Genomic DNA, 109,053 nt, shown 5'->3' with positions numbered 1-109,053 from the left:
GCACCGGCACCGCCTGGATCTCCGGCCCGCGCAACGACGACTTCACCATCGACGTGGACGCCGCGCTCGCCGCGATCGCGGAGCACCGGCCGAACGTGGTGTTCATCTGCTCGCCGAACAACCCGACCGGGACGGCGGTGTCGGCCGACACCGTGCTGCGGCTCTACGAGGCCGCGCAGGCCGCCCGGCCCAGCCTGGTCGTGGTGGACGAGGCGTACGTCGAGTTCTCGCACCGCGCCTCGCTGCTGCCGCTGATCGAGGGCCGCCCCAACCTGGTGGTCAGCCGCACCATGTCCAAGGCCTTCGGCGCCGCCGGCCTGCGCCTGGGCTACCTGGCCGCCGACCGGGCGGTGGTCGACGCCGTCCAGCTGGTGCGCCTGCCGTACCACCTGTCGGCCGTCACCCAGGCCACCGCGCTGGCCTGCCTGGAGCACACCGACACCCTGCTCGGGTACGTCGGGCGACTCAAGGAGGAGCGCGACCGGCTGGTCGACGCGCTGCGGGCGATGGGCCTGGAGGTGACCGACTCGGACGCCAACTTCGTCCAGTTCGGCCGCTTCGCCGACACCCACGCCGTCTGGCAGGCCATCCTCGACCAGGGTGTCCTGGTCCGTGACAACGGCGTCCCCGGGTGGCTGCGCGTCACCGCCGGCACGCCCGCCGAGAACGACGCCTTCCTGGACGCCGTCCGCAGAGTGATCAAGGAGCTGTAACCCTTCATGTCCCGCATCGGACGCGTCGAGCGCACCACCAAGGAGACCTCCGTCCTGGTCGAGATAGACCTCGACGGCACCGGCAAGACCGACATCTCGACGGGCGTCGGGTTCTACGACCACATGCTCGACCAGCTCGGCCGGCACGGTCTGTTCGACCTCACCGTCAAGACCGACGGCGACCTGCACATCGACACCCACCACACCATCGAGGACACCGCCCTCGCGCTCGGCGCCGCCTTCAAGCAGGCGCTCGGCGACAAGGTCGGCATCTACCGCTTCGGCAACTGCACGGTGCCGCTGGACGAGTCCCTCGCCCAGGTCACCGTGGACCTCTCCGGCCGGCCCTACCTGGTGCACACCGAGCCCGAGGGCATGGCGCCGATGATCGGCAGCTACGACACCACGATGACCCGGCACATCCTGGAGTCGTTCGTCGCCCAGGCCCAGATCGCGCTGCACGTGCACGTCCCGTACGGGCGCAACGCGCACCACATCGTGGAGTGCCAGTTCAAGGCGCTGGCCCGGGCGCTGCGCTACGCCGCCGAGCGGGACTCGCGCGCGGCCGGAATCCTCCCGTCGACCAAGGGTGCGCTGTGAACAAGACCGCGACGATCCTCCTGTTCGTCGGCCTCTTCCTGGCGGGCGGAGTGATCTCCTTCTGGAAGCAGAAGCTGCCGAAGGGCGTCATCCTGGTGCTGGCCTTCGGCTCCGTGATGTGCCTGGCCTCCGGCCTCATGCGCCTGTAGACCCGCCGCCCGCCGCCGAGAGACTGGACACCTGAACACATGGGCAAGAACGTCGTCGTCCTCGACTACGGCTCCGGCAACCTGCGCTCCGCGCAGCGCGCCCTGGAGCGGACCGGGGCGAACGTCACGGTCAGCTCCGACTACGACACCGCGATGGCCGCGGACGGCCTGCTCGTCCCCGGCGTGGGCGCCTTCGAGGCCTGCATGCGCGGGCTGAAGTCGGTCCGCGGGGACTGGATCATCGACCGCCGGCTCGCCGGGGGCCGCCCGGTCATGGGCATCTGCGTCGGCATGCAGATCCTCTTCGAGAAGGGCGTCGAGCACGGCGTGGAGACGGCCGGCTGCGACGAGTGGCCGGGCACCGTCGAGCCGCTGGACGCCCCGGTCGTCCCGCACATGGGCTGGAACACCGTGGACGTGCCCGAGGGCAGCCGGATGTTCGCCGGCCTGGACCCGGAGACCCGCTTCTACTTCGTGCACTCCTACGGGGTGCGGCACTGGGATCTGGAGACCCACAGCGCGCGGATCAACCCGCCGCTGGTCACCTGGGCCACGCACGGCCGGCCCTTCGTCGCCGCGGTCGAGAACGGCCCGCTGTGGGCCACCCAGTTCCACCCCGAGAAGTCCGGCGACGCCGGCGCCGCCCTGCTGACCAACTGGGTCAACACCCTCTGACGAGCTGAAAGTTGTCACTGATGAGCCGCCTCGAACTGCTTCCCGCCGTCGACGTCCGGGACGGCCAGGCCGTCCGCCTGGTCAAGGGCGCCTCCGGCACCGAGACCTCCTTCGGTGAGCCGCTGGCCGCCGCGCTCGCCTGGCAGAACGCCGGCGCCGAATGGCTCCACCTGGTCGACCTGGATGCCGCCTTCGGCACCGGCTCCAACTACGAGCTGCTGCGCGAGGTCACCGGCCAGCTGGACATCAAGGTCGAGCTGTCCGGCGGCATCCGCGACGACGAGTCGCTCGCCCGCGCCCTCGCCACCGGCTGCACCCGGGTCAACCTCGGCACCGCCGCCCTGGAGGCCCCCGAGTGGGTCGCCAAGGCCATCGCCGAGCACGGCGACAAGATCGCCGTCGGCCTCGACGTGGTCGGCACCACCCTGCGCGGCCGCGGCTGGACCCGCGACGGCGGCCAGCTCTTCGACGTGCTGGAGCGGCTCAACCAGGAGGGCTGCGCCCGCTACGTCGTCACCGACGTCAACCGCGACGGCACCCTGACCGGCCCCAACCTGCAGCTGCTGCGCGACGTCTGCGCCGCCACCGACCGCCCGGTGGTCGCCTCCGGCGGCGTCTCCTCGCTGGACGACCTGCGCGCCATCGCCACGCTCGTCGGCGAGGGTGTCGAGGGCGCCATCGTGGGCAAGGCACTCTACGAGCAGAAGTTCACCCTCGAAGAGGCCCTGGAGGCGGTTTCAGGATGACGGATGGTCGGATCGTACGCGGTCAGGTCGTGCGCGGCCGGGTCGGTGGCTTCTCCCCCTGGGAGGAGGAGTTCGGCTACTCCCGGGCGGTCGCCGCGGGTGACCACGTGCACGTGGCCGGCTCCACCGCCTGGGTGGACGGCCGGATCGAGCACGAGGGCGACCCGTACCGGCAGACCCTCGCCGCGTTCGGCGTCGGGCTCTCGGCCCTGGCCGCGTACGGTCTGACCGTGGACGACGTGGTCCGCACCCGGATGTACATCACCCACGTCCGCGACGCCGAGGAAGTGGGCCGCGCCCACCGCGAACTCTTCGACGCCGCACGCCCGGTGGCCACCATGGTGGTGGTCGAGGGGCTGATCGACTCCCGGATGCTGGTCGAGGTCGAGATCGACGCGTACCGTGCCGGGCTGGCAAAGACCCTGGAAGGCAAACAGCCGTGACCCTCGCCGTACGAGTCATCCCCTGCCTGGACGTGGACGCGGGGCGGGTGGTCAAGGGCGTCAACTTCCAGAACCTGCGCGACGCCGGCGACCCGGTCGAGATGGCCAAGCTCTACGACGCCGAAGGCGCCGACGAGCTGACCTTCCTCGACATCACCGCCTCCTCCGGCGACCGGGAGACCACCTACGACGTGGTCCGCCGCACCGCCGAGCAGGTGTTCATCCCGCTCACCGTCGGCGGCGGCATCCGCGCCGTCGAGGACGTCGACAAGCTGCTGCGGGCCGGCGCCGACAAGGTCGGCGTCAACACCGCGGCCATCGCCCGGCCGGAGCTCGTCCGCGAGATCGCCCAGCGGTTCGGGCGGCAGGTGCTGGTGCTCTCGGTGGACGCCCGGCGCTGCCCCGAGGGGACGGAGACCGCTTCGGGCTACGAGGTCACCACCCACGGCGGGCGCCAGGGCACCGGCCTGGACGTCGTCGAATGGGCGGGCCGCGCCGCCGAGTTGGGGGCGGGCGAGATCCTGCTCAACTCCATGGACGCGGACGGCACCAAGGACGGCTACGACCTGGAGATGATCCGGGCGGTGCGCAAGGCCGTCTCGGTGCCGGTCATCGCCTCGGGCGGGGCCGGCAAGCTCGCCGACTTCGCGCCGGCCGTGGAGGCGGGCGCGGACGCGGTGCTGGCGGCCAGCGTGTTCCACTTCGGGGACCTGCGGATCGGCGAGGTCAAGAACGCGCTGCGGGAGGCCGGGCACCCGGTCCGGTGATGCTTCGAACGGTGCTTGTTCGTGTCCGCGAACACGAACAAGCACCGTGTTCCGGTGTCCTCAGGACTCGCGCGGCTCGCCCTTGATCAGAGCGAACAGGGCGCCGTTCAGGTCCGCCAGCCAGGCGATCCGGCCGACGTTGTCCACGTCCGCGGCCGGCATCAGCACCGAGCCGCCGGCCGCCGTGGCCTTGGCGATCAGCGCGTCCACGTCGTTGGCGGCGAAGTACGGCGTCCAGGCGGAGGGCTGGGCCGCGTCCATCGTCGGGGCGATGCCGCCGAAGCCGGTCTGTCGCTGGTCGCCCTCGGCGGTGGAGATCACCCGGTAGCTCATGCCCGGGGACGGCTCGAAGTTCTCGACCCGCCAACCGAACAGGGACTCGTAGAAGTCGTAGCCGCCGTCCTGGTCCTTGGTGTGCAGCTCGGACCAGCACAGCGTGTTGTCCTCGGAGACGGCGTCCAGGCCCCGGGTGTCGCCGGCCTGCCAGACCGCGAACTCGGCGCCCTGCGGGTCGGTGAGGGCGGCGAACCGGCCCTCCTGCATGACGTCCGTCGGCGGGACCCGGACCGTGGCGCCGGCCTGCTCGGCGGCCTTGACGGTCGCGTCCAGGTCCGGGGTGAGGAAGTACGTGGTCCAGGCGGACCGCGCGCCCTGGTCCAGCTTGCCGAGGGCCCCGACCGTCCTACCGTCCAGCTGCAGGAATCCGTAGCCGCCGGCCTCGGGGACCTCCTGGAAGGTCCAACCGAAGACCTTGCGGTAGAACTCGGCGGTGGCCGGGATGTCCGGGCAGCCCAGGTCGATCCAACAGGGCGAGCCGGTGGGGAAGTCGGTGGTGAGCATGACGTGGTGCCCCTTCGACGGAGAGTGACCGAGGCGGTTCCGTCGGGCGCGCACACGCCCCTGCCCGGCCACCTGCGAGTCTGCACCCGGGGACCGACATCCGCAGCGTGGGCACGCGGTGACCCGTGGATCGGGCGTGTCGGCGCCGGCGCGGGCCGGCGACTCGAACGGATTTTCTTGATTGCCGCCGCTGCCCTGCGCTCCGTATCCTGCTGGGCAACGTGTTGACGGAGACGAGTAGCCAGGGATCACGCGAGCAGAGAGAGCCGCCGGAAGCTGGGAAGGCGGTCTCGCGCCCCGAGGCGAAGACCCTCCTGAGCGCGGGGAGGAACGACGCCGCCCGGTGGTCCAATGCCCCGCCGGCCGGCCCCCGTCACCAGGCCCGAATGAGGCCGCCACCGCGTGGCGGCGAAAGTGCGGTGGTACCGCGAGTTGCCCTTCTCGCCCGCACTCCCAAGGGATCATGACGACGTCCTTCGGAGGACCGCGATGATCCACACCCGCGTACGTGTTTCCGACCTGCGAGAACACGTCGGCCGTACCGTTTCCGTCTGCGGATGGGTGAACACCCTCCGCCTGCAGCGCGCGATGCAGTTCGTCATCGTGCGGGACGACACCGGCATGGTGCAGGTGACCCACAAGCGTGACGACGGGCCACTGGAGGCCCGGCTCGAAGCCCTCACACCCGAGTCCGCCGTGAGGATCACCGGCCGCGTCGTCGACGCGGCCCAGGTCAAGCTCGGCGGTCTGGAGATCGTCCCCGAGGCGGTCGAGGTCCTGAACCCGGCCGCCACGCCCCTGCCGATCGACGACCGCACAGGCCCGGAGCAGCGGCTGGACTGGCGCTTCCTGGACGTGCGCCGCCGTCCCGCCACCCGGCTGCTGTTCGCGGTGCAGACCACCCTCGAACAGGGCATGCGGGAATACGCCTACGCGCAGGGGGCCACCGAGATGCACACCCCCAAGCTCATGGGCACCGCCTCGGAGTCCGGCGCGGAGGTCTTCGAGCTCGGCTACTTCGGCCGCAGCGCCTACCTGGCGCAGTCGCCGCAGTTCTTCAAGCAGATGGCGATCGCGGCCGGCGTCGACAAGGTCTTCGAGATCGGGCCGGTCTTCCGCGCCGAACCGTCGTTCACCTCCCGGCACGCCACCGAGTTCACCGGCGTCGACGTGGAGCTGGCCTGGATCGACGGGGTCGAGGACGTGATGGCGTTCGAGGAGCGGATGCTCGCCCACGCGATCGCCAAGGTCGCCGACACGCACGGCGAGGCGATCGCCGAGCACTTCGGCGTCGAGGTCACCGTGCCCACGACGCCCTTTCCCCGCATCACCATGGCCGAGGCGCAGGAGATCCTGCGCAAGGGCGGCTGGGACCCGGCAGGGGTCAAGGAAGACCTGGACCCGGAGGGTGAGCGGGGCATCTCGGCCCACATCAAGGAGGCCACCGGGCACGAGTTCGTGATCGTCACGCACTACCCGGTCGGCATCCGGCCCTTCTACCACATGCGGCCTGCCGATGACTCGAGTGTGACCTTGAGCTTCGACCTGCTGTGGAAGGGCCTGGAGGTCACCACCGGCGCGCAGCGCGAGCACCGGTACGACGTGCTGCTCGAGCAGGCCGCCGAGAAGGGCATGAGCACGGAGCCGATGCAGGACTACCTCAACGCGTTCCGGTACGGGTGCCCGCCGCACGGGGGCCTCGGCATGGGCCTCGGCCGGGTGCTGATGACCATGCTCGGCCTGCCGTCGATCCGCGAGGCGACCTTCCTGTTCCGTGGGCCGAACCGGCTCACTCCGTAACCCGGTTGAGGCCGCGTCCCACGGCACGGGCCGGAACCTCGTGTCGTGGGACGCCCTCTTCGGAGCTATTTCGGCGGCAGCGGCAGGACGTGGCGGAGGGCCTCGACGGCGTCCGGGGCGCCGTCCACGTCCAGGACGGTGCGGGCGCCGCGGCCGTAGGTGAAGAGGACGAGTTCGCCGGGGTCGCCGGTGAGGTGGACGGTCGGGGCGCCGGCGGGGCCGACGGTGAGGGACCGGCCGTCGGGGCGGCTGAGGGTGAGGCGGACGGGGGAGCGGCGGCCGGCCTCGAGGCGGGCGATCAGGGGGAGGCGGCGCCAGAGGGCTTCGGCGCGGCCGGGCGGGACGGGCTGGGCGGTCCAGTCGTCGCCGGCCCGGGCGACGTCCTCGGCGTGGACGAAGTACTCGATGGTGTTGGCCGCTTCGTCGGCGCCGGGCAGGGCGAAGAGGGAGAACAGCGGCGGCCCGGCGCGGAAGAGTCGGACCAGTTCCTCGTACGGCCGCTCGGCGTAGCCGTCCTGCACCCGCTGGGTCCAGCCGGCCAGGGCGCCGACCCGGATGCCGGCCGCGGCGTCGGCGCGGCGCTCCCGGATGACCAGGTGGGCGGCGAGGTCCCGGGTGGTCCATCCGGCACAGAGGGTGGGGGCGTCCGGCCCGGCGGCGGTGAGGAGTTGGGCGAGGCGGTGACGTTCGGCGAGGGCGTGGTTCGACATGGTGTCAGCCTAGGGGTGGAGCTGTCCGGTCAGCTTGGGGCCGCCCTGCTTGTTGCTGGCGGTCAGGGTGCAGGTGTAATCCCGCCAGCCCTGCTGGTAGTTGGCCATGGCCGGACCGAACTGCCGCGGGTAGTAGGTCTTTCCGTCGCTCTGCCGGGCCTTGGCGGCGGTCTCGGCGTCCTTGCAGCCGTCCCGCATGGCGAGGGCGATCGGGATCTCGCCGGTCAGCCCGTCGGCCAGTTTGAGGTTGGCGATGACCTCGCCGTCGTGCTCGCCGGTGCAGGGCCGTTGTTCGGCCTTGGTGATCACCGGGCTCAGCTGGGGGTGGTCGAAGCAGGTGCCCACCGGGAAGAAGGCGTACGGCGGTTGCGGCCTGGTGGGGGTGGGCGTCGGGGTGGGGGTCGGTGTCGGAGTCGGCGTCGGGGTCGCCGAGGGCGGGGGCGGGGGCGGCGCGGCGGCCGGCTTCTTGTCCTCCGGCCAGAGCAGCACGGTGGCCACCACCGCGAGCAGCACGGCCAGGACGGCGGCGACGGCGATCACCAGGCCCCGGGACGGACGGGAGGCGGCGGCTTCGGGCGGCTGCTGCTCGGAGGTCATGGCCACGAGGATGGCCCACCGGGGCCACGCCCGGCAGGCGGTTGGCGGAACTGACCCCGAACGGGCCGCCCCCGAACCGTTCGCCCCCCGGACGGGACGCCGGGGGCGCCGGACGGGCTGACACAATGGCCCCATGTCCACCACACCCGCCGCCCCCGGCACCACCGCCCTCGACCCCGCGATCGCCGCCCGCCTCAAGCGCACCGAGGACGGCCTGCTCCCGGCCATCGCGCAGCAGTACGACACCGGCGAGGTGCTGATGCTCGGCTGGATGGACGACGAGGCGCTGCACCGCACCCTCACCACCGGCCGCTGCACCTACTGGAGCCGCAGCCGCCGCGAGTACTGGGTCAAGGGCGACACCTCCGGCCACGCGCAGGCGGTCAAGTCGGTGGCGCTCGACTGCGACGGCGACACCCTGCTGGTGAAGGTCGACCAGACCGGCGCGGCCTGCCACACCGGCGACCGCACCTGCTTCGACGCCGACGTGCTCCCGCTCGCCTGACCCCCGCCCCCGTCCACAACTCCAGAAGGTGCCGCCCCGCATGGACCTCGAAGCCTTCCGCAAGCTCGCCGTCGACACCCGGGTGATCCCGGTCACCCGCAGGCTCCTCGCGGACGGCCTCACCCCGATCGGCCTCTACCGCAGCCTCGCCGAGGAGCGGCCCGGCACCTTCCTGCTGGAGTCCGCCGAGCAGGGCCGCAGCTGGTCGCGCTACTCCTTCGTCGGCGTGCGCAGCGCCGCCGCGCTGACGGTCGGCGAGGACGGCGACGCCCGCTGGCTCGGCACCCCGCCGGTCGGCATCCCGACCACCGGAGACCCGCTGCAGGTGCTGCGCGCCGCCCTGGAGGCGCTGCACACCCCGCGGCACGCCGACGACGGCCTGCCGCCGCTGACCGGCGGCCTGGTCGGCTACCTGGGCTACGACGTCGTCCGCCGGCTGGAGAAGCTGCCCGACCTCAACCCGGACGACCTCAAGCTGCCCGAGCTGACCATGCTGCTCGCCACCGACCTGGCGGTGCTCGACCACGCCGACGGCACGGTGCTGCTGATCGCCAACGCCGTCAACCACAACGACCTGGCCAGCGGTGTGGACGAGGCCTACGCGGACGCGGTGGCCCGGCTGGACGCGATGGAGGCCGACCTGCTCAAGCCGGTCGACCCGGGCCTGGCCACCTTCACCCCGGCCGGCCCCGGCGAGGTGCACTCGCCGTTCGGCGGGGCGCCGTACCGGGCCGCGGTGGAGGAGGTCAAGGAGCGGATCCGGGCCGGCGAGGCCTTCCAGGTCGTGCCCTCGCAGCGCTTCGAGGCGCCCTGCCCGGCCTCCGCGCTGGACGTCTACCGCGTCCTGCGCACCACCAACCCCAGCCCGTACATGTACCTGTTCCGCTTCCCCGGGCCGGACGGCGGCGCCGAGGGCGGCTTCGACGTGGTCGGCTCCAGCCCGGAGGCGCTGGTCAAGGTCACCGACGGCGAGGCGATGGTGCACCCGATCGCCGGCACCCGGCACCGCGGGGCCACCCCGCACGAGGACGCGGCGCTGGCCGCCGAGCTGCTCGCCGACCCCAAGGAGCGGGCCGAGCACCTGATGCTGGTCGACCTCGGCCGCAACGACCTCGGGCGGGTGTGCGAGCCGGGCAGCGTCGAGGTGGTCGACTTCATGCAGATCGAGCGCTACAGCCACGTGATGCACATCGTCTCCACCGTCACCGGCAAGGTCGCCCCCGGGCGGACCGCCTTCGACGTGCTGACCGCCTGCTTCCCGGCCGGCACCCTCTCCGGCGCGCCCAAGCCCCGGGCGATGCGGATCATCGAGGAGCTGGAGCCCACCCGGCGCGGCCTGTACGGCGGCTGCGTCGGCTACCTGGACTTCGCCGGGGACTCGGACACCGCGATCGCGATCCGCACCGCGGTGCTGCGCGAGGGCACCGCGTACGTGCAGGCGGGCGCGGGCGTGGTGGCCGACTCCGACCCGCACGGCGAGGACACCGAGTGCCGCAACAAGGCGGCCGCCGTGCTGCGGGCCGTCGCCACCGCCAATACGCTGCGGAGGCCGGAACTGTCCTGAGGAGTGAGGAGGCGGCCGGGATGCCCGAGGTGCCGTACGACGAGCTGCGCTGGGGGGTCGTGTTCGGGGCTGCCGTGCAGTTCGAGGAGCAGCAGGTCGGCCCCGGCCGGGTGCTCTCCGGCGTGGTGGTCGACTTCCCGGCCGCGTCCGGCCCGATCGCCCCGGACCTCGTGCTGCTCGACCCGGGGGCCGGCCGCGGCGCCCGGGGCCGGTACGGCGCCGCCGACGTGGCGGCGGTGCTGGAGGTCGCGCACCCCGGCCGGGACCACGCCTGGGCGCGGGCCTGCGCGCAGAGCGGTGTGCCGCTGTACGTGGTGGTCGACCCGGCCGCCGCCGACTGCACCGTGCACACCGCGCCGGATCCGGGCGGGGTGTACCGGGAGGCCGAACGGGTGCCGTTCGGCAACGACCTGTTCCTGCCGCTCGGCGGCCGGACGGTGGTGCTGCGGACGGACGAGTTCCCGACCCCGGGTACGGACCCGGGTGTCGGCCGGGGGATAGTGGACGGGTGACCGCTGCAGACCAGACCCCTGCCCCCGCTTCTCCCGCCACGTCCCCGGCCGGCCGCCGCACCCTCGGCGTGATGCTGCTGCTGACCGTGCTGGGCGCCGTGCTGGTGCTGACCGCGGCCGGGCGGGACTGGGCCGAGGGCCGGGCCGGCACCCTGGACGTGTCCGTCACCGGCGGCAAGATCTCCGAACTGCCCGGCGGGCTGGCCCTGGTGGGCCTGGCCGCGGCCGTCGCGGTGTTCGCGGTGCGCGGCGTCGGCCGGCTCGCGGTCGGCGCGCTGACCCTGCTGGCCGGGCTCGGCGCGGCCGCCGCCTCGGTGGCCGGGGCCTCGGACACCGCCGCGCTGGACTCCGCCGCCTCCGGCAAGCTGGCGCTGGCCGGCTCGACGGCCACCGAGGTCTCGCACAGCGCCTGGCCCTGGGTCGCCCTGGCCGGCGGGCTGCTGCTGGCCCTGGCCGGGCTGGTCACCCTGCGCTACGGCCGCGGCTGGCCGGCCATGGGCAGCCGCTACGAGGCGCCCACCCGCAAGGCCCCGGTGAAGGCCGATACGCCGGGTGACCTGTGGAAGGCCCTGGACCGCGGCGAGGACCCCACCGCCGTCTGAGCCCGAGCGGCACATGTGACGCGATAGACCCGCCACCCGCTTTGGGTCGCCCGCGTGTGGCCCGGCACAATGGAACCCGTCAACCCGCCGGCGGCCCCGCAGGCCCGGCTGGGCCCCGAGAGCCTAGGAGCACCATCGATGGCAGCAGCAGCACACGGCCACAACCCCGCCGCCTGGACCGGCGTCGTCATCTCCTTCGCCGGCTTCGGCATCGCGGGTGTCGCGATGATCCTGCCGTCGCCGCTGCTGGTCGTGGCCGGTCTGGCGGTCGTCCTGGTCGGCGGCATCATCGGCAAGGCCATGTCGATGGCCGGCATGGGCAAGCAGCCGAGCACCAACGTGTACAAGTCGGTCGAGGAGCAGACCGCGGCCCGCAAGGCGGCCCTCGAGGCCCGTGCCGTCGCCGCCTGACGACAGGTACTCCTTTCGCACAACCGAACGGCGGGCGCGCCACGCCCGCCGTTTCGTTCTGTCCGGGCCCGGCGCGGGCACAATCGGGGCGTGAACGCCGCCCCCACCGCCTCCGCCCCGCCGCCCGTACTGCGCCGGCTGGGCCCGCCGCTGGCCGCGTTGGCGGCGGTGGCCATTCCCGCCGGGTACGTCGCCGTGGTGGACCCGAACGCCCGCGGGCACTACCCCGACTGCCCCTTCCTGACCGCCACCGGCTGGTGGTGCCCCGGCTGCGGGGGCCTGCGCTGTGTCCACGCGCTGGCCCACGGGGACCTCACCGGCGCCCTGCACGACAACGCCGTGGCCGTGCTGCTGTTCGGCGTCCTGGCGGTGCTCTGGCTGCGCTGGGGCTGGGCCGCGCTGACCGGCGGGCCGTCGCCGAGGGTCTCGGTCGGGGCCCGGCGCTGGGCGCTGATCCTCCTGCTGGTGCTGGTGTTCACGGTGGTGCGCAACCTTCCGGTCGGGGCGGGGCTGGCACCGCAGTTGGTCTGAGCCGGTCCGCGCGGGGACGTCCGGCGCCGTGGCCGGTCTGAGCTGGGACGCAGGGCCGGTGGGGGAGGAAGCCGACGGCCGCCGAAGGGAGCGTCCCGTTCCGCGAGACGCGGTTCGGGCGGATGCGCGGCGGGCGAGTGGGTGCCGATACCATCGAAGAGCGGACGGGCCGCAGCCCGTCCGGCTCGGATGAGCGAACTGCAGAAACGATGGGGGCTCCTGAGTGAGTGTGCTCGACTCGATCATCGAAGGGGTCCGTGAGGACCTCGCCGAGCGGCAGGCCCGGGTCTCCCTGGACGAGGTGAAGGCGCTGGCGGCCAAGGCCCCGGAGGCCAAGGACGGCGTCGCCGCCCTGAAGGGCGACGGAGTCCGGGTGATCTGCGAGGTGAAGCGCTCCAGCCCGTCCAAGGGCGCGCTGGCGGCCATCGCCGATCCGGCCGCCCTGGCGCGCGACTACGCGGCCGGCGGTGCCGCCGCGATCAGCGTGCTGACCGAGCAGCGCCGCTTCGGCGGGTCGCTGGCCGACCTGGACGCCGTCCGCGCCGCGGTGGACACCCCGGTGCTGCGCAAGGACTTCATCGTCACCGCCTACCAGCTGTGGGAGGCCCGCGCGCACGGCGCCGACCTCGCCCTGCTGATCGTCGCCGCCCTCGACCAGCCGGCCCTGGTGTCGCTGATCGAGCGCGCCGAGTCGATCGGCCTCACGCCGCTGGTCGAGGTGCACGACGAGGAGGAGATCAAGCGGGCGGCGGACGCCGGGGCGCGGATCATCGGCGTCAACGCCCGCAACCTCAAGACCCTTGAGGTGGACCGCAACACCTTCGAGAACGTCTCGCACGCCATCCCGGCCGGCATCGTCCGGGTCGCCGAGTCCGGTGTGCGCGGCCCGCTCGACGTGATCAACTACGCCAACCTGGGCGCCGACGCCGTGCTGGTCGGCGAGTCCCTGGTGACCGGCAAGGACCCGCGTGCCGCGGTGGCCGACCTGGTCGCGGCCGGGACCCACCCCGCCGTCCGGCACAAGGACTGATACAGCCCGATGAAGATCGCCACCCGACTCGCCCCAGGTTGCCGCCCGCGCGGCTGCCGCGCGCCCGCACGCCGGGTGCTGGGGCGTCGGGTGCGGTACGTGATCGGTTGCGAGCCGGGGCAGGTGCCGGGGCGGCGATGGCGCGTGACGCTCGGCTGAAGCCAGCCGATCGGACGTCACAGTCATCCATATCTCCCCGAGGGAATCCACCATGTCCGAGAAGGACTACCTGCCCGGTGCCCAGGTGCCGGACGCCCGCGGCTACTTCGGCGCGTACGGCGGCCGCTTCATCCCCGAGGCGCTGGTCGCCGCGGTCGAGCAGGTCGCCGAGGAGTACGAGAAGGCCAAGGCCGACCCGGCCTTCGCCGCCGAACTCGACGCGCTGCTCAAGGACTACACCGGCCGCCCGAGCCCGCTGACCGACGTGCACCGCTTCTCCGCCGAGGCGGGCGGTGCGCGCATCCTGCTCAAGCGCGAGGACCTCAACCACACCGGCTCGCACAAGATCAACAACGTGCTGGGCCAGGCGCTGCTCACCCGGCGGATGGGCAAGACCCGGATCATCGCCGAGACCGGCGCCGGCCAGCACGGGGTGGCCACCGCCACCGCCTGCGCGCTGTTCGGCTTCGACTGCACCATCTACATGGGCGAGGTCGACACCCGGCGCCAGGCGCTCAACGTCGCCCGGATGCGGATGCTCGGCGCCGAGGTGGTGGCCGTCAAGTCCGGCAGCCGGACGCTGAAGGACGCCATCAACGAGGCCTTCCGGGACTGGGTCGCGAACGTCGACTCCACCCACTACCTGTTCGGGACCGTCGCCGGGCCGCACCCCTTCCCGATGATGGTCCGCGACTTCCACCGGGTCATCGGCGTGGAGGCGCGGCAGCAGGTCCTCGACCGCACCGGGCGGCTGCCCGACGCGGTGGTCGCCTGCGTCGGGGGCGGCTCCAACGCGATGGGGATCTTCCACGAGTTCATCCCGGACGCCGGCGTGCGGCTGATCGGCTGCGAGGCGGCCGGCGAGGGTGCCGACACCCCCAAGCACGCGGCCACCCTCACCAAGGGTGACCCGGGTGTGCTGCACGGCTCCCGTACGTACGTCCTGCAGGACGAGGACGGGCAGACCATCGAGTCGCACTCCATCTCGGCGGGCCTGGACTACCCGGGCGTCGGGCCGGAGCACGCCTGGCTGAAGGACACCGGGCGGGCCGAGTACCGGCCCGTGACGGATGACGCCGCGATGCAGGCGCTGCGGCTGCTGTCCCGTACCGAGGGCATCATCCCGGCCATCGAGAGCGCCCACGCGCTCGCCGGGGCCCTGGAGCTGGGCCGCGAGCTCGGACCGGAGGCCACCATCCTGGTCTCGCTCTCCGGGCGCGGCGACAAGGACATGCACACCGCGGCCCAGTACTTCGGGCTGTACGACGAGGCGGCCGGCGACGCGGCCGATGGGGGTAAGTGACCATGGCGAGCAAGCTCAGTGCCAGCAAGCTCAGTGGCCGTCTGGCGGCCGCCAGGGCCGAGGACCGCGCCGCGCTGATCGGCTACCTGCCGGCCGGCTTCCCGACCGTCGACGGCGGCATCCGGGCGGTCAACGCGCTGATCGAGGGCGGCTGCGACGTGGTCGAGGTCGGTCTGCCGCACTCGGACCCGGTCCTGGACGGCGCCGTGATCCAGACCGCGGACGACATCGCGCTGCGGGGTGGTGTGCGGATCAAGGACGTGCTGCGCACCGTCCAGGAGGTCGCCACCGCGCACCCCGAGGCGGCGGTGCTGGTGATGACGTACTGGAACCCGGTCGACCGCTACGGCGTGGCGCGCTTCGCCGCCGACCTGGCCGCGGCGGGCGGGGCGGGCTGCATCCTGCCGGACCTGCCGGTGGAGGAGTCCGAGGAGTGGCGCAAGGCGGCGGACGCGCACGGGCTGGACACCGTGTTCGTGGTCGCCCCCAGCAGCAAGGACGCCCGGCTGGCCGAGGTCACCGCGGCGGGCAGCGGCTTCGTGTACGCGGCCGCCGTGATGGGGGTGACCGGGACCCGGTCGGCGGTCGGTTCCCTGGCCGAGGACCTGGTCGCCCGCACCCGGGCCACGACGGACCTGCCGGTCTGTGTCGGGCTCGGGGTCTCCGACGCCGAGCAGGCGGCGGAGGTCGCCCGGTTCGCGGACGGGGTGATCGTCGGGTCGGCCTTCGTCAAGCGGATCCTGGAGGCGGGGGAGGACGAGGCGGCGGCGCTGGACGCGGTGCGGGGGCTCGCGGGCGAGCTGGCGGCGGGGGTTCGGCGGGGGCGCTGACGCGCGGTAGGAACGGTTGGCTGACGGCCTGCCACCCCTTCGGGGGGTGGCAGGCCGTTGGTGTTCGTGGGGGTGAGTGGGTGGGTGGGGGTGCGGGCGTCGGCGGTTCGGGGGAGGCGTCAGCGTGGCGGTGGCCCCGAACGGGTGAAGAGCGGAGGCGACACGCACCAGTGGGGGTTGACCGGCGTTGAGTGGAGGGACGAGTGCACGAACGAGGTGCGCGGGGGTTGCCGGGCGAGCGAAGGGGTGAGTCGGTGGCTGGTCTTCATCGGGCCGTGCTGCTGCGGGCGGCTGCCGCCGCGCTGGCTCTGGGTGCGGCCGTCGGGGCGCACACCGCGGTGGGGCACGCGCTGGCCAAGCGGGGCGCCGAGCGGGCGGAGCGGGAGGCGGTCGCCTGTGCGGAGGCGGCGCGCTGGGACGCGGCCGAGCGGGCGGCCCGGGTGCCGCGTGAGGGGCGGCTGGAACTGTTCGACCCGGGGCGGATGCCGGGCTGTCGCTGACGTACGGGCGTTCGCCGGATTCGGACAGAACGCCATGTTGTGTCACTCATACGGCGTAATTCGTGAAAACGGAGGAACCGCCCTTCATCCCTTACGGTTCATCAGGAAGTGAACGAGTTTCCCGAGAGGGGTTCCCTGATGGCCGGCCCGGCAGTACAGCCCGGTGACTCGGCGCCCGCGTCGGCGGCGTGGCGGGCGATGCCGGCCTGGAGCGAGTGGTCGGGCACCGCCGTGCGGCTCGGCCTGGCGGTGGTGTGGGGGTGGGCCGGGCTGGCGAAGATCGCCGATCCGGCGGAGGCGGCCCAGGCCGTCCGCGCGTACGAGATCCTGCCCGAGAGCCTGGTCAAGCCGATCGGCTACGGGCTGCCCTTCCTGGAGCTGGCGCTCGCGCTGCTGCTGGTGATCGGCCTCGGCGTCCGGCTGGTCGCCGGGGTCTCCGCGCTGCTGCTGCTCACCTTCATCGCCGGGATCGCCTCGGCCTGGGCGCGCGGCATCTCGATCGACTGCGGCTGCTTCGGCGGCGGCGGGCACGTCGACGCCTCGCAGACCGAGTACCTGCAGGAGATCCTGCGCGACACCGGCTTCCTGCTGCTGGCCGGATGGCTGTTGTGGCGGCCCCGTACCCGGCTCTCGGCCGACGGCTGGCTGGCCAGCTGACCCCCCGTCCCCCGCACCCGACGAAGGCCCCCAGACCGTGGATGTCAAGGCAATGAGCGAGAAGAACCGAGAAGGCAAGCGCACCGCCCGCGAGCGGATGCTGGCGCAGCGGGCGGCCGATCAGGCCTCCTCCAAGCGCAGGAAGAAGCTGATGGTGGGCGGGGCCGCGCTGGTGGTGATCGCCGCCGCCGTGATCACCGGCGTCGTGGTGCAGAACGAGCGCTCCAAGCCCGAGACCCCGACCGCCGCCCCGGCCGGCACCATCGGGGACAAGAACCTGGTCGTCCCGGTCGGTGCGAGCAACGCCCCGTCGGTCCTCACGGTGTACGAGGACCCGCGTTGCCCCGCGTGCGGCATCTTCGAGCGCGAGTTCTCCTCGACCATCGACCAGCTCGAGGACGCCGGGAAGATCTCCACCAACGTCCACGTCGTGTCGTTCATCGACCGGGCCATTCCGGGCAAGGGCTCCAAGAACGGCGCCAACGCGCTCGCCTGCGCCCAGGACGCCGGGCACTTCCGGGACCTCCACGACGTGATGTACCGCAACCAGCCGGACGAGACCAACGACGCCTTCGGCAACAAGGCCGTCCTGCTGAACCTGGCCAAGCAGGTCGACGGCCTGGACACGCCCGGGTTCCGGGCCTGCGTCAACGACAACAAGTTCGGCGGCTGGGTGTCCGCGGTGCAGCAGGACTTCGACAAGTCCAGCTACAAGTCGACGCCGACCGTGCTGCTCAACGGCCAGCCGATCTACCCGAAGAACGGCAACGAGGAGATCACCCCGGCCAACCTGATGAAATGGGTGGACGCCGCGAACCAGGGCAAGCAGCTCGGCACGGCGGGCTCGCACGGGCAGACCCCGGCGCCGACCAGCACTGCTTCGGAGGCCAACAACCCGTCGCCCACGGCCGGCTGAGCCGCCCCGGCCGCGCCGCCGCCCGTTCCCCGTCCGGAGGGGGCGGCGGCGCGTTGTTCGGTTTCTGTGACCCCGGGGGTGTCCGACCGGGGCGTCGGACCCTGTAGCGTCGGAACTGCCATGGATATCGCCTACATTCCCAGCCCGTCGCGGGGCGTCCTCTACCTCGGACCGATCCCGCTGCGCGCCTACGCCTTCTGCATCATCCTCGGTGTCGTCGCCGCCGTCTGGCTCGGCAGCAAGCGCTGGGTCGCCCGGGGCGGTGCCAAGCACACCGTCGGTGACATCGCCGTCTGGGCCGTGCCGTTCGGCCTGGTCGGCGGTCGGCTGTACCACGTGATCACCGACCACCAGCTGTACTTCGGCGAGGGGAAGAACCCCTGGAACGCCTTCAAGATCTGGGAGGGCGGCCTCGGGATCTGGGGCGCGGTCGCGCTGGGCGCGGTCGGTGCCTGGATCGGCTGCCGCCGCCGGGGCGTGCCGCTGCCCGCGTACGCCGACGCCATCGCGCCGGGCATCGCGCTCGCGCAGGCGCTGGGCCGCTGGGGCAACTACTTCAACCAGGAGCTGTACGGCCGGGAGACCACGCTGCCGTGGGGCCTGGAGATCCACAAGACGCTGCCCAACGGCGAGGTCGTGAGCGGTGTCTACCACCCGACCTTCCTGTACGAGTCGCTCTGGTGCGTGGGTGTGGCGCTGCTGGTGCTCTGGGTCGACCGGCGCTGGAAGCTGGGGCACGGCCGGGCCTTCGCGGTGTACGTGGCCGCGTACACGGTGGGCCGGTTCTGGATCGAGTACCTGCGGATCGACGAGGCGCACCACTACCTGGGCCTGCGGCTGAACGACTGGACGTCGATCGTGGTGTTCGTCGGCGCGGTGGCGTACTTCGTGATCGTCGGAAGGCTGCGACCCGGCCGCGAGGACCCGGCGAGCATCGACCCGGCGGCGCACGAGCCGGCGGACGGGGCCGAGGAGAAGGCGGAGAGCGGGAAGCCGGACGAGAAGGCGGAGAGCGAGAAGCCGAACGAGAAGGTGGACGGTGACAAGCCGTCCCGGTTCGTGGACGGGGAGGCGGACGCGCAGTCGGCTGCGAAGGTTGCCGAGAAGCCCGGCGAGGACGCCAAGAACCCGATCTGAACAGGCACTTCCCCTGACTGAGGCTGCCCTTCGCGAGGCTCGCGAAGGGCAGCCTCAGCATTGTTCGGGCAGCCTTATCTTGCTGGAAGTGCCCAGGTCACGCGGGCTACGGTCGAGGCGACGAACGAAGACGGAGGGGAAGAACCGTGAGCACGACCACCCTGGAAGCCGAACCCGCCCAGCACCCTCGGATACCCGCCGCGGACCACCACCGCGACGTCAACGGCGGCTGGCTGCGGCCCGCGGTGTTCGGGGCCGTGGACGGCCTGGTGTCCAACTTCGCGCTGATGACCGGTGTGGTCGGCGGGGCGGCGTCCAACGGCACGGTGATCCTGACCGGGCTGGCCGGCCTGGCGGCCGGCGCCTGCTCGATGGCGGCGGGGGAGTACACCTCGGTGGCCTCCCAGCGGGAGCTGGTGCAGGCCGAGATCGAGGCCGAGCGGCTGGAGCTGAGCCGCAACCCGCAGGGCGAGCTGGCCGAGCTGGCGCAGCTGTACGTCTCGCGCGGGGTGGACCCGGAGCTCGCCCACGAGGTGGCCCGGCAGCTGTCCCGCGACCCGGAGCTGACGCTGGAGATCCACGCCCGCGAGGAGCTGGGCATCGACCCCAACGACCTGCCCTCGCCGCTGGTCGCGGCGGGCTCGTCGTTCCTGTGCTTCGCGCTCGGCGCGCTGCTGCCGCTGTTGCCGTACCTGCTCGGGGCGACGTCGCTGCTGCCGGCGATGATCCTGGCGGCGCTGGGCCTGTTCGCCTGCGGTGCGGTGGTGGCCCGGGTGACGGCGCGCAGCTGGTGGTTCAGCGGACTGCGGCAGCTGGTGCTGGGCGGGGCCGCGGCCGGGGTGACGTATCTGCTGGGGTGGCTGATCGGCGGGCACGTGGGGTGATCCCCGCCCCCGGCCTGGAGGCCGGGAGCAGTGCATGACTATGCCGGGCACTGCGTGACGTTTCACACACGGACGTCTCGCAGTGCCCGGCATCGTCTCATCATCCGGGTCTCGGAGCCGCGGATTCGCATCCGTCGGCCGGGCTCTCGGGATGGATTCCCAGGCGCTCATGATCGGCTTGTGTGGCGATCGGATTTCGCCCCTGTTTCAGGCGGGGGATGGTTGGGCACAATCGTCGGGACGCGCGCTGTGGCACGTCCTCCCTCTCGCCCCCCTTGACCTGCGCATCCGTCCGCGATGTGGACGGGATATTCCGCTTCTCGGGATTCTGGGCATCATGTAACTTGCACGACCGCACCACCGCATCAGGGCCAACGTCGTCCCTACTTGCACCAACTTGCCGAAAGACGACGACGGGAGAGCCGATGCTGCCTGCATCCATGCACTCCGCCAACGAGCCTCAGGCCGGCGCCGCCCGCCAGCCCTACGCGCTCGTGCCGGATGCGCGACCTGCTGCTCAGGGCCTGTACGACCCGCGAAACGAGCACGACGCCTGCGGCGTCGGTTTCGTCGCCACGCTGACCGGCATCGCCGACCACACCATCGTCGAGCAGGCGCTGAACGTCCTGCGCAACCTGGAGCACCGCGGCGCCACCGGCGCCGAGCCGGACTCCGGTGACGGCGCGGGCATCCTGACCCAGATCCCGGACGCCTTCCTGCGCGCCAAGGTCTCCTTCGAGCTCCCGGCGGCCGGCTCCTACGCCGTCGGCATCGCCTTCCTGCCGGACGAGGATGCCGCCGACGCCGCCGCTGTCGCGCACATCGAGGCGATCGCGGCCGAGGAAGGCCTGACCGTCCTCGGCTGGCGCGACGTGCCGGTCACCCCGGACCTGCTCGGCGCCACCGCGCGCAGCGTGATGCCGCGCTTCCGGCAGGCCTTCCTGGGCAAGGACGGCCTGGCGGGGATCGAGCTGGACCGGATCGCCTTCGTGGTCCGCAAGCGCGCCGAGCGCGAGGCCGGGGTCTACTTCCCGTCGCTGTCCGCCCGCACCATCGTCTACAAGGGCATGCTGACCACCGGCCAGCTGGAGCCCTTCTTCCCCGACCTGTCGGACCGCACCTACGCGTCCGCCATCGGCCTGGTGCACTCGCGGTTCTCCACCAACACCTTCCCGAGCTGGCCGCTCGCCCACCCGTACCGCTTCGTCGCGCACAACGGCGAGATCAACACGGTCAAGGGCAACCGCAACTGGATGCGCGCCCGCGAGTCCCAGCTCGCGACCGACCTCATCCCGGCCAACAAGAACGGGCAGGGTCTGGAGCGGATCTTCCCGATCTGCACCCCGGACCACTCCGACTCGGCCTCCTTCGACGAGGTCCTGGAGCTGCTCCACCTCGGCGGCCGTTCGCTGCCGCACTCGGTGCTGATGATGATCCCGGAGGCGTGGGAGAACCACGCCACCATGGATCCGGCCCGCCGCGCGTTCTACCAGTACCACTCCAACCTGATGGAGCCCTGGGACGGCCCGGCCTGCGTCACCTTCACCGACGGCACCCGGATCGGCGCCGTGCTCGACCGCAACGGCCTGCGCCCGGCCCGCTACTGGGTCACCGAGGACGGCCTGGTCGTGCTCTCCTCCGAGGTCGGCGTCCTCGACATCGACCAGCAGAAGGTGGTCCAGAAGGGCCGTCTGCAGCCCGGCAAGATGTTCCTGGTCTGCCTCAACGAGAACCGGATCGTCCCGGACGAGGAGATCAAGGCCGGCCTGGCCGCCGAGCACCCCTACGAGGAGTGGGTCACCGGCGGGCAGATCCAGCTCGCCAAGCTCCCCGAGCGCGAGCACATCGCCCACACCCACGCCTCCGTCACCCGCCGCCAGCAGACCTTCGGCTACACCGAGGAGGAACTGCGCGTCATCCTCGCGCCGATGGCCAGGACCGGCGCCGAGGCGCTCGGCTCGATGGGCACCGACTCGCCGATCGCCGCGCTCAGCGAGAAGCCGCGCCTGCTGTTCGACTACTTCGTGCAGCTCTTCGCGCAGGTCACCAACCCGCCGCTGGACGCCATCCGCGAGGAGCTCGTCACCTCGCTGCTGTCCAACCTCGGCCCCGAGGGCAACCTGCTGACCGCCGAGGCCGCCTCCTGCCGCTCGGTCGGCATCACCTTCCCGGTGATCGACAACGACGAGCTGGCCAAGCTGGTCCACATCAACGCCGACGGCGACCAGCCCGGCCTCAAGGCCGTCACGCTGTCCGGCCTCTACAAGGTCGCCACCGGCGGCGCGGGCCTGGCCGCGCGCCTGGCCGAGATCGCCGCCGAGGCCGACGCCGCGATCGCCGACGGCGCCCGGATCATCGTGCTCTCCGACCGGCACTCCGACGCCGAGCACGCCCCGATCCCCTCGCTGCTGCTCACCTCGGCCATCCACCACCACCTGATCCGCACCAAGCAGCGCACCCAGGTGTCGCTGCTGGTCGAGGCCGGCGACGTCCGCGAGGTGCACCACGTCGCGCTGCTGATCGGCTACGGCGCCGGCGCGGTCAACCCGTACCTGGCCATGGAGTCGGTCGAGGACCTCGTCGCGCGGAACGCCCTGGACAGTCCGCACAGCATCCAGGGCGTCGAGGCCGAGAAGGCCATCAGGAACCTGATCAAGGCGCTCGGCAAGGGCGTGCTCAAGGTGATGTCCAAGATGGGCATCTCCACCGTCGCCTCCTACCGCGGCGCCCAGGTCTTCGAGGCCATCGGCCTCTCCCAGGAGCTGGTCGACGGCTACTTCGCCGGCACCACCACCAAGCTCGGCGGCATCGGCCTGGACGAGATCGCCAAGGAGACCGCCGCCCGGCACGCCAAGGCGTACCCGGCCTCCGGCATCCCGGCCGCGCACCGCGCGCTGGAGATCGGCGGCGAGTACCAGTGGCGCCGCGAGGGCGAGCCGCACCTGTTCGACCCGGACACCGTCTTCCGGCTGCAGCACTCCACCCGCAACCGCCGGTACGACATCTTCAAGCAGTACACGGACCGGGTGAACGAGCAGTCCGCCCGCCTGATGACGCTGCGCGGCCTGTTCCAGCTGGACGGCCTCGGCCGGGAGCCGATCCCGGTCGAGGAGGTCGAGCCGGTCTCCGAGATCGTCAAGCGCTTCTCCACCGGCGCCATGTCGTACGGCTCGATCTCCCGCGAGGCGCACGAGACCCTCGCCATCGCGATGAACCGCCTCGGCGGCAAGTCCAACACCGGTGAGGGCGGCGAGGACCCGGACCGCCTGTACGACCCCGAGCGCCGCTCGGCGATCAAGCAGGTCGCCTCCGGCCGGTTCGGCGTCACCTCCGAGTACCTGGTCAACGCGGACGACATCCAGATCAAGATGGCCCAGGGCGCCAAGCCCGGCGAGGGCGGCCAGCTGCCCGGCCACAAGGTCTACCCGTGGGTCGCCAAGACCCGGCACTCCACCCCCGGTGTCGGCCTGATCTCGCCGCCGCCGCACCACGACATCTACTCGATCGAGGACCTGGCGCAGCTCATCCACGACCTCAAGAACGCCAACCCGGCGGCCCGCATCCACGTGAAGCTGGTCTCCGAGGTCGGCGTCGGGACGGTCGCGGCGGGTGTGTCGAAGGCGCACGCCGACGTCGTCCTGGTGTCGGGGCACGACGGCGGCACGGGTGCTTCGCCGCTCACCTCGCTGAAGCACGCCGGCGGCCCCTGGGAGCTCGGCCTCGCCGAGACCCAGCAGACCCTGCTGCTGAACGGGCTGCGCGACCGCATCGTCGTCCAGACCGACGGCCAGCTGAAGACCGGCCGCGACGTCGTGATCGCCGCGCTGCTCGGCGCCGAGGAGTTCGGCTTCGCGACCGCCCCGCTGGTCGTCTCCGGTTGCATCATGATGCGCGTCTGCCACCTCGACACCTGCCCGGTCGGCGTCGCCACCCAGAACCCGGTGCTGCGCGAGCGCTTCTCCGGCAAGCCCGAATTCGTGGTCAACTTCTTCGAGTTCATCGCCGAGGAGGTCCGGGAGATCCTGGCCTCGCTGGGCTTCCGCTCGATCGAGGAGGCCGTCGGCCACGCCGAGCACATCAACGCCCAGGCCGCGATCGACCACTGGAAGGCCGCCGGGCTCGACCTGGCCCCGCTGTTCCACGTGCCGACGCTGCCCGAAGGCGCCGCCCGGCACCGCACGACCACCCAGGACCACGCGCTCGACAAGGCGCTGGACAACCAGCTGATCGAGCTCGCCGAGGACGCCCTGGAGCGCGGCGAGACCGTCCGCATCCAGCTGCCGATCCGCAACGTCAACCGCACCGTCGGCACCATGCTCGGCCACGAGGTGACCAAGCGGTACCGCGGCGAGGGCCTGCCGGAGGGGACCATCGACGTCACCTTCACCGGCTCCGCCGGGCAGTCCTTCGGCGCCTTCGTGCCGCGTGGCATCACCCTGCGACTGGAGGGCGACGCCAACGACTACGTCGGCAAGGGACTTTCGGGTGGCGTGGTCGTCGTGCGCCCGGCGCGCGAGGCCGCCGCCATCGGCAACGACGCCCAGAACCACGTGATCGCCGGCAACACCATCGGCTACGGCGCCACCTCGGGCCGGATCCACCTGCGCGGCAAGGCCGGCGAGCGCTTCGCCGTCCGCAACTCCGGTGCCACGCTGGTCGTCGAGGGCGTGGGCGACCACGGCCTGGAGTACATGACCGGCGGCCGGGTCGTCATCCTCGGCGAGACCGGACGCAACCTCGCGGCGGGCATGTCCGGCGGCATCGCGTACGTCCTCGACCTGCGCCCCGCCAACGTCAACGACGGCATGGTGGGCATCGAGGCCCCCACCGCCGCCGACCGCGAGTGGCTGCGCGCGACCGTGCAGCAGCACTACGAGGAGACCGGCTCCACCGTCGCCGCCGAACTCCTGGCCGACTGGGGCAGCGGGGTCTCCCGCTTCTCCAAGATCATGCCGACCGACTACAAGGCAGTGCTCGCCGCCAAGGACGCCGCTGAGCGCGATGGCCTCTCCGAGGCCGAGACCACTCGCAAGATGATGGAGGCGGCACATGGCTGACCCCAAGGGCTTCCTGACCACCGGCAAGCAGCTGGCCGAGCGCCGTCCCGTGGACGTCCGTCTGCGGGACTGGAACGAGGTCTACGTCGAGCGCAGCCTCCTGCCGATCATCACCAAGCAGGCCGGCCGCTGCATGGACTGCGGCATCCCGTTCTGCCACAACGGCTGCCCGCTCGGGAACCTCATCCCCGAGTGGAACGACCTGGCCTACCGGGACGACTGGACCGGCGCCATCGAGCGCCTGCACGCCACCAACAACTTCCCGGAGTTCACCGGGCGGCTGTGCCCGGCGCCCTGCGAGTCGGCCTGCGTGCTCGGCATCAACCAGGACGCGGTGACCATCAAGAACGTCGAGGTCACCATCATCGACAAGGCCTGGGACCGCGGCGGGGTCACCCCGCAGATCCCGGAGCGGCTCTCCGGCAAGACCGTCGCCGTCATCGGCTCCGGCCCGGCCGGCCTGGCCGCCGCCCAGCAGCTCACCCGGGCCGGCCACACCGTGGTGGTGTACGAGCGCGCCGACCGCATCGGCGGGCTGCTGCGCTACGGCATCCCCGAGTTCAAGATGGAGAAGCGCCACATCAACCGCCGCATCGAGCAGATGCGGGCGGAGGGCACCCGCTTCCGTACCGGCGTGCACGTCGGCGACGACATCACCGGCCAGCAGCTGCGCGAGCGCTTCGACGCCGTCGTGGTCGCCGCCGGTGCCACCACGGCGCGTGACCTGCCGGTGCCCGGACGCGAGCTCAAGGGCGTCCACCAGGCCATGGAGTACCTGCCGCTGGCCAACAAGGTGCAGGAGGGCGACCTCGTCGAGTCGCCGATCAGCGCCAAGGGCAAGCACGTGGTCGTGATCGGCGGCGGCGACACCGGCGCGGACTGCGTCGGCACCGCCCACCGGCAGGGCGCCCTCTCGGTGACCCAGCTGGAGATCATGCCGCGGCCCGGTGACGAGCGCCCCGGGCACCAGCCGTGGCCCACCATGCCGATGACCTACAAGGTCACCTCCGCGCACGAGGAGGGCGGCGAGCGGATCTACTCCGTGAACACCACCCACCTCACCGGCGACGAGCACGGCAACGTCCAGGAACTGCACCTGGTCGAGGTCGAGTTCAAGGACGGCCGGTTCGAGCCCGTCCCGGGCACCGAGCGGGTCATCCCCGCCCAGCTGGTCACCCTGGCCATGGGCTTCACCGGGACGGACGTGAAGAACGGCCTGGTCGAGCAGCTCGGCGTGGACCTCGACGCGCGCGGTAACATTGCCCGCGACGGCCGGTTCGCCACCAATGTCGATGGCGTGTACGTCTGCGGAGACGCCGGCCGAGGCCAGTCGCTGATCGTCTGGGCCATCGCGGAGGGCCGCTCGGCCGCTGCCGCGGTGGACAAGTACCTGGGCGGCAAGACCCCGCTTCCCGCCCCGATCCGACCCACGGACCGCCCCCTGGTGGTCTGACGGTCCGACCGGCCCCCTGAACCCCCGGCGCCGCATCGCCGGGAGCTCAACCCGCTGCCCCCGCCAGCGTCGCCGGGCCAACGCGGTCTCCTGGCGCCTGCCCTCTTCCCCGACCAGTTGGAGGGCGGGCGCCGTCGCGTTCCCCGGGCTCCCCCGGGCGACTTCTCACCCGGTTCTCACCCGGCTCTCACCTGCGCTTACCTCCGTGCACCGAGGGGCGGCTCACAGCTTTCTCCCAGCCTTCGCACAGCGGCCGGAATGCGTCCCGGCACGGGCTGTTGTTCGTCGGTGCCAGGTGGCAGACTGCCGCCGACGGCCGGGGGGCTGCGCGAGTGCGGAGGTTGACTTCGATGGGCACGACTCAGGCAGGCGGGGGCGCCACCGTACGGCGCATGCTGCTCGGCACCCAGCTGCGCAAGCTCCGCGAGTCCAGAGGCGTCAGCCGCGAGGAGGCCGGCTACTCGATCCGCGCCTCCGAGTCGAAGATCAGCCGGATGGAACTCGGCCGGGTCGGCTTCAAGGAACGCGACGTCGCCGACCTGCTCACCCTGTACGGCGTCGAGGCCGAACAGGAACGCGCCACCGTCCTCGGACTCGTCCGGGACGCCAACGCCAGCTCCTGGTGGCACGAGTACGGCGACGTGCTGCCCGCCTGGTTCCAGAACTACCTGGGACTGGAGGAGGCCGCCACCGAGATCCACAGCTACGAGGTCCAGTTCGTCCACGGGCTGCTCCAGACCGCCGACTACGCCCGCGCCGTGATCACCGCCGGCTGCCAGGGCCAGGGCGTCTCCGCCGAGGACATCGAACGCCGGGTCGAGGTCCGCCTCAAGCGCCAGGACCTGCTCACCGCCGAGCACCCGCCCCGGATGCTCGCCGTCCTGGACGAGGCCGCGCTGCGCCGCCCCTGGGGCGGCCCCGGGCTGATGCGGGGCCAGCTCGACCGGCTGCTCGAACTCGCCGAACTGCCCCACGTGCACCTGCAGGTGCTGGCGCTCGGCACCGCCGGGCTGGCCGCCGAGAGCGGTGCCTTCAGCGTGCTGGGCTTCGCCGAGGCCGAGCTCACCGACGTGGTCTACCTGGAGCAGTTCACCACCGCGCTCTACGTGGACAAGCCCGCCGAGGTCGCCTCGTACCGCCAGGCGATGGAGGGGCTCCAGGCCGAGAGCCTCAGCCCCGAACAGACCCGCGATCTTCTGCACTCCGTACGCCAAGAGCTGTGACACGTCAGTACGATGAGCTCCCATCAGGTCGGGCATGAGAGGGATCAGATGTCGTACTTCTCCGAGTTGGCGCTGCAGTACATCGACGGCGAATGGTGCAGCGGCAGTGGCTCCTGGGACATCGTCGACGTCGACCCCTACACCGGCGACAAGCTGGCCACCATCACCGTCGCCACCGTCGCCGAGGTCGACCGGGCCTACCGCGCCGCCGAGCGCGCCCAGCGCGCCTGGGCCGCCACCAGCCCGTACCAGCGCCGACTGGTCTTCGAGCGCGCGCTGCGGCTGTTCGAGGAGCGCGAGGGGCAGATCGTCCAGGCGATCATGGCCGAGCTCGGCGGTACCGCGCTGAAGGCGGGCTTCGAGCTGTCCCTCGTCAAGGACATGCTGCGCGAGTGCCTGCACCTGTCGGTGGCCTCGGAGGGCCGGCTGCTGCCCTCGCCGGCCCCCGGCAAGGAGAACCGGCTCTACCGGCTTCCGGTCGGCGTGGTCGGCGTGATCAGCCCGTTCAACTTCCCCCTGTTCCTGGCCCTCAAGGCCGTCGCCCCGGCGCTGGCACTCGGCAACGGCGTGGTGCTCAAGCCGCACCAGGAGACCCCGGTGGTCGGCGGCTCCCTGATCGCGAGGATCTTCGAGGACGCGGGCCTGCCGCCCGGCCTGCTGAACGTGGTGATCACCGACATCGCCGAGATCGGCGACAGCTTCATCGAGCACCCGGTGCCCAAGGTGATCTCCTTCACCGGCTCCGACCAGGTCGGCCGGCACGTCGCCACCGTGGCCGCCGCCCACTTCAAGCGGTCGGTGCTGGAACTCGGCGGCAACAGCGCGCTGATCGTGCTGGACGACGCCGACCTCGACTACGCCGTGGACGCGGCCGTGTTCAGCCGCTTCGTCCACCAGGGCCAGGTCTGCATGGCCGCCAACCGGGTGCTCGTCGACCGCGCCGTGCTGGCCGAGTTCACCGAGAAGTTCGTCGCCAAGATCGCCACGCTGACCGTCGGCGACCCCAGGGACCCGGCCACCCACATCGGCCCGCTGATCAACTCCGTCCAGGCCGACGCGATCACCAGCCAGGTCGACCAGGCCATCGCCGGCGGCGCCACCGCGCTGCTGCGCGGGGCCACGACCGGCAGCCTGATGGCGCCGACCGTGCTCACCGACCTGGCCGAGGACGCGCCCATCCTGCAGCGCGAACTCTTCGGCCCGGTCGTGCTGCTGGTGCCGTTCGACGGCGAGGACGAGGCCGTCCGGCTGGCCAACCACACGCCCTTCGGGCTCAGCGGCGCGGTGCACACCGCGGACCCCGAGCGCGGAGTGCGGGTCGCCCAGCGGATCGAGACCGGCATGATCCACGTCAACGGCGGGACCATCGCGGACGAGCCGGGAGTGCCCTTCGGCGGCGAGAAGAACTCCGGCGTCGGACGGCTCAACGGGGAGTCCACGGTGGACGCCTTCACCACGGTGAAGTGGATCTCGGTGCAGCACGGGCGGGCGCCGTTCCCGTTCTAGGCCGGGTCCGGTCCTGAGGCGGGTGCGCCACGCGGCGCGGGCCTCCCGGCGGTAGCCGCCGGGGGCCTGGCCGAACTCCCGCTTGAAGGCCTTCGCGAAGGCGTACTCCGAGCCGTACCCGGTCTGCGTCGCCACCGCCGTCAGCGGCGCCTCCGACTCGCGCAGCAGCCGGGCGGCGGTGGTCATCCGCCAGCGCGTCAGGTAGGCCATCGGCGGCTCGCCCACCATCGAGGTGAACCGGCGGGCGAAGGCGGCCCGGGACAGGCCCGCACGGTCCGCCAGGGACTCCACCGTCCACGGGGTCGCCGGGGCCTCGTGGATCGCCGTCAGGGCGGGCGCGACGGCGGCGTCCCGCAGCGCCGCCGCCCAGCCGGCGGCGGTCGTGGCGGGCTGGTCCTCGAACCAGGCCCGCAGGATGTACAGCAGCAGCGAGTCGACCAGCGCCGGGACGATTCCGGTCGAGCCGATCCGCGGATTCTCCAGCTCGGCGCCCAACAGCTGGACGGCAGCGGCCAGTTCGGGGTGGCGGCCGTGCCGGGTGGGCAGGTGGATCAGTTCCGGGAGCTGGCGGACCATCGGGTGCGGCCGGCCCTGGTCCAGGTGGTAGCTGCCGCACAGCAGGCTGGTGCGGGCGCCGTCGCCGCCGAGGGTGAGGGTGCCGATCGGCGGACCGTTCTCGACCCGGCAGGCCTCGGCGTCCACCGGCGGGGTGTCCGGGCGGTCGGCCAGGAGGTGGCCGCGGCCGTCCCGCAGGAACACCACGTCCCCGGGGCTGAGCGGGACGGGCGCGCCACCGGCGGCCGGCTCCGGGACCAGCCAGCAGGTGCCGTACAGCACCACGTGGAAGCTGGCCCCGGTCACCGGGCGCAGCCGCAGGGCCCAGGGCGCGAGGCCCTCGGTCCGGACGGACGAGGGGCGGGCGGTGCGCAGCGAGCCCAGTGCCTCGGTCAGGATGTCCATCGTCCGCCCCCCTGTGGTGGTCCGGTCATCCAATGGTCAGGACGACCTTGCCCTGGACCGTACCGGAGCCCACCAGTTCGTGTGCCCGGCCGGCCTCGGCGAGCGGGAAGGTCGCGGCGACGTACGGGCGGATCCGACCCTCGTCCACCAGGGCGGCGATCGCCTCCAGCGAGGCGTAGTCGGGCTCGACGGAGACGCCTGCGAAGCGCCGTCCGGCGGCCTCGACCGCGGCGGCGAGCTCCTGGTTCCCGTGCTCCATGATGGTGACGAGGGTCCCGCCCGGCTTGAGCACCTCCAGGGCACGGGTGCCCTCGGAGGAGGAGTCGAAGACGATGTCGACGTCCTCGACCGCCTCGGTGTAGTCGGTGGTCCGGTAGTCGATCACCTCGTCGGCGCCGAGCTCCCTGAGGAAGGCGTGCTTGGGCTCGCGCGCCAGCCCGATCACGTACGCGCCACGGGCCTTGGCGATCTGCACGGCGAGGTGGCCGACGCCGCCGGCCGCCCGGTGGACCAGCACCCGGTCGCCCTCGCCGATCTTCGCCAGGTCCACCAGGCCCTGCCAGGCGGTCAGCGCGGCCAGCGGCAGCGCGGCGGCCTGGGTGTGGTCCAGGGAGGCGGGCTTGCGGGCCAGTTGGCGGGAGGGCGCGGCCACGTACTCGGCGTACCCGCCGGCGGAGCGCGGGAAGAACGGCATCCCGTACACCTCCTCGCCGACCCGGTAGCGGGCGCCCGGCCCGGCCTCCTCGACCACCCCGGAGATGTCCCAGCCCACCGTGAACGGCGGCTCGCCCAGCAGCGGGAACGCCCCCGCCCGCACCGCCACGTCCACCGGGTTCACCCCGGCGGCCCGCACCCGCACCAGCACCTCGCCGCTCAACGGCTTGGGGCGCTCGACGTCGGTCAGTTGCAGCACCTCGGGACCGCCGAACTCCTTCTGCACGATCGCGCGCATCGAAACTCTCCCTCATCCGGTTCAACACAGGCCCCCCGTGGGGCCGTTCTCGATGTGTTCAACAGTAGGGAGGGCGGGCGAGCGGATGAATATCCTCAAGTCTTCGCCGGATGTCCGATCGTCTCGCGGGGCGAGTGGATCAGGCGGAGTAGCGGACGAGACGGTCGGTGACGAGCTCGAAGTCGAAGGGGGCCGGGATCGGCACGCGGTCGCCGAACTTGCCGTGCCACTGCTGGTGGTAGCCGCCGTCGGAGAGATCCGAGTAGAGGGTGATGTCGCCCTCGCGCGGGTCGATCAGGAGGTAGAGCGGGATGCCCATCAGTGGGTAGTCACGGACCTTGCTGACCAAGTCGTTCTCAGGATTCGACGGCGAGACGATCTCGACCGCGATGGGCGCTTCTTCGGCCGGGATCTGGTTACCGCTCGACTCCAGAGGGATGTAGGTGAGGTCGGGGTTGCGCAGCTTTCCCACGTTGGGGGAGGCGAGATCGGAGTTCTCGCTCGGCATCATGTCGGACGGGCGGTGTGCGTCGAACTGCTCCCGGATCTGTAGGAGGTTGCGCTGATGGATCGCGGACGGTCCGGCCATCATGATGATCTCGTCGCCGGAGATCTCGATCTTCCATCCGGCCGGGGGTGTCAGGCTCTGCGCGTACTCAAGCAGTCGGGCGTGGCGGTCGGGAATCTGGAACTCGCTCATGGCTCCATTCTTCCACCGAGAACGGCACGAAGGCCGTCTGCACGGGGGCAGACGGCCTTCGTGGAAAGGTGTGACTAGAACACCGGCTGGCCGGCGCGGACCAGGCGCCAGGAGTTGGTGAAGAAGTCGGCGGGGTCGATGACGCCCTTGGCCTTGACCCAGGCGATCATCGTGTTGCGGATCTCGTCGGAGTTCGCCCAGACCGCCTTGGCGTTGGCGACGTGCGGGAAGTTGCCGCCGCCGTTGGCGCGGTAGTTGTTGACGGCGAGCACGAACTGGGCGGCCGGGTCGATCGGCTTGCCCTGGTAGCTGAGGTTGACGATGCGCTGGCCCTTGGGCTGGGCGATGTCGATGTCGTAGCTCAGGCCGTAGATCGAGTCGTAGTTGTAGTCCGGGGTGTCCTCGGCGTTGGTCAGGGCGTCCTTGTCGACCGGGGCGCCCGCGGCGAGCTGGTGGAAGAACTTCGCCGAGAACTCCAGGTAGTCCTTGAGCTGGGCGCCCGTCAGGATGCGGGCCTCCAGGGTGTTCTCGTAGATGTACAGGCCGGCCGCGTCGCGCAGCTTGACCTGGCCGGACGGGATCAGCGCGGTGCGGTTGAACGGCGCGGCCTGGGCCAGGACCGGGAGGTTGGCGTACTGCCCGCCCGCCAGCGCGGCCTTGACGGCGTCCGCCTGGACCTTGCCGATCAGGTCGATGATCGGGGTGGCCTTGAACCGGGCGTCGGCGATCGACAGCTCGATCTTGCTGGTGCCGATGTTCTGGTTGACGTAGGCGACGACCTTCTTGTGCTGGCCGACGATGGCGTCGCTGATCTCCGGGTTCTCCGGCACGGTGTTGGAGTTCAGCACCCGGGCGGAGACCGAGGCGACCTTCCAGTGGCCGTCGACGAACTCGACCTCGAAGTCGAAGCAGCTCAGACGTTGGCCCCAGCACAGCGGCTCGGAGAGCACGACCGTCTTGCCGGTCTTCTTGTTGACGATGAGGCGCTGCGCGACCTCCTTGTGGGTGTGGCCCACCAGCACCGCGTCGATGTCCGCGACCGTCTCGGCCATCTCGCCGGAGGCGTCCTCGGGCCAGGGGAGCTGGTCGCCGTAGGTGGTGGCCTCGTCGATGCCGGAGTGGGCGGAGACGACGATGACGTCCGCGCCGGCCGCCTTCATCCGGGGCACGTACTTGGCGGCGGTCTCCACGATGCCCGGGAACACCATCTTGCCGCTGACGTTGGCCTTGTCCCAGATCGCGATGCCCGGGTTGGTCAGGCCGAGGATGCCGACCTTCAGCGGGGTGTCCTCGTCCAGCCACACCTCCTTGATCACGTACGGCTTGAAGGCCGGCTTCTCGTTCTTCGCGTGCAGCGCGTTGGCGCCCAGCAGCGGGAACTCCAGCTGGTCCTCGAAGGCCTTCACGGTCGGGATGCCGTAGTTGAACTCGTGGTTGCCGAGCGCCGCGGCGTCGTAGCCCATGAGGTTCATGGCGACGGCCATCGGGTGGTCCGGCACGTTGTCGCCGTCGGTGGCGATCGGCTCGATCCGGGCGTAGTAGTAGGTCAGCTGGGTGCCCTGGATGATGTCACCCGAGTCGATCAGCAGGCAGCGGTCCCAGCCCTTCTCCTCGCGGACCTGGTTGGCCAGGGTGGAGATCTTGGCGAGGCCGACCGCGTTGTGGGCCTTGTCGACGTACTCCGCGTCGGTGAAGTAGTCCCAGTTGAGCACCCGGCCGTGCAGGTCGGTGGTGCCCATCACGGTGAAGGCCTGGCGGCGGGGCTGGCGCTTGTCGCCCTTGGCGGCCGCCGTGCCCGGCTCGGCGGCCGCGGCGGCGGGGGCGGCGGCGACGACGGCTCCGCCGGCCAGGGCGGCGCCGGCGGCGGTGGCTGCGGACCGGGCGACGAAGTCACGGCGGTTCAGGGACATGGACGACTCTCCCGAGTGGGGACGACGGCGGATGGGCCGTCAACTTGTTGACGTAAGAGGTGCGTGGCGCGTGCGCGAACGCGATGACGCGCGTAGAAGGACGCGCGTAGAAGTGTGCCGTGCGGCCGGGCCGATGGGTAGCCCCTCGACCTTTCCAACAGGTGAGATCTTGGCGACTCGTTCGTGACCGTGGTGGGCGGAGAAGGGGGCGGTATGGGGTCGGGACGGCTGAAATCGGGCCACTCGGGGGCCGGTTCGCCGGGTCCCGGCCAACCGGACCCCGAGTCAGCCGAGGTCGGCGGAGAGCTGCTTCACCTCGCGGCCGAGCTCCGCCGCCGGGTCCGGCGCGTCCGGGCCCGCCCAGGGCAGCCAGGTCCGCGCCCGCAGGTAGCCGTCCACCGCGACCGGCAGGCGGTGCCGGACGATCCGGTCCGCCACCGGCCCGGGGCCCGCCTCGCGCAACGCCGCCAGCAGGGCGTCGACCCCGGCGGAGGTGGGCAGCGGGACCTTCCCCAGGTAGGCGGCCAGCGCCTCCAGCTCCGGATCGGGCTCCGGGGGCTCCGGGTCCGGTACGGGCGCGGGCACCCGCAGCTGCCCCGTCGGCTTCGGCGGCACCCGGGGCTTCGGCGGCACCCTGGAGGCCTCAGCCGGATCCGGTGGGCTCAGCGGGTCGGGCGGGTCGGGCGGGTCGGGCGGGTCGGGTGGATCCGGAGGCTCGGGCGGGGGCGGGCTCGGGGTCAGCAGCGCGCCGACCCCGTACAGCCCGGCCACCACCCCGGGCCACCAGGCCCCGCCCAGCCCGGCGAAGTGCAGCCCCAGGCCGACGGCGCCGCCCGCACAGCCGACCAGGTTCCGGGCCGACTCCAGGTACCGCAGGGCCTGCCGGCCGAACCCGTCACTGGTAGCCACGGATCTCCTCGAACACCCCGTCCAGCGAGCCGCCGCCGTCGAACAGCTTGCCGCCGCTGATGTCCGCGACCCCCTGCAGCTGACTGACCGCCGCCTCGCCGAACTTGATCGGGAACACCGGGATCGACTTCTCGGCGGCCGGCAGCCCGTCGTGGAAGCGCTTGAAGTCGCCGTCCGTGGCGCCCTCGTTGCTCTCCCCGTCCGTCATCAGCACGATCGAGGTGAACCGGTCGTCGTTCGCCGCCTGCTGCTGGCGCTCGATCACCCGGTACGCCTGCTCCAGCGAGTCGTACAGCGCGGTCCCGCCCGAGGCCGACAGCGACTGCACGTCCGCGTTGATCGAGGCCAGCTCGGCCTCCGGACCCGGCTGGCCGCCGGAGGCCGGGACGGCGTGCGTCTTCGTCCACTTCACCTGGGACGCGAAGGAGATCAGCGTCACCTCCTCGCGGTCCCGGAACCGGCGCACCCCGCGGGTGTCGTCCGTCCCGGTCAGCCGGCTCAGCGCCGCCTTCAGCGCGTTCAGCCGCGAGCCCTCCATCGAACCCGAGGTGTCCAGCACGTACACCGTCCGCGACGGGCGGCGCAGCTCGTTCTGGTACGAGGCCAGCAGGCCGTCCGCCACCGCCCGGGTGCCCGGGAACGGCAGCTCGCGGCGGCGGTCGGTCGGCAGTCCGGCGGCCGGGGCGGTGCCCGCCGTCACCGGGCGACGCAGCGTCAGCTCCGAGATGCGCTGCTGCACCTCCGGCTTCAACAGGTAGGAGGTCAGCTTCTGGAAGGACTCGCGCTCGCTCTGCGCGCTCGAGGACAGCAGCGACAGCGGGTAGTCCGCCGACACCACGCCGTCCTGCGGACGCACCACGGTCAGCCGCTGCTCGGGCGGCAGCGTCTTGTTCAGCGACAGCAGCACCGACTCGTAGTTCACGAGGGCGCCGACCTTGCCGGGCTCGGCCTTGGTGTACGCCTGCGCCAGCCAGCCGGAGGAGCCCGAGGTCAGCTTCTGGCCGGTGAAGAACTGCTTCAGCTGCGGGGTCGCCTTCTGCACGTCCGCCTCGGTGAGCGCCGCCCCCGCGCCGGAGAAGGCCGCCGCCACCGCGACCAGGGTGGAGAAGCCGGAGTTGGAGCGCGAGGGGTCGGACATCCCGTACGACAGCTTCCCGGCCGCGGCCGCGTCACCGATCTGCGCCCAGGTGACCTTCGAACCGTCACCCCAGCCCAGGTCGCCCAGCACCGAGGAGCGCACCCCGACGGCCACCGGGGAGACCATCACCGGGGTCTCCGACAGCACCTTGGACTTCCCGGTCGGATCCAGGCGCAGGTACTGGTTGGACGGGAACCAGACCGCGTCGTACTTGCCGTCGGCCCGGCCCGAGGAGACCGCGTCCGCGCCGTCCAGGGTGCCGGTCCAGGCGAACTGCACCGTCACCCCGGTGGCCTTCCCGGCCTCGTCCAGGACCGGCTGCAGGTCCTGCAGTTCACTGCCCGCCAGGATGCGCAGCACCCCGGGGCGGGCGGTCTCGGCGACCGTGGGACCGGGGCCGGGCTTGGGGCTGGAGGAGGTGCAGGCGGAGGCCGCCGCGAGCACGGCCGCCAGCGCGGCGGCGGCCCAACCACGGTGCTTCAACCGGACGTTCACTTCGGGCTCCCCTTGGCCGCGGCGGTCAGTTTGAGCAGGTTGTCCAGCGACGGCACGGTCGACTGCTTCACCTTCGCCGCCGCCAGATCCTGGGCGAAGGCCGGCTGCCGGGTGTTCTTCAACAGTTCGGTGAAGGCGCCCGGGCGGGACTGCGGGCGGAAGCCGAACCGGGCCTCCAGATTGCGCAGCGTCTCGTCGTCCTGGAGCAGGCCGGCCAGCTTCCGGCCGTTCTCGGTGCGGGCGATGATGGTGTGGTCGGAGTAGACCGTGGTGTCCGGGTACATCACCACCATGTCCCCGGTCGACTGGCCCTGCACCGCCATCGCGGCGACCTGGGACTCGTACCCGAAGATCAGCGGATTGCCGACGCCCGCGCCGAAGTCCCGGAACGGCTCGTCACTGCTGCTCTTCTGGCCGCCCTGCAAGGCCGTCGCCTGGTGCAGCACCGGCCGGGCGGCCTCGACCGCCGCGTCGTCGGACACCACCTGGTGGTTGTTCAGGATGTACGACAACAGCGCGATGTACAGGGCGCCCGAGGAGGAGCTCTCCGGATCGGTGGTGGTCACGAAGATCGGACCGGAGGTCTCGGAGTGGTCCTTCGGAAGCTTCAGGTCCTCCCACTTGCGGGTCGCCTTCAGGGCGGCCACGTAGTCGTCCATCCGGAACGTCCAGACCCCCGACGAACTGTCCTGGTCAGCCAGCTGGTTGTCCTTGAGGATCTGCGCCACCGACGCGTGCGCCACCACCACCAGCGGCGAGTAGAACGGCACCAGCGGGGAGTCCTGCTGCCCCCAGTTGCGCTGGATCTCGCGGGCCGGCGCGGTGCTCGCCGGGAACGCGAAGTCCAGCCCCGAGCTGCTCTTCGCCTGCTCGCTCATCGTCCACGAGCCGGTCGAGTCGGCGTGCACCTCCAGACCCTGCTTCGCCAACTCGGCCTTCACCTCCTGGCTTTCGAAGAAGGCCCGCTTCTCCGAACCGATCAGCCCGGTGACCGCGACCAGCTTCTTCGGATCCGGCTTGTCGTCCGGGACCAGCGCGTAGATCACCCCGCCCAGCAGCACTAAGGCCGCGAGCACCCCCAGAGCGCGTCTCATGCCGAGCGCCTCCCCCTCGTCCGCTCCGTCATCCGGGTGGTCACCCGGGGGTGACGAGCGTCCCGCCGGGCGGGGAGCACGGACGGACGGGACGGTGAACCGGAGGTGAACACCGCTTCACGGAATCGCATCGACGGAGGATCCGGAAGGAGCTCCGGGGGAGGCGCCCGTACGGCCGTCGCACACCGGTCCGAGGGCGTGTCAGATTGTTCAACTCGCCTTACGCCAAAGGTCATCCCGTAGTCCGGACCCGCGTCGCGGTTACGCGCCGGTAATGCCTACCCTCAGCTGTATGCGCCGAGCAAAAATCGTCTGCACCCTCGGGCCCGCCACCGACTCGTACGACCGGATCAAGTCCCTGGTCGACGCCGGGATGGACATCGCCCGATTCAACCTCAGCCACGGCTCCCACGCCGAGCACGAGGAACGCTACCGCCGCGTCCGCAAGGCCGCCGACGAGACCGGCCGGAGCGTCGGCGTCCTCGTCGACCTTCAAGGCCCGAAGATCCGGCTCGACACCTTCGCTCACGGACCGGTACTTCTCGAACGCGGCGACGAGTTCACCATCTCCACCGACAAGGGCGTCGTGGGGGACAAGGACATCTGCGGCACCACCTACGCCGGACTCGCCGGAGACGTCAGCCGCGGCGAACGCATCCTCGTCGACGACGGCCGCGTCACCCTCGAAGTCCTCGCCGTCGACGGACCGCAGGTGCGATGCCTCGTCATCGAAGGCGGACTCGTCTCCGACCACAAGGGCCTCAACCTCCCCGGCGTCGCCGTCTCCGTCCCCGCACTCAGCGACAAGGACGTCGCCGACCTGCGGTGGGGGCTGCGCACCGGAGCCGACCTGATCGCCCTCTCCTTCGTACGGAGCGGGCGCGACATCGAGGACGTGCACCGGGTGATGGCCGAGGAAGGGCGGTACGTCCCGGTCATCGCCAAGATCGAGAAGCCCCAGGCGGTCGAGAACCTGGACTCCATCGTGGACGCCTTCGACGGCATCATGGTGGCCCGCGGCGACCTGGGCGTGGAGATGCCCCTCGAACAGGTCCCGCTCGTCCAGAAGCGCGCCATCAAACTGGCCCGGCGCAACGCCAAGCCGGTCATCGTCGCGACCCAGATGCTCGACTCGATGATCAACGCCTCCCGGCCGACGCGTGCCGAGGCCTCCGACGTCGCCAACGCGGTGTTGGACGGGACGGACGCGGTGATGCTCTCCGGGGAGACCTCGGTCGGCAAGTACCCCGTCGACACGGTCAAGACCATGGGCCGCATCATCGAGGCCGCCGAGAACGACATCCTGGCGGCCGGCCTGCCCCCGCTGACCGCCGGCAGCAAGCCGCGGACCCAGGGCGGCGCCGTCGCCCGCGCGGCCGCCGAGATCGGCGACTTCCTGCACGCCAAGTACCTGATCGCCTTCACCCAGTCCGGCGACACCGCCCGCCGGCTGACCCGCTACCGTTCGCCGATCCCGGTGCTCGCCTTCACCTACGAACCGGCGGTGCGCAGCCAACTCGCCCTCACCTGGGGCGTCGAGACCTTCCTCGGCCCGTTCGCCCCGACGACGGACCAGATGGTCGAACAGGTCGACGCGGCGCTGCTGTCGCTCGGCCGCTGCCAGAAGGGCGACATCGTCGTCATCACGGCAGGTTCGCCGCCTGGCCTGGCCGGCTCCACCAACCTCGTCCGTGTCCACCACGTGGGGACCCTGGACGCCTGAGGGGCCTTCTTTCGGGCGGCATCCCTCGTCCGAGGGATGCCGCCCGCGTGCTTGCCTGGACGAGAATCAGTGAGATGAGCGACCACAAGCACACACTCTGGCGCGACCTCCGCGAAGAGAGCATGAACCGCCCCGGCGCCGGCGCGGCCTACGAGGCCGCCAAAGCCCGCTTCGAACGCGAGGAACAGCAGCGGCAGGACATGGACGAGCCCGAAGACACCTGAACCGCTGCGCCGCCGTCAGTACTTCGGGCCGATGTGGGCGTCCATGAGGGCGACGGAGTCCTTGCGGGCGACGGAGATGTTGACCTGGCCGGTGGGGCGAGGGATTGAGGCCTTCCACTGGACGCCAACGGCGTCGAGGGTATTGGTGAAGAGACGTGTGATGTCGGTGGACGTGTTGGTAAAGAAGTAACGCGGGTACTCATAGCGGCGGACAACGCCATCGACGGTCCTGGTGGCCCAGTTGGTGATGCGGCAGCCGTCGGAGTGGATGAGGCCACGTAGGAACTCCCACGGGTGCGCATCGACGATCTCCTGCTGCCAGGGTTCCAGGGCTATGGTGCGCTCGTGCTTCTTGCCGGGGCCGTGCTGGGGGAAGTGGCAGGTCAGATGGTTCGAATAGACCTTGACGTCATGGCATCCGGTGCGCCGTACCCGGCAGGGCTTGTTGTTGGGCAGGACCTGGCGCATGGCCTGTTCGACAGAGTCCATGATGCCCGGCCACTTGTCGTCGCAGGTGATCTGGAGACTCTGGGTCCTGCGGTACTCGTTGGGCAGCAGGATGTGACCGTCGCCGAGGTACAGGCCAAGTAGGTAGGCGTAGGCGGGGTGGTTCAGCTCGTCGCCGTAGCAGTGCATACACGCAGAGCGCTTGCGACCGGGGAGCTCGTTGCGTTTGGCGAGATCCTGGTGCTTCCACCAGGAGACCGTGCCCTGCGGGACGCGGAGGCGGCGGGCCACCTCGGCGTTGCTGATGCCTCGACGGAGGAGGTGGACAGCCTGTTCGTGCACAGAAAGAGTGGTCATGTGCGCAAGAGTGAGACGCGTCAAGTCGGATGGTGGACGCTTTGGGCGCGGTCCACTAGATGAGGTGAATTTCCCGCAGCCTGGGAATGTGAGGAAAATCCTGGTGCCGAGTGTGGGATTCGAACCCACACGCCCTTTCAGGCAATCGCTTTTGAGGCGATCGTGTCTGCCCTTCCACCAACTCGGCTCGTTCGCGCCCGTGAAGGATACCCTGTGAGCGCCGTCGGGCGCAGCTAGGTACCCTCGTGCATGCAGTACCCCGCCGGAACTAGGAGCCCCGTGAGCACCGCCGACGAGCAGGCACAGCCGCTTGAGACCGAATCGCCCCAGATCACCCGGATTGTGATCGCCGAGGACGAGGCGCTGATCCGCCTCGATCTGAAGGAGATGCTGGAGGAGGAGGGGTACACCGTCGTCGGCGAAGCCGGGGACGGGGAGACGGCGGTGCGGCTCGTGGAGGAGCTGAGGCCGGATCTGGCGATCTTCGATGTGAAGATGCCGGTCCTGGACGGGCTCTCCGCCGCCGAGCAGATCCACGAGAAGCACCTGGCGCCGGTGCTGATGCTGACCGCGTTCTCGCAGCGGGAGCTGGTGGACCGGGCGCGCGACGCCGGGGCGATGGCGTACATCGTGAAGCCGTTCTCCAAGTCGGACCTGGTGCCGGCGATCGAGATGGCGGTGTCGCGGTACACGGAGATGCGGGCGCTGGAGAAGGAGATCGGGGATCTCACCCAGCGGCTGGAGACCCGGAAGCTGGTGGACCGGGCGAAGGGTGTGCTGCAGACGAAGTTCGGGCTGAACGAGCCGGCCGCGTTCCGGTGGATCCAGAAGACCTCGATGGACCGGCGGATGACGATGGCGGCGGTGGCCGAGGCGGTCATCGAGGAGGGCGAGGCCCAGGACCGCAAGAAGGCGGAAGAGGGTAAGTCCGAGTAGGACGAGCAGGACATGTGGAAGGGGCCCGGCAGATCGGATCTGCCGGGCCCCTTCGCGTAAAGCGGCTCAGTCCTCGCCGAGGTAGGCCTTGCGGACGGACTCGTCGTGGAGGAGGTCGGCGCCCGTACCGGAGAGGACGATGCGGCCGGTCTCCATGACGTAGCCGCGGTCGGACAGCGACAGCGCCGCCTGGGCGTTCTGCTCGACGAGCAGGATGGTCGTACCGCTCGCCTTGAGCTCGACGATGGTGGACATGATCTTCTGCATCATCAGCGGGGAGAGTCCCATCGAGGGCTCGTCCAGCATCAGCAGCTTGGGCTGGCTCATCAGCGCCCGCCCCATGGCGAGCATCTGCTGCTCACCGCCCGACAGCGTGCCGGCCGCCTGCTTGCGGCGTTCGCCGAGGATGGGGAAGAGGCCGTAGGCGCGCTCGACGTCGGCGGCGATGCCGGGGGCGTCGGAGCGCAGGAAGGCGCCGAGGAGGAGGTTCTCCTCGATGGTCATCCGGGGGAAGATGTGCCGGCCCTCGGGGGAGTGGGCCAGGCCCAGGGCGACGATCTTGTGGGCGGGGACGGTCGAGAGGTCCTGGCCGTCGAAGGTGATCCGGCCGGCGGTGGGCTTGAGGAGGCCGGAGAGGGTGCGCAGGGTGGTGGTCTTGCCGGCGCCGTTGGTGCCGATGAGGGTGGTGACCTCGCCCTGGTTGACGGTGAAGCTGATGCCCTTGACGGCCTCGATCTTGCCGTAGGCGACGCGGAGGTCCTGGACTTCGAGGAGCGCGGTCACTTGGTGTCCTCCGGTGCTGCGGGGGTGGTGCCTTCGAGCGGGGCGCCGAGGTAGGCGGTGATGACGCGATCGTCGTTCTGGACGGTTTCGCGGTCGCCTTCGACGATCTTCTGGCCCTGGACCAGGACGGCGGTCCGGTCGCAGAGGTTGAAGATGAAGCGCATGTCGTGCTCGATGACGAGGATCGAGATGCCCTTGTCGCGGATGGCGAAGACGAGTTCCTCGGCGGCCCGGGTCTCCTGGGGGTTCATGCCGGCGGTGGGTTCGTCGAGCAGGAGGAGCCCGGGGTCGGAGGCGAGGGCGCGGGCGATCTCCAGCTTGCGCTGCTCGCCGTAGGGGAGGTTGCGGGCGAGGTGTTCGGCCTTGTCGGCGAGGCCGGTGAAGGCGAGGAGTTCCATGGCCCGTTCGCGGCTCTCGGCTTCGGCGCGGTGGTAGCCGGGGCCGCGCAGGATGGCGGAGAAGATGCCTTCCTTGGTGCGGGTGTGGCGGCCGACGAGGACGTTCTCCAGGACGGTCATGTTGGCGAAGAGCCGGATGTTCTGGAAGGTGCGGGCGATGCCGGACTGGGTGACCAGGTGGGGTTTGGGGGGCAGTACGGCGCCGCGGTAGGAGACGCGGCCTTCGGTGGGGACGTACAGGCCGGTGAGGCAGTTGAAGAAGGTGGTCTTGCCGGCGCCGTTGGGGCCGATCAGGCCGATGATCTCGCCCTCGCCGACGGTGAGGGAGACGTCGTTGACGGCGGTGAGGCCGCCGAAGCGCATGGTGACGCCGGTGACTTCGAGCAGGGGCTTGACGCCTTGGGGCGCCGTGTCCAGGGGAGCAGCAGCGGTGGTCATCGCGTGGGTCACGCCCCTGCCTTGGTGAGTGCGGTGGCGTCGTCGCCGGTGGGTTGGGCCGGGATGGCGGCCTCGTGGAATTCCAGCTGTCGGCGCCGGTTGGGGATGAGGCCTTCGGGGCGGACGCGCATCAGGATGATGAGGGCGGCGCCGAAGGCGAGGAGCTGGTAGTCGGAGAGGAATTCGAGCTTCTTCGGGATGAGGAAGAGGAGGGTGGCGCCGGCGAGCGGGCCGCTGATGGTGCCCATGCCGCCGAGGATGACGGCGGCGAGGAGGAAGGCGGAGTTGGGCGGGAGGGCTTCGGCGAAGGTGTACTGGTCGGGGGTGACGGTGTAGCTGACGTGGGCCTGGACGGTGCCGGCGAGGCCGGCGAGGCAGGCGCCCATGGCGAAGGCGAGCAGTTTGAGGCGGAAGCCGTTGATGCCCATGGCTTCGGCGGCGGTTTCGTCCTCGCGGATGGCGACCCAGGCGCGGCCGATGCGGGAGTTGCCGACCCGGGCGAAGACGAGGACGACCAGGGCGGTGACGAGCAGCATCAGCAGGTAGTAGTTGGAGAAGCGGCCGAGTTCGATGCCGGCGACGGTGTGGGTCTTGCCGAGGTCGAAGCCGAGGATCTCCAGGTCGGGGATGCGGGGGATGCCGTTGGAGCCGTTGGTGATCTTGGGGCCGGTGGTGCCGTTGAGGTTGAGCATGGTGATGCGGAAGATCTCGCCGAAGCCGAGGGTGACGATGGCGAGGTAGTCGCCGCGCAGCCGCAGGGTGGGGGCGCCGATCAGGACGCCGAAGATCATGGAGACGACGGCGCCGGTGAGCATCGCGGCCCAGAACGGGAACTGGACGTGGATGGGTGAGGCGGGGGAGCCGGAGACCAGGGCGGCGGCGTAGGCGCCGACGCCGAGGAAGGCGACGTACCCGAGGTCGAGCAGGCCGGCCAGGCCGACGACGATGTTGAGGCCGAGGGCGACGGTGGCGAAGATCAGGATGTTGGTGGCGACGGAGGTGTACTGGTCGCTGCTCTGGGTGAAGGGGAAGCTGGCGGCGGCGGCGAAGGCGGCGCCGGTGGTGACGGGGCGGTGCTTGACGGTCAGGGCGCGCAGCCGGGCGAGCAGGCCGGACCTGCCGAGTGCGGCGACCACGAAGCCGGCGAGCAGCAGGTAGCCGGTGAAGAGTTCGCCGTACTCGGTGTCGATGCCGAAGGTGATCGCGTACAGGCCGAGTCCGAAGGCCAGGACGATGATCAGGACCTCGACCCAGGAGGGGAGTTGGCGGGGGGCGTCGAGCGGGCGCTCGATCTTGCCCAGGCGCAGTCCGCTGTTGGCGAGGTGGCCGAGCTGGAGGAGCAGGACGGCGCCGGTGGCGATGGCGAGGGCGCCGGACAGGGCGGTCATCACCGGGGCGACGGGCTGGTCGTCGGGGATGGCGTGGGCGGCGAACCAGCCGATGGGGGCGGCCGGGACGAGCAGGAAGAGCCGCTTGTCGACGATCCGCAGCGGGACGTGGGTGCGGCGCTCCAGCGGCAGCCCGAGGGCGCCGAGGACGGTGATCAGGCCGCCGCCGGCGAGGACCCAGCCGCCGGGTTCGAGGTTGGCGAGGCCGCCGAGTTCGACGGAGATGGCGGCGACGGAGTAGGCGGCGACGGCGAGGGCGCCGGTGGCGGCGTACAGGACGGCGTTGTTGCTGCGGGCGGGGGCTGCCCAGCGCAGGCCGGGGACGCCTTGGCCGGCGAGGAGCAGCAGCAGGGTGAGGACGCCGGCGACGATGGCGAGCCACTGGAGGCCGGCCGGGGAGCCGAAGTAGGTGAGGTCGCCGGGGAAGTCGCTGGTCCAGGTCCAGGACATGGCGGCGGAGGCGGCGACGGCGAGGGCGCCGAGGCCGGTGAGGGCTGCGGCGGCGCGGGCCGGCAGGGGGATGACCGGGGTGGTTTCGGTGCTGGTGGTGGTCATGGTGGTCACGCCCTGTCCGCGACGCGCTCGCCGAGCAGGCCTTGTGGCCGGACGAGGAGCACGAGGATGAGGAGTACGAAGGCCCAGACGTCCTTCCAGGCGCCGCCTCCGAAGAGGTCCATGCCGGGAAGGTGCTGGATGTAGCCGGTGGCGAGGGCTTCGGCGAGGCCGAGGGCGATGCCGCCGAGCATGGCGCCGTAGATGTTGCCGATGCCGCCGAGGACGGCGGCGGTGAAGGCCTTGAGGCCGAGGATGAAGCCCATCCGGAAGTCGACCTGGCCGCTGCGCAGTCCGTAGGCGACGGCGGCCACGGCGGCGAAGGCGGCGCCGATGGCGAAGGCCAGCACGATGATGCGGTCGGTGTCGATGCCCATCAGCTTGGCGGTGTCGGGGTCCTGGCTGGTGGCCTGCATGGCGCGGCCGGAGCGGGTGCGGGTGACGAACCAGCCGAGGGCGAGCATGCACAGCGGGGCGGCGATGATCAGGAAGAGGTCGCTGCGCTGGATGGTGACGGAGCCGAGGCTGAAGGGGTCGCCGGGGATCTTGGGGAAGACCCGGGCCTTCTTGGCGTCGGGGTAGAAGGAGAAGACGAGTTGCTGGAGGAAGATGGACAGCCCGATCGCGGTGATCAGCGGGGCGAGCCGGGGGGCGTTGCGCAGTGGCCGGTAGGCGAAGCGCTCGGCGGCGACGGCGGTGAGGGTGGAGACCAGGATGCCGGCGATCAGCATGAGTGGTAGGGCCAGCCACATGGTGGTGCCGCCGGGGAGGGCGAGGTAGGCGGTCAGGGCGCCGAAGCCGCCGACCATGACGATCTCGCCGTGGGCGAAGTTGATGAGCTGGACGATGCCGTAGACCATCGTGTAGCCGATCGCGACGAGCCCGTAGAGGGCGCCGAGGATCAGGCCGTTGGCCAGCTGCTGCGGTAGGTCGTGCACCGCTGGGCCTCCGTAGTGCGTTCGGGGGTGTCCGCGTGGGTGGTGGATGTGGGGGCGCGCGGGGGCATTAGTGGCGCCCCCGCGCGCTGGTGGAGCTGTTCCTGAGGGGTTGTCGGCCTCTGAGGGGTGTCAGCCTCCGGGGGCCGTCAGCCGCTGAAGGTGCCGGACTTCTCCACGGCCCACTTGCCGTCCTTGACGGTGTAGACGGTGAGCTGCTTGTTGGTGGTGTCGCCGAACTCGTCGAAGGAGACCTTGCCGGTGACGCCGTCGAAGGAGACCTGCTGGACGGCGTCGCGGACGGCGGTGCGGGCGTCGGCGCCGGTGGGGAGCTTGCCCTTGTCCTTCACGACGTTCTTGACGGCCTGGATGATGGCCCAGGCGCTGTCGTAGGAGTAGCCGCCGTAGGTCTCGTAGGCGTCCTTGTAGCCGGCCGTCTTGTAGTCGGCGATGAACTTCTTGGCGGTGTCGAGGGATTCGACGGGCAGGCCGACGGCGGTGGCGAAGTCGCCCTGGCTCTTGGGGTTGAGCTTGATGAAGTCGGCGCTCTGGATGCCGTCGCCGCCCATCAGCGGGATGTTGACGCCGGCTTCCTTGAGCTGGAGGGAGAGCGGGCCGGCCGCGGGGTACTCGCCGCCGTAGTAGACGGCGTCGGCGCCGGAGCTCTTGACCTTGGTGACGATGGCGGCGAAGTCGCGGTCGTCGGGGTTGACGTGCTCCTCGCCGGCCAGGGTGCCGCCGAGCTTGGTGAACTCGCCCTTGAAGGTGGCGGCGAGGCCGGCGCCGTAGGTCTTCTGGTCGTCGATCAGGAAGACCTTGGTCTTCTTGGCGTCGTTGTAGAGGAACTGGGCGGCGAAGGGGCCCTGGACGGCGTCGGTGGTGGCGGTGCGGAAGTAGGACTTGAAGGGGCGCTTCTTGTCGCCGCTGGCCCACTTCTCGCCCTGGCTGAGGGCGACGCCGGTGTTGGCGGGGGAGATCTCGACCAGGTTCTTGTCGTCGAAGATCTGCTGCATCGACTGCGCGACGCTGGAGTTGAGCGGGCCGACGACGCCGAGGACCTTGTCGTCGGCGACGAGCTGGGTGGCGTTCTGCTGGCCGGGGGCGGGCTTGCCGGTGTCGTCCAGGGCCTTGATCTCGAACTTGACGCCGGGGACCTCGTTGGTCTCGTTCGCCTTCTTGACCGCGAGGTCCACGGAGTTGCGGATGCCGAGGCCGAGGGCGGAGAGGTCGCCGGTGAGGGGGGCGTCGACGCCGATGACGACGGTGGTGGAGGCGTTGTTGTCCTTGCCGCCGGCGTTGTCGCCGGACTTCCCGCCGCGGGACCCGCAGGCGGTGAGGCTGAGGGCGCCGATCACGGCAATGCTCACGACAACGGCTGAACGATGACGCACGAGGGTCCCCTTCGGTTCAGGAGGCGCCCGCGCCTGAGTGGCGGGAGCCGGGTTGCGCGGGAGGGCCGGGCCCATTCCGGATGGCGCGGTGACTGGCCGTGACTCTAGGCGTCGTTGGGCGGCTCGGGCAGTGGTGTGGGCAGGCTGTGATTCTCTTGTTATGAGCACACGGAGCAATTGTCTCAGCATGTGGTCGTTCCGGCTCGACCGATCCTGTACTGCCGGGCGCTTACCCGCTGGTGGAGCGATGTAAGGGCCAGAAATGAGGGTTGCAGCTGGCATCGTCGATAATCGGACACCCATGTCCGGTGCACTGCTTTCGGCCGTACGCGTCCGGATTTCGGACAGGGGGTGCGCGGCGGAGGGGGTCCGGGGTGCCTGGAGGTCTCGGAGTCGCCGTTTTCTTGGATTTCCTACTTGTTACGCAGCGTCACAAATGCTGGAGTCGTGTCAACCGGCCCCGGACATGCCGCCGCCCCCTTGTCCAGACCAACGCCTGCCCAGGGTGGCGGAAGGTCAAACAAGGGGGCGGGAAAGGGGCTTGATGTCGTCCCGGCCGCAACTGTTGGTAGCCGTACGGCCGTTGTCGTGTCGGGACTGCGCAGGGACTGAGGCGGGACTGTGGCGGGGCTACAGGTCGCGCAGCATGCAGGTCAGTCGGCAGCTGGTGATCCGCTTGCCGGTGTCGTCGGTGATCGCGATCTCGTAGGTGGCGGCGGTGCGGCCCTTGAACACCGCCGTCGCCACCCCGGTGACCAGACCGGAGGTGGCCGAGCGGTGGTGGGTGGCGTTGAGGTCCACGCCCACCGCGTACCGGCCCGGGCCCGCGTGCAGCATCGCGCCGATCGAGCCCAGCGTCTCGGCCAGCGCCGCCGAGGCGCCGCCGTGCAGCAGCCCGTACGGCTGCTGGTTGCCCTCCACCGGCATGGTGCCGACCACGCGGTCGCCGGAGGCCTCGACGATCCGGATGCCGAGCTTCTCGCCGAGGTGGCCGCCGGAGAAGGTCTCCGGGCTCACCCCGAGCTTGGCGAAGTGGTCCAGCACGTCCTGCGGGACCTTCAGGACGGGGGCGGTGTCGGGGGCCGCGTCGGTCATGGGGGAACTCCTGCCGCTCGGGGGTCACGTCGTCGTGCTGCCTGTGATCGTACGACCGTCCTACTCGCCGGTAGTGCCCGCGCCACCCGCCCGGCGAAGCTTTCGCCGGTGCCCCTTTTGTCGGTGCCGGGCCATAGGATCGGTGGCCGGTAGTGGAATCGGCAGGAACGGACGTTGACGTGGCTACGCAGAGTACGGACAAGGGCGCGACGGGTGGCGCTGGGGCCGGCCCCCGGCCCCGGCTGATGCTGCTCGACGGGCACTCGATGGCCTACCGGGCCTTCTACGCCCTGCCCGTGGAGAACTTCAACACCGCCACCGGGCAGCCCACCAACGCGGTCTACGGCTTCGCCTCGATGCTCGCCAACACCGTCCGGGACGAGGCGCCCACCCACCTCGCCGTCGCCTTCGACCTCTCCCGGCAGACCTTCCGCTCCGTCGAGTTCCCCGACTACAAGGCCAACCGCGCCAAGACGCCGGACGAGTTCCGCAGCCAGGTCGGCCTGATCGGCGAACTGCTCGACGCCATGAACATCCCCCGGCTCACCGTCGAGGGCTTCGAGGCCGACGACATCATCGCCACCCTGGCCACCGCCGCCGAGGCGGCCGGCTACGACGTCGACATCGTCACCGGCGACCGCGACTCGCTCCAGCTGGTCACCGACCACGTCACCGTGCTCTACCCCACCAAGGGCGTCTCCGAGCTCACCCGCTTCACCCCGGAGAAGGTGGCCGAGAAGTACGGCGTCACCCCGCGCCAGTACCCCGACCTCGCGGCCCTGCGCGGAGACCCGTCCGACAACCTGCCCGGCATCCCCGGCGTCGGCGAGAAGACCGCCGCCAAGTGGGTCAACCAGTTCGGCTCCTTCGACGAACTCGTCTCCCGCGCCGACGAGGTGAAGGGCAAGATCGGCGAGAAGCTGCGCGACAACCTCGACTCGGTCAAGCGCAACCGGGTGCTCACCGAGCTGGTCCGCGACGTCGAACTCCCGCTGGGCGTGACGGACCTGGCCCGCCGGCCCTTCGACAAGGCCGCCGTCGGCACCCTGATGGAGTCGCTGGAGTTCCGCAACGCCAACTTCCGCGACCGCGTCTACGGCATCGACCCTGCCGTCGGCGAGGCCTCGGGCGACGTCGAGCTCGCCCCCGGCGTCGAGGTCGACGGCGAACTGCTCACCGACCCGGGCACGCTGGCCGGCTGGCTGCGCGAGCACGCCGGTGACGGCAAGACCACCGTCGCCCTGGCCGCCGTCTACCAGTGGGCGCTCGGCACCGGAGAGGTCACCGAAGTGGCCCTCGCCGCAGGGGAGTCGGCCGCCTGGTTCGACCCGGCGCTGCTCGCCGAGGAGGACGAGCGGGCCTTCGCCGCCTGGCTCGCCGACCCGGCCGCCCCCAAGGCCCTGCACATCGCCAAGCAGGTCATGCGCGCCTTCGCCGAGCGCGGCTGGACCATCGAGGGCGTCGTCGCCGACACCGCGCTCGCCGCCTACCTGGAGAAGCCCGGTCGCCGCACCTTCACCCTGGAGGTGCTCGCCGAGGAGTACCTGGCCCGCTCGCTCACCCCGGCCCCCGCCGCCGAGAGCGGCCAACTCGCCTTCGACGCACCGGAGGAGGACGAGACCGCCGCCGCCCAGGCGCTGATGCTCCAGGCCCGCGCCGTACTCGACCTCGCCGCGCTCTTCGACACCCGCCTCGCCGAGGTCGGCGCCGTCGAGCTGATGCACGACATGGAACTGCCCATCGCCGCCCTGCTCGCCCGCATGGAGCGCTACGGCATCGCCGCCGACCGCGAGTGGCTCACCCGGCTGGAGTCGCAGTTCGCCGCCGAGATCCAGCGCTGCGTCGAGGAGGCGCACGCCGCCGCCGGGCGCGAGTTCAACCTCGGCTCGCCCAAGCAGCTCCAGGAGATCCTCTTCGGCGACCTCGCCCTCCCGAAGACCAAGAAGATCAAGACCGGCTACACCACCGACGCCGACGCGCTCACCTGGCTCGCCACCCAGACCGACAACGAGCTGCCGGTCATCCTGCTGCGCCACCGCGACCAGGCCAAGCTGCGCACCACCGTCGAGGGCCTGCTCAAGACGGTCTCGCCCAAGGGCCGGATCCACACCACCTTCAACCAGATGGTCGCCGCCACCGGCCGGCTCTCCTCGCAGGACCCGAACCTGCAGAACATCCCGGTCCGCACGGAGGAGGGCCGCGCGATCCGCCGCGCCTTCATCGTCGGCGAGGGCTACGAATCGCTGCTCACCGCCGACTACTCGCAGATCGAACTGCGGATCATGGCGCACCTGTCCGAGGACGAGGCGCTGATCGAGGCCTTCGCCTCCGGCGAGGACCTGCACACCACCGTCGCCTCCCAGGTCTTCGAGGTCCCCGGCACCGCCGTCGACGCCGAGATGCGCCGCAAGATCAAGGCGATGTCCTACGGCCTGGCGTACGGCCTGTCCGCCTACGGGCTGTCGCAGCAGCTCGGCATCAAGCCGGCCGAGGCCCAGGGCCTGATGGACACCTACTTCGAGCGCTTCGGCGGCGTGCGCGACTACCTGCAGCGAGTCGTCGAGGAGGCCCGCGCGACCGGCTACACCGAGACCCTGCTCGGCCGCCGCCGCTACCTGCCCGACCTCAACAGCGACAACCGCCAGCGCCGCGAGATGGCCGAGCGGATGGCCCTCAACGCCCCGATCCAGGGCTCGGCCGCCGACATCGTCAAGATCGCCATGCTCCGGGTCGACGAGGCCCTGCGCGCGGCCGGCCTCACCTCCCGGATGCTGCTCCAGGTCCACGACGAAATCGTCCTGGAGCTCGCCCCGGGTGAGCGCGAGCAGGTCGAGGCGATCGTCCGCGAGCAGATGGCCGGCGCCTACCCGCTGCGCGCCCCGCTGGACGTCTCCGTCGGCATCGGCGCCAACTGGGAGGCCGCCGCGCACTGATACGGCGGCGCGGTTCCCGGCGGGCCCGGACGCGTGGAGCGTCCGGGCCCGCCGGTGCGTAGGTGGGGGTCGCCACCAGCGGGCCCTGGAGGGCGAAGATCCCGCTTCAGACCTGTTCGAAGTGGAACGCCTTGATGAAGCAGTCGCGGGGCTGGGCGACCGCGAAGAGGACGCACTCCACGAGTGACTGTGCGGTGAGGGGATCCTCGGCCCCGCGCGATGTGGTCTCCCATTCCTCGGCGAGGGGGTCGGGGTTGTCGAAGTCCGGGGGGTAGAGGGAGATCGCCCGCACCCCCTGGGGCCGCAGGCGCTTGGAGAGGATGTCGACGAACCCCGCCTGGGCGCTCTTGGCCGCGTAGAAGGCGTCGTGCGCGTCCGACCGGTGGTGCCCGGCGGTGCCGCAGGCGGAGACCATGGTCACCACGTCCGGCTTCTCCGAGTTGAGCAGGAGGGGGAGGAAGTTCTTCACGGTCAGCACGGTGCCGGTGGCGCCGGAGGCGATCGTGTCGACGACATCGGCATCGGAGGCGGACAGGAGGTCCGGGCCTTCGAGGTAGCGGGAGCCGTTGTTGATCAGCACGTCGATGTGGTCGGTGTGCCGCCCGACCCCGGCGGCGAAGCCGCGGATCGAGTCGGGGTCCGTCAGGTCGCAGGCGAAGGCGTGGACGCGCTGGTGCCCCCGGTCCCGGATCTCGTCCCGGACGCGTTCGGCGGCGGCGAGGGTGCGCGCGGAGAGGAAGACCTCGGCGCCGAGGTCCGCGAGACGGATGGCCAAGGTGCGCCCGAAATCGCGGCCGGCCGCGGTGATGACCACCCGGTGGTCGTCGAATCCCATGTCAGTACTCCTGGTTGGTGGATCAGGTGCCGCGGCGACGTCCGCCGGCTGCGCCTGGCCTTGTCGGCGCAAGGTGCCGCCACATCCTTCCGGAAGGTCGGAGCCGTCCCCTCGCCGGGGGCAGATCAGGGCTGCGCAGGAAGTCGGACGGGCCGACTTCCTGCGCGCGGTGCGGGAGATGCGGGGTGGGGGCCTGGCCGCAAGGGCCCGCCGCTAGGATCTGGCGGTCCGTCGCGCAGTGGGCGCGGCGACGAGCCGACGGGAGCGGCGATGACCGAGGCGGACGAAAGCACAGCGGGGCGGCGGAGGTTCCCGCGGCCCCGGCTGGTGGTACCGGCCGCGCTGGCGGCGCTGCTGCTGGTGGGCGGGTCGGTGTGGGCGCTGTCCGGTGGCGCGGCCGGGGCGGCGGCGCCGGTGGGGGCGGGCACCCCGGGCGTAGGGGCGAGCCCGACGGCGCAGCCCTCGCCGACCGCTACGCCGACCGCTACGCCGACGCCGACGCCGACCGAGGCGCCGACCGAGGCGCAGGCCTCGCCGACCCCGATCGCGACGCCGGAGCCGGTCCAGGCGTCCGCCTCCCCGGAGGCGGACGAGCCGGAGACCAGTGCCCCGGCCGCACCCCGGAAGCCGGCGGCCAAGGCCGCGCAGGCCCCCGCCCCCAAGTCGCAGGGGGACGCTCCGGCCGCGAAGCCCAAGGCCCCGGCCGCCCCCGCCGCCCCGGCCGGGCAGGACCCGCACGACATCGCGCCGGTGCCCTGCACCAACTGCCACACCGAGCCGCAGCCCGGCTCGGGCGACTGCTACCCGCGTGGGGAGGCCAAGGTCATGGTCTGCGGCCCGGTCCAGATGGGCACCCCGCTCCCGCAGCGCCGTCCGGATCCGACGTTCACGCCGGGCTCCGTGCACTGACGCAGGGACGTCGACGGGCCCGGACACACGCGTGTCCGGGCCCGTCGGCTATCCGGCGCCGCGACGAGCGGGGGACTCGCCGAGGCGCTGCCGTTCGGGCTGAGAGGCTGGTCGACACCAGATCGCGAAGGGGGGTGTGGGTGCGTGGCGGGCGGCGGTTCGGCCTCGCTGGAGGAGGCCCGGGAGCGGTTGCGGGCGGGGGCGGCGCCGGAGGTGCTCCGCGGCGAGCTGGCCGCGAGGGCGCCGCAGTGGGTGGACGCCGTGCTGGCGGTCGGGCTGGCGCTGGGGATCGAGGAGGCGGAGCTGCTGCGGAGGCTGAGCAGCGAGCGGGAGCTGCGGTCCGAGTTCCAGCCGGGCGAGGAGGACTCGACGAGTGCCGGGTGCGGCTGGCGGACTGCGCCGACAGCGTTGGCCAGGGAGTACGCCCGGCCGGGCCGATGCCGGATTGCCGACCCCCCGACGGCGTGCGTCGGCCTGAACGTGCCTACGGTCCTGGCGGTTCGCGCCGCCGCCCGCCGGGGGCCCACCCCGGCGGGCGGGCGGGTGAGTGCCTGTCCGATGGCGTCCGCCTGAGGTGTGCCGCGGCCAGGAGACGCCTCCATGGCGACGAGCCTGTCCACGTGCGAGCGGAGAGCGGTGAACGGGGTGTTCCTGCGCCAGTTGTCGGTGGAGAACTGGGTGTAGTTCTCACTCCACGGAAGCGTGGTGAAGGTGACAGGGTTGTTGGTCGGGTACCGGGTCAGCAGTGCGCGCCGTAGGGTTGCGGTGTCGGTGCCCTGAAACACGAACCGGCCATGGGAGTTGATGAAGCCGTCCACGTACAGGTTGTTCGTTCGCAGGAAGTCGGTGGGGCCGACTTCCTGCGCTCACGGGCGGGTTGTGTGGGTGGCTTGGATGCGGCAGTGGGGGAGGGCTGGGCGGATGCGGTGGCGAGGTGGCCGGCGTGAGGCGGCCTCGGCCTCAGGAGGCGCCGACGTGTACGGCGGTCGCGGCCAGGGTGGTGTAGTTCATCGTGAAGCGTCCCCCCAGGGAGTCGATGGCGTCCCCGACCGCGAGCAGTACCTCTGCCAGCTGATCGGGGCGGAGTTGGGTGAGACCGCCGGTGGTGGGTAGCAGATCCAGCCATTGGTCGCGTGTGTAGGACTGCTCCCAGTCGAATCGCCACTGTTCGGGTTCCTCGAACTGTTCGGTCTCCCGGATCCCGTCGGCGAACTTCGCGTATGCCGCCTGGTAGAGGTCGAGCGGGCGTCGGGCCGGTTGGCCGTTGAGCGGGGAGTCGGGCGCCACCCGCCGGAAGGCGGCGGCGAACGGTTCGGCCACCTCGATCGGCGGCTCGTACGCGTGCCCGAATATCGCCAGCCGTCCCCCTGGGCGCAGCACATGTGCCGCTTTCACGACGCCGGCGACCGGATCCACCCAGTGCCACGACTGGGCGGCGATGACCGAGTCGAACGTCCGGTCGGCCGGCTGCCAGGCTTCGAAGGTCGCCACCTCGACCGGCAGGCCACGGGCTCGCGCGATGTCGGCCATCCGCGCATCGGGCTCGACGCCGAGTACGGCGCAGCCGATCGCCTGGAACTGGCGGGCTGCGATGCCGGTGCCGCAGCCGACGTCGAGTACGTCGGGCCCGGGGCTCCCGGCGGCGATCCGTGTCACCAGTGCATCGGGGTAGCCGGGCCGCGCCTGGTCGTAGCGTTGCGCGTCCACGCCGAACGACTCGGCCATCCGCCGGGCCTCATGCGACTGCGCTGGGGGCGGTTCCGGTTGCTCTCGCGGTAAGGTGGGCATGCGCCCACCTTAGTGGGCGCATGCCCACTCGACAATGCGCGCGAGCGGGTTGATGCATGAGAGGAGCCGTGAGTGCCGACTGGGGTGCACCTTCGCGACGCGCGGCAGCAACTGTTCGATGCTGCCGAACGCGTGCTTCTGCGGGACGGGCCGAACGGGCTGACCAGCCGGGCCGTCACCGACGAGGCCGGCTGCGCCAAAGGCGTCCTGCACCGGCACTTCTCCGACTTCGACGCCTTCCTTGCCGACCTCGTACTCGACCGGGCCGCGCAACTCGAGGTGCAGGCGAGTGCGCTGCGCGAGTCCGCCGGCACCGGCACGGTGACCGACAACCTCACCGGCGCGCTGATCAGCCTGTTCGGACCGATCCCGGTCGCGATCATCCCGCTCATCACCTTCCGGGACGAGCTGCGCGCACGGCTGCGGCAAGCCATGCCCGGAGGCGGCATCGCGATCCTGGCCCAGGCCACGACCGCGATTTCCGCCTATCTGGTCGACGAGCGCGAACTGGGCCGCATCGCGGCCGACACCGATGTCGACTCACTCACCCTCTCCCTGGTCGGTGGCGGGCATCTCCTGTTCACGGACCGCGATGCCGACCCGCCCACCACGGCAGTCGTCGACAAGCTCGTGACAGCGGTCATCGCCGACGCCGTGCAACGACGACCGGCCTAGAGGCCCCCGAGTGTCGACGAACGATCGTCCGCGGCCCGACGGAGCTCCTCGAACTCGACGGCTCGCAGCACGGGTTCGCCGTTCATGACGACCCCGGTCATCTCGACCATCGGCCCACGTACATGGCGTTGACCGCACGGGAGGACACAATGAGATCCTCGATCTCATCTTCAGCGCCACAAGCGGTGCACCAGGCCCGGATGTCGCTCTCGGAAGGAGCAGCCAGCCCAGCTTGGAGTCGTGACGTCTTGGACTTGTGCCAGCCGCAGCGCTCGGAAAGCTCAGCGCCGGTGAGGCCGGCGTTCTTGCGGATCTCTTGAAGCCGGGCCGCGAAGACACTTCGAGCCGCGACGACGCTGGACGGCGGAGAGTAGGACATGCGGCGGCGAAATCGATGTCGAGAGCGTCCTCGTGGAAATCAGACGGTGTACTTCTCGTGTGGGACGGCCCGCTCCCACACGGCTTCGAAGGCGTCGGAGCAGAGCTTGACGGCGGCCTCGTCCTCGGTGATCTCGCCACCCAACGCGTCACCGTCGCCGGAGAAGTGGCCCCACCGGACTATGCGGTCGTCGAAAAGCCAGAAGTCGTTGCCCGGGAGTGCGATGGTCGATCCGTTGCGTCTCGGCAGCCAACGCACCTGTTCACCGGCGCGGACGTTCGGGAACGTCACGTCGTACTCGTACCTGATGTACTCGCTCACAGGCTCGGAGACAATGCGAGCTCGGCGGATTTCCACGCCGCGAGCGACGGTCGCGGCGATTACGCCCAACCACGGCCTCCACCATGAGGCGCGATCGTCCGGGTCTAGCCGGTGGCCGGCCCTCCACGCGCGGAGGGCCGGGTCGTCCTGCATGTAGCCGTCGCGCATCTCCAGGTGAAGAGCCGAGCGCCGGGTGCTACTCAGCAGTTCATCGATCTTCGGAACGCTCTGCGACATCACATGCCTCCCTCAACGCCCGCACCATTCGGGCGGGGACCCGCACGACCGCCTCACGGCCGGGAATGTTACCCGTCGTCAGACACTCGGCCTCGGTGTCCTTGTCGATCTTCCAGCCTTGGATGACGAGGTCGGAGGTCTTCTCGTCGACCCAGACGGTAGGAGAGTCACCGTCCGGGCTGTTGGGGTCTTTGGCGATGAACCGCAGCGACATACTGTCCTCCCGCGCCTAGGAGTTGCGAGGTGCTGCACATGTTTGGTGCTCTCATGGTGGCCTTGACGGGAGGGCGCTGTCAGGCACTCGGAGGAGTCCACCCGTATGCCCTGGCCGGGCCTTGTGGCGAAAGCAGGACGGGCGGCCCCGCGTGGCACGCGGGGCCACCCGTCGAGAAGTGCTTCAGAGGCAGGTTGGGAAGTCGCACGCGCGGACACCGGTCACGAAGGACTTCCAGGTCCCGGGGGTGAGCGGTGGGGTGAGTAGGAAGTCGGTGGGTCGACTTCCTGTGCTCACGGGGTGCTGGTGGCGTGGGTGGCTTGGGTGCGGCAGTGGGTGAGGGCGGGTTTGATGCGGGGGTCGGGGTGGGGGTGGCGGAGAGCAGTTCGCCAGCGGTGACGAGGGTGGTCCAGTAGTGGGCGGGGTCGCCGGTGCGGGGGAGGGGGTGGGCGGCAGCCAGGGAGCGGTAGGCGGCGGTCAGGTTGCCGGTGGTGAACCAGCGGGCCAGGCCGTGCTGGTGACCGGCGCGGATGCCGCCCATGGCGTCGATGGCGATGAGGAAGAGCTCGACGATGGCGAGGTCGCGGGCGTCGAGGTTCTTGGGCACGTCGAAGACGCCGAGGGCTTCGAGGAGTTCGCCGGTGTCGGCCTCGGAGTCGGGGCGGGGATTGGCGAGAAGGGCGCCGTAGCAGTCGCTGGGGCGGCGGTTCACCTCGGCGGCCGGGATCGCGAGGGCCGCGCAGACGGCGCGGGCCGAGCGGAGGGGTTCGCGGGTCCGGCGGGCGAGGGTGGGGAGGGCGGAGAGGTACGCGCGGAGCAAGTGCCGCGCGAGGGGGGTGGATTCGGTCCGCGAGTCGAGGCGGGCGGCGAACGTGCGGGGGCGGTGGGTTTTGAGCATGGCGAAGTTCCTCAGGGGGCGGATGAGGGAGCGCGAGGATAGTGCGCAATCACGCTACGCATGCAAATGATTGCTTTCTGGTGTCAATCATCGGGGCTGCGGAGGTACGGTGACGCCAGATCGACGTGTGGGACGTGTGGTGTACAACTGGGGGCAGCCATGGCACAGCGGAAGACCAGGCGGGGGACGACGGCCAGCTCCGCGATCATGTTCGGTGAGGAGCTCAAGTACGCGCGCGAGGCGGCGGGCTACGTCCAGGAGGACGTGGGCAAGCTCCTGCACTGCGACCGGACGGTGGTCTCGCGGACCGAGGGCGGGAAGCGGAAGCCGTCGATCGAGGAAGTCGAGGAGCTCGATCGGCTGTACGGTACCGGCGACTTGCTGAAGCGGCTGTACGGGCGAGTCGACTGGGACGCCGAGATCGAGCACCCGGACTGGTTCCAGAGTCATGTCGACATGGAAGCCGAGGCCCTGGCCGTCAGGGCCTACGAAGTCGCGGTGATGAACGGGCTATTGCAATGTCGCGAGTACGCGCAGGCGGTGTTTGCGGTCAGCGATGCGGCTGGCAAGCCCGATGTGATCGAGGAGCGGACGGCGGCTCGACTCGCGAGGCAAAGGCGCTTCCTGGATGCTGAAGGACCTTTCCTGCTGGTGATTCTCGATGAGAGCGCGATCCGGACGGTTTTCGGTGGGCCGCGTGTGATGAGACGCCAGATGGAACACCTGCTCGCTGTTGTGGAACTCCCAAACGTTGTCATCCAAGTCGTGCCGTTCTCTCGCAGACCGGCCGTCGGCAACACCTCCACGGTGTTGCTGGAGATGCCAGATGGTCGGACCTCGGTCTACTCCGAGAGCCTTGACCGAGGGCATTCCAACGACGATCCGGCGACCGTAGCGCGGCATCGCCGCAGCTATGATCTGCTCCACGGGGAGGCGCTCTCAGTTGCCGACTCGCTTGCGCTGATCGCCGATGCGCTGGAAGGGTTCAGTAATGACGAGGAACGAGCTCGACGTGACCGCCTGGCGAAAGAGCAGCTACAGCGGCGGCAACGGGGGCAACTGCATCGAGGTGGCCCCCGGATTCCCCGGCCTCGTCCCCGTGCGTGACTCCAAGGACCCGCACGGTCCGGCCCTCGTCTTCCCGGCCTCTGCCTGGGATGCCTTCGTAGCGGCCGTCCGCGAGGGCGACTTCCCGGAGTAAGCCCCTCCAAGGGGCTGGCCGTGTTGACCTGGCGGAAGAGTGGCTACAGCAGCAACGGCGGACAGTGCATACTCGCTGCTCACCGCAAGAAGCGCGTCCGCATCCGCAGCGAAAAGGGCATCCGCCGGGCGGCAGGTCACTATGGGCACCGGCATGAACTCCCGACCCGGCCGCAGCACTACGAGTTCGCGGCCTCCGCCAGGACGCGGGCGAGCTCGCGGGGGCGGGTAGCCATCGGCCAGGGGCCCGAGTCGAGGTCCACGTACTCAAGGTGGGTGACGCGGGCGAGGTCGGGGCTCTCGCCGGCGGCGATCCACTCCTCTGCCTGGGCGGGGGTGAACTCGGGGCAGACGACCACGACGGGGACGTCGAAGCGGCGCTCGTCGGTCAGGCGCACGACTCCCCTGGCGACCCCCTCGGGGACGGGGATGGCGGCGGACGCGAGGCGGTGCCGGGTCTCCTGGTCCAGGTCGGCGGAGTCCGCTCCCTCGAAGGGGCCCCAGCCCGGGAAGGGCATGGCGCCGCCCTCGATCGCGAAGTAATCGGCATAAGCCCGCCCGTCGGCGGCGGGGAAGCCGCCGATCAGTGCGACCTTGGCGACCTTCTCCGGACGCGCGTCGGCGGCCAGCCAGGCCAGGCTCGACGCGGCGGAGTGCCCCACCACCAGGGGCTTCCCGGGCGCCGCGTCAACGGCGGCGACCACTGCTGCCAGCTGGTCGTCGAGCGTCCCGGAGGCGGCGCCGTCCCCCTGGCCGGGGAGGGTGAGCGGCACTGGACGGTGGCCGAGCGCGGTGAGTTCGGGCACGACGTCGTCCCATGCCGATCCGTCGAGCCACAGGCCGGCGATGAGCAGGATGTCCACGGTCGTCCTCCCGGAGAGCAGTCGCATCTGGCTGCCGGCACGCTATCGGGAGGCTCTGACAACGGGCTCAGGCCACCCCGACCCGGCGAACTTCTCGGTCACAGCACCAGTACTGCAGCGGCAGTTGACCTGAGCGCGCGTGGAAGACTCGTGGATCCGATCAGCCGGTGCCGGACCCGTGGACGGCCTGGTCCCAGAGGTCCAGCCCCGCGCGGAGGAGTTCGCGCACGGCAGCGGTCTCCTCGCCCGTCCAGGCTCCCTCGCCGGCGGTCGGGTCGAGAGCTTCGCCGCCGAAGATCTTTTCGTAGGCGCTGTCGTGGATCGACCCTTGGGAGGGGAGGGGCGGGCCGGCCTTCACGCTGCGGGAGAGGTCTTCGAAGAAGTTCCACGCCTCCAGCAGCAAACCCGCCGAGACCGGGCCAAGGTCAGGGTGCTCGACCCACCGCCGTACGACGCCCAGATCGAGAGTGCCTTCGCCCTCCCAGGTGAGCTCCCAGCCGTTGCGATCACAGTATTCCTGCAGCGGTATGAGCTCACGGAACGCGAGGAGTCTGCCGAGTTCGTCAACGACGAGCTCATCGGGGGCATCGCCTTCTCCGGGCCGCCAGATCAGCGTCACGTCCCCTCTCCTGGTCGCGATGCGGTACGGAAAATAGTCAGCCATGCGGGCCTCCCCGATGCCGTGGCGGCACTTGCCGCGTTGGTCATCCTGCCTGCCGTGATCGCCGCGTGGTGAAGTACCAGGGGCCTCCCGGATTCACTTCCGGGCGTTGGTGCGGCGGGTGGGCTCTGCTGTCGTCGGGTCTTCGGGCCAGGGGTGGCGGGGGTAGCGGCCTCTGAGATCAGCGCGGACGGCGCGGTAGCCCTCGCGCCAGAAGGACGCCAGGTCGCCGGTGACGGCGGCGGGGCGGCCGGCGGGGGAGAGCAGGTGGATGGTGAGGGGGACGCGGCCGCCGGCCAGGGCGGGGGCGGCTGCCCAGCCGAAGAGTTCTTGCAACTTGACGGCCAGGACTGGGCGTTCGGTGGTGTAGTCGACCCGTATCCTGGATCCGCTGGGGACGGTGATGCGTTCGGGGGCGAGTTCGTCCAGGCGGCCGGCTTCGCCGGTGGCCCAAGGGAGCAGACGTTGCAGGGCGGCGGTGGTGTCGATCCGCGCGAGGTCGGCGCGGCGGCGGGCGCGGGAGAGTTCGGGCTCCAGCCACTCCTCCGCGCGTTCGAGGAGCGCGGCGTCGGAGACATCCGGCCACGGGTCGCCGAGGGCGGTGTGGAGGAAGGCCAGGCGTTCGCGTAGGCCGGGGGAGGGCCAGGTCAGCAGCGTGCTGACGCCCTCGCGGGCGAGGCCCTCCAGGAGGGCGGCGCGGACCAGCGCGGGGTCGGGGCGGTTGAGTGGCTTCTCGGCGAGTTCGATCGCGCCGAGGGATTCCACCTGGCGGGAGACGACTTCACCTCGGCGGGTGTCCCAGTGGACTTCCTCGCGGGCGGTGAGCATTGCCGCGCCTGCCTGCCGGGCGGTGTCCTCGTCCAGCGCCGCAGCGTGCAGGATGCGGGCGGAGTGCGAGCCGGCCGGGCGGTCGGCGACAGCGACGGCGAGCCAGGGCAGCGCGCCCAGAGCAGTCCCGGGGGCGAGTTCGGCGGCCGTGCCGGAGGCCATCAGGTACGGGCTGCGTTCGCCGGGGGCGGGCCGCTCCACGCGGGCGCGGGCGATGCGTTCGGGGAAGGCCAGGGCGACGACCAGCCCGGCGGCCGTGGCGTCGGGCAAGGCGGTGGCGGGTTCGTCGGAGGTGGCACGCAGGAGGCGGCGGACTTCGTCGCGCCAGCGCCCGGCGTAGGGGTCACTGGAGGAACGGACCAGCCGCCAGACCGCGCCGAGGTCGTCGCCGAGGGCGCGGGGCGGTTCCTCGGAGAGCAGGGCGACCACTTCGGCGGCACGCTTCGCACCGACGGCGGGGGCGCCGTCGACGAGGGCGCGGGCAAGGCGCGGGTGCAGGCCGGTTCGGGCGAGGCGGGTGCCGCGCGGGGTGGCTCGGCCGTCCGGATCGACCGCGCCCAGGGCCTGGAGGGTCTGCCGCGCGGCGGCCATCGCCCCCGTCGGGGGTCGGTCGGGCAGGGCGAGCCCGGTGGCGTCCGGGTCGCCCCAGCAGGCGGCCTGGAGAGCGAAGCCGGTGAGGTCGGCGAGGGCGATCTCGGGGGTGGGGAAGCGGGCGGCGCGGGCGTCCTCGGCCTCGTGCCAGCAGCGGTAGACGGTGCCGGGGGCTTCGCGCCCTGCTCGTCCGGCGCGCTGGCGGGCGGCGGCGAGGGAGGCGCGGACGGTGACCAGCCCGGCCAGGCCTCGGGCGTGGTCGGTGCGCGGTTCGCGGGCGAGTCCGGCGTCGACGACGACGCGGACGCCGGGGACCGTGAGCGAGGACTCGGCGACGGAGGTGGCCAGGACGACGCGACGTCCCTCCCCGGGGGAGAGGACGGCGTCCTGGACGGACTGTGGGGCGCGGCCGTGCAGTTGCAGCACGTCGGCCGGCGCGCCGCCCAACTGCCCCGCCACGCGGGCGATCTCGCCGACGCCGGGCAGGAAGCAGAGCACGTCCCCGTCCCGCTCGCTCAAAGCCCGCCGGACGACGGCGGCGACGTGGTCGAGCAGCGCCGGGTCGACCCGCGTGCCGTGCGCGGGCCGGACGGCGCGCGGCGGCGGCGCCCACACCACGTCCACCGGGTGGGACACCCCGTGCGCCTCCACCACAGGTGCGCCGCCGAGGAGTTCGGCCCAGGCCTCGGTGTCGGAGGTGGCCGAGGCGCAGACCAGCCGCAGTTCGGGCCGCAGCGCCGCCCGGACGTCCAGCAGGAAGGCGAGGGCGGCGTCGGCGTCCAGGTGCCGTTCGTGGCACTCGTCCAGGACGACCACGTCGACCCCGGGCAACTCCTGGTCGCGCTGGAGGCGTTGGAGCAGCACGCCGGTGGTGACGACCTCGACGACGGTCGAAGGCCCGACCTTACGGTCCCCGCGCACCGTGTAGCCGACCCGCCCGCCGACGGCCTCGCCGAGCAGCCAGGCCATCCGCCGGGCGGCGGCCCGTACGGCGAGCCGACGCGGTTCGGCGACCAGGACGCGCCGTACCGGACGGTCATCGAGCAGCCCGGCCAGGGCGAGCGGCACCAGCGTGGTCTTGCCGGTGCCGGGCGGCGCGGCGAGGACGGCGGTGCCGTGCTCCTCCAGCGCCCGGTGCAGGGCGGGCAGGGCGGTGCGGACGGGCAGGTCGCGCCAGGCCGGGTGCAACAGGCTCAGCCCCGCTCGGTCACGAAGATCGCCGTGCCCGGGATCAGCCGTCCGCGCAGCGGCGACCAGCCGCCCCACTCCTGCTCCAGGTCGGCCGGCCACTCGGGCTCGACCAGGTCGATCAACCGGAAGCCGGCGCCGACCAGTTCGCGCACCCGGTCGCCCAGGGTGCGGTGGTGCTCGACGTAGGTGGCGCGGCCCTGCTCGTCCTGCTCGACGTACGGGGTGCGGTCGAAGTAGGAGGACATCGCGGTGAGGCCCTCGACGCCGGGCTCGTCGGGGAAGGCCCAGCGGATCGGGTGGGTCACCGAGAACACCCAGCGCCCGCCGGGCCGCAGCACCCGGTGCACCTCGCGCATCAGCCGGTCGGTGTCGGCGCTGAACGGGACGGCGCCGTAGGCGGAGCAGGAGAGGTCGAAGGAGGCGTCGGCGAAGGGCAGCACGGCGGCGTCGGCCTGGACGACCGGGACGGGCTCGGCGCCGCGGCCGAGGTCGATCCGGCGGGAGTGCTGGAGCTGGCGGTAGGAGATGTCCAGGGCGACCGGGCGGGCGCCCCGGGCGGCCAGCCAGCGGGAGCACTGGGCGGCGCCGGCGCCGATCTCCAGCACGTCCTTGCCCGCGACCTCGCCGAGCAGCCGGGCGTCGGCCTCGTCGAGGCCCTCGGGGCACCAGGTGAAGCGGTCGTCGCCGAGGAACTCGCCGTGCTCGTCCTGGTACTCGTCGGCGTTGCGGTCCCACCAGTGCCGGCTGGCCCGGCTGCTCTCCCCGACGTCGGCCGTGCGCCGCACCGCGTCGTCGCCTGTGTCGTCCTCGTCAACGGATGCGTCAAGATCGTGAAGGGACGACTGGGGGGTGGTGGCCACGGTGACAATGCCCATCGCGTAGGGTATGGAGTGCGGAAGCGCCGCTGCCGCGAACCGGCCCCGTCAGGGTGCCGGATCCTGGCGGTGGCATCCGGGGAAGGGCCCCTTCGAGCGCCACCGCGAGGTGCGCAATCGGAGGATATGGCCTGATCCGTACCGGGCTCCACCGTCTTGCCTCTCTTGGCGTTGACCGTGCCTGGCCGTCCCCGTATGCTACAAGTTGCGCTGCGGGCCTGCGCGCCTCGGACGGAGCAGGTCGCGCTCGCATCTGTCGAAGACCCCACGGTCGCAAGACGGACGCCGGTTCTCGTTGGACGAGATCTTCCGGTGTGCCGTGTTCTTGGCTGTCCGGCTTTCGGTGGGAGCGATACGGGCCCTCCGCGTGGCATTACCTACGACTTTCATGTCCGTACCGGAGCCCTTTTCCTAATGACGAGCCCCACCGACTCCTCCCTCAGCACCACCCCGCAGGTCGCGGTCAACGACATCGGCGACGCGGAGGCCTTCCTCGCCGCCATCGACGAGACCATCAAGTACTTCAACGATGGCGACATCGTCGAGGGCGTCATCGTGAAGGTCGACCGTGACGAGGTCCTCCTCGACATCGGTTACAAGACCGAGGGCGTCATCCCGTCCCGCGAGCTCTCGATCAAGCACGACGTTGACCCGCACGAGGTCGTCGCCGTCGGTGACAACATCGAGGCCCTGGTTCTCCAGAAGGAGGACAAGGAGGGTCGTCTCATCCTGTCCAAGAAGCGCGCTCAGTACGAGCGTGCCTGGGGCACGATCGAGAAGATCAAGGAAGAGGACGGCATCGTCACCGGTACCGTCATCGAGGTCGTCAAGGGTGGTCTCATCCTCGACATCGGCCTCCGCGGCTTCCTCCCCGCCTCGCTCGTCGAGATGCGTCGCGTCCGCGACCTCCAGCCCTACGTGGGCAAGGAGCTCGAGGCCAAGATCATCGAGCTGGACAAGAACCGCAACAACGTGGTCCTGTCCCGCCGTGCCTGGCTGGAGCAGACCCAGAGCGAGGTCCGCCAGACCTTCCTCACCACCCTGCAGAAGGGCCAGGTGCGCTCCGGCGTCGTCTCCTCGATCGTCAACTTCGGTGCCTTCGTGGACCTGGGTGGCGTCGACGGCCTGGTGCACGTCTCCGAGCTGTCCTGGAAGCACATCGACCACCCGTCCGAGGTCGTCGAGGTCGGCCAGGAGGTCACCGTCGAGGTTCTCGACGTTGACATGGACCGCGAGCGCGTCTCCCTGTCGCTGAAGGCGACCCAGGAGGACCCGTGGCAGCAGTTCGCCCGTACCCACCAGATCGGCCAGGTCGTTCCGGGTAAGGTCACCAAGCTGGTTCCGTTCGGTGCGTTCGTCCGCGTGGACGAGGGCATCGAGGGTCTGGTCCACATCTCCGAGCTGGCCGAGCGCCACGTCGAGATCCCGGAGCAGGTCGTCCAGGTCGGCGACGAGATCTTCGTCAAGGTCATCGACATCGACCTCGAGCGTCGTCGCATCAGCCTGTCGCTGAAGCAGGCCAACGAGGCCCTGGGTGCCAACCCGGCCGAGGTCGAGTTCGACCCGACCCTGTACGGCATGGCCGCCTCCTACGACGACCAGGGCAACTACATCTACCCGGAGGGCTTCGACCCCGAGGCGAACGACTGGCTGCCCGGCTTCGAGAAGCAGCGTGAGGAGTGGGAGCGCCAGTACGCCGAGGCGCAGGCCCGCTTCGAGCAGCACCAGGCCCAGGTCATCAAGAGCCGCGAGGCCGACGCCGAGGCCGCTGCCGAGGGTGGCGACGCCGTCGCCGCCGCTGCCGGTGGCTCCTACTCGTCCAGCAGCGACGAGGGCTCCGGCGCCCTGGCCTCCGACGAGGCCCTGGCCGCCCTGCGCGAGAAGCTGGCCGGTGGCCAGAGCTGAGGCTCTCGTCCCCGCTAGCTGACAGCTAGGCAACGGGCCCCACCCGGATTTCCGGGTGGGGCCCGTTGGTTTTTCTGCGCCTGTTCGCCTGTTCGCCTGTTCGCCTGTTCGCCTGTCCGCCTGTTCACCTCGTCGCCCGTTCGCCTGGGCTCCTCCTCGCCGGCGTTTTTCGGCGACTGTTTACCTGCCCTTCGTTTCCCGCTTTGACTTATGTGTGGTTTATGTGAAGAGAAATGTGAGATGAGGCTCATTGGCCTGCTATAGGCCGGAGTTCGGGTTGCACCTACATTGAGTGGAACTGCCCGAAAGGCTCCTTCATGCGCAACCGCTCCTCCGCCCCCACCGCAGTGGTCGGCGGCCGGCTCGCCGCGATCGGCCGGTTCTGTTTCCGCCACCGCCGCTGGGTCCTCGGCTTCTGGGCCGTCGTCCTGGTCGTCGGGGTCCTGATCGGGGGACGGGTCTTCGAGGGCTCGGTGGCCGGAGCCTCCTCCGCGACCGCCGAAGCGGACCGGGGCAGCGCCGTGGTTTCCGCGGCCGATCCGGTCAAGGGCACCGTGACGGCGGTGGTGGACGGCAAACCGGTCGGCGACCCGGCCGTGCGCGCCGCCGTCGAGCAGGCCGTCACCGAGATCGCCGCCCTGCCCGGGGTCTCCTCCGCGCAGGACGCCTACGGCGCCGACCCGGCCCAGGCCGCGCTGAGCGCCACCGACGGGACGGCGAGCCTGGTCACCGTACGGATGGCCGCCACCTCGACCTCCGCGCAGACCGACGCGGTCACCCACCGGCTGGCCGCGCTGAACGGCGCCGGCGGGGCGCACGTGACCGTCGGCGGGGACCTGGTGCTCCAGCAGGAGGTCAAGAAGCAGACCGAGAGCGACACCCGCTTCGGCGAGATGGTGACCCTGCCGCTCACCCTGGTCGTCATGGTGCTGGTCTTCGGCGGCCTGGCCGCCGCCTCACTGCCGGTGATCGGCGCCATCGCCTCGATCGGCGGGGCGCTGCTGGCCATGTTCGGGTTCAGTCAGATCATGGACATCGACACCAGCGTGCTGCCGATCGCCACCGTGCTGGGGCTCGGGCTCTCGATCGACTACGCCCTGTTGATGGTGAACCGTTTCCGCGAGGAACGCGGCCACGGCGCGGGCATCGCCGCCGCCGTCGAACGCACCGCCGCGACCGCCGGGCGCACCGTCGCCTTCTCCGGACTGACCGTCGCCGTCGCGCTGTCCGGCCTGTTCGTCTTCACCAGCCCGGTGCTCGGCGCGGTCGCCGCGGCCGGGGTGAGCGTGGTGGTGATCGCGGTCGCGGCCGCGCTGACCCTGGTCCCCGCGCTGCTCGGCTTCGCCGGCTCCCGGATCAAGGCGCCCGCCGCGCCCGTGCCGGACGAGGGCTTCTTCAGCCGGACCGTCCGCCGGGTCCGCAAGCGGGCGGTGCTCGTCGCGCTCGCCTGCGTGGCGGTGCTGATGGCGGCCGGGGCGCCGTTCCTCCACGCCGAGATGCGCAGCTCCGGCGCCGCCGTGCTGCCCGCCTCCTCGGCCGGGCGGCAGGTCGCCGAGACCGTCGACCACCGCTTCCCGCAGGTCGCGGCCGCGCCGATCACCGTGGTGGTCGAGGGCGGCGCCCAGGTCGCCCAGGCGTACGCGGACGACGTGGTCGCCAAGCTGCCAGGGGTGAGCGGGGTGCGAGCGGTGACCCCGGTCGGCGACAAGGTGTCCACCGTGGACGTCCTGGTGCACGGCGACCCGCAGGGCGCCGGGGCCAAGCAGGTGGTGGACGAGCTCCGGGCCGACCGGGGCGGGCTGAAGACCTACGTGACCGGCGGCGCGGCCTCGGTGGTGGACTTCAAGGACGAGCTGCTGTCGCGCGGGCCGTGGGCGCTGGGCCTGGTCGCGGCCGGGACGCTGGTGCTGCTGTTCCTGATGACCGGCTCGCTGGTGATGCCGATCAAGGCGCTGCTGATGAACCTGCTCTCGCTGGGCGCCTCGCTCGGCGCGCTGACCCTGGTGTTCCAGGACGGGTGGTTCAGCGGGCTGCTCGGCTTCAGCCCGACCGGCGGGCTGGAGACCTTCATCCCGGTGCTGGTCTTCGCCTTCGCCTTCGGGTTGTCGATGGACTACGAGGTGTTCCTGCTCGCCCGGATCAAGGAGCTGCACCAGCGCGGGCACAGCTGTACCCGGGCGGTGGAGCTGGGCGTCCAGCGCAGCGGTCGGATCATCACCTCGGCGGCGATGCTGATGGTGATCGTCTTCGCGGGCTTCGCGGCCGGGGACATGCTCATGGTCAAGCAGATGGGCATCGCGCTGGCGGTGGCGGTCGCGGTGGACGCCACCCTGGTGCGCTGCCTGCTGGTACCCGCCGCGATGAGCCTGTTCGGCGAGTTCAACTGGTGGGCGCCGGCCCCGCTGAAGCGGCTGCACAAGCGCTTCGGGCTGAGTGAGCACGTCGAGCTGCCCTCGCTGGAGCAGCCGGCGGTCCCGGCGCAGCGGCCGGAGCTGGTGGGGTCAGCTCAGGCGGTGTAGCAGCTCGACGCTCGCGCGCAGCTGGGCCCGTTCCTCGGCGGTGAGGCGGGACTCGATGGCGGTCGCGATGTGGTGCTCGCGACGGGCCCGCTGGTCGAGCAGGGCGGTGCGGCCGGCCTCGGTCGCGGCGATCAGCTGCTTGCGGCCGTCGGTGGGGTGGGGCTGCTGGGCGACCAGCCCGGCCTCGCTCATCAGGGCGACGGTGCGGGCCATCGACTGGTGGCGCACGCGCCGGCGTTCGGCGAGTTCGGCGACGGTGTAGGAGCGTTCGTCGCGGACCAGCAGGCCGAGGACGGCGGCCTGGTTCGGCGGCAGTTCGTCGCTGTCGCGCAGGGAGCGGACCAGGCTGCCGAGGGCGGTGCGCAGGTCGGCGGCGAGTTCCAGGGTGTCCGGGTGTGGTGCTTCGCGAGGCATGGGAGCAGTCTATCCGGAATTTACACAGCAAAACTGTACAGTCATGCTGTATGGTTTTGGCCATGCGAATCACCAAGTTCGGACACGCCTGCGTACGCATCGAGCACGACACCACCACCGTCGTCGTCGACCCGGGGGCCTTCACCGACCCCGCCGCACTGGCCGGGGCGGACGCCGTCCTGATCACCCACGAGCACATGGACCACTTCGAGGAGTCCCGGCTGCGCGCCGCGCTGGAGGCCCACCCGGCCCTGCGGGTGTGGACCAACAGCACCGTCGCCGCCCAGCTGGAGGGCGTCGGGCAGCGGGTCACCGCGGTCGGCGAGGGCGACGCCTTCGAGATCGCCGGGCTCGGCGTCTCGGTGCACGGCGAGTGGCACGCGGAGATCCACCCGGACGTCCCGCGGGTGAAGAACATCGGCTTCCTCTTCGACGGCCGGCTCTTCCACCCCGGCGACGCCTTCACCGTGCCGCCGCACGCCGTGGACACCCTGCTGCTGCCGCTCGCGGCGCCGTGGAGCAAGGCCGGCGAGGTGGTCGACTACGTCCGGGAGGCGGGCCCGCGCGTGGCGGTGCCGGTCCACGAGGCGACGCTCAGCCCGATCGGGCACATGGTGGCCACCCGGCTGCTCGGGCCGGACGGGCCGGGCACCGGCGCGGAGCTGACCGTGCTCGGCGAGAAGGAGAGCCTGGAGCTGGGCTGAGGGACGCCGGTTGAGGGATTGCGGGTGGCGGGCTCGAGCTGCCGGGCCCGTACTGACGGGCCCGAGCGGCCACCGGTAGCCTGACGCCATGCTGAAGATCGGACTGACGGGTGGCATCGGCGCGGGCAAGAGCGAGGTGTCCCGGCTGTTCGCCGCGCGTGGCGCGGTGATCGTGGACTCCGACCTGATCGCCCGCGAGGTGGTCGCCCCCGGGACGGACGGTCTGGCGGCCGTGGTCGCCGAGTTCGGCCCGCAGGTGCTGCGCGAGGACGGCACGCTGGACCGCCCGGCCCTCGGGGCGGTCGTGTTCGGCGACCCGGAGCGGCTCCAGGCGCTGAACGCGATCGTTCACCCGCTGGTGCGGGCCCGCTCCGCCGAGCTGGAGGCGGCGGCCGCGCCGGACGCGGTGGTGGTGCACGACGTGCCACTGCTGGCCGAGAACGGGCTGGCGCCGTTGTTCGACCTGGTCGTGGTGGTGGACGCCGCCGACGAGGTGCGGCTGGACCGGCTGGTGCGGCTGCGCGGGATGGCCGAGCAGGAGGCCCGGGCCCGGATGGCCGCGCAGGCCACCCGGGAGGACCGGCTGGCGATCGCCGACCTCGTGATCGACAACGGCGGGCCGCTGGAGGCGCTTTCGGCGCGGGTCGGCGAGGTGTGGGCGGAGCTGGCGAAGCGCGCCGCAGCTTAGGGCCCGTCCTGGGTTCAGGCCGTGCCGGGGCTCGGACGGTGCTGGGGCTCAGGCCGTGCTGAGCGGCAGTCGGGCCCGGACGGCGAAGCCGCCCTCGGGCGTCGGTCCGGCGTGCAGGGTGCCGCCGAGGTCGTCGGCGCGGGTGCGCATGCCGTCCAGGCCGTGCCCGCCGGAGGGTAGGCCGGGGCCCGTACCGGCCGGCCCGGCGGGGGAGTTGACCACCGTCAGGCGCAGCCCGTCCGGGGCGACCTCGACCGTGACGGCCACCTCGGCCGCCGGGGCGTGCTTGTGGGCGTTGGTCAGGGCCTCCTGGACGATCCGGTAGGCCGCGTACTGCACCGCAGGCCCGGGCGCGGGCAGCCCCTCGTCCGGGCCGGTGAGTGTCAGGCCCACCGCCAGCCCGGCCTGCCGGGACTCCTCGACCAGGGTGGGCAGGCCGCCCAGCGAGGGCGCCTGGTCGGAGGCCGGGGTCAGCACCCCGAGCAGGCCGCGCAGTTCGGTGAGCGCCTGCAGCCCGAGCGTGCGGATCAGGCCGAGGGTCTCCCGGACGGCGGCCGGGTCGTCGGCCTGGGCGATCTGCCCGGCGCCGGCGTGCAGGGTGATCAGCGAGACCCGGTTGGACACCACGTCGTGCATCTCCCGGGCCAGCCGGGCGCGCTCGGCGGCCGCGGCGCGCTCCTCGGCGTGCTCGCGGGCCTCCGTCAGCAGCCGGTTCCGCTCGGCGAGCACGCTCACCGTACGGGCGCGCTGGTGGGCGGTGAGCCCGAGGGCGAGCGGGACGGCGCCGAAGACCATCGGGTCCTCGACCAGATTGGCCAGCGCGGACGGGGTGCTGACGTCCCCGAGGTCGAAGGGGACCAGCAGCCGCAGCTCGGAGAGCGCCGCCAGGGCGTACAGCAGCGGATTGGCGCCGCGCCGCGCGGCCAGCCCGTACAGGGCGACGGCGAGCGGGAGTTGGCCGCTCAGCAGGGTGGCCGTCGCGGTGGCCGCCGGGTAGCGGCGGCGGAACGCGAGGGCGAGGGCGCCGAAGGCCATCAGGCTCGCGTTGACGTGCGGGGAGGTGGTCGGGCCGAAGTCCGGGTCCTGCGCGGCGAGCGGGACGAGGATCAGCAGCACCACGGCGGTCGGCGCGAAGGTCCGGAGCGGGCGGGGCAGGCGCAGCGGCGGACCGGGCAGCGGTGCGGTGAGGTCGACGGCCGGCTGATCGGAGGGCTGGCGCATGAGGGGCATGTTTCCATACCCGGGGCGGTGCGGGACGATCATCGGATCGGGTGGCCGGTTGGTGACTCGTGCCGGGCCGGACGGTGTGCCCTGGCGGGTGTCCGGTCGGGCGTCCGGTCATGTGATCGAACAGGTGGTCGGGAGGGGACTGGAACGGGGTTTGCGGGGAATGGAGCATGGAGTGATGGATGATCGTTTTTCCTCCGGGCCGCCGACCGTGGTCCCGCTCCAGCAGTACGCCCGCGCCGAGCAGCAGGAGATCCTCGGCCCCGGCGAGGACCCGTACGGCGTCGCCTACACCGGGCTGACCTTCCTGCCCAAGGAGATCCACTTCGGCATCCGGGCCGCCGACGGCCGGCTCGTCGCCCACACCGGGCTGCTGCCGCTGCCGCTCACCGTCGGCGGCGTCGACCTGGAGGCGATCGGCGTCGGCGGCGTCTGCGTCGCCCCCGACCGGCGCGGCGGCGGCCTCGCCCAGGCCGTGGTCGGGGCCGCCCTCGACCACGGGCGCTCGCTCGGCTTCCGGTACGCGCTGCTGTTCTGCCGCCCGCCGCTGGCCGCGTTCTACCGGGGGCTCGGTTTCCGCGAGGTGGCCGAGGAGGTGACCGTCGAACAGCCCGAGGGGCGGCTCGCGGTGATGCCGCTGCGCACCATGTGGCGCCCCCTGGCGGAGGGCGCCGGCTGGCCGGAGGGGCCGGTACGGCTGCGCTCGCTCCCGATGTGACCGTCGCTCGGGCGAGCGCCCGCTCGGCCGGTGAGCCGTCGCCGACGCGGTGGCGGGCGAACGCCGGTGGCCGACACCACCCCCGTGGATGTCGGCCACCGGCGCGTCCGGGGTGTCCGTCGGCTGTCCCCGCGAGCGCCTCCCCGGCACCCGCGAGCACCCGCTAGGCACCCACGCGCGCCTCCTCGGCGTCCGCGGGCGCCTGCTCGGCGTCCGCCGCGTGGGCGACGGCGGCCGCGGCCAGGGCGCGGATCATCGGGTGGGCCCGGGTGCCGTCGCCGGACAGCTCGGGCTGGAACAGCGAGGCCAGGAAGAACGGGTGCTCCGGCAGTTCCAGCACCCGGACCTGGCCGGACTCGTCCGTGCCGCTGAAGCGCAGTCCGTGGGCGCGCAGCCGGTCCAGGTAGTCGGCGTTGAGGCCGTAGGCGCAGTGGTAGCGCTCCTGGGTGCGGGTGGCGCCCAGGGCGCGCTCGGCCAGGGTGCCGGGGGTGATCTCGACGGCGCCCTCGTGGCCGACCAGGGAGCAGCTGAGCGGGACGATCACCTGCTGGTCGAGGTCGGGGTGCTCCTCGCCGTGGACGGCGTCGGTGATGCCGCAGACGTCGCGCGCGTACTCCAGCACCGCGTGCTGGAACCCGCCGCAGGTGCCGAGGAAGGGGATGCCGCACTCGCGGGCGGTGCGCACGGCGGCCAGGGCGCCGGCCTCGCTGCGGTACGGGCTGCCGGGCAGCAGCCACACGGCGTCGAAGCCGTCGAGCGCGCCCGGTGCCCCGGCGTCCTCGGTGGGGATCCAGTAGGCGTCCAGGACGAGTTGGTCCTGTTCGGCGAGGGCGTCGAGCAGGCCGGGGATGCGGGCGTGGGAGCGGACGGCGGGGGAGCGGTCGCCGACCAGGGCGACCCGCGGGGTCAGGTAGGTCATGCGGCTATCCTGACTCCCAATCCGAGATCAGCGCCAACGATGATTTCTTACGTATCGATCAGATCGGTTGATGACCGCCGTGGATCCGCAGCAGCTGCGCACCTTCGTCACCGTCGCCCGCCTCGCCTCCTTCTCCGAGGCGGCCCGCGAGCTCGGCTACACCCAGTCCGCGGTCTCCCAGCAGATCGCCGCGCTGGAGGCGGACCTCGGCGCCGCCCTGTTGGTCCGCCGCCCGGTCGGCCCGACCGGGGCCGGGCGGCGGCTGCTGGAGCACGCCGCCCCGCTGCTGGTCCGGCTGGAGGCGGCGCGCGCCGACGTCGCACGCCTGGCCGGTGCCCCCAGCGCCCGGCTGGTGCTCGGCGCCACCCCGCTGGCGGTCGGGGCGGAGCTGGGGCGCGCGCTCGGCGAGGTGCGCCGGGCGTATCCGAGCGTCGAGCCCATCGTCCGGGTGCTCGCCCAGGACGTGCTGCCCGCCCAGGTCGCCACCGGCGAGGTCGACCTCGCGCTGATCGACGGCCTGGCCGCGCCCAGCGACCCGCTGCCGCTGCCCGAGGTCGGCCCGCTGACCACCGTCGCGGTGGACGAGCAGCCGGTCGCGGTCGTCCTGCCGGTCGGCCACCCGCTGGCCGGGCGCACCGGCGTCGCGCTCGCCGACCTGTCGGCCGCGCGCTGGCTCGACGCCCCCGACCTCACCCCGACCGCGGCCCGGCTGCGCGCGGCCGCCGGGACGGACGGCTTCCGGCCCGCCACCCGCTACCGGGGCACCGACGTGCACGGGCTGCTCGCCCTGGTCGCCACCGGCCACGGGCTCACCCTGCTGCCCGAGGCGGTGGTGGCGCGGGCACCCGGCGTCGCCTGCGCGCCGATCGCCGCGCCGCGGCTGGTGCACCGCACCGAACTGGTGCACGGCAGCCTGCCGGAGGGACCGGCGGCGCTGCTGGCACGGCTGCTGGTCGGGTAGGGCGCTCAGACTGCCGCCGCCCGTTGCCCGGTCGATGCCAGGAAGCCCGCCACGGTGCCCGCCAGCGCCACCGGGTCGTCCGGCCACGGGTGGTGGCCCGCGCCCGGCTGCACGGTGAGGGTGACGTCCGGGAAGAGTGACGACGCCTCGGAGGCCGACGCGGCGGTGGGCCACAGGTCCACCTCGCCGGCCAGGATCAGCACCGGGCAGGCGAGGGCGGCCAGGCTGCGCCGCAGGGCCTCGGTGTCGGGCGTGTAGTCCGCGTAGTAGTGCCCGCCGACCGGCTGGGCGTCACCCCGAGCGCGGTCTCCCAGCACCTCGGCGCCCTGCGCGGCGCGGGCCTGGTGGCGACCCGTCGGACCGGCCGGAACGCCCCGCACCTGCGCACGCGTGCGGGGGAAGGAGTTGACGGGCGGGTGAGCGCCGGGGGATGTGGAGGGGTGGTCACCACTCGTTCACGTCCCGGACCTGACGCCCGTGGTGCGGACGGTGCTGTCATGGGCACAGTCGCCCGGCGATCGGCCGGGCCGGCCCCTGGAGAGCGCCACATGATGTTCCGTCAGCGTCTCACCGTCGTCGCCGCGGCGGCCGCCCTCACCACCGCCGGGCTCGCCGCCGGTACCGCGCAGGCCGCCGCTCCGGCGAACCACAAGCCGGTCAAGTCCGGCACGCTCGCCGCGAGTTGTTCGCAGGCGCGGCTGCCGCTGCCCGATCCGTCCTGCACGCCGGGTGCGTACAACCCGGCGGTCACCCAGGCCACCATCGGCTCGACCATCTGCGTCTCCGGCTGGACCGCCACCGTGCGCCCGCCGGTCAGCTACACCAACGCGCTGAAGACGCAGCAGATCGCGCAGTACGGCTACGCGGACACCAACCCGGCGGACTACGAGGAGGACCACTTCGTCCCGCTGGAGCTCGGCGGCGCCCCGCGCGACCCGCGCAACCTGTGGCCCGAGCCGCGCTACGGCAGCCAGCCGGCGCAGAGCAAGGACTCGGTCGAGAACAAGCTCAAGACCGCGGTGTGCGGCCACAGAGTGACCCTGGCGGCCGCCCGCAGCGCGATCGCCAGCGACTGGACCACGGCGCTCAGCCGCCTGGGGCTGTGAGCGCGCCGAGCGTGTGAAAGTGTGCCGCCAGGCCCGTCCGGTCCCCTGTGCCGGACGGGCCTGACGGCCGTCTGTGGGTGCCTGCCGCGGTGCGGCAGGTGTTACTGGTGCCCGTCGCAGCCCGGGAAGGCCTCGCACAGCGGCGCCGACATGCCGGTGGCGACGTACTTGTCCTCCGGGCCCTTCCAGGCGTCCTTGGGCTGGGCGCCGGCCTTGGTGGTCGCCCAGACCGACAGCTCGCTGACCCACCCGCCGTCGGTGGTGACGTACTCGTGCAGCGTGGCGGTGGAGCCGTCCTGCTGCGGGATGGTCAGCACCGCGGCGAAGTAGGGCGCGTCCTGGGCGCTGTTGACCTTCACCGTCGCGCCGGGCGCGGTCTTGGCGCAGGCCTTGAGCGCGTCCGTCAGGTACCCCTTCGCCAGGTTGGTCAGCTGCTTGGTGCCGCTGCTGTGGGTCGGGTCGCCGTGCACCAGCAGGGTCTGCTGGGCGGTCCAGCGGTCGCCGCCGAAGCCGACCGAGGCCTTCGCGGCGACGCCGGTGAGCGGCCCCTCCTGGTCCTTGTCGGCCGCGGTGTGGCACAGCTCCATGCCCTTGAACGTGACCTCGCCGCTGACCGGCTTGGCGTTGGCCGCCAGCGGGGCGTAGTGGTAGGTCTCGTCCATCGGGATGCTCTTGGTGTCCATCCAGGCCTTGGCCGGGATGCCCTTGTCGTCGGCGCCGCCGGTGGGCTTGGCGGTGCCGCCCCCGGTGGGTGCCGCGGTGGCGCCGGTCGGCGCGGGGGCGGCGGTCTTGCCGCCGTCCTGGCCGCTGTTGTCCGGGCCGCAGGCGCTCAGGGCGCCCGCGCAGAGCAGGGCGGCGGCGGTGGCGGTGACCAGTCGAATGCTGCGCAACTGACGAATCCTCGGGTGTCCGGTGTCGTGGGTCGGGGCCTGGTGCGGAGGTGCGTCGACCGTCCGTCCTCGCCGACCGGTCGACCCGTGGCTGCGGGCACTCGGCATGGCTGTTCCTCCCCCGTTTCGTGCTGCCGTCCGGCCCCCTGGCTCCGCAGCCCACCACTGGTCTGAGGGACGGTCAGAGCAGGTGCTGCGTCGACGGCGGACGAAACCTATGACACGGGGGCGCCGGGAGCAAAGCGGGATTTCTCCAGGGGGTCGGGGGACAGCGGCAGTTGCAGCGGGCTGGTGGTGAACATGTGTGCGGGCGTGGCGGAAGCGATGGGTGGTGAGGGAGGGCCGTGCGGTTCCACCGCCCCTGGTCGGACCCCGCCCGGTGCGGTGGATCTCCGTGTCGGGCGCCCGGTTCGGCGGTGGATCGTGCCCGTCCGGGACGGTGCCCGCCGGGTGCGCCGGAGCGCCCGACACCAAGGCTTTCCCTGGTGGCGGGCGAGTGTGATCCCACCCACGATGCGTATCCGGGCCGTACGCGGAGGGTGCGCGGTGCGGGTACGGCTGGGACGGAATCCGGACGGAATCCGGACCCGGCCGTTACGGGGAGGGGCCGCCGGGGACGGCCCTCCGCTACGGGTGGGTCCCCGGGACGCCGAGCTGCTGGGCGAGCCAGGGCAGGGCCTGGGTGAAGGTGGCGGCGCCGGTCTGCCAGGAGTGCTTGCCGGAGCCGACGGAGCTGGTGGTGCGGATGCCGTCCTTCTTGGCGGCCGCCTCCAGGGCCTTGGCGGACTCGATCTGGCCGTGCTCCTCGTCGCCCTGGCCGAAGTAGCCGGAGACGCCCTGGTACTTGGGATGGTGGGCGAGCACGGTCAGCGGGTCGTGGGCCGCCCAGGCCGCGGCGTCGCCGCCGTACAGCTCCTGGACGGTGTGGTCCTTGTCCCCGATGTACGGGCCCTTGTCGCCGGAGAAGTCGCCGAAGTGGGTGAAGAGGTTGGGGTGCTCGACGACCAGGTCGACGGCGCAGGTGCCCCCCATCGACCAGCCGGCCACGCCCCACTTGTGCGGGTCGGTGGCCGCGTTGAAGGTCTTCTGGACGAACGGCGGGACGTCCTTGACCAGGTGGCTCTCGGAGTTGCCGTGCGGGCCGTCCACGCACTCGGTGTCCACCCGGAAGCCGCCGGTGGCGTCCACGAAGACCAGGATCGGGGCGAAGCCGTTGTGCTTGGCGGCGAACTCGTCGGCGGTCTTCACCGCGTTGCCGGAGCGGATCCAGTTGTCGGGCGCCGCGAACTCGCCGCCGATCATCTCCAGCACCGGCAGCTTGGGCCGGTTCTGACTGCGGAACCAGGCGGGCGGGAGGTAGACCAGCTCCTGGCGGTGGGTGAAGCCGCTCGCGGTGTCCGGGATGTCGACCTGGACGATGCGGCCGGTCCTGGTCTTGCCGTGGATCTTGGCGAGCTCGGCCAGGGTGATCTGGTCCGGCAGCGGCTGGCCGCTGAGTTCGCCGATCGCGTCGTCGATCGTCGGGTAGTAGCCGGTGGCGATGTTCACGCTGTTCGCGGCGCAGAACAGCGCCAGCACGGCGGTCGGCGCCACCAGGGCCCGCCGCCACCACTTCGCGCCCCGCCAACCGAAGCCCAGCACGCTGAACGCGGCGATCGCCACCCCGCTCCACAGCCACACCCCGAACGGGATCGGATCGGTGATCCCGGCCAGGGTGAGCACGCCGACGGCGAGGAGCGCGGTGATCGCCAGCGCCGTCCCGAGCGCGATCGGCCCCCACTTGCGCTGCCAGGTCCGGTCCCGCCAGCCCACCGCGGTCAGGAACAGGGCGAGGGCCGCGGCCTGGACCGTCCAGGGGAACCAGCCGTCGAGCAGGGAGACGTTCATGCGCGGAGGCTAGGCGGGGGAGATGAGAGGGGGGTTAGAGGCTGGGAGACCGCTGGGCGCCGGCTGAGCGCCGGCTGGGAGGCGCCCAGGGCGACCCGTGGCAGAAGGTGCTCGCGCCGTGTGCCGGGATCGGCGTCAGCGGGGTCACCTGCGGCACCGGCTTCGTCGACCGAGGCGAATGCGTCAAGGCATCAACGTCGCCGATCCCCAGGTGCGGCAGCGGAACCAAGGGCATCCAGGTCACTGTGCGCTGGGCGGCCCCGCGGGGTGCGCGGGGCCGCCCCCGGAGAGCTGTGTCAGGAGGCTGCCCGATGCCGCCCCCGGCTCACGTTTGCTCGCCGTGTAGTGCACGAACCCGTCCGACGCGACGATGCGGGAGAACCCGGCCTTGGCCAGCACCCGGCCGGAAGCGGGATTGCCGGCGCGGTGCTTGGCCCCGACGGAGGCGAGGTGCAACGTATCGAACGCGCGGGCCAGAAGTTCGACGGCGGCAGCGGTGGCGAATCCGTGGCCCCAGGCGTCCTCGCGCAGGATGTAACTCAACCTGCCCTCGGTGGTCGTCGTGTCGAGTTTGACGATGCCCAGAAGGTTGCCGTCCACATCGATTCCGAGGACGTGCTGGACGCGCGGATCCTCCTGAGCCCATCGGATGGCCTTGTTCACGTATCGATGCGCCTCGGCGAATCCCATCTCCGCACGTCCGAGGTGACGGACGGAAGCACCGCTGTAGATCCGGCGGACGGCGTGGGCGTCGTCGATCGAGAGCTCCCGCAGGATCACAGTTCCTCCAGGACGACGGCGAGTTCGGCGGCCGTGGGGCGGTCCTGGGCGCGTGAGAGCAACACCGGCCGCAGCACGTCCTGGAAAGGCGGCCAGGGCTCGTCGGTGTGGAGCGGAATCGTGCCGGCGGCGATGGCGGCTCGGCGCGCGGACGGGCCGACATCGGGGCCGATCCCGGCGGCTTCGTAGTCGAGCGGCCACCGGCCGGTGAGGCACGTCCACAGTGTCCCCGCGAGGGCATAGACGTCGGAGTCGACCGTCGTCCTCACCGGGCGCTCGCCGGACTCGACGGTGGCGGCCAGCTCGGGGGCGACCAGGTGGGTGATGCCGCCCTGGAAGTTCGGCGACGGTGGGAAGACGGGTGACCAGGCCCAGGACAGATCGAGCAGCTTCGCGCCGTGGCCGGTGTGGACGCCGTGGGCGGGTTGCAGGTCGCCGTGGACCCATCCAGCGGCGTGAAGTCCGGCGACGGCCTGGCAGAGCTCCACGGTTCCGGAGGGGCTTGAACAGGTCCCAGGTGGACGGTCCCGTGAACCAGGGCGTGACGTACCAGACTCCGTCGGCGTACCGGCCGACGGTGACGGTGTAGCTGGGGAGATGGTCCAGGACGGCGCCTTCCCGAGCGGTGATCTCCTCGCCCTCGCCGTACCCGGCCTTGATGGCCACGGTTGCCACGGCTCCCGTCGCTTTCCAGACGGCCGAGCCGCGTCGATCGGTGACCTCGGAGATGCTCACTGGTCCGCAGATAGCCTCGGCTGCCTTCACTGCTTCGTCAGGGCAGGTAGTGAACTCGCCCATGCTCGTACCGCCTTCCAGTCACAGGGGATGTGCTCGAACACGTCGCGGCCGTCGTCGTCAGCCCCGGCGAGGGCCCTCGCCATGTCGGGTGTGCTTGCGAGGAATCGGGGATCGCGTGACTTGACTGCCGCTCGCACGGGGAGGAACGAGAAAGGGGCCGGGGGGATTGCGCGGCCGAAGCTGTCAGTCTCGGATCGACCGGCGGAGAACTTGCCTAGCAGCACGCCCACGGGTGCGTACAGGTTTCGGAGGGCCCAGTAGGGCCGGCGCATCAGTTCGTGGTGGTCAGTGTCCGGAAGCGAGCCGAGGATCACCAGGTTTTCGCAGGTGAGGACACCATGTCGGCGGCCCTTCATGAGCCTGATCCTCTCAGCGGCCTGAACGCCGGAATGGAACAGCTCGGCTTCGACGGCGGATCGGTCAGCGGAGGCGATCTCGTAGACCGTCCATCTGGTCAGCCGCCGATCCACGGACGGAGCCAGGAACGGACAATGTTCGCTCATCGCGGTGACGTATGCGGATACGTCCACGCTGGTGGGGTTCTCGGACCGGCCTTCGACGAGGCGGAGCGCCCCGGCCGTGGGACGGGGCGCTCCGCCGGTGAGCGGGCTGGTCATGCGGTGGTCTTCTCCGGGACCACGTCGCCGTCGCCGGGCGCCGGGGAGCAGTCCCATTCCGCCCAGACCTGCCCGGTCTCGCGGTATCGGGCCAGGGCCTCGGTGTTGACCGAGCCGTCGGCCTCGGTGAACCAGATCTGGGGGAGGGGCCCGTACGCCTTCTCGTAGGCGGTGATCCAGGAGATGAAGCCCTCCCCCTTCACGGGGGAGTGGCGGAGGAGGCGACCAGCGTGCTGGGTGGTGAAGGCGGCGTGGGCCTCGGGGTCTTCCAGGAGCCGGTGCCACGCCGCGTCGATGGCGGTGGAGAACATCTGCGGCGCAGTCTGTCCGGTGTCGAGGAACCGGGCGGCGATGCTGAAGAACCGGCCCAACTCGGCCAGTTCGGTGGAGGTGTGGATGGGGCTCTGAGTGGCACGGGACACGGAGGTCTCCTTGCGGTTGAGGGTGCTCCCTGTGGAGGGGCACCGTCGACGCTACGGAGCAACGCCACGCGGTATCAAAGAAGTTGCGCCATCTTGCGCAGATTCATCCAAGCGCATCGATGGCCGAGATGATGATCCGACGAGCCTCTGCCCCGTAAACCGCCATGCTTCCCAGCGTGGCGAACGTTCGCGTGTAGTCGGAGATCTCGCGGGGCTGGGTGATGCGGAGATATCCGGAGGTCAGCTCGACGGCGACTTCAGCCTCATCGAACATGTAGAAGTCCTCGACGGGCAGTTGGGGCCGATGACAGCCGGTGGGGATGATGCCAAGACTGACGAACGGGCCGGAGGCGGCGGTGATCAGACGGTCGAGCTGACCTGCCATGGTTTCGGTGTCGCATACGGCGGCTCGGAGTACGTACTCCTCGACCAGCAGGCCGAATCGGTGACGGCCAGAGAACAGCATGCGTTGACGCTCTAGCCGGGCTTCCACAGCGCCTTCGACGTCATCGACGGGGACGCGATCGTGTTGGATCGAGCGCAGCACGGCAGTCGTGTACTCGGGTGTCTGCACCATGCCAGGAATGACCCGGCTTGCGTACACGCGGAAGAGCTTGGTGCGCTGGTAGAGCGAGACCACGGACTCCTGAGCGGCCCGCAACCCCGTGCGCTCCATGCGACGCCACTCCGTGTACATCGACTCGACGGCGCGGGCCGTGGCGATGAGGTCGGAGATCTGGTCCTCGGCATTGCAGGCAGCACACCAGGCACGGAGATCATCCTCGGACGGAACGGACTTACCACTCTGGATGCGGCTCGTCTTGGCGGGATGCCACCCGCACCGGGCAGAGAGCTCGTCGCCTGTGAGCCCGGCGTCCTTGCGGATCCCGACCAGCCGGTTGGCGAGCGCCTTGCGGGCCTCGACCACGCTGGACGACGGGGACGACGACATGTGTGAACTGCCCGGTACCGGTGGTGAATCAGACGGTGTACTGCGCGTGCGGGACGGCGCGATCCCAGACCGCCTCGAAGGAGGCGGAGACCATCTTCACCGTGGCCGGGTCCTCGTTGAAGTCATGGCCGGCCCAGTCACCGTCACCGGTGAACCAGTGGAAGAGAACCAGGCGGTCATCGATAAGCCAGAGATCGTTGCCCGGCAGTGCGAGGTCGGAGGCCAGTCGTCGGGGAAGCCAGCGGACTTGCTCGCCGAGCGCGACGTTGTGCCGTGCGGTGATGGCGTGCTCCCACCGGATGTAGTCGGTAACCGGTTCGGAGACGATTCGCGCGCGGCGCATGGCGACGCCGCGGGCGACGGTTTCCCTCACCAGGGCGGCCCAGGCCTGGTACTCCTCGGGCAGATCGTAGGCATCGGGCCGATCAACCGGCTGCCCCGCGCGCCAGTCGGCGAAGACCGGGTCGTCCATGTAGGAGTCCCGCATCTCCAGGTGGACCGCCGAGCGATCAGCGCTCCTCAGTAGTGCGCCAAAGTCCGGCACGTTCTGCGTCATCGCACACCTTCCGCAAGGCCGGAATCATCCGGACGGGGATACGGACGACGCCCTCGTGGTCCGGGACGCCGATGGGGTGATCAGGAACCCACTCGGTCTCGCTGATGGTGCGGAGCATGTCCGTGCCCGGGAGCCATCCCTGGATGACGATCTCCGCTTTCTCATCTTCAAGCCACACAGTCGGCGATCCGCCGTTGGGCGTGTCCGGGTCGATCCCGGTGAAACGTAGTGCCATGACTGCCCCTTCCGTGAAGTCGGTCGCGAGTCGTTGCGCCTCACACCGTTCCGCATACCTGATGGGGCGTCACGTCAGATTGGCGGCCCCGTGCTCGGCACGGGGCCGCCTGTGAGAGCGGAGGTCAGAGGGTGGTGGGGAAGTCGCCTGCCTGGATGGCCGTGACGAAGGACTGCCAGGCCTCGGGGGTGAAGCTGAGGGCCGGGCCGTGGGGGTCCTTGCTGTCGCGGACTGGGATGGTGCCGGTGATGCCGTCGGCTACCTCGACGCAGTCGCCCTGGCCGTTGCTGTATGTGCTCTTGCGCCACCTGGCGCTGCGGAATTCTTGATTCACGGGGAGTACTCCTCTGCGACTTCTCTCAACCATGTAATGGACCTCTCGGGTTGGACCGACGACGCCATGAGTCGGCGGAACGCGTCCTCGTGACGAGCGATTTCTTGAGGTCGTTCCGAGTAGATGCTGCTGGTGGTTGCCTCGGAGTAGGCCACGCTGCCTGGGATGTCATTGAACGAGAGGATGGAGAACGAGGCGCCCATGGCCGCGTGCGCGCCGGCAGAGAACGGCAGGACCTGAATCGTGATGTTGGGGCGTTCATCCGCCATCGTCGCGAGGTGATTCAACTGCTCGGCCATGGTTGGGTTGCCGCCAACTGGTCGCCGTATGACGGCCTCGCCGATAATTGCCCACAGCTGAGGCGGCTCGTGGCGATCGAGAATCTGCTGACGATCCATCCGCAGCGCGACTCGCCGTTCAACTTCCTCAGCGGATTCGGTTGGATTCATGGCCCGGATCACCTGCCGCGCGTAGGTCTCGGTCTGCAGAAGCCCTGGAACCAGCTCACACTGATACGTCTCGATCTTCGCGGCGTCCGACTCGAAGCCCACATAGGCGCGGAACCATTCCGGCAGTGCATCGCCGTACGCGTGCCACCAGCCCTGCTGACGGCTCTGGCGTGTCAGGCTGAGGAAGTGCTTCACCTCGTCTGGTGCTGAGACGCCGTAGTGAGCCAGGAGTTTCGCAGCATCGCGCTCCTGTAGTGGCACCAAGCCGCTCTCGATGCGGCTCAGCTTCGAAGCCGACCAACCCAGCGCGGCGGCTACGTCCTTGGCGTTCATCTCGCGCGACGCGCGCAACTTGCCAAGCTCGCCGCCGAGCCTACGCCGAAGCACTGTCGGACTGCTCATGCGTCACACTCCCTGGCCGTTCGCTTCCTTGCATAGTTTGCCACCCCTCCCAGAGCCCAACCGTGTTTCATGATCATGCAATTGCTTCATGGAGGCAGTTGCATGCAACCCTGTCGGGGCATGCTACCGGGAGTAGTTCTTCGGGTCGTCTGAGTGATCTCGATGGGCCTGTCGCCGGGCATTCCTATGCCTCCGCCCGGCCGTCACATGGCTTCAACCCCTGTCCCTGGAAAGTGACTTCGCCATGTCTCGAAATTCCTCGACCATCTGGTTGCCGCGCAGCCGTCGCTCGCCCGCCATCGCGCGTCAGCGACTCTCCGTCCTCCTCTCCTCCGTCCCGGGCGGGGAGTGCTACCTCGACTCCGGCCTCGTGGTCGCCACCGAACTCGTCACCAACGCCGTCCTGTACGGCACCCCGGTGGGCCGCCTCATCTACTTCGCGCTCGACGTCGATGCCACCCGACTCCGGATCGAGGTCCACGACGCCCTGGGCGACCGCCTCCCCGCCCTCTCCGCGCCCGGTCTCGACGGCGAGACCGGGCGCGGCCTCCGCCTCGTCGACTCGCTCACCAAGCGGTGGGGCTGCTGCCCGCGTCGGCCCGTCGGCAAGATCGTCTGGGGCGAGGTGATCGCGTGAGAATCGACCACGACATCCTGGTGGAGATCCCCGGCATCAAGTCGCCGGCCGTCCGCGTCCTCAACCCCTCGACCCTCGAAGCGATCTGGGAGTCGATCCGCTTCCTCCCGATGTCCCGTGCCCAGCTCCAGCTGCTGGAGCGCCAGTTCACTGGCCCCTGCGCCGAGCGTGACGTCATCCGCCACCTCGCCGCGAACCCCGTCCTCGTCCTCTCCGTCGGCGAGCGCGAGGTGCGCATCAGCTGGGCGAACCCGACCGAGGGGTCCGCGTGATCGACCACATCCGGGACTGGTGGTTCCGGCGCTGCCCCCGTACTCGCGTCGCCCGCCTCCTGCGTGCCGAGCGGCGCCGCCTGGACGCGGAGCTGGCGCTGTGGTTGCCCGAGGCCTCTGAGGCTGTCCGCCGACGCCTGCTCGCCTCGATCGAGGACGGTGACTCCACCTGATCGCGCCCACCCTCGCGTGCTAGATTTGAACGCGCTCAAAGGGGTGGGGGAAAGCATGACCGTGGTTCCCGCGAGCGCGCGGTGGTCGGCCGGGGTGGCGGTTGCCGTGTGCGTCGTGCCCTCGGTGCTCATCGCGGTGACGTGCCGCGGGGTCGATCTGCGGCTCTTCCTGTGCGCGGTCGGGCTGTTGGCCGCCGTCGTCTGTGCGGTGCCGGTCTTCTACCGTCGCCAGGACCGGTTCCGGGTGGCCTGTGCGGCGGCCGGGTTCACGGTCGCCGGGGTGTGGGTGCCGTTGCTGATCCTCGGCCTCCTGGCGGTCCTGTCCTTGGGCGGTTGGGCCTGGTACCTCGCGTATCTGTTCATGCCGGTCTCGGCGATCGCCGCGCTGATCGCCGCCTTCCAGCGGGCTCGCGGGCCCGAGTGCGGCCGGGTGGCGGTGGCCTTCGGGTGGTCGGCGGCGGCCGCCTCGGTCGCCTGCTGGTTCCCGCTGGTCGCCTGAGGCCGGTCGACCCGACGCGGCGTCGGGCCGACCGGCCTCATCGCTTCGCGGTCAGCCGGCGACGACGGTGGCCGTGGTCCTGGCGCGCGTGAGCTCGGCGTCGGCGATGTAGGCGGAGAGGTCCACCGGGGACTTGGTCCACGCACCGTCGGGCGAGGCGGCACTCACCGGTACGGTCGCGGTCGACAGCACGCCGGTGCAGGGAACGTGGACCGAGCCACGGCCCGACGTGCCGGCCTGCGAGGCCTGCACGGTGATGGCGGCGAACTGGAAGTCCGCCAGGCACCGGTAGGTGACCGAGACGTTCAGCGTCTGCCCGGCATCCGCCACGACGGCGCTGTTGACGCCTATCGAGAGGGTCCCGGCGTGCGCGGGCGCGGTGGCGAGGGCCACGCCGACCGTGGCGAGGGCGGGGACGGCCAGGAATCGGGCGAACTTCGTACGAATGGATGCGCTCATGACAGCCTTCTCTCGGCAACGGTGGCATCGGGCATGACGAGGTGCTCGCGGTGAGCTCCCGCGCCCCATGCTGCTCTCCGCTGCGGGCCGGGGTGTCAGGAGGGTTGGTAGACGTCTGAAATGGCGCCGCGATGTGGCGTGGAGTCGCTCCGGCCTCGTGTCAAGATCACCAGCTGTTCACGGTCGGGACCGGCCGCTGGACCGCCGCTGCGCCCGGCGGCTCATGCCCGGCTGGACCTGATCGGTGCGGCGGGCCCGGCGGACGCACCGTCGGGCCCGCCGGTCGGTTCAGCCCGCGAAGTGCTCGCGCAGGGCGGCCAGGCCGGAGGTGAAGACGCCGTGCACCCGGTCGGAGGACTCCTTGCGGTGCTCGGGCTCGATGTCGAAGGTGACGCTCCACTCCACGAAGCTGGCGTCCAGCTCGGTCACCGGGGTGACTCGCAGGGTGGACCGGTAGTCGTCGAAGTGGAAGGTGCCGTCGGGGAAGCTGTACGTGTAGCTGCGGGCCTCCTCGTCGTAGGCGAGCAGCGTCTCGTGCAGCACGATGCCGTCGGGCAGTTCGAAGACCCGGATCGAGCCGATCACGTTGCCCGCCAGCCCGTTGCCGAGTCGGCTCGCCGGCAGGTGGGGGTGCCAGTCGCCGAGGGCGTGGTAGTCCCCGACCAGCTCCCACACCCGCTCGGCCGGGGCCTCCACCACCGTGCTGACCCTGATGCTTGCCATGCTCGCCACCGCCGTTTCTGACGCACCGTAAGGACGGGCACCATCCTCGGGCCGAAGGCGGGGTGGACGCCAGGGGGCGGGCCGTAGGATCGGCGATCATGGAACCGAGTACCGGACTGATCGCCGTTCCGCCCGGCCGCGTCACGCTCTCCGACCGCCGCACCCAGCGGAGTTGGAGCGTCGAGGTGGCCCCGTTCGAGCTGGCGCCCTGTCCGGTCACCCGCGAACAGTACGAGGGCGTCGCGGGCGACCGCCGTCCCGCACACAGCGTCTCCTGGCTCGACGCCGTCCGCTGGTGCAACGAGCTCTCCCGGCGCGATGGCCTCGCGCCCGCCTACCGGGTGGACGGTGAGGACGTCGCCTGGGACCGCACCGCCGACGGCTACCGGCTGCCCACCGAGGCCGAGTGGGAGCACGCCTGCCGCGCCGGGACGGACGGGCCGCGCTACGGCCAGTTGGACGAGATCGCCTGGCATCGCGGCAACTCCGGCGAACGGCTGCACGAAGTCGGCGAGCTGCGGCCCAACGCCTATGGGCTGTACGACCTGCTCGGCAACGTGTGGGAGTGGTGCTGGGAGCTCTACGACCCCGAGGTGTACGGCGGTTACCGCGTCCTGCGCGGCGGCGGCTGGTTCGACGAGCACTGGAGCTGCCGCGCCTCCGTCCGCCGCCGCAGCCACCCGACGCTGCGGATCGACGACGTGGGGTTCCGGCTCGCCCGGTCGACCGGCCGCAGCGGGATCGGAGCCTGAGGAACGGTCAAACGATCTAGAGCGTTGGTGCCTCCATGAACCCAGAGAAGATCTTCCTCCGTCCGATAGCCGAAGCCGACCTCCCGACCTTCGGTGAGCTGGTCAACGACCCCGAAGCGATGGGGGAGTTCCAGTGGTTCGGCTGGGGCGATCCCGACCGGTTCCGCCGCCGGTGGGCCGAGCACGGGCTGCTGAGCGACGACCAGTGGGTGTTCGCGGTCACCGCCGACGGCGACTTCGTCGGCTTCGTCGCTGCCACCCGGAAGGCCGCGCGGCCGACCGCCCCGTATTGGAGCATCGGCGTGCAACTGCTCCCGACGGCGCGCGGGCGGGGGATCGGCACGCAGGCCCAACGGCTGCTGGTGGACTACCTGTTCGCCCACACGCCGGTGATGAGGCTGGAGGCGGACACCGACACCGGCAACCTCGCCGAGCAGCGTGCCCTGGAGAAGCTGGGCTTCACCCGTGAGGGTGTGCACCGGGCGATGGTCTTCCGGGACGGCGCCTGGCGCGACGCGGTCTACTACAGCCTGCTGCGCACCGACCCCCGGCCTTAAGTCCCTTGGTGGGTTGCGCCCTTGGGCGGGCGTGCCAAACAGTGGGAGGTTTCCGGCCGACCTCGCGCACGGGCGTTGACCGTTCGCCCGAGGCGGCGCTTGGCTCTTCCTCAGCCGGGCTCGGGGGGTGTTCGAGCCCGGCACCGTGATCAGTCATCAGGGGAGGATGATCCATGACCACCGCCCGTACCCGCCGCTGGTCGGCCCGCGCCGCCGCAGTCCTGGTGGCCGTCGTCGTGGCCGGCACCGCGATGCCGGCCGCCGAGGCCCGGCCGCCCAAGGGCGAAACCGCCCGCGTCAGTGAAGGATCCAAGGGGGAGCAGCTCGACGCCGGCTCGTCCGCGCTCGGACTGAGCGACGACGGCCGCTACGCGCTGTTCTCCTCCGCGGCGACCAACCTGCTGCCCCAGGAGGGCACCCCGAACACGGACGAGATCTACGTGCGGGACCTGCGCAACGGCCACGTCGAGCGGGTCAGTGTCGCCGACGACGGCTCCCGGCTGAACGCCCTGACCTCCGAGGCCTCGATCAGCGGCGACGGCCGGTACGTCGCGTTCAGCACCACCGCCACCAATGTGGTGCCCGACCAGCCCAAGCACCGCAGCGACATCTACGTCCGCGACCTCTGGACCGGCAGCACCGAGTTGGTCACCGAAGGCGGCCTGCCCAGCACCGACGACCAGAGCGGCCGCGACGCCATGAGCCCCTCGATCAGCGGGGACGGTCGCTACGTCGCGTACGTCTCCGACCGCACCGACCTCGCGCCCGGCACCGGGAACCGCGGCGAGAAGAACATCTACGTCACCGACCGCTGGACCCGGACCACCCGGCTGGTCAGCGTCGGCCTGAACGGCCGGCCCGGCAACCGCGCCTCCTACCTCCCGACGATCAGCGCGGACGGCTCCACCATCGGCTTCGGCTCCATGGCGGGCAACCTGCTCTCGGCGGCCCCGGCCGGCTCCACCACCCCGGCCGACTCCACCGACGCGGGCCCCGCCGCCGACCCCGGCCCCGCCGACGACCCCGGCACCGCCGACGACCCCGGCGCCGCCGCCGACACCGGGTCCGCACCCGAGGCCGGCTCCGCCAGGTTGGCGCCCCTGCCCCACTACCACCCCTACTACGTCTGGAAGGCCGACACCGGCCGGATCACCGTCGGCAGCCTGGACGACGCCGGGCGGACGGCCGGTGCCCGCCCCGACGCCCGGATCAGCCCGGACGGCCGCTACGCGGTCTACAGCCTCGCGTCGCACGGCACCGGGGTGCCCGGCCACGGCGACACGCAGATGAACGTGTACGTGCAGGAGCTGGCCACCGGCAAGGTCACCAGGGTCAGCACCAGCCTGCCGGGCACGACCCCGAACGGCAGCTCGTCCGGGGGCGTCATGACCGCCGACGACCACTGGGTCTACTTCGAATCCGCCGCCGACAACCTGGTCCCCGGCGACACCAACCAGGTCACCGACGTGTTCCGTCGCGACCTGTCGACCGGGACGATCGAACGGGTCAGCCTCACCCGTGACGGCGAGCAGAGCAACACGACCGCCTACGGCCCCTACGTGGACGCCGCCGGTGACACGGCGATCTTCACCGCCCAGGACGGCAACCTGGTGCCGGGGGACACCGGCCTCCAGTGGGACGTCTTCCTGCGCCGCCTGTGAGGCGCTGACTCCCGTGCGGGAAAGGCCCGTTGACGAGTGAAGAGAGGGTGCGGCGTGGTGGGCCCGGCGGTTCGCCGTGTCAACCGCGCCGCACCTGACCGGATGTCACAGTGCGGTCCTGATCGTGTCCTGACGATTGTGACGCTGTGCATGCCACCAAAAGCCGTCGGCCGACCGTCTTGTGGTGTGTCCAAGCAGTCAACGCGCATCGTCACCGGGGAGCCGCCATGTCCGTCCGCCACCGTCGTCCGCTGCTCGCTTCCGCCGTCCTCGTCGTCGGGGCGGGGCTCGCGTTGACCGCCTGCGGGCCCGACAACACCGACTCGGCCGGCGGCTCGGCGCCCTCCGCGACCACCACGGTGGCCGCCCCGCCCTCGAAGGCGGGCGGGCCGGCCGCGCACCCCACCACCCACACGTCGCCGAGCGGCGCCCAGTCCGACGGGGGGAGTGCCGGCTCCGCCGCCCGCCCGTGCGACATCCAGAACCTCTCGATCCACGTGACGGCCCGCGCCGGGGCCGCCAACCAGTGGGTGATCGACGTGCACAACACCGGTGCGAGCGCCTGCAGCCTGAGCTCCACCCCGGGGGTCGACCTGGGCAACTCCGCCTCGCCCGACCAGAGCAAGAACATCAAGCCGGTGCTCGCCAGCGGCACCTCGCGGTTCGCGGTCCCGGCGGGCAAGAACGCCTACGCGGTGATCGACCTCGACCCGAGCGGTGCCACCACCGGCACCGCCCCCGGCATCAACGAACTCAACGTCCTGGCCGATCAGGAGGGCACCAACATGCCCCTCGCGAACACCCAGAACTTCCCGCTCCCCGGCGGCGTGCACGTCCTGAACCCCCGGATGGGCCTCTACCGGGCCGGCGTGGCGGAAGCGGTCACCTCCATGACGGCCGCCCCCAAGTAGCTCCGGCAGATCCACACCTGCGGCCTAGGCGACGTCGAACCACTCCTCGGCGAGGGCGTCCAGCGTTCGCGCGGAGGGCTTCAACTCCCGCAGGTACCACGGCAGGTTGCTGTACACGTGCAGCAGCGTGTACGCCATCAGCAGGCGCGGCTCGAAGGGGCGGCCGTACGCGGCCAGCAGCTGCCCGAGCAGCTGCGGGTCCGCGCGGGTGGTGAACAGGCCGACGGCGACGAGGTCGTAGGCCGGGTCGCCGAGCATGGCGGGTTCGAAGTCGATCAGGCCGGTGAGGCGCCACCCGGCGGCCGGGTCGGTGATCAGGTGCTCGCGCATGAACTCGGTGTGCAGCAGGGCGCGTTGCCGGGTCCGGGGGAGCCGGGTGGCGGCGAGGAAGTCGGGGATCTGCTCCAACCACGCCTCGGACAGGCCGTGTTCGCGCTGGCGGGCGACGGCGTCGGCCCGCTGCTCGTCCAGGAAGGCGATCCAGTTGCCGGGGGCGAGGACGTCGGCGAGCGGTTCGGCGTCGAGGGCGTGCAGGGCGGCGAGCGCCTCGCCGCAGTCGCGGGCGATCCGCTCGCGGTCGGGCCGGGGGATGCGCGGCCAGGCGGGGGCCAGGCCCTCGCCGTGCAGACGGGACATCAGCACGTACTGCCAGCCGTTGACGTACTCGCCGGCCGCCCGGACCTCCGGGGTCGGGATCGGCAGCGCGCTGTCCAGGAACGAGAGGACGCGGGCCTCGGCGACGCCGTCGTGGGCGCCGGCCGCCGGGAACAGCTTGAGCACGTGCTCCTCGCCCACCGCGTACACCGGTACGGAGCCCTCCGCGAAGCGTTCCAACGGCAGGCCGCCGACGCCGAGTCGCGCGCAGAGCGCCTCGGCGCCGGGGCGCATCACCGACTCGTCGGGGAGGGCCGCGTCCCACTGCTCGTCCGTCTCCACCACAGGCAGCACGGCCGCACGGTAGGCGGGTGAACGGCCGCCCGGCAAAGGGTTTTCAGCGCTCGCCGTCGAGCTCCGCGGCCGGGTCGTGGGTGTGCAGGTAGTGGGCGCCGGGGCCGGCCCGGCCGAGCCGGTCGTCGGCGTTGTGCAGGGCGCAGCGGGTGAGTGAGAGGCAGCCGCAGCCGATGCAGCCGGTGAGCCTGGCCTTGAGCCGTTCGAGTTCGGCGATCTGCTCGTCGATCCGGTCCTGCCACGCGGTGGCGACCCGGTCCCATTCGGTGCCGCTGGGGGCGGGGCGCTCGGGCAGGCGGTCCAGGGCGTCGCGGGCCTCGTCGAGGGAGAGCCCGACCCGCTGGGCGGCGCGCACGAAGGCGATCCGGCGCAGCGTGCCGCGGGAGTAGCGGCGCTGGCCGCCGCTGGTGCGGGTGGCCTGGATCAGGCCGAGGCTCTCGTAGTAGCGCAGCGCGGAGTGGGCGAGGCCGCTGCGGGCGGAGAGCTGGCCGATGGTGAGCAGGTCTCCCGGGCGCGGGCAGGCGGCGCGGGCGTCGTCGGATTTCGCCGTCATGGGTGCTCAGTGTAGCCGCTTGACTTCAAGTTCGCTTGAAGTTGCACGATCGTGGCATGACGACGAAGACGCAGGGCGGGACGACGCGGGCGAGCACGGAGACCGCCGGACGGGCCCGCTTCGAGGACCTCCAGGCCCTGATGGCGCTGATGACCGGTGACGAGAAGCACGACGTCGCGGCCACCTCCACGCTGGACGCGCTCTGGGTGCTGTACGACCGGGTGTTGCGGGTCGCCCCCGACACCGCCGAGGCGGCGGAGCGCGACCGCTTCCTGCTCTCCAAGGGCCACGGCCCGATGGCCTACTACGCGGTGCTGACGGCCAAGGGCTTCATCGACCCCGCCGTCCTGCCGGGCTTCGGCGGCTACGACTCCCCACTGGGCTACCACCCGGACCGCACCCTGCTGCCCGGCGTGGAGATCTCCTCCGGCTCGCTCGGCCACGGCCTGCCGCTGGCCGTCGGCACCGCGCTCGGCCTGCGGGCGCAGGGGCTGACCGATCCGGCGGTGTGGGTGCTGGTCGGTGACGCCGAGTTCGACGAGGGCTCCAACCACGAGGCGGTCGCCTTCGCCGGCGCGTACGGGCTGGACCGGCTGCACGTGGTGGTGATCGACAACTCCTCGGCCACCCACGGCTGGCAGGGCGGCATCGCCCAGCGGTTCGCGGCCGCGGGCTGGTCCACCGCGACGGTGGACGGCCGCGACCACGAGGCCCTGCACCGCGCCTACACCGCCGAGCACCCGGGCCGCCCGCGCGTGGTGGTCGCCCGGGTGGAGCCGAAGACCACGGGCGAGCCGAAGAACGCCTGACCGCCCCCACAAGCCAACCGACCCGCAGCGAAAGGCACTTCCCCGATGGACACCATGCGCGAGCGCTTCGTCGCCGTCACCACCCGCCTGCTGGACGAGGACCCCCGGCTGGCCGTCGTGCTGGCCGACATCACCGCCGCCGCCTTCGAGCCGGCCCATGAGCGCCACCCCGACCGGGTGGTCAACGTCGGCATCCGCGAGCAGCTGCTGATCGGCGCGGCCGGCGGCATGGCGCTCAGCGGGATGCGCCCGATCGCCCACACCTTCGCCAGCTTCCTGGTCGAACGTCCCTTCGAGCAGCTCAAGTTGAGTCTGGTCCACCAGGGCGTCGGCGCCGTCCTGGTCAGTGCGGGCGGCTCCTACGACAACCCGGCGGCCGGCCGCACCCACATGTCCCCGGGCGACGTCGCCCTGCTGGACACCCTGCCGGACTGGTCGGTGCACGTGCCGGGCCACCCGGACGAGGCCGAGCAACTCCTGACGCACGCCGTCGCGGACGGCGACCGCAATGTGTACGTCCGGCTCTCCAACCACCAGAACACCGCGCCCGTCGCGGTCGAGCCGGGCCGCTTCACCACCGTGCGGACCGGTTCGCGCGGCGTGGTGCTCGCCGTCGGCCCGATGCTCGACGCGGTGCTGGCCGCCACCGAGGGCCTGGACGCCACCGTGCTGTACGCGGCGACGGTGCGCCCCTTCGACGCCGCCGGGCTGCGCGCCGCGGTCGGCGAGCGGGCGGACGTGGTGCTGGTGGAGCCGTACCTGGCGGGCACCTCGGCGAACGAGGCGCACGCGGCGCTGGCCGACCGCCCGCACCGGGTGCTGGCCCTGGGCGTGCCGCGCGAGGAGCGCCGGCACTACGGCTCGATGGCGGAGCACCTGAGCGCCTACGGCCTGGACGCGCCCGCGCTGCGGGAGCGGATCGGCACCTTCCTCTGGTAGCTCAAACGCGTACGACCGCCACCGCATCCGGCCCCAGCCGCACCGCCGTCCCCTCCAGCGCCGCCGCCCCGAAGGCCGCCACCAGCTCCCGCCCCGCGGCCTCCAGCGGCAGCGCCGCCTCGGCCGTGCCGAGGTTGACCGCCACCCGGTACGGCCCCCGGTGCACCACCAGCCAGCCGGCCGCCTCCTCGAACGCGACCCGCACCGCGCCCAGGTCCGGGTCGGACAGCTCCGGGCGCTCGCGCCGCAGCCGGAGCAACCGCCGGTACCAGCCGAGGAGTTCGGCGTGCGGGGCGCGCCGGGGCTCGGTCCAGTCGAGGACGGAGCGCAGCACGGTGGCCGGCTCCTGCGGGTCCGGGACGGCCTCGGCGGCCCAGCCGTGCTCGGCGAACTCCCGCCGCCGGCCCCGGCGGACGGCCTCCGCCAGGGCGGGGTCGGTGTGGTCGGTGAAGTACTGCCAGGGCGTCGCGGCGCCCCACTCCTCGCCCATGAACAGCATCGGGGTGAACGGCGAGGTGAGCACCAGGGCGGCGCCGCAGGCGAGCCGGCCGGCGGACACGGTGGTGGAGATGCGGTCCCCGAGCGCCCGGTTGCCGACCTGGTCGTGGGTCTGCAGGTAGCCGAGCAGCCGGTGGCCCGCGCCCGGCGGGAACGGCCGTCCGTGGCTGCGCCCCCGGAAGGAGGACCAGGTGCCGTCGTGGAAGAACCCGCGCCGCAGCGTCTTCGCGACGGCGGCGAGCGGCGCGCGGGCGAAGTCCCCGTAGTAGCCCCGGGATTCGCCGGTGAGCGCGCAGTGCAGGGCGTGGTGGAAGTCGTCGCTCCACTGCGCGGTGAGGCCCTGGCCGCCGGCCTCGCGGGCGGCGGTGGTGCGCGGGGTGTTGCGGTCGGACTCGGCGACCAGGAACAGCGGCCGGTTGACGGCCACCGCCAACGTCTCGACTTCGGAGGAGAGTTCCTCCAGGAAGTGGACCGCCCGGTCGTCCGCGAGGGCGTGCACCGCGTCCAGCCGCAGGCCGTCGATCCGGTAGTCGCGCAGCCAGGTCAGCGCGCTGTCGATCAGGTAGCGGCGCACCTCGTCCGAGCCGGGGGCGTCCAGGTTGACCGCCGAGCCCCACGGGGTGTGGTGTCGCTCGGTGAAGTACGGGCCGTACAGCGGAAGGTAGTTGCCGGACGGGCCGAGGTGGTTGTGCACCACGTCCAGCACCACCCCGAGGCCCTTGCGGTGCGCGGCGTCCACGAAGCGCTTGAGCCCCTCGGGCCCGCCGTAGGGCTCGTGGACGGCCCACAGCGAGACCCCGTCGTAGCCCCAGCCGTGTTTGCCGGGGAACGGGCAGACCGGCATCAGCTCGACGAAGTCCACGCCCAGCTCGACCAGGTGGTCCAGGCGGTCGGCGGCGGCGTCGAAGGTGCCGCGCGCGGTGAAGGTGCCGATGTGCAGCTCGTACAGCACCGAGCCGGGCAGCGGGCGGCCGCGCCAGCCGGTCTGCGACCAGCGGAAGGCGGCGTGGTCCACCGCCCGGCTGGGGCCGTCGGGGCCGTGCGGCTGCCGGGGCGAGCGCGGGTCGGGCAGCGGTGGGCCGCCGTCGAGGCGGAAGGCGTAGTCGCCCTCGGGGGCCTCGCCGGACCACCAGCCGTCCTGGTCCGGGCTGCGGGCCAACTCGTGGTCGAATCCGTTGACGCGGACGGTGACGCGGGAAGTCGCGAACGGCGCCCACACCTCGTAGTGCGGCATGCTCAGCCCCTCCTCGTCAGCAGCGCGACCGGGGCGTCCGCCAGCAGCTGCGCCACCGGCACCGCCCCGGCCGGGAAGTCGCGCAGCGTCAGCTCGTCCGTCCAGGCCCCGCCCGCGGGCAGCTCCAGGACGGTGTCCCGCCAGCCGCCCGCGCGGGCCAGCCCGTACGGCAGCCGGGTGACGGCGGTGATCACGTCCTCGCCGCGGGCGAAGGCCAGCAGGTGGTCGCTGGCGAGGTCCACGGCGGTCAGCGGGCGGTAGGCGCCGAGCGGGCGGGAGCGGCGCAGGTGCAGCGCGGTGGCGGTCAGGTGCAGCTTCTCCCGGGCGAGGTCGCCGGGGCGGGCCGTGGCGGAGTCGGTGAGCCGCACGGCGAGCGCGCCGAAGTCGACCACGCCCCGGTTGTCCGGGTCCACCAGGGTGTACAGCGGCTCCTCGCTGCCCTGGTAGAGGTCGGGCACGCCCGGGATGGTCAGGTGCAGCAGCGCGGCGGCCAGGGTGTTGGCGCGGGCGTGGGGGGCGAGCGCGTGCACCTGGCCCTCGATCCGGGGGAGCAGCCCGGGGTTGCCGTACACCGAGCGCGCCCGCCGCTCCAGGGCCTGTTCGTAGTCGGTGTCGGGGGTGGTCCAGGAGGTGTGCAGCTTGGCCTCGCGGGCGGCTTTGAGCAGGGCGGCGACCAGCCGGTCCGGGTCGATCGGCCAGGCGGCGACCAGGGTGTGCCAGAGCAGCCAGTCGGCGTCGCGGTCGAATCCGGGCCCGGCGGCGGTGGACCAGGCGGCGGCCTCGGCGGCCCAGGCGTCGGGCTGCTCGGCGAGGACGGCGAGCCGGGCCCGGGCGTCGGCGCTGCGCTTGGTGTCGTGGGTGGAGAGCGCGGTCATGCTGTGCGGCCAGGTGCGCTCCAGGTAGCGGCACCAGTCGTGGAACTCGGCCGGGTGCACCCCGGGCCGGGAGGGCTCGCCGCCGACCTCGTTGAGGCCTGGCAGCGCGTTCCAGCGGTAGAAGGCGGTGTCCTCGACGCCCTTGGCGGCCACCGCGGCGGCGGTCTGCGCGAAGCGGGCGCAGAACTCGTCCTTGTCCGGGCCGCGCCCCAGTTCGCCGAGGGCCAGCGCGGCCACCAGGCGCTCGGTCGGGTCCTCGGAGCCGGCCGTGCGCAGCGGGTCGTCGGAGGCGGGCTCCCCGGGGAGCGCGTAGGGCCGGTACACCGGGTAGTCGCTGAGCAGCCGCCGCAGCGCGGCGCGCAGCTGCCAGGGCGGATGGTCGGCGTGGGCGGGTTCGGCGGCGCCGATCCGCAGCGCGATCCGCACCAGCCGCTCGACCTCGGCGGCCAGCTCGCCGCCGGGCCCGGTCATGTCGGCCCGGCCGCGGTGGGCGGCGGCGATCGCCGGGTGCGGGTCCTGGCAGGGGTCGCGGACCGGCCCGCCGTGCAGGAAGGACTCGTACGCGCCCGCCAGCCGGCAGGCGCCCGCGTGGTCGGTGAGCACGCCGTCGATCCGGCGCAGCGCGTCGTACCCGGTGGTGCCGGCCACCGGCCAGTCCTCGGGCAGCCGCTCCTCGCCGGTGAGGATCTTCTCGACCACGACGTACGCCCCGCCGGTGGTCCCCGACGCCCCGCCGGTGGCCGCTGCCAGGCGGCGCAGGTAGCCGCGCGGGTCGGTGAGACCGTCCGGGTGGTCGATCCGGAAGCCGTCCAGGATGCCGTCGGCGTGCAGCCGCAGCAGCACCGCGTGGGTGGCGGCGAAGACCTCGGGCTCCTCGACCCGGACGGCGATCAGCTCGTTGACGGTGAAGAAGCGCCGGTAGTTGAGCTCGGTGCGGGCGAGGCGCCACCAGGCGAGCCGGTACCACTGCCGGGCGAGCAGCTCGGTGAGCGGCAGCCCCGCGGTGCCCGGCCGCAGCGGCAGCTCGTGCCGGTGGTAGCGCAGCACCTCGCCGTCCACCGTCAGCTGGTCCAGCACGGCGCCGAGCCGGTCGCCCAGCAGCGGCAGCAGCACCCGCCCGCGCCCGGGGGCGTCGGTGGGGCCGGGCTGGGCGGCCCAGTCGATGTCGAACCAGCGCGCGTAGGGCGAGTCGGGCCCGTCCCGCAGCACCTGCCAGAGCGGCCCGTTGAGCCGTTCGGGGACGGGTACGGCCATGTGGTTGGGCACCACGTCGGCGATCAGCCGCATTCCGTGCCGGTGCGCCTCGGCGGCCAGGGCGCGCAGCGCCGCCTCGCCGCCGAGCTGCTCGCTGATCCGGGTGTGGTCGACGGTGTCGTAGCCGTGGGTGGAGCCGGGGGCGGCCTCCAGCAGCGGCGACAGGTGCAGGTGGGAGACGCCGAGGGCGGCCAGGTAGGGCACGGCGGCGGTGGCGTCACGCAGGGTGAAGCCGGGCTGGAGCTGGAGGCGGTACGAGGACGTGGGGACGGTGGCGGCCGGGCGGGGCTGCGCGGGCTCGGCGGCGGAGGTCATGTGTCCATAGGTACCCGGCCCGGCCCGCCGCCAAGACCCGCTGCTGGCCCGAACAGGTGAGCGCATGAGCGCGGGCACATCCTAGGCGGGCCGCTGCAGCACCATCAGCGAGCGGTCGATGAGCCAGAGCGTGTCCCCGGCCTTGACCCTCGTTCCCGTGCCCGGGGCGGGCAGCCGGGGCTGGGCGGTGTCGACCACGACCTGCCACTCCTGCCCGTGGCCGGCCGGCACGGCGAACTCCAGCGGCTCGAAGTGGGCGTTGAACATCAGCAGGAAGGAGTCGTCGACGATCCGCCCGCCGCGCCGGTCCGGCTCGGAGATGGCGTAGCCGTTCAGGAAGACGGTCAGCGACTTGGCGTAGCTGGCGCCCCAGTTGCGCTTGGTCATCTCCTCCCCGGTGGGGGTGAACCAGGCGATGTCGGTGAGGTCGTCGTACCCGCCGGACGCGGAGACCGGCCGCCCGTGGAAGAACCGCCGCCGCCGGAACACCGGGTGGTCGCGGCGCAGCCAGATCATCCCCTGGGTGAACTCCAGCAGCCGCTCCTGCGGCCCGTCGCCCTCGGGCCAGTGCACCCAGGTGAGCTCGTTGTCCTGACAGTAGGCGTTGTTGTTGCCCAGCTGGGTGCGGCCGAGCTCGTCGCCGTGCGAGAGCATCGGCACGCCCTGGGAGAGCATCAGGGTGGCGATGAGGTTGCGCTGCTGGCGCGCGCGCAGCTCCTCGACGGCCGGGTCGGCGCTGGGGCCCTCGACGCCGCAGTTCCAGGAGCGGTTGAAGGCTTCGCCGTCCCGGTTGTCCTCGCCGTTGGCCTGGTTGTGCTTGTCGTTGTAGGAGACCAGGTCGCGCAGGGTGAAACCGTCGTGGCAGGTCACGAAGTTGATGGAGGCGATCGGGCGGCGGCCGTCGTCCTGGTAGAGGTCGGAGGAGCCGGTGAGCCGGGAGCCGAACTCGGCGAGGGCGGCGTTCTCGCCGCGCCACAGGTCGCGCACGGTGTCCCGGTACATCCCGTTCCACTCCGTCCACAGCGGCGGGAAGTTGCCGACCTGGTAGCCGCCCTCGCCGAGGTCCCAGGGCTCGGCGATCAGCTTGGCCTGGGAGACCACCGGGTCCTGCTGGACCAGGTCGAAGAAGGAGGAGAGCCGGTCGACCTCGTGGAACTGCCGGGCGAGGGTGGCGGCGAGGTCGAAGCGGAAGCCGTCGACGTGCATCTCGGTGACCCAGTAGCGCAGCGAGTCCATGATCAGCTGGAGCACGTGGGGGCTGCGCATCAGCAGGCTGTTGCCGGTGCCGGTGGTGTCCTCGTAGAAGCGCTGGTCCTGGGCGAGCCGGTAGTAGGAGACGTTGTCCAGGCCGCGCAGGGAGAGCGTGGGCCCGAGGTGGTTGCCCTCGGCGGTGTGGTTGTAGACGACGTCGAGGATCACCTCGATCCCGGCCGCGTGCAGCGCCTTGACCATGGACTTGAACTCCTGCACCTGCTGGCCGCGGTCGCCGGTGGAGGAGTAGGAGGAGTGCGGGGCGAAGAAGCCGATCGTGTTGTAGCCCCAGTAGTTGGCCAGGCCGAGGTCGCGCAGCCGGTGGTCGCGGACGAACTGGTGCACCGGCATCAGCTCGATCGCGGTGACGCCGAGCTTGGCCAGGTGCTCGATCACCGCCGGGTGGGCCAGGCCCGCGTAGGTGCCGCGGATCTCCTCGGGGATGCCCGGGTGCAGCCTGGTGAGGCCCTTGACATGGGCCTCGTAGATGACGGTGCGGTGGTAGTCGGTGCGCGGAGGGTGGTCGGTGCCCCAGTCGAAGTACGGGTTGATCACCACCGAGTGCATGGTGTGCGGGGCGGAGTCGAGGTCGTTGCGGCGCTCGGGGGCGCCGAAGTGGTAGCCGTAGACCGACTCGTCCCAGTCGATGTGCCCGCTCATCGCCTTGGTGTACGGGTCCAGCAGCAGTTTGGCGCTGTTGTGCCGCTGGCCCAGGCCCGGGTTGTACGGGCCGTGCACGCGGAAGCCGTAGCGCTGGCCGGGTTGGACGCCCGGGAGGTAGGCGTGCCGGACGAAGGCGTCCGTCTCGCGCAGTTCGACGGCGGTCTCGGAGCCGTCCTCGTCGATCAGGCACAGCTCGATCCGGTCGGCACTCTCGGAGAACACCGCGAAGTTGGTGCCGGCCCCGTCGTAGGTGGCGCCGAGGGGGTAGGGCTTACCGGGCCAGACCTGCATGAGTCCTCAACTTCCTTGCTGCCGACAGAAACTGGCATCTAGTCCGACAATCAGCCCGGACCCGGACGCTCTCTTCCCGGCCGGGCGGCCGGGCATGTGCGACGCTCGCGCGCCGTGACGCACGGCACAGCCCGCATACTCCCCGAGCCCTTCCCCGGCGGCCGGGAGACAGCGCAGGGGTTCGCCCGAACGGGTGTCCGGCGGAGAATCGTGTGAAGAGCGACGGCGGCCCGTGGCGAGTGCGCCCGGTGGTGCGCGGGGAGGCCCTCCGGCATCCGGCTGCGGGCGGATCGCGGCGGGCAGTACCCTTGATCGTCCGGCCGCCCGTGCGGACCATCGACGGTCCGTCAACGGTCCCCGTGTCCGCGGGGGTCGGCCGCAGCAACCAGATGAGGTGGCGCATGGTGTTCCCCGCCGGCGGCCGTGGCTCCGGGCCCGACGGCCCCGACCGGGGCGGTACCCGCAGCGAGGCGCCCACGGTGGTCATGCGTCCCACCCTGACCGGCCGCGCGCTGGTGCCCGCCCAGAGCGGCCCGGTCGAGGTCCCCGCCCTCGCCTGGTCGGCCGGGGAGTGGGAGGACGCCTACCAGCGGGTACGGCTGTCCGGCCGCGCCTACGTCTGGCTCAACCTGGTCGAACAGCGGCTGCGCTCCCTGGTCGACGAGGTGCTGCACCCCATCTACGCCCCCGCCCACGGCGAGGACTGGGTCACCGCCGCCGCCGGACCGGCCGGCGAGGAGTGGGCCCACCGGGCCGGCGCCGTGCGCGAGGTCAGCCGCCGCAAGGGCTACCTGCTCGACCCGGCCGACGACGACCCGCTGGTCTTCCTCACCCTGCCCCAGCTGCGCGAACTGATGGTCCAGCACTGGCCCTGCTTCGAGCCGTACCTCGCCGACCGGCGCGAGATCGAACTCGCCCTGGACGAGCTGGAGGTGGCCCGGCACGTGGTCTCCCGCAACCGGGTGCTCACCCAGACCGTGCTGGCCCAGACCGAGCGCGCCGCCGCCCGGCTGCTCGCCGTCCTGGACGGCGGCGCGGGCGGGGTGCCCGCCGACGTGGTGGAGTCCCTGGTCGCCGGGCGCTACGCGGACGTGGTCGCGGTGCACGCCGACCGGGTCCGGCTGCAGCGCGACCTGCCCGTGGAGGACCTGCTGGAGGGCGCCCGGCGCCTCGACGCGCTCGGCATCGGCCTCGGCATGCTCTGCCAGAACTACACCGGCAAGCGCCTGGTGCGCCTGGCCGGGGAGGGCTGCCGGGTCCGGCTGCTGTTCCTCAACCCGGCGAGCAGCGCGGTGCGCCGCCGCGAACGCGAACTCGGGCTCTCCCGCAGTGAGTTGTCCCGCTCGATCGAGATGAACATCATGCACGTGCGCCGGGTCCGGGCCCGGCTGCGCGACCAGGGCGGCTTCGAGATCCGGGTCTTCGACGAGACCCCGCGCTTCACCGCCTACCTGGTCGAGGGCCCCCGCCCCGCCGGCCAGGTCGGCGGCCGCCGCCAGAGCCGCGACCTCGGCGTCATCCAGCCCTACCTGCGCCGCTCCCGGGGCATGGAGTCCCCGGCGCTGATCCTGCGCGGCGGCGCCGGCCAGCAGCCGGGCGGTACCGAGCCGGGGCTGCTGGAGGTCTACCGCGAGGAGTTCGAGGGGGTCTGGGCGGACTCCCGGTCCGTATCCTGAGCAGTGTCCTCCAAAAAAGGGGGGGGGGTGCTGGTCGGAGCTCTGCCGCCGGTGGAACACTGCCCGCCGTGAACAGTCTCCCCTCCTGGACCCTGGAACCCGCGGGCCACAAGGACCTCGAAGCCGTCGTCGAGCTCAAGGCCCAGGTCATGCGCGCCGACCTGGAACGCCTCGGTCGCTGGGACCCGACCCGCTCCCGGGAGCGGGTGCGGAAGTCCTTCTCCACCCGGTACACGTCCGTGCTGCTGGTCGACGGCACCTTCGCGGGCTGCGTCACGATCCGCCCCGACGAGCAGGGCGGGCGCCACCTGGAGCTGTTCTACCTCGCCCCGCACCTCCAGGGCCGCGGCCTCGGCACCGCCGTCCTGCGCCACCTCCTCGCCGAGGCCGACGCCGCCCGGGAGCCGATGCGCCTGATCGTCCTCCAGGGCAGCGCCGCCCGGCGGCTGTACGAGCGGCACGGCTTCACCGTCGTCCACGAGGACCCGATCGACGTCTTCATGCTCCGGCAGCCGGCGCCGACCGCGAGCACCGGCCGGGACGCCGACGCCCTCGCCGAGGTATCCGCCGAGGCCGTCGCCTGACGGGGGCTCATCCGGCGCCGTAACGATTCGCCCCAGCCGGCTGGTCCACGCGACTTCGATCATGGTAGGTGTAGCCCCCGTGAAGATCACGGGGGAGGACGGGGCCGTACTGCGCCTCGACGACGTACACCGCACCTACGGAACCGGGCCCGAAGCCGTACGGGCGCTCAGGGGGGTGGACGTCGCCTTCGGCCGCGGCACCTTCACCGCCGTCATGGGGCCCTCCGGCTCCGGCAAGAGCACGCTGCTGCAGTGCGGCGCCGGCCTCGACCGGCCCGACAGCGGCCGGGTCACCCTGGACGGGACCGACCTCGGCGGGCTGAACGAGACCCAGCTGACGGTCCTGCGGCGCCAGCGGCTCGGCTTCGTCTTCCAGGCGTTCAACCTGGTCGGCTCGCTCACCGCGGAGCAGAACGTCGGCCTGCCGCTGCGCCTGGCCGGGCGCCGCCCCGACCGCGCCGAGGTGCACCGCGCGCTCGCCCAGGTCGGCCTCGGCGAACGCGCCGGCCACCTGCCCTCCCAGCTCTCCGGCGGCCAGCAGCAACGCGTCGCCATCGCCCGCGCCCTGATCACCCGCCCCCGGATGCTGTTCGCCGACGAGCCGACCGGCGCCCTGGACAGCTCCAGCAGCCGCGACGTGCTCGCCCTGCTGCGCGACCTGGTGGACCACGAGGGCCAGAGCACCGTCATGGTCACCCACGACCCGGTCGCCGCCTCCTACGCCGACCGCGTGCTCCTCCTCGCCGACGGCCGGATCGTCGACGACATCCCCCACCCCACCGCCCAGCAGGTCGCCGAGCGGATGACCGCCCTGGAGCCGGTGGCATGAGCGAGCGAAGCGGGCGAACCATCGGCAGGTGCTCGCCCGGCACCCTGCTGCCCGTCGCCGCCGCCGGTCTGCGCCGCCGCAAGGCCGCCTTCGCCGGCTCCTACGTCGCCCTCACCCTCGGTGTCACCCTGGTCGCCACCACCGGCAGCCTGCTGAACGAGACCGCCGGCGACGACTCCCCGCTCGGCGCGCCCTCGCTGCACAAGGTGCTCCAGTTCACCTCCGCGATGGCCGCCTTCGTCGCGGTCTTCGTGGTCGCCGGCACCTTCGCCTTCGCCGTCGCCCAGCGCCGCCAGGAGATCGCGATGCTGCGCGCCGTCGGCGCCACGCCCCGGCAGATCGTCTGGCTGATCACCGGTGAGGCCGCCGTCGTCGCCCTGGTCTCCGCCGTCAGCGGCTGCCTGCTGTCGCTGCCCGGCGCACCCGCGCTGGCCGCCTGGCTGGTGGACCGCGGCGCCGCCCCCGAGGGGTTCAGCGCGCGGCCGGCCGGCGGCCCGATGCTGCTGGCCGCCGCCGTCGGCCTGCTGGTCGCCCTGCTCGGCGCCGCCACCGCCGCCCTGCGGGCCGGTCGGGTGCGCGCCGTGGAGGCGCTCGGCGACGCGGCCGTCGACCGCACGGTCATGACCAAGCCGCGCTGGACCTTCGCCCGGCTCGGGCTGCTCGCCCTGGTCGGCGCCGTCGGCTACTACCTGGCGGCGTCCACCATGCCGCCCGCCCCCGGCGACCAGCCGGACGACCCGCAGTTCGCCTCCCAGTGGGTGCTCGGCGCCGACCTGCTCACCATCACCGCGCTCGCCCTGTTCGCGCCGGTCGTCGTCCCGCCACTGGTCCGGCTGCTCAGCGCGCCGCTGGCCCGGGCCACCGCCGCCGCCCCGCTGCTGGCCCGGCAGAACGCGCTCACCGCGGTGCGCCGGACCGTCTCCACCGCCACCCCGGCCTTCCTCACCATCGCGCTCATCGGCACCGTGGTCGGCTCCACCGCCGCCTTCGCCGACGCCATGACCGCCCAGAGCAGGGCCACCGCGGCCGCCCGGTACGTGCTGCGCCCGGGCACCGCGCCGCTGCCCGCCGACGCCGTCCACCGCCTCACCGCCGACCGGCCCGGCCTGCGCGCCACCGCGACCACCTCCACCGTGGTCACGGGCCTGGGCGCGGACCGGCCCGCCTTCGACGACCACGGCGAGGACTCGGCCGCCAGCGTGCCGTCCGCCGCCACCGTCGTCGACGGCGACCTCGCCGCCGCCTGGACCCTGCCCGCCGTCGAGGGCAGCGCCGCCGACCTGCGCGGCGCCACCCTCGCCGCCTCCGCCGACCAGGCCCGCGGCCACGGCTGGAAGCTCGGCGACCAGGTCAACCTGCGCCTCGCCGACGGCACCGTCGCCAGCCTGCGGCTCGCCCTGGTCTACCGCACCCAGCTCGGCCTGGACGAGGTCCTGCTCAGCGGCGAGGCCGTCTCCGCCCACCTGGCCGGCGCCCGCCCCGGGGCCGTCCACCTGAGCGCCGAACCCGCCGACCGGCTCGGCGGCGTGCTCACCGACGCCCAGGCCCCCGGGCCCGACCCGAACGCCCACTACGCCTGGATCGCGACCACCACGATCCTCGGCCCGGCCCTGCTCTACGCGCTGATCGCCATCGTCAACACCATGGTGATGAGCACCGCCGACCGCCGCCGGGACTTCGCGGTGCTGCGGCTGGCCGGGACGGTGCGCCGCCAGGTGCTCTGGATGGTCGCGCTGGAGGCCGTACTGGTCGTCGCCGGCGCCGCCGTGCTCGCCCTCGCCGTCACCGCGCTCACCCAGTACGGCACCACGGCGCTGCTCAACCACCGGATCCTGGCCGGGCAGGCGAGTGTCGGCCTCGACCTGCCGTGGCTGCCGCTCGGCGCGGGCGCGGCCGTCTGCCTGGTGCTCGCCGTCGCCGCCAGCCTGCTGCCCAGCCGGCTCGCCCTGGCGGGCCCGGCGGCGGCGCGCTAGGCCCGGCCGATTGGTAGTCCGTTGATAGGACTAGCCCGCCCCGGCGTACTCACGAGCACGCCGGGGCGGACTACCTGGCGTGGGCTCAGTAGTCCCACGGGTTCAGTACGGTCGCGCCGGTTCGCGCAAGGTGCTTGACGGTGCGGCTGACGAGCGTCCAACCGTTCGCGACGGCCGTGGCCGCGATCAGTGCGTCGGGCGGATCGATGCTGGCCCCAACCTTCTTGAGCTGACGGTGAACGGCGAGGTAGGCGGTAGCCCCTCGCTCGTCGATCACGGCGATCCGTCCCTGGTACTCCGCCCGGATGCCGTCGAGGACCAGTTCGAGCGCGGCCCGACGCAGCGGATCGGGGGCGGCTTCGACGCCCGCCTCGATCTCCGCGATGGTGATGACACTGAGGAAATGCTCCGTGGCCGGGACGGATCGAGCCCATTCGATGACGGCCGGGGCTGGTTTCGGCCGCGTGGTGAGCTCGGCGACCACGTTCGTGTCCAGCAGATAAGTCACTCGGGATCTGCCTCGTTGTCGTAGGACCGCGCGCCGAACTCCAGCCCTTCGAAGGGCGTCGTCAGGAGGAAGTCCAGGAAGCCGTCGATTCCCAGCGTCGCCCACCGGTGCAGCATCGCAGGCAGTGCGTCGATGTCAGTGTCGGCGAGTTCAGCGTCGAAGTGCTTGACCTGGTCCTCGGGCAGCGATCCGCGGATCTCTCTGATGGTCCGCAGCGGGTGGGGCACGTCGGGCCGGTGAGGGGGCACCGGCAGGTCAGGGGCAGTGCTCATGGTCGGCTCCTTCGCTCAGGTCTGAGGAACAGCCTAGGGCGGACGAGCTCGTGATCGGCTCCCCGGTGGGCCGGGTTGTCGGTGGGGCGGGTGATGATAGGGGCTGTTTCGAGCGGCTGGACGGAAGGACACACCTGATGAGCTGGTGGCAGCAGCCACTGGTCGGCTTCGACCTGGAGACCACGGGCACCGACCCGGCCGTGGACCGCATCGTCACGGCCGCGCTCGTGGACACGGTCGGCGCCGAGCGGGTGGCGGCCGCCCACTGGCTGCTCGACCCCGGGATTCCGATCCCCGCCGAGGCGGAGGCGATCCACGGGATCGGGGACGAGGTGGCCCGCGGCAAGGGGCGGCCGGCCAAGGAGGCGGTGGAGGAGATAGCCGCCGCGCTCTGCGAGCGGATCGCGGCCGGGCGGCCGGTCGTGGCGTTCAACGCGCCGTTCGACCTGTCGCTGCTCGACGCGGAGCTGCGCCGGTACGGGCTGGCGACGCTCGCGGAGCGCCTGGGCGGGCCGGTCGGGCCGGTGCTGGACGCGCTGGTGATCGACCGGGCCGTGGACAAGTACCGCAAGGGCTCGCGCACCCTGCAACGGGTGTGCGAGGTGTACGGGGTGGAGCTGACGGACGCGCACGAGGCGGGCAGCGACGCGCTGGCCGCCGTACGGGTCGCCGTCGCGCTGGGCGGGCGCTACCCGGCCGAGGTGGGGGAGGTCGCGCCGGCCGAACTGCACCGGCGGCAGATCGGCTGGTACCGGGAGTGGGCCGAGGGCCTGCAGGCCTGGCTGCGCCGCGGCAAGGACCCGCTGGCCGTGGTCGACCCGCGCTGGCCGTCCAGACCGTCGGACCTGCCGGACGCCGCCGGATGACCGTACGCCCCGCCCGCCCCGACGACCTGCCGGGCTTCCTCGCCCTGGCCGCCGAGGTCGAGCACTGGTTCGGCCCGATGGTGGCCGAGCCCGGCTTCCACCGGGCCGTGCGCAAGAGCATCGACCGAGGCCTGGCCACCGTCGCCGAGGACGACCAAGGTCTGCTCGGGGGCCTGCTGTTCGGCAGCAAGCCCCCGCTGCACCACCTGCACTGGCTGGTGGTCGCCGAGCGCGCCCGGGGCACCGGCGTCGGCCGCGCCCTGGTCGAGGACGCGCTGCGCCGCCACGTCCGTGCCCCGGCCGTCGTCGAGGTGGTGACCTTCGGGCCGGACCACCCCGGCGCGGTGACCAGCGGCGCCCGGGTGTTCTACGAACGGCTGGGCTTCACCCCGGCCGAGGCCGCCGAACCCGGGCCGGAGGGCGGCTCCCGCCAGGTCTACCGGCTGCACCTGGGCTGAGCTGGGCCTCAGCCCTGGATGTCCAGCCCCGCCGGGTGCGCCAGGTCCACCGGGCAGACGAACACGTGCAGTTCGCCGTGCCGCCCCAGCGACAGGCCCGGGTCGTCGCCGCTCTCCACCGTCAGCAGGTGCGTCATCCGCGCCCCGCAGCCGCAGTCGATCGGGATCAGGTCGGTGCAGTGCCAGGACGGCCAGCCGCCCAGCTTCCAGCCGTCCGCGCGGCCCAGGTCGCGCTCGTGCTCGATGCCCCGCCGTTCGGCGAACTCGGCGACGGCGCTGCTGAGTTCCTCGGGCAGCTCGTCCCGGTCGGGCAGGTCGAGGACCTGCTCGGGGCGCAGCGCGCACGGCTGCGGCAGGTAGTAGTCCTCCTCGCTGCGCAGCGGTGGCGGGGGAGTGGCCGGGGTGAGCTCGGCGGCGCGCTGCCAGTGGAGTTCGACGGCGGGGCCGTAGTAGTAGCGCTCGCCCTGGATGTCGTCGTGGTCGTTGGGGCACCAGAGCACCTGGAGCAGGTCGCTGCCCTCCGGCCAGGGCAGGTGGGGCGCGTCCTCGGCGCGGATCAGGGCGAGCGGGATCAGGGCCGTCGGAACGGCACGCTCCTCGGGGGGCTTGCGGGGGATCCGGTAGTCGTCGTCCGGGTGCCTGGCGGTGCAGTGCGGCCAGGGTTTGCCGGTCGGCCACAGTGCCGGGCCGCCGATCCGGCTGCCGAACACGTCGGCGTCGGGCTCGGCGTACGGGTGCAGCAGGGTGGCGGGCTGCAGGTAGCGGGCGAGCCCGGGGACGGCGGCGACGAGTTCGGCGGCGCCGGGGGCGGTGTCGGTCACACCGCCCCACCCTACGGCCGCGGTCGCTCCGGCCCGGACGGCAGGAGCGCCTCGGCCCGTCCGAACTCCCCGGCGACGTCCGGTGGTTCGACCAGTAGGCGGCTCAACTGCCTTACGCGGCCGGGAGGTCGAAGGTGTACCCCTGAGCGACCAGCCACGGCAGCAGCTGCTTGAGCGCGGCCACGGTCTGGCTGCGGTCGCCGCCGCCGTCGTGCATCAGTATCACGCCGCCGGGCTTGAGCTGGCTCTGCACGGTGGAGACGATCGCGGGCACGCCCGGGCGGGACCAGTCGCGCGGGTCGACGGACCAGCCGAGCGAGGACATCCCGAGGCCTGCGGTGATGTGCTCGTTGTCCGCGTTGAAGCCGCCGCCGGGGGCGCGGAACCAGCTGACCCGGGTGCCCGGCCCGCCGGCCTGGACGATCATGTCCCGGGCGCTGGTGATCTCGTGCTCCGCCTTGTCGTGCGGGAGCTTCTCGAAGGGCTGGGGGTGGTCGAGGCTGTGGTCGCAGAGCCGGTGGCCCTCGGCGAGGACCCGCTTGACCAGGGCCGGGTTGGCGGCGGCGTTCTGGCCGATCTCGCAGAAGGTGGCCTTGACGTGGTACTGGGCGAGCAGGTCGAGGATCTGGCCGGTGGCCGGGCCGGGGCCGTCGTCGAAGGTGAGCGCGACGGTACGGCCGCCGGAGGCGGTGGAGCCGATGACCTTGCCCGGCCCGGTGTGGGCGGGCGGCGCGGCGGGCGAGGAGGGGGCCGCGTCGGCGGAGGGCTGCCCCGGGGTCCTGGTCTGCGCTGCCGGCGCCACCGGGGTCTTGGACTTCGGGGCGACCGGCGGCGCCGCCGGGCCCGAGCCGTCCGCGGCGTCCGAGGCGTCCGAGGCGTCCGGGCCGGGGGTGGGCGCGATGGTGGCGGCGCCCGTGCCGGTCGGCTGCTGCGGCGTGCCACCGGAGGACGGGGTGGAGGCGCTGGGCGACTGCAGTGCCCCGCTGGCGGTGCCGCACGCGGTCAGGCCCAGGAGGGCGGCCACCGCGACGCAGCCCGCGATCAGCCTGCTGCGGCCACGGGTCCTGCGGGTCGGGTGGGAGGGGCGACGGGCGGCGGCCGTGGGCATGGCGGCGGCTCCTGAGGGACGAGAAGGGGGGCCGATTCCTCGGTCAGGACGACTGTCCGATCAGACGCCAACCGTACGTGCCCCGGTTGCGCGCCGGACCGATCCGCCTTAAGAGCCTTCTCACACTCGCCCGGGTTGGCACCCGGCCCTCAGTCGGGGTATCCCCGCACCGTCAGAACGGGTACCACCGCACCTCGGCGGCCCCCTCGCGGAGCGAGTCGACCCGGCGTCGGAACTCCGCCAGCGCGGCCGGGTTGTCCGCCGCCTGCTGCGCGACCCAGGAGGCGCTGGCGGTCTCCCGGGCCCCGCGCAGCACCGCGAAGCCGGGCCAATCGCGCACGTCCCAGCCGTACGCGGCGGTGAACGCCCGGTACTCCTCGCCCGGTACGCCGTACCGGTCGTGGCTGAGCGCGAGGACCACCAGGTCGTGCTCGCGCAGGTCGTGCGAGACGTTCTCCAGGTCGAGCAGCACCGGCCCGTCCGGGCCGACGTGGACGTTGCGCGGCAGCGCGTCGCCGTGGATCACCCCGGGGTGCAGCTGCGGCACCAGGTCGGGCAGGGCGGCCTCGAAGGCGTCCCGGCGGTGGCGCAGGAAGGCGACGTCCTCGGGGTCGACGCGGCCCTCGGCGGAGGCCAGCCAGCGCTCCACCGGTGCCAGCAGGTCGCGCCGCCCGAGCCGGAAGGGCGGCAGCGGCAGCCGGTGCAGGGCGCGCAGCAGCGGGGCGAGGTCGGCCGGGCGGGCCGGGCGCACGGCGGGGGCGAGCCGGTGCCAGAAGGTGACCGGGTGCCCGTGGGCGAGCTGCGGCTCGGACGCCACCTCCTGGTACGGGCGCACCACCGGGACGTCCTGCCCGGCCAGCCAGTGCGCGACGGCCAGTTCGCGATGCGCCCGGTCGTACAGCTCGGGGCCGCGGCCGACCTTGGCGACCACGGCCGGGTCGCCGAGGTCGAAGACGGCGTTCTCGCCGAGCGCGAGCAGCCGGGCGTCGCCGGGGCCGGGCAGTCCGGCGGACTCGCAGGCGTGGGCGAGCAGCAGCCGGGCGCGGCCCTCGTCGAAGGGGATCATGGCTGGGCTCCGTTCCGCCGGCGGTCATCCGGAGGGCCCCGGACGGTGATCATCATGACGCACGGACGCCGGGCCCCGCGCGGTGCGGCGGC

At 71.9% G+C, this 109,053-nt stretch carries 111 protein-coding genes, 1 tRNA gene and 2 pseudogenes (1 of these 114 only partly in view); 60 read left to right on the top strand and 54 right to left on the bottom strand.

Going from position 1 to position 109,053, the window contains the following annotated elements:
- The 7 genes in view from ACFVWU_RS11155 to hisF are tightly spaced (at most 39 nt apart) and all read left to right on the top strand, a layout consistent with a single transcriptional unit that may run on beyond the window.
- Positions 1–713 carry the 3' portion of a histidinol-phosphate transaminase gene (locus tag ACFVWU_RS11155; RefSeq protein WP_387618082.1) on the top strand. Its footprint begins 388 nt before the window's first position, so only the last 713 of its 1,101 coding nucleotides appear in the window; the start codon falls outside the window, past its left edge; its stop codon occupies positions 711–713.
- A 6-nt stretch (positions 714–719) separates the two neighbouring features.
- The gene (gene hisB, locus ACFVWU_RS11150; RefSeq protein WP_360505447.1) at positions 720–1,313 is read left to right on the top strand and encodes an imidazoleglycerol-phosphate dehydratase HisB; all 594 of its coding nucleotides are present in this window, start codon (positions 720–722) and stop codon (positions 1,311–1,313) included.
- On the top strand, positions 1,310–1,462 hold the full coding sequence (locus ACFVWU_RS11145; RefSeq protein WP_380609354.1) for a hypothetical protein: 153 nt from the start codon (positions 1,310–1,312) through the stop codon (positions 1,460–1,462). Before hisB ends, ACFVWU_RS11145 begins: the two co-directional genes overlap by 4 nt.
- A 39-nt stretch (positions 1,463–1,501) precedes the next feature.
- Positions 1,502–2,137 (top strand): imidazole glycerol phosphate synthase subunit HisH, encoded by a 636-nt coding sequence (gene hisH / locus ACFVWU_RS11140; protein ID WP_387618079.1) that lies wholly within the window; start codon positions 1,502–1,504, stop codon positions 2,135–2,137.
- A 20-nt stretch (positions 2,138–2,157) separates the two neighbouring features.
- A complete protein-coding gene (priA, locus tag ACFVWU_RS11135) occupies positions 2,158–2,883 on the top strand; it encodes a bifunctional 1-(5-phosphoribosyl)-5-((5-phosphoribosylamino)methylideneamino)imidazole-4-carboxamide isomerase/phosphoribosylanthranilate isomerase PriA (protein ID WP_380609355.1) in 726 nt (241 codons plus the stop codon).
- Positions 2,880–3,326, top strand: a complete 447-nt coding sequence (locus tag ACFVWU_RS11130; protein WP_387618076.1) for a RidA family protein — start codon at positions 2,880–2,882, stop codon at positions 3,324–3,326. Before priA ends, ACFVWU_RS11130 begins: the two co-directional genes overlap by 4 nt.
- Positions 3,323–4,093 (top strand): imidazole glycerol phosphate synthase subunit HisF, encoded by a 771-nt coding sequence (gene hisF / locus ACFVWU_RS11125; RefSeq protein ID WP_387618074.1) that lies wholly within the window; start codon positions 3,323–3,325, stop codon positions 4,091–4,093. Before ACFVWU_RS11130 ends, hisF begins: the two co-directional genes overlap by 4 nt.
- Before the next feature lie 60 nt (positions 4,094–4,153).
- Here the strand turns inward: hisF and ACFVWU_RS11120 are convergent, their stop codons facing one another.
- Positions 4,154–4,933 carry a VOC family protein gene (locus ACFVWU_RS11120; RefSeq protein WP_387618072.1) on the bottom strand — a complete coding sequence of 260 codons (780 nt, stop codon included), beginning with the start codon at positions 4,931–4,933 and terminating at the stop codon, positions 4,154–4,156.
- A 489-nt stretch (positions 4,934–5,422) separates the two neighbouring features.
- Here ACFVWU_RS11120 and aspS point away from each other — a divergent pair, with 489 nt between their 5' ends.
- Complete coding sequence (aspS, locus tag ACFVWU_RS11115; protein ID WP_387618070.1) at positions 5,423–6,733, top strand: aspartate--tRNA(Asn) ligase; 1,311 nt, start codon at positions 5,423–5,425, stop codon at positions 6,731–6,733.
- Positions 6,734–6,798: 65 nt separating this feature from the next.
- Here the strand turns inward: aspS and ACFVWU_RS11110 are convergent, their stop codons facing one another.
- On the bottom strand, positions 6,799–7,443 hold the full coding sequence (locus ACFVWU_RS11110) for a TIGR03085 family metal-binding protein (RefSeq protein WP_387618068.1): 645 nt from the start codon (positions 7,441–7,443) through the stop codon (positions 6,799–6,801).
- A 9-nt stretch (positions 7,444–7,452) separates the two neighbouring features.
- Complete coding sequence (locus ACFVWU_RS11105; RefSeq protein WP_387618066.1) at positions 7,453–8,040, bottom strand: hypothetical protein; 588 nt, start codon at positions 8,038–8,040, stop codon at positions 7,453–7,455.
- Positions 8,041–8,173: 133 nt separating this feature from the next.
- Here ACFVWU_RS11105 and hisI point away from each other — a divergent pair, with 133 nt between their 5' ends.
- The 19 genes from hisI (at position 8,174) to ACFVWU_RS11010 (ending at position 28,820) form a co-directional block, all read left to right on the top strand.
- Positions 8,174–8,545, top strand: a complete 372-nt coding sequence (gene hisI, locus ACFVWU_RS11100; RefSeq protein ID WP_387618064.1) for a phosphoribosyl-AMP cyclohydrolase — start codon at positions 8,174–8,176, stop codon at positions 8,543–8,545.
- A gap of 40 nt (positions 8,546–8,585) precedes the next feature.
- A complete protein-coding gene (locus ACFVWU_RS11095) occupies positions 8,586–10,109 on the top strand; it encodes an anthranilate synthase component I (RefSeq protein ID WP_387618062.1) in 1,524 nt (507 codons plus the stop codon).
- Positions 10,110–10,129: 20 nt separating this feature from the next.
- Complete coding sequence (locus tag ACFVWU_RS11090) at positions 10,130–10,621, top strand: Uma2 family endonuclease (protein WP_387618060.1); 492 nt, start codon at positions 10,130–10,132, stop codon at positions 10,619–10,621.
- On the top strand, positions 10,618–11,223 hold the full coding sequence (locus tag ACFVWU_RS11085; protein WP_387618058.1) for a TIGR02234 family membrane protein: 606 nt from the start codon (positions 10,618–10,620) through the stop codon (positions 11,221–11,223). The genes ACFVWU_RS11090 and ACFVWU_RS11085 overlap by 4 nt, the downstream gene beginning before the upstream one ends.
- Positions 11,224–11,361: 138 nt before the next feature.
- Entirely contained in the window at positions 11,362–11,634 is a 273-nt protein-coding gene (locus tag ACFVWU_RS11080) for an HGxxPAAW family protein (RefSeq protein ID WP_387618056.1), read from the top strand.
- Between the two features lie 90 nt (positions 11,635–11,724).
- Positions 11,725–12,165: a DUF2752 domain-containing protein gene (locus ACFVWU_RS11075; RefSeq protein ID WP_387618054.1), complete on the top strand. Its 441-nt coding sequence runs from the start codon at positions 11,725–11,727 to the stop codon at positions 12,163–12,165.
- A 223-nt stretch (positions 12,166–12,388) separates the two neighbouring features.
- A complete protein-coding gene (trpC, locus tag ACFVWU_RS11070) occupies positions 12,389–13,195 on the top strand; it encodes an indole-3-glycerol phosphate synthase TrpC (RefSeq protein ID WP_387618052.1) in 807 nt (268 codons plus the stop codon).
- Positions 13,196–13,204: 9 nt separating this feature from the next.
- Positions 13,205–13,354, top strand: coding sequence for a tryptophan biosynthesis modulator TrpM (gene trpM, locus ACFVWU_RS11065; protein ID WP_355673186.1), 150 nt, complete (start codon positions 13,205–13,207; stop codon positions 13,352–13,354).
- A gap of 52 nt (positions 13,355–13,406) precedes the next feature.
- Positions 13,407–14,657 carry a tryptophan synthase subunit beta gene (trpB, locus tag ACFVWU_RS11060; RefSeq protein ID WP_387618050.1) on the top strand — a complete coding sequence of 417 codons (1,251 nt, stop codon included), beginning with the start codon at positions 13,407–13,409 and terminating at the stop codon, positions 14,655–14,657.
- Between the two features lie 2 nt (positions 14,658–14,659).
- The gene (gene trpA / locus ACFVWU_RS11055; RefSeq protein ID WP_387618048.1) at positions 14,660–15,487 is read left to right on the top strand and encodes a tryptophan synthase subunit alpha; all 828 of its coding nucleotides are present in this window, start codon (positions 14,660–14,662) and stop codon (positions 15,485–15,487) included.
- 254 nt (positions 15,488–15,741) lie between these two features.
- Positions 15,742–15,987: a hypothetical protein gene (locus ACFVWU_RS11050; protein ID WP_380609370.1), complete on the top strand. Its 246-nt coding sequence runs from the start codon at positions 15,742–15,744 to the stop codon at positions 15,985–15,987.
- A gap of 138 nt (positions 15,988–16,125) precedes the next feature.
- The gene (locus tag ACFVWU_RS11045; RefSeq protein WP_387618046.1) at positions 16,126–16,644 is read left to right on the top strand and encodes a MauE/DoxX family redox-associated membrane protein; all 519 of its coding nucleotides are present in this window, start codon (positions 16,126–16,128) and stop codon (positions 16,642–16,644) included.
- 52 nt (positions 16,645–16,696) lie between these two features.
- On the top strand, positions 16,697–17,560 hold the full coding sequence (locus ACFVWU_RS11040; protein ID WP_387618044.1) for a DsbA family protein: 864 nt from the start codon (positions 16,697–16,699) through the stop codon (positions 17,558–17,560).
- A 120-nt stretch (positions 17,561–17,680) separates the two neighbouring features.
- Positions 17,681–18,697 carry a prolipoprotein diacylglyceryl transferase gene (lgt, locus tag ACFVWU_RS11035; RefSeq protein ID WP_387618042.1) on the top strand — a complete coding sequence of 339 codons (1,017 nt, stop codon included), beginning with the start codon at positions 17,681–17,683 and terminating at the stop codon, positions 18,695–18,697.
- A gap of 161 nt (positions 18,698–18,858) precedes the next feature.
- Positions 18,859–19,581 carry a VIT1/CCC1 transporter family protein gene (locus ACFVWU_RS11030; protein WP_387618114.1) on the top strand — a complete coding sequence of 241 codons (723 nt, stop codon included), beginning with the start codon at positions 18,859–18,861 and terminating at the stop codon, positions 19,579–19,581.
- Between the two features lie 440 nt (positions 19,582–20,021).
- Complete coding sequence (gltB, locus tag ACFVWU_RS11025; RefSeq protein ID WP_387618111.1) at positions 20,022–24,638, top strand: glutamate synthase large subunit; 4,617 nt, start codon at positions 20,022–20,024, stop codon at positions 24,636–24,638.
- Positions 24,631–26,091, top strand: coding sequence for a glutamate synthase subunit beta (locus tag ACFVWU_RS11020; protein ID WP_387618040.1), 1,461 nt, complete (start codon positions 24,631–24,633; stop codon positions 26,089–26,091). Before gltB ends, ACFVWU_RS11020 begins: the two co-directional genes overlap by 8 nt.
- A gap of 350 nt (positions 26,092–26,441) precedes the next feature.
- On the top strand, positions 26,442–27,314 hold the full coding sequence (locus ACFVWU_RS11015; protein ID WP_387618038.1) for a helix-turn-helix domain-containing protein: 873 nt from the start codon (positions 26,442–26,444) through the stop codon (positions 27,312–27,314).
- 48 nt (positions 27,315–27,362) lie between these two features.
- The gene (locus ACFVWU_RS11010; RefSeq protein WP_387618036.1) at positions 27,363–28,820 is read left to right on the top strand and encodes an aldehyde dehydrogenase family protein; all 1,458 of its coding nucleotides are present in this window, start codon (positions 27,363–27,365) and stop codon (positions 28,818–28,820) included.
- Positions 28,821–28,925: 105 nt separating this feature from the next.
- On the opposite strand, the pseudogene ACFVWU_RS11005 reads toward ACFVWU_RS11010, so the two are convergent.
- The 7 genes and pseudogenes from ACFVWU_RS11005 to ACFVWU_RS10975 form a co-directional block, all read right to left on the bottom strand.
- Positions 28,926–29,780: pseudogene (locus tag ACFVWU_RS11005) on the bottom strand (AraC family transcriptional regulator); the annotation flags it as partial.
- 25 nt (positions 29,781–29,805) lie between these two features.
- Complete coding sequence (locus ACFVWU_RS11000) at positions 29,806–30,732, bottom strand: NADP-dependent oxidoreductase (protein WP_387618034.1); 927 nt, start codon at positions 30,730–30,732, stop codon at positions 29,806–29,808.
- 139 nt (positions 30,733–30,871) lie between these two features.
- The gene (locus ACFVWU_RS10995; RefSeq protein ID WP_387618032.1) at positions 30,872–31,432 is read right to left on the bottom strand and encodes a Uma2 family endonuclease; all 561 of its coding nucleotides are present in this window, start codon (positions 31,430–31,432) and stop codon (positions 30,872–30,874) included.
- A 74-nt stretch (positions 31,433–31,506) separates the two neighbouring features.
- On the bottom strand, positions 31,507–33,342 hold the full coding sequence (locus tag ACFVWU_RS10990; protein ID WP_387618030.1) for a bifunctional metallophosphatase/5'-nucleotidase: 1,836 nt from the start codon (positions 33,340–33,342) through the stop codon (positions 31,507–31,509).
- Positions 33,343–33,627: 285 nt separating this feature from the next.
- Positions 33,628–34,251: a hypothetical protein gene (locus tag ACFVWU_RS10985; protein ID WP_387618028.1), complete on the bottom strand. Its 624-nt coding sequence runs from the start codon at positions 34,249–34,251 to the stop codon at positions 33,628–33,630.
- Positions 34,238–35,884, bottom strand: a complete 1,647-nt coding sequence (locus ACFVWU_RS10980) for an extracellular solute-binding protein (protein ID WP_387618026.1) — start codon at positions 35,882–35,884, stop codon at positions 34,238–34,240. The genes ACFVWU_RS10985 and ACFVWU_RS10980 overlap by 14 nt, the downstream gene beginning before the upstream one ends.
- The gene (locus tag ACFVWU_RS10975) at positions 35,881–36,978 is read right to left on the bottom strand and encodes a hypothetical protein (RefSeq protein WP_387618024.1); all 1,098 of its coding nucleotides are present in this window, start codon (positions 36,976–36,978) and stop codon (positions 35,881–35,883) included. Before ACFVWU_RS10975 ends, ACFVWU_RS10980 begins: the two co-directional genes overlap by 4 nt.
- Positions 36,979–37,270: 292 nt before the next feature.
- Here ACFVWU_RS10975 and pyk point away from each other — a divergent pair, with 292 nt between their 5' ends.
- Together pyk and ACFVWU_RS10965 are read left to right on the top strand one after the other, a co-directional pair.
- Positions 37,271–38,701 carry a pyruvate kinase gene (gene pyk, locus ACFVWU_RS10970; RefSeq protein WP_387618022.1) on the top strand — a complete coding sequence of 477 codons (1,431 nt, stop codon included), beginning with the start codon at positions 37,271–37,273 and terminating at the stop codon, positions 38,699–38,701.
- A gap of 74 nt (positions 38,702–38,775) precedes the next feature.
- Positions 38,776–38,925: a hypothetical protein gene (locus ACFVWU_RS10965; protein ID WP_387618020.1), complete on the top strand. Its 150-nt coding sequence runs from the start codon at positions 38,776–38,778 to the stop codon at positions 38,923–38,925.
- Positions 38,926–38,940: 15 nt separating this feature from the next.
- Here ACFVWU_RS10965 and ACFVWU_RS10960 read toward each other — a convergent pair whose 3' ends face one another.
- Together ACFVWU_RS10960 and ACFVWU_RS10955 are read right to left on the bottom strand one after the other, a co-directional pair.
- Positions 38,941–39,729: a helix-turn-helix domain-containing protein gene (locus ACFVWU_RS10960; protein WP_387618019.1), complete on the bottom strand. Its 789-nt coding sequence runs from the start codon at positions 39,727–39,729 to the stop codon at positions 38,941–38,943.
- Positions 39,730–39,830: 101 nt separating this feature from the next.
- A tRNA-Leu gene (locus ACFVWU_RS10955) sits at positions 39,831–39,916 on the bottom strand.
- 92 nt (positions 39,917–40,008) lie between these two features.
- On the opposite strand from ACFVWU_RS10955, the gene ACFVWU_RS10950 reads away from it, so the two are divergent.
- Positions 40,009–40,665, top strand: a complete 657-nt coding sequence (locus tag ACFVWU_RS10950; protein ID WP_387618017.1) for an ANTAR domain-containing response regulator — start codon at positions 40,009–40,011, stop codon at positions 40,663–40,665.
- A gap of 66 nt (positions 40,666–40,731) precedes the next feature.
- Here ACFVWU_RS10950 and ACFVWU_RS10945 read toward each other — a convergent pair whose 3' ends face one another.
- From ACFVWU_RS10945 to ACFVWU_RS10920, 6 genes are all read right to left on the bottom strand, one after another.
- A complete protein-coding gene (locus tag ACFVWU_RS10945) occupies positions 40,732–41,448 on the bottom strand; it encodes an ABC transporter ATP-binding protein (RefSeq protein ID WP_387618015.1) in 717 nt (238 codons plus the stop codon).
- Positions 41,445–42,284, bottom strand: coding sequence for an ABC transporter ATP-binding protein (locus tag ACFVWU_RS10940; protein ID WP_387618108.1), 840 nt, complete (start codon positions 42,282–42,284; stop codon positions 41,445–41,447). Before ACFVWU_RS10940 ends, ACFVWU_RS10945 begins: the two co-directional genes overlap by 4 nt.
- Positions 42,285–42,292: 8 nt before the next feature.
- On the bottom strand, positions 42,293–44,227 hold the full coding sequence (locus tag ACFVWU_RS10935) for a branched-chain amino acid ABC transporter permease (RefSeq protein WP_387618013.1): 1,935 nt from the start codon (positions 44,225–44,227) through the stop codon (positions 42,293–42,295).
- Between the two features lie 5 nt (positions 44,228–44,232).
- The gene (locus ACFVWU_RS10930; protein WP_380609390.1) at positions 44,233–45,162 is read right to left on the bottom strand and encodes a branched-chain amino acid ABC transporter permease; all 930 of its coding nucleotides are present in this window, start codon (positions 45,160–45,162) and stop codon (positions 44,233–44,235) included.
- 146 nt (positions 45,163–45,308) lie between these two features.
- A complete protein-coding gene (locus ACFVWU_RS10925) occupies positions 45,309–46,550 on the bottom strand; it encodes a branched-chain amino acid ABC transporter substrate-binding protein (RefSeq protein WP_387618010.1) in 1,242 nt (413 codons plus the stop codon).
- Between the two features lie 630 nt (positions 46,551–47,180).
- Positions 47,181–47,645 (bottom strand): PaaI family thioesterase, encoded by a 465-nt coding sequence (locus tag ACFVWU_RS10920; protein WP_380609392.1) that lies wholly within the window; start codon positions 47,643–47,645, stop codon positions 47,181–47,183.
- Between the two features lie 245 nt (positions 47,646–47,890).
- Here ACFVWU_RS10920 and polA point away from each other — a divergent pair, with 245 nt between their 5' ends.
- Entirely contained in the window at positions 47,891–50,578 is a 2,688-nt protein-coding gene (gene polA, locus ACFVWU_RS10915) for a DNA polymerase I (RefSeq protein WP_387618104.1), read from the top strand.
- A 106-nt stretch (positions 50,579–50,684) separates the two neighbouring features.
- On the opposite strand, the gene ACFVWU_RS10910 is transcribed toward polA, so the two are convergent.
- Positions 50,685–51,413, bottom strand: coding sequence for an SDR family oxidoreductase (locus ACFVWU_RS10910; protein ID WP_387618008.1), 729 nt, complete (start codon positions 51,411–51,413; stop codon positions 50,685–50,687).
- A 270-nt stretch (positions 51,414–51,683) separates the two neighbouring features.
- Here ACFVWU_RS10910 and ACFVWU_RS10905 point away from each other — a divergent pair, with 270 nt between their 5' ends.
- Together ACFVWU_RS10905 and ACFVWU_RS10900 are read left to right on the top strand one after the other, a co-directional pair.
- The gene (locus ACFVWU_RS10905) at positions 51,684–52,322 is read left to right on the top strand and encodes a hypothetical protein (protein WP_387618006.1); all 639 of its coding nucleotides are present in this window, start codon (positions 51,684–51,686) and stop codon (positions 52,320–52,322) included.
- A 144-nt stretch (positions 52,323–52,466) separates the two neighbouring features.
- Positions 52,467–52,895 (top strand): hypothetical protein, encoded by a 429-nt coding sequence (locus ACFVWU_RS10900; protein WP_387618004.1) that lies wholly within the window; start codon positions 52,467–52,469, stop codon positions 52,893–52,895.
- A 387-nt stretch (positions 52,896–53,282) separates the two neighbouring features.
- On the opposite strand, the gene ACFVWU_RS10895 is transcribed toward ACFVWU_RS10900, so the two are convergent.
- Positions 53,283–54,110 carry a class I SAM-dependent methyltransferase gene (locus ACFVWU_RS10895; RefSeq protein WP_387618002.1) on the bottom strand — a complete coding sequence of 276 codons (828 nt, stop codon included), beginning with the start codon at positions 54,108–54,110 and terminating at the stop codon, positions 53,283–53,285.
- A 72-nt stretch (positions 54,111–54,182) separates the two neighbouring features.
- Between ACFVWU_RS10895 and ACFVWU_RS10890 the strand changes: the two genes are divergently transcribed.
- Positions 54,183–54,785, top strand: a complete 603-nt coding sequence (locus tag ACFVWU_RS10890; RefSeq protein ID WP_387618000.1) for a TetR/AcrR family transcriptional regulator — start codon at positions 54,183–54,185, stop codon at positions 54,783–54,785.
- A 97-nt stretch (positions 54,786–54,882) separates the two neighbouring features.
- Here the strand turns inward: ACFVWU_RS10890 and ACFVWU_RS10885 are convergent, their stop codons facing one another.
- The 4 genes from ACFVWU_RS10885 to ACFVWU_RS10870 all read right to left on the bottom strand — a co-directional run bounded on the left by ACFVWU_RS10885 (position 54,883) and on the right by ACFVWU_RS10870 (position 56,834).
- Complete coding sequence (locus ACFVWU_RS10885) at positions 54,883–55,164, bottom strand: helix-turn-helix domain-containing protein (protein ID WP_387617998.1); 282 nt, start codon at positions 55,162–55,164, stop codon at positions 54,883–54,885.
- A 39-nt stretch (positions 55,165–55,203) separates the two neighbouring features.
- Complete coding sequence (locus ACFVWU_RS10880) at positions 55,204–55,722, bottom strand: DUF6879 family protein (RefSeq protein ID WP_387617996.1); 519 nt, start codon at positions 55,720–55,722, stop codon at positions 55,204–55,206.
- Positions 55,694–55,936 (bottom strand): hypothetical protein, encoded by a 243-nt coding sequence (locus tag ACFVWU_RS10875; RefSeq protein WP_387617994.1) that lies wholly within the window; start codon positions 55,934–55,936, stop codon positions 55,694–55,696. Before ACFVWU_RS10875 ends, ACFVWU_RS10880 begins: the two co-directional genes overlap by 29 nt.
- Before the next feature lie 79 nt (positions 55,937–56,015).
- Positions 56,016–56,834 carry a hypothetical protein gene (locus tag ACFVWU_RS10870; protein WP_387617992.1) on the bottom strand — a complete coding sequence of 273 codons (819 nt, stop codon included), beginning with the start codon at positions 56,832–56,834 and terminating at the stop codon, positions 56,016–56,018.
- Between the two features lie 207 nt (positions 56,835–57,041).
- On the opposite strand from ACFVWU_RS10870, the gene ACFVWU_RS10865 reads away from it, so the two are divergent.
- Together ACFVWU_RS10865 and ACFVWU_RS10860 are read left to right on the top strand one after the other, a co-directional pair.
- Positions 57,042–57,941, top strand: a complete 900-nt coding sequence (locus ACFVWU_RS10865; RefSeq protein WP_387617990.1) for a Scr1 family TA system antitoxin-like transcriptional regulator — start codon at positions 57,042–57,044, stop codon at positions 57,939–57,941.
- The gene (locus ACFVWU_RS10860) at positions 57,904–58,035 is read left to right on the top strand and encodes a DUF397 domain-containing protein (RefSeq protein WP_387617988.1); all 132 of its coding nucleotides are present in this window, start codon (positions 57,904–57,906) and stop codon (positions 58,033–58,035) included. Before ACFVWU_RS10865 ends, ACFVWU_RS10860 begins: the two co-directional genes overlap by 38 nt.
- A 178-nt stretch (positions 58,036–58,213) precedes the next feature.
- On the opposite strand, the gene ACFVWU_RS10855 is transcribed toward ACFVWU_RS10860, so the two are convergent.
- The 4 genes from ACFVWU_RS10855 to ACFVWU_RS10840 all read right to left on the bottom strand — a co-directional run bounded on the left by ACFVWU_RS10855 (position 58,214) and on the right by ACFVWU_RS10840 (position 63,043).
- Positions 58,214–58,897 carry an alpha/beta fold hydrolase gene (locus ACFVWU_RS10855; protein WP_387617986.1) on the bottom strand — a complete coding sequence of 228 codons (684 nt, stop codon included), beginning with the start codon at positions 58,895–58,897 and terminating at the stop codon, positions 58,214–58,216.
- Positions 58,898–59,057: 160 nt separating this feature from the next.
- A complete protein-coding gene (locus tag ACFVWU_RS10850) occupies positions 59,058–59,516 on the bottom strand; it encodes a hypothetical protein (RefSeq protein ID WP_387617984.1) in 459 nt (152 codons plus the stop codon).
- A 138-nt stretch (positions 59,517–59,654) separates the two neighbouring features.
- Entirely contained in the window at positions 59,655–62,165 is a 2,511-nt protein-coding gene (hrpB, locus tag ACFVWU_RS10845; RefSeq protein ID WP_387617982.1) for an ATP-dependent helicase HrpB, read from the bottom strand.
- Between the two features lie 5 nt (positions 62,166–62,170).
- Entirely contained in the window at positions 62,171–63,043 is an 873-nt protein-coding gene (locus ACFVWU_RS10840; protein ID WP_387617980.1) for a class I SAM-dependent methyltransferase, read from the bottom strand.
- 414 nt (positions 63,044–63,457) lie between these two features.
- Between ACFVWU_RS10840 and rpsA the strand changes: the two genes are divergently transcribed.
- Both rpsA and ACFVWU_RS10830 read left to right on the top strand, forming a co-directional pair.
- On the top strand, positions 63,458–64,948 hold the full coding sequence (gene rpsA / locus ACFVWU_RS10835) for a 30S ribosomal protein S1 (RefSeq protein ID WP_218202410.1): 1,491 nt from the start codon (positions 63,458–63,460) through the stop codon (positions 64,946–64,948).
- A 317-nt stretch (positions 64,949–65,265) separates the two neighbouring features.
- Positions 65,266–67,467, top strand: coding sequence for an MMPL family transporter (locus tag ACFVWU_RS10830; protein WP_387617978.1), 2,202 nt, complete (start codon positions 65,266–65,268; stop codon positions 67,465–67,467).
- Here ACFVWU_RS10830 and ACFVWU_RS10825 read toward each other — a convergent pair.
- A complete protein-coding gene (locus ACFVWU_RS10825) occupies positions 67,450–67,881 on the bottom strand; it encodes a MarR family winged helix-turn-helix transcriptional regulator (RefSeq protein WP_387617976.1) in 432 nt (143 codons plus the stop codon). The genes ACFVWU_RS10830 and ACFVWU_RS10825 overlap by 18 nt on opposite strands.
- Positions 67,882–67,943: 62 nt before the next feature.
- Between ACFVWU_RS10825 and ACFVWU_RS10820 the strand changes: the two genes are divergently transcribed.
- Together ACFVWU_RS10820 and coaE are read left to right on the top strand one after the other, a co-directional pair.
- Positions 67,944–68,585: an MBL fold metallo-hydrolase gene (locus tag ACFVWU_RS10820; protein ID WP_387617974.1), complete on the top strand. Its 642-nt coding sequence runs from the start codon at positions 67,944–67,946 to the stop codon at positions 68,583–68,585.
- Between the two features lie 88 nt (positions 68,586–68,673).
- A complete protein-coding gene (coaE, locus tag ACFVWU_RS10815; RefSeq protein WP_387617972.1) occupies positions 68,674–69,273 on the top strand; it encodes a dephospho-CoA kinase in 600 nt (199 codons plus the stop codon).
- A 48-nt stretch (positions 69,274–69,321) separates the two neighbouring features.
- On the opposite strand, the gene ACFVWU_RS10810 is transcribed toward coaE, so the two are convergent.
- Complete coding sequence (locus ACFVWU_RS10810) at positions 69,322–70,494, bottom strand: sensor histidine kinase (RefSeq protein WP_387617970.1); 1,173 nt, start codon at positions 70,492–70,494, stop codon at positions 69,322–69,324.
- 184 nt (positions 70,495–70,678) lie between these two features.
- Between ACFVWU_RS10810 and ACFVWU_RS10805 the strand changes: the two genes are divergently transcribed.
- The gene (locus ACFVWU_RS10805) at positions 70,679–71,218 is read left to right on the top strand and encodes a GNAT family N-acetyltransferase (RefSeq protein WP_387617968.1); all 540 of its coding nucleotides are present in this window, start codon (positions 70,679–70,681) and stop codon (positions 71,216–71,218) included.
- A 163-nt stretch (positions 71,219–71,381) separates the two neighbouring features.
- Here ACFVWU_RS10805 and ACFVWU_RS10800 read toward each other — a convergent pair whose 3' ends face one another.
- A complete protein-coding gene (locus ACFVWU_RS10800; protein ID WP_387617966.1) occupies positions 71,382–72,137 on the bottom strand; it encodes a hypothetical protein in 756 nt (251 codons plus the stop codon).
- Positions 72,138–72,207: 70 nt separating this feature from the next.
- On the opposite strand from ACFVWU_RS10800, the gene ACFVWU_RS10795 reads away from it, so the two are divergent.
- The 3 genes and pseudogenes from ACFVWU_RS10795 to ACFVWU_RS10785 all read left to right on the top strand — a co-directional run bounded on the left by ACFVWU_RS10795 (position 72,208) and on the right by ACFVWU_RS10785 (position 74,204).
- Positions 72,208–73,098, top strand: a complete 891-nt coding sequence (locus ACFVWU_RS10795; RefSeq protein WP_387617964.1) for a LysR family transcriptional regulator — start codon at positions 72,208–72,210, stop codon at positions 73,096–73,098.
- A gap of 269 nt (positions 73,099–73,367) precedes the next feature.
- Positions 73,368–73,415, top strand: a pseudogene (locus ACFVWU_RS10790) (hypothetical protein); the annotation flags it as partial.
- Between the two features lie 231 nt (positions 73,416–73,646).
- Positions 73,647–74,204 (top strand): hypothetical protein, encoded by a 558-nt coding sequence (locus tag ACFVWU_RS10785; protein ID WP_387618101.1) that lies wholly within the window; start codon positions 73,647–73,649, stop codon positions 74,202–74,204.
- A 101-nt stretch (positions 74,205–74,305) separates the two neighbouring features.
- Here the strand turns inward: ACFVWU_RS10785 and ACFVWU_RS10780 are convergent, their stop codons facing one another.
- The 11 genes from ACFVWU_RS10780 to ACFVWU_RS10730 all read right to left on the bottom strand — a co-directional run bounded on the left by ACFVWU_RS10780 (position 74,306) and on the right by ACFVWU_RS10730 (position 82,526).
- Positions 74,306–75,094, bottom strand: a complete 789-nt coding sequence (locus tag ACFVWU_RS10780) for a hypothetical protein (RefSeq protein ID WP_387617962.1) — start codon at positions 75,092–75,094, stop codon at positions 74,306–74,308.
- A gap of 627 nt (positions 75,095–75,721) precedes the next feature.
- Entirely contained in the window at positions 75,722–76,981 is a 1,260-nt protein-coding gene (locus ACFVWU_RS10775) for an alpha/beta hydrolase-fold protein (protein WP_387617960.1), read from the bottom strand.
- Positions 76,982–77,221: 240 nt separating this feature from the next.
- A complete protein-coding gene (locus tag ACFVWU_RS10770; RefSeq protein ID WP_387617958.1) occupies positions 77,222–77,761 on the bottom strand; it encodes a GNAT family N-acetyltransferase in 540 nt (179 codons plus the stop codon).
- The gene (locus tag ACFVWU_RS10765) at positions 77,758–78,249 is read right to left on the bottom strand and encodes a hypothetical protein (RefSeq protein ID WP_387617956.1); all 492 of its coding nucleotides are present in this window, start codon (positions 78,247–78,249) and stop codon (positions 77,758–77,760) included. The genes ACFVWU_RS10770 and ACFVWU_RS10765 overlap by 4 nt, the downstream gene beginning before the upstream one ends.
- A gap of 273 nt (positions 78,250–78,522) precedes the next feature.
- Positions 78,523–79,176 carry a hypothetical protein gene (locus ACFVWU_RS10760; protein WP_387617954.1) on the bottom strand — a complete coding sequence of 218 codons (654 nt, stop codon included), beginning with the start codon at positions 79,174–79,176 and terminating at the stop codon, positions 78,523–78,525.
- The gene (locus ACFVWU_RS10755; RefSeq protein ID WP_387617952.1) at positions 79,173–79,598 is read right to left on the bottom strand and encodes a hypothetical protein; all 426 of its coding nucleotides are present in this window, start codon (positions 79,596–79,598) and stop codon (positions 79,173–79,175) included. Before ACFVWU_RS10755 ends, ACFVWU_RS10760 begins: the two co-directional genes overlap by 4 nt.
- 103 nt (positions 79,599–79,701) lie before the next feature.
- Positions 79,702–80,526: a helix-turn-helix domain-containing protein gene (locus ACFVWU_RS10750; RefSeq protein ID WP_387617950.1), complete on the bottom strand. Its 825-nt coding sequence runs from the start codon at positions 80,524–80,526 to the stop codon at positions 79,702–79,704.
- A gap of 52 nt (positions 80,527–80,578) precedes the next feature.
- On the bottom strand, positions 80,579–81,106 hold the full coding sequence (locus ACFVWU_RS10745) for a DUF6879 family protein (RefSeq protein ID WP_387617948.1): 528 nt from the start codon (positions 81,104–81,106) through the stop codon (positions 80,579–80,581).
- Entirely contained in the window at positions 81,060–81,341 is a 282-nt protein-coding gene (locus ACFVWU_RS10740) for a hypothetical protein (protein ID WP_387617946.1), read from the bottom strand. The genes ACFVWU_RS10745 and ACFVWU_RS10740 overlap by 47 nt, the downstream gene beginning before the upstream one ends.
- 124 nt (positions 81,342–81,465) lie before the next feature.
- The gene (locus ACFVWU_RS10735) at positions 81,466–81,675 is read right to left on the bottom strand and encodes a DUF397 domain-containing protein (protein ID WP_387617944.1); all 210 of its coding nucleotides are present in this window, start codon (positions 81,673–81,675) and stop codon (positions 81,466–81,468) included.
- The gene (locus ACFVWU_RS10730) at positions 81,672–82,526 is read right to left on the bottom strand and encodes a helix-turn-helix domain-containing protein (RefSeq protein WP_387617942.1); all 855 of its coding nucleotides are present in this window, start codon (positions 82,524–82,526) and stop codon (positions 81,672–81,674) included. The genes ACFVWU_RS10735 and ACFVWU_RS10730 overlap by 4 nt, the downstream gene beginning before the upstream one ends.
- A gap of 244 nt (positions 82,527–82,770) precedes the next feature.
- On the opposite strand from ACFVWU_RS10730, the gene ACFVWU_RS10725 reads away from it, so the two are divergent.
- From ACFVWU_RS10725 to ACFVWU_RS10710, 4 genes are read left to right on the top strand one after another with little or no spacing between them, the layout of a single operon-like run.
- Entirely contained in the window at positions 82,771–83,163 is a 393-nt protein-coding gene (locus tag ACFVWU_RS10725) for an ATP-binding protein (RefSeq protein ID WP_387617940.1), read from the top strand.
- Positions 83,160–83,435, top strand: a complete 276-nt coding sequence (locus tag ACFVWU_RS10720) for a hypothetical protein (RefSeq protein ID WP_387617938.1) — start codon at positions 83,160–83,162, stop codon at positions 83,433–83,435. The genes ACFVWU_RS10725 and ACFVWU_RS10720 overlap by 4 nt, the downstream gene beginning before the upstream one ends.
- Positions 83,432–83,608, top strand: coding sequence for a hypothetical protein (locus ACFVWU_RS10715; RefSeq protein ID WP_387617936.1), 177 nt, complete (start codon positions 83,432–83,434; stop codon positions 83,606–83,608). Before ACFVWU_RS10720 ends, ACFVWU_RS10715 begins: the two co-directional genes overlap by 4 nt.
- Positions 83,609–83,663: 55 nt before the next feature.
- Positions 83,664–84,107, top strand: coding sequence for a hypothetical protein (locus ACFVWU_RS10710; protein ID WP_387617934.1), 444 nt, complete (start codon positions 83,664–83,666; stop codon positions 84,105–84,107).
- 51 nt (positions 84,108–84,158) lie between these two features.
- On the opposite strand, the gene ACFVWU_RS10705 is transcribed toward ACFVWU_RS10710, so the two are convergent.
- Together ACFVWU_RS10705 and ACFVWU_RS10700 are read right to left on the bottom strand one after the other, a co-directional pair.
- Positions 84,159–84,566: a hypothetical protein gene (locus ACFVWU_RS10705; RefSeq protein WP_387617932.1), complete on the bottom strand. Its 408-nt coding sequence runs from the start codon at positions 84,564–84,566 to the stop codon at positions 84,159–84,161.
- Between the two features lie 288 nt (positions 84,567–84,854).
- A complete protein-coding gene (locus tag ACFVWU_RS10700) occupies positions 84,855–85,289 on the bottom strand; it encodes an SRPBCC family protein (RefSeq protein ID WP_387617930.1) in 435 nt (144 codons plus the stop codon).
- Positions 85,290–85,387: 98 nt separating this feature from the next.
- Here ACFVWU_RS10700 and ACFVWU_RS10695 point away from each other — a divergent pair, with 98 nt between their 5' ends.
- From ACFVWU_RS10695 to ACFVWU_RS10680, 4 genes are all read left to right on the top strand, one after another.
- A complete protein-coding gene (locus ACFVWU_RS10695; protein ID WP_387617928.1) occupies positions 85,388–86,041 on the top strand; it encodes a formylglycine-generating enzyme family protein in 654 nt (217 codons plus the stop codon).
- 35 nt (positions 86,042–86,076) lie between these two features.
- Entirely contained in the window at positions 86,077–86,598 is a 522-nt protein-coding gene (locus tag ACFVWU_RS10690) for a GNAT family N-acetyltransferase (RefSeq protein ID WP_387617926.1), read from the top strand.
- A 173-nt stretch (positions 86,599–86,771) separates the two neighbouring features.
- The gene (locus ACFVWU_RS10685; protein WP_387617924.1) at positions 86,772–88,259 is read left to right on the top strand and encodes a hypothetical protein; all 1,488 of its coding nucleotides are present in this window, start codon (positions 86,772–86,774) and stop codon (positions 88,257–88,259) included.
- A gap of 227 nt (positions 88,260–88,486) precedes the next feature.
- Positions 88,487–89,170, top strand: coding sequence for a DUF4232 domain-containing protein (locus ACFVWU_RS10680; protein WP_387617922.1), 684 nt, complete (start codon positions 88,487–88,489; stop codon positions 89,168–89,170).
- A gap of 24 nt (positions 89,171–89,194) precedes the next feature.
- Here ACFVWU_RS10680 and ACFVWU_RS10675 read toward each other — a convergent pair whose 3' ends face one another.
- Positions 89,195–90,118, bottom strand: coding sequence for a phosphotransferase (locus ACFVWU_RS10675; protein ID WP_387617920.1), 924 nt, complete (start codon positions 90,116–90,118; stop codon positions 89,195–89,197).
- 43 nt (positions 90,119–90,161) lie between these two features.
- Positions 90,162–90,671 (bottom strand): redox-sensitive transcriptional activator SoxR, encoded by a 510-nt coding sequence (gene soxR, locus ACFVWU_RS10670; RefSeq protein ID WP_387617918.1) that lies wholly within the window; start codon positions 90,669–90,671, stop codon positions 90,162–90,164.
- A gap of 140 nt (positions 90,672–90,811) precedes the next feature.
- Here soxR and ACFVWU_RS10665 point away from each other — a divergent pair, with 140 nt between their 5' ends.
- Together ACFVWU_RS10665 and ACFVWU_RS10660 are read left to right on the top strand one after the other, a co-directional pair.
- Positions 90,812–91,480 (top strand): thiamine pyrophosphate-dependent enzyme, encoded by a 669-nt coding sequence (locus ACFVWU_RS10665; protein WP_387618099.1) that lies wholly within the window; start codon positions 90,812–90,814, stop codon positions 91,478–91,480.
- A 45-nt stretch (positions 91,481–91,525) separates the two neighbouring features.
- Entirely contained in the window at positions 91,526–92,419 is an 894-nt protein-coding gene (locus ACFVWU_RS10660) for a transketolase family protein (protein WP_387617916.1), read from the top strand.
- Position 92,420: 1 nt separating this feature from the next.
- Here ACFVWU_RS10660 and treZ read toward each other — a convergent pair whose 3' ends face one another.
- The 3 genes from treZ to glgX form a co-directional block, all read right to left on the bottom strand.
- On the bottom strand, positions 92,421–94,151 hold the full coding sequence (treZ, locus tag ACFVWU_RS10655) for a malto-oligosyltrehalose trehalohydrolase (protein WP_387617914.1): 1,731 nt from the start codon (positions 94,149–94,151) through the stop codon (positions 92,421–92,423).
- Positions 94,152–94,153: 2 nt separating this feature from the next.
- The gene (treY, locus tag ACFVWU_RS10650) at positions 94,154–96,595 is read right to left on the bottom strand and encodes a malto-oligosyltrehalose synthase (protein WP_387617912.1); all 2,442 of its coding nucleotides are present in this window, start codon (positions 96,593–96,595) and stop codon (positions 94,154–94,156) included.
- A gap of 81 nt (positions 96,596–96,676) precedes the next feature.
- Positions 96,677–98,800, bottom strand: coding sequence for a glycogen debranching protein GlgX (glgX, locus tag ACFVWU_RS10645; RefSeq protein ID WP_387617910.1), 2,124 nt, complete (start codon positions 98,798–98,800; stop codon positions 96,677–96,679).
- Positions 98,801–99,201: 401 nt separating this feature from the next.
- Here glgX and ACFVWU_RS10640 point away from each other — a divergent pair, with 401 nt between their 5' ends.
- The 4 genes from ACFVWU_RS10640 (at position 99,202) to ACFVWU_RS10625 (ending at position 103,862) form a co-directional block, all read left to right on the top strand.
- Positions 99,202–100,476, top strand: a complete 1,275-nt coding sequence (locus tag ACFVWU_RS10640) for an SAV2148 family HEPN domain-containing protein (protein WP_387617908.1) — start codon at positions 99,202–99,204, stop codon at positions 100,474–100,476.
- A 68-nt stretch (positions 100,477–100,544) separates the two neighbouring features.
- Positions 100,545–101,060 carry a GNAT family N-acetyltransferase gene (locus ACFVWU_RS10635; RefSeq protein ID WP_387617906.1) on the top strand — a complete coding sequence of 172 codons (516 nt, stop codon included), beginning with the start codon at positions 100,545–100,547 and terminating at the stop codon, positions 101,058–101,060.
- 61 nt (positions 101,061–101,121) lie between these two features.
- Positions 101,122–101,889 carry an ABC transporter ATP-binding protein gene (locus tag ACFVWU_RS10630; RefSeq protein ID WP_387617904.1) on the top strand — a complete coding sequence of 256 codons (768 nt, stop codon included), beginning with the start codon at positions 101,122–101,124 and terminating at the stop codon, positions 101,887–101,889.
- On the top strand, positions 101,886–103,862 hold the full coding sequence (locus tag ACFVWU_RS10625) for an FtsX-like permease family protein (RefSeq protein ID WP_387617902.1): 1,977 nt from the start codon (positions 101,886–101,888) through the stop codon (positions 103,860–103,862). Before ACFVWU_RS10630 ends, ACFVWU_RS10625 begins: the two co-directional genes overlap by 4 nt.
- Before the next feature lie 85 nt (positions 103,863–103,947).
- Here the strand turns inward: ACFVWU_RS10625 and ACFVWU_RS10620 are convergent, their stop codons facing one another.
- A complete protein-coding gene (locus ACFVWU_RS10620) occupies positions 103,948–104,370 on the bottom strand; it encodes a type II toxin-antitoxin system VapC family toxin (RefSeq protein ID WP_387617900.1) in 423 nt (140 codons plus the stop codon).
- Positions 104,367–104,642, bottom strand: coding sequence for a hypothetical protein (locus ACFVWU_RS10615; RefSeq protein ID WP_387617898.1), 276 nt, complete (start codon positions 104,640–104,642; stop codon positions 104,367–104,369). Before ACFVWU_RS10615 ends, ACFVWU_RS10620 begins: the two co-directional genes overlap by 4 nt.
- Positions 104,643–104,779: 137 nt before the next feature.
- Between ACFVWU_RS10615 and ACFVWU_RS10610 the strand changes: the two genes are divergently transcribed.
- Both ACFVWU_RS10610 and ACFVWU_RS10605 read left to right on the top strand, forming a co-directional pair.
- Positions 104,780–105,508 carry an exonuclease domain-containing protein gene (locus ACFVWU_RS10610; RefSeq protein WP_387617896.1) on the top strand — a complete coding sequence of 243 codons (729 nt, stop codon included), beginning with the start codon at positions 104,780–104,782 and terminating at the stop codon, positions 105,506–105,508.
- The gene (locus tag ACFVWU_RS10605) at positions 105,505–105,966 is read left to right on the top strand and encodes a GNAT family N-acetyltransferase (RefSeq protein WP_387617894.1); all 462 of its coding nucleotides are present in this window, start codon (positions 105,505–105,507) and stop codon (positions 105,964–105,966) included. Before ACFVWU_RS10610 ends, ACFVWU_RS10605 begins: the two co-directional genes overlap by 4 nt.
- An 8-nt stretch (positions 105,967–105,974) precedes the next feature.
- Here ACFVWU_RS10605 and ACFVWU_RS10600 read toward each other — a convergent pair whose 3' ends face one another.
- The 3 genes from ACFVWU_RS10600 to ACFVWU_RS10590 form a co-directional block, all read right to left on the bottom strand.
- Entirely contained in the window at positions 105,975–106,787 is an 813-nt protein-coding gene (locus ACFVWU_RS10600; protein WP_387617891.1) for a hypothetical protein, read from the bottom strand.
- Positions 106,788–106,899: 112 nt separating this feature from the next.
- Positions 106,900–107,895 (bottom strand): polysaccharide deacetylase family protein, encoded by a 996-nt coding sequence (locus ACFVWU_RS10595; RefSeq protein ID WP_387617889.1) that lies wholly within the window; start codon positions 107,893–107,895, stop codon positions 106,900–106,902.
- 172 nt (positions 107,896–108,067) lie between these two features.
- Positions 108,068–108,961, bottom strand: a complete 894-nt coding sequence (locus ACFVWU_RS10590) for a phosphotransferase enzyme family protein (RefSeq protein WP_387617887.1) — start codon at positions 108,959–108,961, stop codon at positions 108,068–108,070.
- Positions 108,962–109,053 lie beyond the last annotated feature (92 nt).

The organism is Kitasatospora sp. NPDC058190, assembly GCF_042883685.1.
Classification (GTDB): domain Bacteria; phylum Actinomycetota; class Actinomycetes; order Streptomycetales; family Streptomycetaceae; genus Kitasatospora.
This window is presented reverse-complemented; position numbering and strand designations above follow the sequence as displayed.

Bases quoted from the DNA above. Each gene is read 5' to 3' on its own strand.
- hisB (WP_360505447.1), top strand. From the start codon at position 720: ATGTCCCGCATCGGACGCGTCGAGCGCACCACCAAGGAGACCTCCGTC.
- hisH (WP_387618079.1), top strand. From the start codon at position 1,502: ATGGGCAAGAACGTCGTCGTCCTCGACTACGGCTCCGGCAACCTGCGC.
- priA (WP_380609355.1), top strand. From the start codon at position 2,158: ATGAGCCGCCTCGAACTGCTTCCCGCCGTCGACGTCCGGGACGGCCAG.
- ACFVWU_RS11130 (WP_387618076.1), top strand. From the start codon at position 2,880: ATGACGGATGGTCGGATCGTACGCGGTCAGGTCGTGCGCGGCCGGGTC.
- ACFVWU_RS11120 (WP_387618072.1), bottom strand. From the start codon at position 4,933: ATGCTCACCACCGACTTCCCCACCGGCTCGCCCTGTTGGATCGACCTG.
- aspS (WP_387618070.1), top strand. From the start codon at position 5,423: ATGATCCACACCCGCGTACGTGTTTCCGACCTGCGAGAACACGTCGGC.
- ACFVWU_RS11110 (WP_387618068.1), bottom strand. From the start codon at position 7,443: ATGTCGAACCACGCCCTCGCCGAACGTCACCGCCTCGCCCAACTCCTC.
- ACFVWU_RS11105 (WP_387618066.1), bottom strand. From the start codon at position 8,040: ATGACCTCCGAGCAGCAGCCGCCCGAAGCCGCCGCCTCCCGTCCGTCC.
- hisI (WP_387618064.1), top strand. From the start codon at position 8,174: ATGTCCACCACACCCGCCGCCCCCGGCACCACCGCCCTCGACCCCGCG.
- ACFVWU_RS11095 (WP_387618062.1), top strand. From the start codon at position 8,586: ATGGACCTCGAAGCCTTCCGCAAGCTCGCCGTCGACACCCGGGTGATC.
- ACFVWU_RS11090 (WP_387618060.1), top strand. From the start codon at position 10,130: ATGCCCGAGGTGCCGTACGACGAGCTGCGCTGGGGGGTCGTGTTCGGG.
- ACFVWU_RS11080 (WP_387618056.1), top strand. From the start codon at position 11,362: ATGGCAGCAGCAGCACACGGCCACAACCCCGCCGCCTGGACCGGCGTC.
- trpM (WP_355673186.1), top strand. From the start codon at position 13,205: ATGAAGATCGCCACCCGACTCGCCCCAGGTTGCCGCCCGCGCGGCTGC.
- trpB (WP_387618050.1), top strand. From the start codon at position 13,407: ATGTCCGAGAAGGACTACCTGCCCGGTGCCCAGGTGCCGGACGCCCGC.
- trpA (WP_387618048.1), top strand. From the start codon at position 14,660: ATGGCGAGCAAGCTCAGTGCCAGCAAGCTCAGTGGCCGTCTGGCGGCC.
- ACFVWU_RS11045 (WP_387618046.1), top strand. From the start codon at position 16,126: ATGGCCGGCCCGGCAGTACAGCCCGGTGACTCGGCGCCCGCGTCGGCG.
- ACFVWU_RS11040 (WP_387618044.1), top strand. From the start codon at position 16,697: ATGAGCGAGAAGAACCGAGAAGGCAAGCGCACCGCCCGCGAGCGGATG.
- lgt (WP_387618042.1), top strand. From the start codon at position 17,681: ATGGATATCGCCTACATTCCCAGCCCGTCGCGGGGCGTCCTCTACCTC.
- gltB (WP_387618111.1), top strand. From the start codon at position 20,022: ATGCACTCCGCCAACGAGCCTCAGGCCGGCGCCGCCCGCCAGCCCTAC.
- ACFVWU_RS11020 (WP_387618040.1), top strand. From the start codon at position 24,631: ATGGCTGACCCCAAGGGCTTCCTGACCACCGGCAAGCAGCTGGCCGAG.
- ACFVWU_RS11015 (WP_387618038.1), top strand. From the start codon at position 26,442: ATGGGCACGACTCAGGCAGGCGGGGGCGCCACCGTACGGCGCATGCTG.
- ACFVWU_RS11010 (WP_387618036.1), top strand. From the start codon at position 27,363: ATGTCGTACTTCTCCGAGTTGGCGCTGCAGTACATCGACGGCGAATGG.
- ACFVWU_RS11000 (WP_387618034.1), bottom strand. From the start codon at position 30,732: ATGCGCGCGATCGTGCAGAAGGAGTTCGGCGGTCCCGAGGTGCTGCAA.
- ACFVWU_RS10995 (WP_387618032.1), bottom strand. From the start codon at position 31,432: ATGAGCGAGTTCCAGATTCCCGACCGCCACGCCCGACTGCTTGAGTAC.
- ACFVWU_RS10990 (WP_387618030.1), bottom strand. From the start codon at position 33,342: ATGTCCCTGAACCGCCGTGACTTCGTCGCCCGGTCCGCAGCCACCGCC.
- ACFVWU_RS10975 (WP_387618024.1), bottom strand. From the start codon at position 36,978: ATGAGACGCGCTCTGGGGGTGCTCGCGGCCTTAGTGCTGCTGGGCGGG.
- pyk (WP_387618022.1), top strand. From the start codon at position 37,271: ATGCGCCGAGCAAAAATCGTCTGCACCCTCGGGCCCGCCACCGACTCG.
- ACFVWU_RS10965 (WP_387618020.1), top strand. From the start codon at position 38,776: ATGAGCGACCACAAGCACACACTCTGGCGCGACCTCCGCGAAGAGAGC.
- ACFVWU_RS10960 (WP_387618019.1), bottom strand. From the start codon at position 39,729: ATGACCACTCTTTCTGTGCACGAACAGGCTGTCCACCTCCTCCGTCGA.
- ACFVWU_RS10940 (WP_387618108.1), bottom strand. From the start codon at position 42,284: ATGACCACCGCTGCTGCTCCCCTGGACACGGCGCCCCAAGGCGTCAAG.
- ACFVWU_RS10935 (WP_387618013.1), bottom strand. From the start codon at position 44,227: ATGACCACCACCAGCACCGAAACCACCCCGGTCATCCCCCTGCCGGCC.
- ACFVWU_RS10920 (WP_380609392.1), bottom strand. From the start codon at position 47,645: ATGACCGACGCGGCCCCCGACACCGCCCCCGTCCTGAAGGTCCCGCAG.
- polA (WP_387618104.1), top strand. From the start codon at position 47,891: ATGCTGCTCGACGGGCACTCGATGGCCTACCGGGCCTTCTACGCCCTG.
- ACFVWU_RS10910 (WP_387618008.1), bottom strand. From the start codon at position 51,413: ATGGGATTCGACGACCACCGGGTGGTCATCACCGCGGCCGGCCGCGAT.
- ACFVWU_RS10905 (WP_387618006.1), top strand. From the start codon at position 51,684: ATGACCGAGGCGGACGAAAGCACAGCGGGGCGGCGGAGGTTCCCGCGG.
- ACFVWU_RS10895 (WP_387618002.1), bottom strand. From the start codon at position 54,110: ATGCCCACCTTACCGCGAGAGCAACCGGAACCGCCCCCAGCGCAGTCG.
- ACFVWU_RS10885 (WP_387617998.1), bottom strand. From the start codon at position 55,164: ATGTCCTACTCTCCGCCGTCCAGCGTCGTCGCGGCTCGAAGTGTCTTC.
- ACFVWU_RS10880 (WP_387617996.1), bottom strand. From the start codon at position 55,722: ATGTCGCAGAGCGTTCCGAAGATCGATGAACTGCTGAGTAGCACCCGG.
- ACFVWU_RS10875 (WP_387617994.1), bottom strand. From the start codon at position 55,936: ATGTCGCTGCGGTTCATCGCCAAAGACCCCAACAGCCCGGACGGTGAC.
- ACFVWU_RS10870 (WP_387617992.1), bottom strand. From the start codon at position 56,834: ATGCTCAAAACCCACCGCCCCCGCACGTTCGCCGCCCGCCTCGACTCG.
- ACFVWU_RS10865 (WP_387617990.1), top strand. From the start codon at position 57,042: ATGTTCGGTGAGGAGCTCAAGTACGCGCGCGAGGCGGCGGGCTACGTC.
- ACFVWU_RS10840 (WP_387617980.1), bottom strand. From the start codon at position 63,043: ATGGGCATTGTCACCGTGGCCACCACCCCCCAGTCGTCCCTTCACGAT.
- rpsA (WP_218202410.1), top strand. From the start codon at position 63,458: ATGACGAGCCCCACCGACTCCTCCCTCAGCACCACCCCGCAGGTCGCG.
- ACFVWU_RS10830 (WP_387617978.1), top strand. From the start codon at position 65,266: ATGCGCAACCGCTCCTCCGCCCCCACCGCAGTGGTCGGCGGCCGGCTC.
- ACFVWU_RS10825 (WP_387617976.1), bottom strand. From the start codon at position 67,881: ATGCCTCGCGAAGCACCACACCCGGACACCCTGGAACTCGCCGCCGAC.
- ACFVWU_RS10820 (WP_387617974.1), top strand. From the start codon at position 67,944: ATGCGAATCACCAAGTTCGGACACGCCTGCGTACGCATCGAGCACGAC.
- coaE (WP_387617972.1), top strand. From the start codon at position 68,674: ATGCTGAAGATCGGACTGACGGGTGGCATCGGCGCGGGCAAGAGCGAG.
- ACFVWU_RS10810 (WP_387617970.1), bottom strand. From the start codon at position 70,494: ATGCGCCAGCCCTCCGATCAGCCGGCCGTCGACCTCACCGCACCGCTG.
- ACFVWU_RS10805 (WP_387617968.1), top strand. From the start codon at position 70,679: ATGGATGATCGTTTTTCCTCCGGGCCGCCGACCGTGGTCCCGCTCCAG.
- ACFVWU_RS10800 (WP_387617966.1), bottom strand. From the start codon at position 72,137: ATGACCTACCTGACCCCGCGGGTCGCCCTGGTCGGCGACCGCTCCCCC.
- ACFVWU_RS10795 (WP_387617964.1), top strand. From the start codon at position 72,208: ATGACCGCCGTGGATCCGCAGCAGCTGCGCACCTTCGTCACCGTCGCC.
- ACFVWU_RS10785 (WP_387618101.1), top strand. From the start codon at position 73,647: ATGATGTTCCGTCAGCGTCTCACCGTCGTCGCCGCGGCGGCCGCCCTC.
- ACFVWU_RS10775 (WP_387617960.1), bottom strand. From the start codon at position 76,981: ATGAACGTCTCCCTGCTCGACGGCTGGTTCCCCTGGACGGTCCAGGCC.
- ACFVWU_RS10760 (WP_387617954.1), bottom strand. From the start codon at position 79,176: ATGACCAGCCCGCTCACCGGCGGAGCGCCCCGTCCCACGGCCGGGGCG.
- ACFVWU_RS10745 (WP_387617948.1), bottom strand. From the start codon at position 81,106: ATGACGCAGAACGTGCCGGACTTTGGCGCACTACTGAGGAGCGCTGAT.
- ACFVWU_RS10740 (WP_387617946.1), bottom strand. From the start codon at position 81,341: ATGGCACTACGTTTCACCGGGATCGACCCGGACACGCCCAACGGCGGA.
- ACFVWU_RS10730 (WP_387617942.1), bottom strand. From the start codon at position 82,526: ATGAGCAGTCCGACAGTGCTTCGGCGTAGGCTCGGCGGCGAGCTTGGC.
- ACFVWU_RS10725 (WP_387617940.1), top strand. From the start codon at position 82,771: ATGTCTCGAAATTCCTCGACCATCTGGTTGCCGCGCAGCCGTCGCTCG.
- ACFVWU_RS10710 (WP_387617934.1), top strand. From the start codon at position 83,664: ATGACCGTGGTTCCCGCGAGCGCGCGGTGGTCGGCCGGGGTGGCGGTT.
- ACFVWU_RS10705 (WP_387617932.1), bottom strand. From the start codon at position 84,566: ATGAGCGCATCCATTCGTACGAAGTTCGCCCGATTCCTGGCCGTCCCC.
- ACFVWU_RS10700 (WP_387617930.1), bottom strand. From the start codon at position 85,289: ATGGCAAGCATCAGGGTCAGCACGGTGGTGGAGGCCCCGGCCGAGCGG.
- ACFVWU_RS10695 (WP_387617928.1), top strand. From the start codon at position 85,388: ATGGAACCGAGTACCGGACTGATCGCCGTTCCGCCCGGCCGCGTCACG.
- ACFVWU_RS10690 (WP_387617926.1), top strand. From the start codon at position 86,077: ATGAACCCAGAGAAGATCTTCCTCCGTCCGATAGCCGAAGCCGACCTC.
- ACFVWU_RS10685 (WP_387617924.1), top strand. From the start codon at position 86,772: ATGACCACCGCCCGTACCCGCCGCTGGTCGGCCCGCGCCGCCGCAGTC.
- ACFVWU_RS10680 (WP_387617922.1), top strand. From the start codon at position 88,487: ATGTCCGTCCGCCACCGTCGTCCGCTGCTCGCTTCCGCCGTCCTCGTC.
- soxR (WP_387617918.1), bottom strand. From the start codon at position 90,671: ATGACGGCGAAATCCGACGACGCCCGCGCCGCCTGCCCGCGCCCGGGA.
- ACFVWU_RS10665 (WP_387618099.1), top strand. From the start codon at position 90,812: ATGGCGCTGATGACCGGTGACGAGAAGCACGACGTCGCGGCCACCTCC.
- ACFVWU_RS10660 (WP_387617916.1), top strand. From the start codon at position 91,526: ATGGACACCATGCGCGAGCGCTTCGTCGCCGTCACCACCCGCCTGCTG.
- treZ (WP_387617914.1), bottom strand. From the start codon at position 94,151: ATGCCGCACTACGAGGTGTGGGCGCCGTTCGCGACTTCCCGCGTCACC.
- treY (WP_387617912.1), bottom strand. From the start codon at position 96,595: ATGACCTCCGCCGCCGAGCCCGCGCAGCCCCGCCCGGCCGCCACCGTC.
- glgX (WP_387617910.1), bottom strand. From the start codon at position 98,800: ATGCAGGTCTGGCCCGGTAAGCCCTACCCCCTCGGCGCCACCTACGAC.
- ACFVWU_RS10640 (WP_387617908.1), top strand. From the start codon at position 99,202: ATGGTGTTCCCCGCCGGCGGCCGTGGCTCCGGGCCCGACGGCCCCGAC.
- ACFVWU_RS10630 (WP_387617904.1), top strand. From the start codon at position 101,122: ATGGTAGGTGTAGCCCCCGTGAAGATCACGGGGGAGGACGGGGCCGTA.
- ACFVWU_RS10625 (WP_387617902.1), top strand. From the start codon at position 101,886: ATGAGCGAGCGAAGCGGGCGAACCATCGGCAGGTGCTCGCCCGGCACC.
- ACFVWU_RS10615 (WP_387617898.1), bottom strand. From the start codon at position 104,642: ATGAGCACTGCCCCTGACCTGCCGGTGCCCCCTCACCGGCCCGACGTG.
- ACFVWU_RS10610 (WP_387617896.1), top strand. From the start codon at position 104,780: ATGAGCTGGTGGCAGCAGCCACTGGTCGGCTTCGACCTGGAGACCACG.
- ACFVWU_RS10605 (WP_387617894.1), top strand. From the start codon at position 105,505: ATGACCGTACGCCCCGCCCGCCCCGACGACCTGCCGGGCTTCCTCGCC.
- ACFVWU_RS10595 (WP_387617889.1), bottom strand. From the start codon at position 107,895: ATGCCCACGGCCGCCGCCCGTCGCCCCTCCCACCCGACCCGCAGGACC.
- ACFVWU_RS10590 (WP_387617887.1), bottom strand. From the start codon at position 108,961: ATGATCCCCTTCGACGAGGGCCGCGCCCGGCTGCTGCTCGCCCACGCC.